Annotated in this window: 58 protein-coding genes and 1 pseudogene (1 of these 59 running past the window's edge); 35 read left to right on the forward strand and 24 right to left on the reverse strand. The window is 70.2% G+C overall.

Annotated features, from left to right (window positions below; translation table 11 throughout):
- The first annotated feature begins 32 nt into the window (after positions 1–32).
- Positions 33–554, forward strand: coding sequence for a hypothetical protein (locus CCN37_RS23200; protein WP_210408171.1), 522 nt, complete (start codon positions 33–35; stop codon positions 552–554).
- Between the two features lie 10 nt (positions 555–564).
- The gene (locus tag CCN37_RS23205) at positions 565–921 is read left to right on the forward strand and encodes a hypothetical protein (protein WP_086824590.1); all 357 of its coding nucleotides are present in this window, start codon (positions 565–567) and stop codon (positions 919–921) included.
- Between the two features lie 3 nt (positions 922–924).
- On the opposite strand, the gene CCN37_RS23210 is transcribed toward CCN37_RS23205, so the two are convergent.
- Complete coding sequence (locus CCN37_RS23210; protein ID WP_246843243.1) at positions 925–1,941, reverse strand: GlxA family transcriptional regulator; 1,017 nt, start codon at positions 1,939–1,941, stop codon at positions 925–927.
- A gap of 65 nt (positions 1,942–2,006) precedes the next feature.
- Here CCN37_RS23210 and CCN37_RS23215 point away from each other — a divergent pair, with 65 nt between their 5' ends.
- On the forward strand, positions 2,007–2,597 hold the full coding sequence (locus tag CCN37_RS23215) for an isochorismatase family protein (RefSeq protein WP_086824592.1): 591 nt from the start codon (positions 2,007–2,009) through the stop codon (positions 2,595–2,597).
- A gap of 210 nt (positions 2,598–2,807) precedes the next feature.
- Positions 2,808–3,713: a homocysteine S-methyltransferase gene (gene mmuM, locus CCN37_RS23220; RefSeq protein ID WP_086824593.1), complete on the forward strand. Its 906-nt coding sequence runs from the start codon at positions 2,808–2,810 to the stop codon at positions 3,711–3,713.
- Here mmuM and CCN37_RS23225 read toward each other — a convergent pair.
- A complete protein-coding gene (locus tag CCN37_RS23225; protein WP_086824595.1) occupies positions 3,687–4,304 on the reverse strand; it encodes a LysE family translocator in 618 nt (205 codons plus the stop codon). The genes mmuM and CCN37_RS23225 overlap by 27 nt on opposite strands.
- 110 nt (positions 4,305–4,414) lie before the next feature.
- Between CCN37_RS23225 and CCN37_RS23230 the strand changes: the two genes are divergently transcribed.
- The gene (locus tag CCN37_RS23230) at positions 4,415–4,876 is read left to right on the forward strand and encodes an Lrp/AsnC family transcriptional regulator (RefSeq protein WP_086824598.1); all 462 of its coding nucleotides are present in this window, start codon (positions 4,415–4,417) and stop codon (positions 4,874–4,876) included.
- A 175-nt stretch (positions 4,877–5,051) separates the two neighbouring features.
- On the opposite strand, the gene CCN37_RS23235 is transcribed toward CCN37_RS23230, so the two are convergent.
- The gene (locus CCN37_RS23235; protein WP_246843244.1) at positions 5,052–6,035 is read right to left on the reverse strand and encodes a hypothetical protein; all 984 of its coding nucleotides are present in this window, start codon (positions 6,033–6,035) and stop codon (positions 5,052–5,054) included.
- Between the two features lie 21 nt (positions 6,036–6,056).
- On the reverse strand, positions 6,057–6,533 hold the full coding sequence (locus tag CCN37_RS23240) for a TspO/MBR family protein (protein WP_086824599.1): 477 nt from the start codon (positions 6,531–6,533) through the stop codon (positions 6,057–6,059).
- A gap of 258 nt (positions 6,534–6,791) precedes the next feature.
- Between CCN37_RS23240 and CCN37_RS23245 the strand changes: the two genes are divergently transcribed.
- Both CCN37_RS23245 and CCN37_RS23250 read left to right on the forward strand, forming a co-directional pair.
- On the forward strand, positions 6,792–8,165 hold the full coding sequence (locus CCN37_RS23245) for a M28 family peptidase (RefSeq protein WP_086824706.1): 1,374 nt from the start codon (positions 6,792–6,794) through the stop codon (positions 8,163–8,165).
- A 36-nt stretch (positions 8,166–8,201) separates the two neighbouring features.
- Complete coding sequence (locus CCN37_RS23250; protein WP_143261763.1) at positions 8,202–9,005, forward strand: DUF3592 domain-containing protein; 804 nt, start codon at positions 8,202–8,204, stop codon at positions 9,003–9,005.
- Here the strand turns inward: CCN37_RS23250 and CCN37_RS23255 are convergent.
- The 6 genes from CCN37_RS23255 to CCN37_RS23280 form a co-directional block, all read right to left on the reverse strand.
- The gene (locus tag CCN37_RS23255; RefSeq protein ID WP_371504816.1) at positions 9,002–9,955 is read right to left on the reverse strand and encodes a TAXI family TRAP transporter solute-binding subunit; all 954 of its coding nucleotides are present in this window, start codon (positions 9,953–9,955) and stop codon (positions 9,002–9,004) included. The two genes, CCN37_RS23250 and CCN37_RS23255, sit on opposite strands and share 4 nt — an antisense overlap.
- Entirely contained in the window at positions 9,952–11,343 is a 1,392-nt protein-coding gene (locus CCN37_RS23260; protein WP_086824603.1) for a HAMP domain-containing sensor histidine kinase, read from the reverse strand. The genes CCN37_RS23255 and CCN37_RS23260 overlap by 4 nt, the downstream gene beginning before the upstream one ends.
- Positions 11,344–11,346: 3 nt before the next feature.
- A complete protein-coding gene (locus CCN37_RS23265; RefSeq protein WP_086824605.1) occupies positions 11,347–12,006 on the reverse strand; it encodes a response regulator transcription factor in 660 nt (219 codons plus the stop codon).
- Positions 12,007–12,025: 19 nt separating this feature from the next.
- Complete coding sequence (locus CCN37_RS23270; protein ID WP_086824607.1) at positions 12,026–12,559, reverse strand: DUF4333 domain-containing protein; 534 nt, start codon at positions 12,557–12,559, stop codon at positions 12,026–12,028.
- Between the two features lie 81 nt (positions 12,560–12,640).
- On the reverse strand, positions 12,641–13,546 hold the full coding sequence (locus CCN37_RS23275) for a hypothetical protein (RefSeq protein ID WP_143261764.1): 906 nt from the start codon (positions 13,544–13,546) through the stop codon (positions 12,641–12,643).
- 3 nt (positions 13,547–13,549) lie between these two features.
- Entirely contained in the window at positions 13,550–14,590 is a 1,041-nt protein-coding gene (locus CCN37_RS23280) for a serine protease (RefSeq protein ID WP_086824611.1), read from the reverse strand.
- Between the two features lie 275 nt (positions 14,591–14,865).
- On the opposite strand from CCN37_RS23280, the gene CCN37_RS23285 reads away from it, so the two are divergent.
- The 4 genes from CCN37_RS23285 to CCN37_RS23300 all read left to right on the forward strand — a co-directional run bounded on the left by CCN37_RS23285 (position 14,866) and on the right by CCN37_RS23300 (position 18,109).
- A complete protein-coding gene (locus tag CCN37_RS23285; RefSeq protein ID WP_143261765.1) occupies positions 14,866–15,684 on the forward strand; it encodes an AraC family transcriptional regulator in 819 nt (272 codons plus the stop codon).
- 36 nt (positions 15,685–15,720) lie between these two features.
- On the forward strand, positions 15,721–16,476 hold the full coding sequence (locus CCN37_RS23290; RefSeq protein WP_086824710.1) for a phytanoyl-CoA dioxygenase family protein: 756 nt from the start codon (positions 15,721–15,723) through the stop codon (positions 16,474–16,476).
- A gap of 140 nt (positions 16,477–16,616) precedes the next feature.
- Positions 16,617–17,414, forward strand: coding sequence for a CoA transferase subunit A (locus CCN37_RS23295; RefSeq protein WP_086824615.1), 798 nt, complete (start codon positions 16,617–16,619; stop codon positions 17,412–17,414).
- Positions 17,411–18,109, forward strand: coding sequence for a CoA-transferase subunit beta (locus tag CCN37_RS23300; RefSeq protein ID WP_086824617.1), 699 nt, complete (start codon positions 17,411–17,413; stop codon positions 18,107–18,109). Before CCN37_RS23295 ends, CCN37_RS23300 begins: the two co-directional genes overlap by 4 nt.
- Here CCN37_RS23300 and CCN37_RS23305 read toward each other — a convergent pair.
- Complete coding sequence (locus CCN37_RS23305) at positions 18,097–19,641, reverse strand: ABC-F family ATP-binding cassette domain-containing protein (protein WP_086824619.1); 1,545 nt, start codon at positions 19,639–19,641, stop codon at positions 18,097–18,099. The genes CCN37_RS23300 and CCN37_RS23305 overlap by 13 nt on opposite strands.
- Before the next feature lie 73 nt (positions 19,642–19,714).
- Between CCN37_RS23305 and CCN37_RS23310 the strand changes: the two genes are divergently transcribed.
- Positions 19,715–20,356 carry a TetR/AcrR family transcriptional regulator gene (locus tag CCN37_RS23310; RefSeq protein WP_246843245.1) on the forward strand — a complete coding sequence of 214 codons (642 nt, stop codon included), beginning with the start codon at positions 19,715–19,717 and terminating at the stop codon, positions 20,354–20,356.
- Here CCN37_RS23310 and CCN37_RS23315 read toward each other — a convergent pair.
- From CCN37_RS23315 to CCN37_RS23340, 6 genes are read right to left on the reverse strand one after another with little or no spacing between them, the layout of a single operon-like run.
- A complete protein-coding gene (locus CCN37_RS23315) occupies positions 20,342–20,923 on the reverse strand; it encodes an acireductone dioxygenase (RefSeq protein WP_086824621.1) in 582 nt (193 codons plus the stop codon). The two genes, CCN37_RS23310 and CCN37_RS23315, sit on opposite strands and share 15 nt — an antisense overlap.
- Positions 20,920–21,528 (reverse strand): methylthioribulose 1-phosphate dehydratase, encoded by a 609-nt coding sequence (gene mtnB, locus CCN37_RS23320; RefSeq protein WP_086824623.1) that lies wholly within the window; start codon positions 21,526–21,528, stop codon positions 20,920–20,922. Before mtnB ends, CCN37_RS23315 begins: the two co-directional genes overlap by 4 nt.
- On the reverse strand, positions 21,528–22,235 hold the full coding sequence (gene mtnC, locus CCN37_RS23325; RefSeq protein ID WP_086824625.1) for an acireductone synthase: 708 nt from the start codon (positions 22,233–22,235) through the stop codon (positions 21,528–21,530). The genes mtnB and mtnC overlap by 1 nt, the downstream gene beginning before the upstream one ends.
- Positions 22,232–23,191, reverse strand: coding sequence for a methylthioribose-1-phosphate isomerase (locus CCN37_RS23330; protein WP_086824627.1), 960 nt, complete (start codon positions 23,189–23,191; stop codon positions 22,232–22,234). The genes mtnC and CCN37_RS23330 overlap by 4 nt, the downstream gene beginning before the upstream one ends.
- A complete protein-coding gene (locus CCN37_RS23335) occupies positions 23,191–24,369 on the reverse strand; it encodes an acyl-CoA dehydrogenase family protein (RefSeq protein ID WP_086824629.1) in 1,179 nt (392 codons plus the stop codon). Before CCN37_RS23335 ends, CCN37_RS23330 begins: the two co-directional genes overlap by 1 nt.
- Before the next feature lie 19 nt (positions 24,370–24,388).
- Positions 24,389–26,251, reverse strand: a complete 1,863-nt coding sequence (locus tag CCN37_RS23340; protein WP_086824631.1) for an acyl-CoA dehydrogenase — start codon at positions 26,249–26,251, stop codon at positions 24,389–24,391.
- A gap of 181 nt (positions 26,252–26,432) precedes the next feature.
- Here CCN37_RS23340 and CCN37_RS23345 point away from each other — a divergent pair, with 181 nt between their 5' ends.
- The 3 genes from CCN37_RS23345 (at position 26,433) to CCN37_RS23355 (ending at position 30,487) form a co-directional block, all read left to right on the forward strand.
- Positions 26,433–26,669: a hypothetical protein gene (locus CCN37_RS23345; protein WP_086824633.1), complete on the forward strand. Its 237-nt coding sequence runs from the start codon at positions 26,433–26,435 to the stop codon at positions 26,667–26,669.
- 256 nt (positions 26,670–26,925) lie between these two features.
- Positions 26,926–29,037, forward strand: a complete 2,112-nt coding sequence (locus tag CCN37_RS23350) for an AfsR/SARP family transcriptional regulator (protein ID WP_168200815.1) — start codon at positions 26,926–26,928, stop codon at positions 29,035–29,037.
- 85 nt (positions 29,038–29,122) lie between these two features.
- On the forward strand, positions 29,123–30,487 hold the full coding sequence (locus CCN37_RS23355) for a cation:proton antiporter (RefSeq protein WP_086824637.1): 1,365 nt from the start codon (positions 29,123–29,125) through the stop codon (positions 30,485–30,487).
- Here the strand turns inward: CCN37_RS23355 and CCN37_RS23360 are convergent.
- Together CCN37_RS23360 and CCN37_RS23365 are read right to left on the reverse strand one after the other, a co-directional pair.
- Positions 30,462–30,743, reverse strand: coding sequence for a hypothetical protein (locus tag CCN37_RS23360; RefSeq protein ID WP_086824639.1), 282 nt, complete (start codon positions 30,741–30,743; stop codon positions 30,462–30,464). The two genes, CCN37_RS23355 and CCN37_RS23360, sit on opposite strands and share 26 nt — an antisense overlap.
- A 413-nt stretch (positions 30,744–31,156) precedes the next feature.
- Positions 31,157–32,005, reverse strand: a complete 849-nt coding sequence (locus CCN37_RS23365; RefSeq protein WP_086824641.1) for an SDR family oxidoreductase — start codon at positions 32,003–32,005, stop codon at positions 31,157–31,159.
- Between the two features lie 40 nt (positions 32,006–32,045).
- Here CCN37_RS23365 and lnt point away from each other — a divergent pair, with 40 nt between their 5' ends.
- Both lnt and CCN37_RS23375 read left to right on the forward strand, forming a co-directional pair.
- The gene (lnt, locus tag CCN37_RS23370) at positions 32,046–33,620 is read left to right on the forward strand and encodes an apolipoprotein N-acyltransferase (protein WP_168200816.1); all 1,575 of its coding nucleotides are present in this window, start codon (positions 32,046–32,048) and stop codon (positions 33,618–33,620) included.
- Positions 33,621–33,667: 47 nt separating this feature from the next.
- Positions 33,668–34,438, forward strand: coding sequence for a polyprenol monophosphomannose synthase (locus CCN37_RS23375; RefSeq protein WP_086824643.1), 771 nt, complete (start codon positions 33,668–33,670; stop codon positions 34,436–34,438).
- Positions 34,439–34,514: 76 nt separating this feature from the next.
- Here the strand turns inward: CCN37_RS23375 and CCN37_RS23380 are convergent, their stop codons facing one another.
- The 3 genes from CCN37_RS23380 to CCN37_RS23390 form a co-directional block, all read right to left on the reverse strand.
- Positions 34,515–34,862, reverse strand: coding sequence for an RNA polymerase-binding protein RbpA (locus CCN37_RS23380; RefSeq protein ID WP_086824644.1), 348 nt, complete (start codon positions 34,860–34,862; stop codon positions 34,515–34,517).
- Positions 34,863–36,111: 1,249 nt separating this feature from the next.
- Positions 36,112–37,053: an ACP S-malonyltransferase gene (locus tag CCN37_RS23385; protein WP_086824646.1), complete on the reverse strand. Its 942-nt coding sequence runs from the start codon at positions 37,051–37,053 to the stop codon at positions 36,112–36,114.
- 10 nt (positions 37,054–37,063) lie between these two features.
- Positions 37,064–38,488 carry a class I adenylate-forming enzyme family protein gene (locus CCN37_RS23390; protein WP_086824716.1) on the reverse strand — a complete coding sequence of 475 codons (1,425 nt, stop codon included), beginning with the start codon at positions 38,486–38,488 and terminating at the stop codon, positions 37,064–37,066.
- Between the two features lie 214 nt (positions 38,489–38,702).
- Between CCN37_RS23390 and CCN37_RS23395 the strand changes: the two genes are divergently transcribed.
- From CCN37_RS23395 to CCN37_RS23415, 5 genes are all read left to right on the forward strand, one after another.
- Positions 38,703–39,515 carry a carbon-nitrogen hydrolase family protein gene (locus CCN37_RS23395; protein WP_246843246.1) on the forward strand — a complete coding sequence of 271 codons (813 nt, stop codon included), beginning with the start codon at positions 38,703–38,705 and terminating at the stop codon, positions 39,513–39,515.
- A 76-nt stretch (positions 39,516–39,591) separates the two neighbouring features.
- A complete protein-coding gene (locus CCN37_RS23400) occupies positions 39,592–40,488 on the forward strand; it encodes a class I SAM-dependent methyltransferase (RefSeq protein ID WP_246843247.1) in 897 nt (298 codons plus the stop codon).
- A 269-nt stretch (positions 40,489–40,757) separates the two neighbouring features.
- On the forward strand, positions 40,758–41,870 hold the full coding sequence (locus CCN37_RS23405) for an HNH endonuclease signature motif containing protein (RefSeq protein ID WP_086824650.1): 1,113 nt from the start codon (positions 40,758–40,760) through the stop codon (positions 41,868–41,870).
- Between the two features lie 78 nt (positions 41,871–41,948).
- Positions 41,949–42,281, forward strand: a complete 333-nt coding sequence (locus CCN37_RS23410; RefSeq protein WP_086824652.1) for a PadR family transcriptional regulator — start codon at positions 41,949–41,951, stop codon at positions 42,279–42,281.
- Entirely contained in the window at positions 42,278–43,213 is a 936-nt protein-coding gene (locus CCN37_RS23415; protein WP_086824654.1) for a hypothetical protein, read from the forward strand. Before CCN37_RS23410 ends, CCN37_RS23415 begins: the two co-directional genes overlap by 4 nt.
- Here CCN37_RS23415 and CCN37_RS23420 read toward each other — a convergent pair.
- Positions 43,203–44,867 carry an NAD(P)/FAD-dependent oxidoreductase gene (locus tag CCN37_RS23420; RefSeq protein ID WP_086824656.1) on the reverse strand — a complete coding sequence of 555 codons (1,665 nt, stop codon included), beginning with the start codon at positions 44,865–44,867 and terminating at the stop codon, positions 43,203–43,205. The two genes, CCN37_RS23415 and CCN37_RS23420, sit on opposite strands and share 11 nt — an antisense overlap.
- Before the next feature lie 362 nt (positions 44,868–45,229).
- Here CCN37_RS23420 and CCN37_RS23425 point away from each other — a divergent pair, with 362 nt between their 5' ends.
- From CCN37_RS23425 to CCN37_RS23485, 13 genes and pseudogenes are all read left to right on the forward strand, one after another.
- Entirely contained in the window at positions 45,230–56,572 is an 11,343-nt protein-coding gene (locus CCN37_RS23425) for an SDR family NAD(P)-dependent oxidoreductase (RefSeq protein ID WP_371504827.1), read from the forward strand.
- Positions 56,573–56,575: 3 nt separating this feature from the next.
- Entirely contained in the window at positions 56,576–66,691 is a 10,116-nt protein-coding gene (locus CCN37_RS23430; RefSeq protein WP_371504828.1) for an SDR family NAD(P)-dependent oxidoreductase, read from the forward strand.
- Between the two features lie 206 nt (positions 66,692–66,897).
- Positions 66,898–71,226: pseudogene (locus CCN37_RS23435) on the forward strand (type I polyketide synthase); the annotation flags it as partial.
- Between the two features lie 16 nt (positions 71,227–71,242).
- A complete protein-coding gene (locus CCN37_RS23440) occupies positions 71,243–93,322 on the forward strand; it encodes a type I polyketide synthase (RefSeq protein WP_086824662.1) in 22,080 nt (7,359 codons plus the stop codon).
- A gap of 11 nt (positions 93,323–93,333) precedes the next feature.
- Positions 93,334–99,681 (forward strand): type I polyketide synthase, encoded by a 6,348-nt coding sequence (locus CCN37_RS41065; protein WP_143261767.1) that lies wholly within the window; start codon positions 93,334–93,336, stop codon positions 99,679–99,681.
- A gap of 180 nt (positions 99,682–99,861) precedes the next feature.
- A complete protein-coding gene (locus tag CCN37_RS23450; RefSeq protein WP_086824664.1) occupies positions 99,862–108,138 on the forward strand; it encodes a type I polyketide synthase in 8,277 nt (2,758 codons plus the stop codon).
- A complete protein-coding gene (locus CCN37_RS23455; protein ID WP_086824666.1) occupies positions 108,135–110,798 on the forward strand; it encodes a type I polyketide synthase in 2,664 nt (887 codons plus the stop codon). The genes CCN37_RS23450 and CCN37_RS23455 overlap by 4 nt, the downstream gene beginning before the upstream one ends.
- Positions 110,795–111,634 (forward strand): 3-hydroxyacyl-CoA dehydrogenase family protein, encoded by an 840-nt coding sequence (locus tag CCN37_RS23460; protein ID WP_086824669.1) that lies wholly within the window; start codon positions 110,795–110,797, stop codon positions 111,632–111,634. The genes CCN37_RS23455 and CCN37_RS23460 overlap by 4 nt, the downstream gene beginning before the upstream one ends.
- A gap of 35 nt (positions 111,635–111,669) precedes the next feature.
- Positions 111,670–111,918 carry an acyl carrier protein gene (locus CCN37_RS23465; RefSeq protein ID WP_086824671.1) on the forward strand — a complete coding sequence of 83 codons (249 nt, stop codon included), beginning with the start codon at positions 111,670–111,672 and terminating at the stop codon, positions 111,916–111,918.
- Positions 111,919–111,920: 2 nt separating this feature from the next.
- Positions 111,921–113,039 carry an acyl-CoA dehydrogenase family protein gene (locus CCN37_RS23470; protein WP_086824674.1) on the forward strand — a complete coding sequence of 373 codons (1,119 nt, stop codon included), beginning with the start codon at positions 111,921–111,923 and terminating at the stop codon, positions 113,037–113,039.
- The gene (locus tag CCN37_RS23475) at positions 113,036–114,067 is read left to right on the forward strand and encodes an HAD family hydrolase (RefSeq protein WP_086824676.1); all 1,032 of its coding nucleotides are present in this window, start codon (positions 113,036–113,038) and stop codon (positions 114,065–114,067) included. The genes CCN37_RS23470 and CCN37_RS23475 overlap by 4 nt, the downstream gene beginning before the upstream one ends.
- 14 nt (positions 114,068–114,081) lie before the next feature.
- The gene (locus tag CCN37_RS23480; RefSeq protein ID WP_086824678.1) at positions 114,082–114,828 is read left to right on the forward strand and encodes a thioesterase II family protein; all 747 of its coding nucleotides are present in this window, start codon (positions 114,082–114,084) and stop codon (positions 114,826–114,828) included.
- Positions 114,828–115,337 carry a 4'-phosphopantetheinyl transferase superfamily protein gene (locus CCN37_RS23485; RefSeq protein ID WP_086824680.1) on the forward strand — a complete coding sequence of 170 codons (510 nt, stop codon included), beginning with the start codon at positions 114,828–114,830 and terminating at the stop codon, positions 115,335–115,337. The genes CCN37_RS23480 and CCN37_RS23485 overlap by 1 nt, the downstream gene beginning before the upstream one ends.
- A gap of 1 nt (position 115,338) precedes the next feature.
- Here CCN37_RS23485 and CCN37_RS23490 read toward each other — a convergent pair whose 3' ends face one another.
- On the reverse strand, positions 115,339–115,343 hold the final stretch of the coding sequence (locus tag CCN37_RS23490) for a DUF6355 family natural product biosynthesis protein (protein WP_086824682.1). It continues 292 nt past the right edge of the window; the window shows 5 of its 297 coding nt (coding positions 293–297); its start codon lies off the right edge, out of view; its stop codon occupies positions 115,339–115,341.

The raw sequence follows: 115,343 nt of genomic DNA on the forward strand, positions 1-115,343 counted from the left end.
CACCGGGACCGGTCCCGGTGAGGACTGGTTGCGTGTCGCGCGTGAAGAAGCTCCTCTGCTCCGGCTTCGTCCTCGTGCTCGCCGGGTGCGGCAGCCCGACTCCGCCCGCCGAGCCGCCACCGACCACGACCCAGGCCCCGACGACGACGCCCGCGCCGACCACCACGACCACCCCGCCGCCGCCTCCCACCCTGTCCGTGGCCGCGGACGGCTCCGACTACAAGGTGTGCGCCAGCCGCAGCTGCGAGATCGCGCTGACGAAGCCGGGCACCATCCGCTTCGGCGGCTCCGCCCCCGGCAAGATCGTCATCAAGTCCGTCGCGCCCGACAGCGCCGAGTTCGAGCTGACGGTGAACAGCGGCGGTGGCGGTTCGGGCACGCTCAAGCCCGGTTGCTCCTCGTTCTCCTTCGGCGGCGGCCGCACCTCCGGCAGCCTCGGCGGTCCGACCACGGGCTGCGCGAGCGCTCCGCCCGACGCCAAGCCCGGAGCGGTGACGCTGCAAATGCCCGGCGTGCAGAACGGCGCGCCCATCCTGCGCGTCGTGACGGCGTGAGGAGGCTCGCGTGAGAGTCCGCTACAACCCTTTCCTGGGCACGGTCCTGGTGGTGCTGGGGGTGTTGTGCGTCTTCCTCGGCGGATGGCTCACCCTGCTCGGCGAGTTCACCCCGACGCTCGTCGTGGGCGCGGTGACGACCTTCGTCGGCGTGCTCCAGCTGACCCGGCCGTACTTCGTGGTCACCCCGGCCTCGGTCGTGGTGCCGTCGCTGATCGGCCCGCTGAAGCGCGAGATCCCCTACGCGCGACTGGTCTTCGAGGACGGCAAGCTGTTCGCGCTCGGCGAGGACGGGGTCGGCAAACGACTCCCCGTCTCACGGCTGCTCGCGAACTCCCGCGACTGGGAAAGCGTTGTGCCGCACTGAGAACTAAGTGGTGCGGAAGCGCTTGCGGTAGTCCGTCGGCGTCATGCCCAGCTGGCGGCGGAACGCGCGGATGAGCGTGTCCACGGTGGTGAAGCCGCACGTGGACGCGACGCGCTCGAGGCCGTCGTCGGTGGATTCGAGCCGATTGCGCGCGGCCTCCACGCGAGCGGACTCCAAGTAGGCGGCGGGCGTCGTTCCCAGTTCTGCCTTGAAGATCCGGGTCAGCTGCCGTTCGCTGACGTGGGCGTGCGCGGCGAGGTCGGCGACGGTCAGCGGCTCGGTGATGTTCCTGGTGATGTGGTGGCGGAGGTCGTCGACGCGCCGCGTGGTGGAGACGGGTTCGAGCGGGATGCTGAACTGACTCTGCCCGCTGGGCCGCTTCAGGTACATCACCAGCTGCCGCGCGACGCTGAGCGCGGCGGCCTCGCCGAAGTCGTCGGCCACCAGCGCCAGCGACAGGTCGAGGCACGCGCTGATCCCCGCGCCGGTCCACACGTGGCCGTCGCGGATGAAGATCGGGTCGGGGTCGACCTCGACGGCGGGGTGCTCGGCGGCGAGCTGCCGCGCGGTGGACCAGTGGGTGGTGGCGCGTTTGCCGTCGAGCAGCCCGGCGGCGGCGAGCACGTGCGCGCCGACGCACACCGAAGCGACTCGCCGAGCCCGCGCCGCGAGCGCACGAACTCGTTGCACCACAACGGGATCGGTGACGGCCCGCACGCGGAGCCGGTCGTCGACGTCGACCGCGCCGGGGACGATGAGCGTGTCGATCTTGCGCCGGGCGAGCTGGTCGAAGGTCGCGTCGGGCAGGACGCGGACCCCGGCGGCGGTGGTCACGGGCTCCAGCGTCTCGGCCGCGAGCACGACGCGGTAGGTCGTGGCGTCGCCCAGTTCCCTGCGCAGCAAGGAGAACACCTCGGGCGGGCCGGTGACGTCGAGCAGGTCGACGCCGTCGAAGAGCACGAGGACGACGAGGCGGCGCATGAGGGCTCCCGATGTCCGGATCTGCAAGTTGGACGTCATTGCCGACATCCCGGACCGATCGTAGCGTCGAACTCGACACCGATTCCCGCGATGAGAGGGCACTCATGCCTACGACGACACTGCGCGAGCTGAACGGCCTCGACCAGACCCCGGCGGCCCTGGCGACGGCGACCCTCGTGCTCGTCGACTACCAGAACACCTACACGCGCGGCGTGATGGAGCTGGAGGGGTGGCAGCCCGCGCTGGAGGAGGCCGCCGCCGTGCTGGAGGCCGCGCGCAAGGCGGGCGCGACGGTCATCCACGTCATCCACGACACCGGCGAGGGCACCGCGTACGACATCAAGGCCGACATCGGCCGGATTCACCCGCGCGTCGCTCCGATCGACGGTGAAAATGTTGTGGTCAAAGCGTTTCCGAACTCCTTCACCGACACCGCGCTGGGCGAGCTCGTCGACGCCGCCGGCAACTCCGACGTGGTCGTGATCGGCTTCATGACCCACATGTGCGTCGCCGCGACCACCGCGGGCGCGTTCCTGCGCGGCAACCGCCCCACGGTCGTCGCCAACGCCTGCGCGAGCCGCCCCCTGCGCACCGCCGTGGCCGACGTGCCCGCCGAGCACGTCCACCACGGCGCACTGGCGATGATCACCGACCTCTACGGCGTCGTCGTCCCCACCCACGCCGACCTGGCCTGACGCGCCCCCGAACACCCTCCGAGCCCCATCCCCCGCGCGCGCCAAAAACCCGTTTCGTACTCAACCCGGGAAAGAGAGCGCTCCCAATTCCCGCTATGAGTACGAAACGGGAAGGCCTAGACCACTCCGGCGCGCGTTGGGGCGAGCGGGAGGGTGGGGTGCATGAGCACAGTTTACCTGGTGGAAGCCCTGTGTGGGTGAGGATGGGGTGTGGACACGGTGAGCGCGGTGGCGGGGCGGCGCGTGGTGGTGCTCGACGGCGGGCTGTCGAACCAGCTCGCCGCGGCCGGGCACGACCTGGCGGACGCGTTGTGGTCGGCGCGGTTGCTGCACGACGACCCGGGCGCGATCACCGCCGCGCACCTCGCGTACTTCCGCGCGGGTGCGGAGGTCGCGATCACCTCCAGCTACCAGGCCACGTTCGAGGGTTTCGCCGCGCGCGGGCACGCCGAGGCCGACGCGGCGGTCCTGCTCCGGCGGAGCGTGGCCCTCGCGCGCGCGGCGGCCTCCGAAGTGGACGGTCAGCGGTGGGTGGCGGCCTCGGTCGGCCCGTACGGGGCGATGCTCGCGGACGGGTCGGAGTACCGGGGCCGCTACGGGCTCGGCGTCGCCGAGTTGGAGCGCTTCCACCGCCCCAGGATGGAGGTCCTGGCGGCGGCGGGCCCGGACGCCTTCGCGCTGGAGACGATCCCGGACGTCGACGAGGCCGAAGCCCTGCTGAGGATCGCCGACGACATCGGCATCCCGGCGTGGTTGTCCTTCAGCACCAAGGGAAACTTCACCAACGCTGGGCAGTCGCTCGACGAGGCGTTCGCGCTCGCGGCGGACTCGGCCGCGCTCTTCGCGGCCGGCGTCAACTGCTGCGCCCCCGCCGATGTCCTGCCCGCGGTGGAGATCGCCGCGCGGCGCACCGGCAAGCCGGTCGTGGTGTACCCCAACGGCGGCGGTGAGTGGGACGGCGCGCGGAACACCTGGCGCGGAAGCCCTGGCTTCGACACGGCGCTGCTCGCCGACTGGATCGCGGCAGGGGCGAGGCTGATCGGCGGTTGTTGCCGGGTCGGTCCCACCGAGATCGCCCAGCTCGCGAGCTCAGTGCGCGGACTGGACCAGCAGTAGCACGCCGATCAGCACCATCGCCGCGCCGGAGATCCGGCTGACCACGCGCGCGGCTGCCGGTCTCGCCCGCAGCACGACGCGCGCCAGCAGCCCGACGCACAGGTAGACCGCCGCGCAGGTCAAGGTGTGCACCACGCCCAACGCGCCGATCTGCGCGGCGAGCGGCCACGAGCCCGAGGGATTGGTGAACTGCGGCAGCAGTGCGAGGAAGAGCAGCAGCGCCTTGGGGTTCAGGCCGCTGATGCCCGCGCCCTTGAGCACCCGCGCGAGCCGTGGCGTCTGCCCGGGGGAGTCCACCGACGCCCCGGGAACGGCGGGGCGGGCGAGCGTCGTCGCGCCGATCCACACCAGGTACAGCGCGCCCACCGCCGTCAGCGCGGTGAGCACGAACGGCGTGCTGGCCACCACGGCCGCGACACCGGCGGCGACCACGGCGGTGAGCCCGACGTAGCCGAGCAGCAGGCCGCTCACGGCGGGCAGTACCGACCGGTCCTGGAGCCCGGCGGAGATCGTGTACGCCCAGTCAGCCCCCGGCACGAGGATGAGCAGCACGGACACCGCCCAGAACGCGGCGATGGAGCTGACGGCCATGGTGTGGGTTCCCCTCTCGAACGGTCTCGAAGAGGAGATTAGGTCGGCTCAGCCCAAAGGTGTTTCCAACTGTTGTCGCTGATCACCGCGTTTGTGGAAGAATCTGCCCCATGGACGAGGTTGACAGGAAGATCCTTGCGGAGCTCCAGGACAATGGGCGGCTGACGGTCACCGAGCTGGCGGCGCGCGTGCGGCTCAGCCTGTCGCCGTGCCATCGCCGGCTCCGCGAGCTGGAGCGCGGCGGGGCGATCCTCGGGTACCGCGCGGTACTGGATGCCGGAGTGGTCGGGCTGGCGTTCCAGGCACTGGTCTTCGTCACCATGCGGCAGGAGGACCGCGACACCGTGGCCGCGTTCGAGCAGGCGCTGGTGGACATCCCGCACGTGCTCCAGGCGCAGCGGCTCTTCGGCGATCCCGACTACCTGCTGCGCATCGCCACCGCGGACCTCCAGTCCTTCCAGCGGCTCTACGACGAGAAGCTCGCGACGCTGCCCGGCGTGCAGCGGCTCAGCTCCACCCTGGTGATGAAGCACGTCGTGCACGAACGCGCGCTCCCGTTGGGGCACCGCTGAGTCGAAGATCCCTCGCGGCGCCCTTCCCGTCGTCCTTGTTCGTGGTGAAGTCGTTGCGCCCAGCCGAGCCAGCTCGCAGCGGAGCAGGGGAAGTGCGGGTTCGTCGTCTCGGACGGAACGCTGTTCGCCCGCGCCTCCTACAACCAGCTCTGCTGATCCGTGCTGTCGGGCGGTTCTAAAGGACGCGGGCCCACGCGCTGAGCAACCGTCGGGCCGAGCCGCCGACCGGCCCGACGGCATCGGCCAGCGTCTCCGGGTCGGGCAGGCGCGCGCCGCTGACGGCGCCCACGGCCTGCTCGGCGCTGGAGATCGTCGACGAGCACACGGCGCGCAGGTACTCCGGCACGGTGAGCGCGGGATCGGTGCAGCCGACGAGGGGCGTGCCCACGGCCGCGATCAGCGGGAACACGGTGCCGGGGATGCCGATCGCCGCTTCCGCGCGCGCCGAGGCCACGAGCGAGCTGGCGGAGCTGATCTCGAACCTCTCCCACAGGGCTCGGTTCTCGCGCGGGTGCAGGCCGACGAGGACGCGCTTGCCCGCGGCGGCCAGGCGCTCCGCCGAATCGAGCAGGAGCTGGGTTCCCGGCGCGGAGGTGCCCGTGCCGTCGGGGTGCGTGACGCTGGTGAGGACCAGCACGAGGTTCTTCTCCGGAGCGCGCGGAGGAAGGTCGTCGGACTGCGGCGAGCCAACGACCTCGATGCGCCTGCGCGTGCCGAAGTACGCGCCGAAGGACCGCGCGTCGGCGGCCGAGGACGCGGTGATCAGCCGCAGACGAGGCCGGAGCTCCTTGGCGCGCAACGCTTCCACGGGCACCTGGTAGGCGAGGGCGCTCGCGGCCAACGGCGTCCGGCGCAGCGTCGCGGCGCAGTCGGCTGGCCAATCCCCGGCTCCGGTCACCACGAGCAGATCGGCCTTCGGCGCCTTCGCGAGGGTCGCGACGGGCACGGGATCGCCGGGCGTGGTCTTGGAGTGGTCGGGCACCAGTTGGGTCAGCCGCCACCCGCGCCGCGCGGCCTCGGCCAACAGGGGCTTGACGTGGTAGGTCGCCCACGGCTCGTTCGTCGCGACGAGGACGTCACGCCCGCGTCCGCTCCCGGTGCCGAGTGCCAAGGTGAGCGCTCCGCCGAGGAGCGTGCGACGGGACAGCGGCTTCTGCACACCGCGCACCCTAGAGGCCGTTCAGTTGAGCACGACCACCGCGAGGTTGAGCGCCGACGTGTAGACGATCCATAGCAGGTAGGGGAGCTGGAGCAGCGCGGCGGTCTTCGAGCGGCGGTGGAACAGCCAGATGGTGGCCAGCACGACGAGGTCCAGCGCCAGGATGTCCAGGAACGCCACGAACGCCATGTCCGCGCCGAAGAACAGTGGCACCCACACCGCGTTGAGCGCGAGGCCGAGCCCGTACACGCCGACCCCCGACGCCCGGCCGCCCGCGCGCCAGTAGTACCAGCCGGACAGCGCCATCAGCACGTACACGGTCGTCCACGCGGGACCGAACACCCAGGACGGCGGCGCCCACTCCGGCAGCCGCAACGCCGCGTAGGTCTCCTTCGCGCCCCCGCCGAAGGAGGCGCCGATGACCGCGACGACCGCGACGGCGCTGCTGAACCCGGCCAGCGCGAAGGGAAGGGACGGGGCTCGGATCGGGGTCGCCATGCTCGCCTTCGTTCGCTCGGGGCGGCTCCGCGCCAGCTGGGATCACCCACCCGGCGGCGGAGTCGATCTCCCGGAGGATGGTAGAGCCTCCGGTGCGCCCCGTCCTGCCTGGAGAAGGTGGGTTCCGGAGCAGCGGCTCGCGCTCAGGCGCCTGCCTGAGGTCCCTGTGGCTTTCACTGCTGCAAAAGGCCGTTGGCACGGCCGTTCTCGCGACATACGGTCACCGGAGCCGGGTTGGACTGGGGAAAGGACTTCACCATGGCCGTGCGCCGCCGTGACCTCCTCGCGGGTGCCGCCGCGTTGGCCGGGATCGCCACCGTGGGGCTGGTCCCCGGAGCCGCCGCCGCGGCTTCTCGGCAGCGCCCGGGAGCCCTCCAAGCGCCGTCGCTGGCGCTCGGGGACCGCGCGATCGTCGGCAGGGCGAGCGCCCGCAAGGCCATGGAGCACCTCGAAGTGCTCAGCAACCAGATCGGCCCGCGCGTCGGCGGCACCTCGGCCGAGAAGCGCGCGGCGGACTACATCGCCTCCGTGCTGCGCAAGCACCGCTACACCGTGACGTTGCAGCCCTTCCCCGTCGCCGACAAGTACCTCGCGGAGATCACCGTCGTCGGCGACCGCGGGCGGAAGTGGCAGACCGGCGCCTCGCCGCAGGGCAAGCTCGACGTGACCGTCTCCGGCGCTGTCGTCGACATCGGCAGGGCCACCCCGGCGGAGCTGGCGCACGTGCGCGGGCAGATCGCCTTCGTGCCGGACTCGCAGGTCGCCAGCGACGCGTCCCGGCTCGCGGTGGAGGCGGGCGCCATCGCGGTGCTGCTCTCCCGCCCGGGCAGCCCCGATCGCAAGCTCGGCACGTTCACCCCTTCGCTGCCCTCGGCGCTTCCCGTTCCCGTGCTCGGCCTCGCGCAGGTCCAGGGGGAGCGGTTGCGGCAGCGGCTCGCGGCGGGTCCGGTCCGGCTCAGCCTGACCGTGACCCACCACAAGAACCTGACCTCCTACAACGTGCTCGCCGAGCGCGCCGCGACGTTGCCGAACCCCGACGGCAAGGTCGTGATGATCAGCGCCCACTACGACAGCGTCCCCGGCTCGCCCGGTGCCAACGACGACGGCAGCGGCACCGCGCTCTGCCTGGAGCTGGCCAGGGTGCTGCGCTACCTGCCGACGCAGAAAGCCGTCCGCTTCGCGCTGTGGGGCTCGGAGGAGCAGGGCCTGATCGGCTCGCGCCACTACGTCAAGCAGCTGTCCGACTCTGACGCCGGGCGCATCGCGGGCTGTTTCCAGAACGACATGGTCGCGACCAGCTGGGACCCGGCGATCGTGTACTGGCTCCTTTCGGTCGACGGCGGCGAGAACGCCACCACCAGCACGCTCGGCCGCGCCGCGCGTCGGCTGGGCTACCAGCCCCGGACCAAGGGCCCGGTGGCGCGCGGCTCCAGCGACCACGTGCCCTTCCACGAGCGCGGCATCGCCTCGGCGAACTTCAGCTGGCGCGGCGAGAGCGGCCCCGCGCTGCTGGAGCCGACCTACCACACGCCGGAGGACACCATCGCCGACAACGTCAGCAGCGAGCGCCTCCAGGTGTCGCTGGAGCTGATCGGCTGCGCCGCCTACGAACTGGCCAGTCAGCGCGATTAGCCACCCGGCCGCGTTCCGCGCGGCTACCGTCGCCGCGTGGAGCACGCGCAGGTGACAGGGACGCTGTTGGCGATGATCGGCCTTGCCGTCGTGGGCGGTGCCTGGTGGGCCTCGCGCGTCAGCACGACCCGTCGCAGCAAACGGTTCCAGGTGGTGGTGAAGAGCTCCGACAACTACCTCGATGAGTGCGTCCTGGTGCCGCTCATCCCTCGACCGGGCGGGGTCCTGGCGCTCCGGCTGACCGAGGACCGGGAGATGGCCGCGGTGACCGTGGGGGACGTGTTGTGGGTGTACCCCGATCCGGACATGCCCTCCCGCGTCCGGCTGGACCGCCCCGTGCTGACGAGGTTCTGGACGGCGCTGATGGCGACCGGTGCCGTGCTGGCGGCCACGGGCGTGGTGGTGCTGCTCCGCGGCGACGTCGGAATGCCGGTCCTCCCCGCGGACGGCGCGGTCGGGGGCGCGTTCTTCGTCAGCGGCCTGGTGTGCTCCGGCACGGTGGCCTTGGTCGGCCTCGCTGAACTCGTCCTCAACTGGAAGGGCTCGCGCCGGGTCAGCGGTCCTGTGGTCGCCGTCGAGGAGTTCTACGGGCAGCGCAAGAACAGCTACCAGCCGCTGGTGGAGTACTCCGACGAGGACGGCACCGTGCGCAGGGTGTGGGGTATGAAGCGCGGGTTCCGGCCGCGACTCGGACGTCGGATCACTGTTCGCGTTGCCGGGCGGCCGCCGCACGAAGCCATGCACACCACGCCGCTGTTCCTGGTGATGCTGTTGGTGTTACTGCTGTTCGGCCTGCTCGGCTGGAGCGGGTTGGCCGTGATGTTCGGAGTCGTGCGCTAGCCGTGCAGGGCTCGGTAGACGGCGGCGGCGCCCGGGTGCAACGGGATGCCCGCCGTCCCGATCAGCGCGCGCACGTCGAGGAACTGCGCGCCAAGAGCCTCTTGCGGCACAAGGCGATCCGCGCGTTCGGCGAGCACGGTGGTGACCTCGGCGGCGATGTCGTCCGGCAGGTCCGGCAGGCACACGACGAGGTTCGCCACGCCGACCGTGGGCAGCGACCGCACCTGGCGGTAGCCACCGGCGGGCACGGAGACCTGCTCGTAGACCGGGCCGTGCGCGGCGCGCAGCTTCGGGTACACGTCGTCCAGCGGCAGCAGGCGCACGCCCACCCGCTCGTCCAGCTCGGCGATCGCGGGCGTCGGCACCCCGCCTGACCAGACGAGCGCGTCGACTTCGCGCCGCTCCAAGGCGGTCACCGCGTCGGCGAGCCGGAGCTGGCGCGTGCGCAGGTCGGTCAGCTCCGCCACGGCGGCCAGCCTGGTCGCGAGCAGTGCCGCGCCGGAACCCGGGGCGCCCATGGACACGCTGCGCCCCTTGAGGTCCGCGACCCGCTGCACGGGGGAGTCGGCGCGCACCACGACCTGGAGGTAGTTCTCGTAGATCCGGCCGAGCGCGCGCAGTTGGGTCGCGAAGCTGAACGGCGTCCGCCCCGTCGTGGCCGCTTCGGCGGCGTCAGCGTGCGTCAGCGCGAGATCGGTGCCGCGCGCGGCGAGCAGCGCCAAGTTCGCCACGCTGGCCTGGGTGGTCAGCGCCGTGGCTCGCAGGAGTGGCTGCGCTTGGCGGATCTGCTCGGCCAGACGTTCGGCGAACGCGAGGTACGGTCCGCCGGGCTCACCCGCCGCGATCTTCAGCTCCCGCGCCGCGCCCCGGTATCCAGGGGCAGTGCACGCCACGCCGAACGCGCCGACCAGCGCCCCGAGCACGAGCCCCCGCCTGCTCACCCGCGTCACGCCGCCACCCCCGGGAGCTCCAGCCGGACGCTGAGCCCGGTCAGCGTCGCCTTGGAGACCGTCAACGTGCCGTGCCGAGCGCGCGCGAGCTGGTCGGCGATCGCCAGCCCCAGCCCCGTTCCCCGGCTGCTCTGGTGCTGGGTCGAGCGCCAGAACCGTTCCGTGGCAAGGGAAAGCTCATCTTCGCTGAGGCCGGGGCCGTCATCGGTGACGTCGAGGTCGACGAACTCGCCGGACCGGGCGTGCGACACGCGCACGGTGCTGCCCGCACCCGCGTACTTGATCGCGTTGTCCAACAGCACGTCCAGCACCTGGGCCAGCTCGCCCTCCTCGCACTCGGCGAGCAGCGGGTGCTCCAACGGCTGCGGTGCCAGCAGGCCGACCCCGGCGTGCTCGGCGGCGGCGTGCCAGGCGTCGAGCCGGTCCGCGACGACGAGGGCCACATCGCAGACCGGAGTGTCCTCTGTGGACAGAGCGATGGTCGCGGCCTTGTTCTCTGCGCCCGCCAACGCGAGCAGACTGTCCAAAAGGGACTCCAAGCGCTCGACCTCGCCGACGACCGACTGGTAGGAGCGCTCCGCGCCCGCGTTCAGCGCGCCTTCGAGGCCGTCCACCCGCAGGCGCAGTGCCGCCATCGGATTGCGCAGCTGGTGGGACGCCTCGGCGACCAGTCTCCGTTGCCGCTCAAGGGAATCGGTCACCGCGTCGGACATCAGGTTGAACGAGCCCGCCAGGGACCGCAGCTCCGTGGGCCCGCGCACCTCCACGTGCGCCCTGGGCTCACCCGAGGCGACCGCGTGCACACCGCGCTCCAACTCCCGCAACGGCCGCAGCACCCACCGCGCCAACCCCGACGCCAGCGCGGCGAAAACCACCGCGGCCGCGACAGCTCCGGCGAGGATGATCGCCCAGCGCTGGGCGACGTCAGCGGCGGCCGAAGTGACCGATGCGCGCAGCACCACCGCTCCGGACACCCGCGTTCCCGTGCCAGCGGGACGGGCGAGCAGCAGCGGCTCACTCGACCACGGCCGCAGATCAGGGGTTCCGCGCCACCGCTGATTGCGCAGCGCGCCGTCCACCAGCGCCCGCACTCCGCTGTCCTGATCGGAGATCCCCGCCTGCACGACGAGGCGCCCTCTGCCGTCCACGACGAGCAGGCCCTCGCCGTACAGCTCGGTGTAGCGCCCCGCCTCAGCGAGCAGCTGACCGGTGTCACCGGAGGTGTCGGCCTGCTCGGTCAGCGTGGCGAAGCGGTCGAGATCGGCGGTGCGGTCGATCACCAGCCGCTGCGTGCGCTCCGCCGAAGTGCTGAGCAGCAACGGCACCGCGAAGGCCGCGACGGCGGCGAGCGAGAAACCCAGCAGCACCAGCAGGAGGCGGGCGCGCACGGCCTACACCTCCAGCCGGTAGCCGAACCCGCGGATGGTGGTGAGCAGGCCCGGCCTGCCGAGCTTGGCGCGCAACTGCGTCATGTGCACGTCCAGCGACCGCGACACCGCGACGAACGCGTCGCCCCAGACCTCGTCCATCAGCTGCTGGCGGCTGACCGCCGTGCCCGCGCGGGCGGCGAGCACCGCGAGCAGGTCGAACTCCTTGGCGGTCAACGAGACCGGCTCCCCGCCTACGGTCACCGAGCGCGCCCGCACATCAATGTCCACATCGGACACCCGGACGACCTCGTCGGCGCTGGAGCCGCGCGCGGCGGCCCTGCGGGTCACCACGTCCATCCTGGCCAGCAGCTCCGCCAGCCGCACCGGCTTGACCAGGTAGTCGTCCGCGCCGAGCCGCAGCCCCCTGACCACCGAGCGCTCGTCACCGCGCGCGGTGAGCACGACGACCGGGGTGTCGGCGACCTGGCGCAGCTTGCGCAGCACCTCCATGCCGTCCCCGTCGGGCAGGCCGAGGTCCAGCAGCACCACGTCGGCGCTCCGGTGCGCGATCAACGCGTCAGAGCCCCTGGCCACCCGGATGGGGGTGTGGCCGTGCGCGCTGAGGACCTCCAACAGGGCCTGCGCGACCCCGTCGTCGTCCTCCACCAGCAGCACGCGCACGGCCGTCCGCCCCTGCTTCTTACTTGGGCTGTCCCACGACGTACTCGCCCTTGTCGTTCTCCACCTTGATGACGGAGACCTTCTCCTTGCCGTCGATGGTCACCTTGCACTGGAAGGACGAGCCCGCGGCGATCTTGTTCTTGCTGCCGCAGTTGACCGCGCCGACCTTGGACTCGGCGACACCGAAGCTCTTGACGATGGTGTCCTTCACGCCCGTCCTCAGCGCGTTGTCGTCGAAGACGGTGGTGCTGAAGAAACCCATGAAGTACAGCGCCGCCGCCGCGCCGCCCGCCACCACGAGCAGACCGAGCGTGATGAACAGGCCCTTCTTGCTCTTCTTCTCCTTGGCGGGGGAGGGGATCGGCGCCTGGCTCGCGCCCCAGCCGCCCTGCTGCTGGCCCGGGTGCTGCTGGAACTGGCCCTGCTGCTGGGGGTGCTGCTGCGGGTGCTGCTGGGGATGACCGCCGAAGCCCGGCTGCGGGCCGGTCGGCGGGCCCTGGCGCGGGAACTGGCCGGGCTGCTGGGGCGGGTACGGGCCCTGGGGAGTGCTCATCGCTTCGCTACCTCGTTGGCTCGGTTCTGGCCTGGACGGTGCCGCTCATCACGCTGCGGTGGTGTAGCGCGCCGCAGTGCTTTATCGCGCAGCGACCTTGTCCAGGAACTCCTTGCGCGCGGCCTCGGTACCGAGCGCGGTGACGTCGAAGTCGGAGATCGGCGGCGGGAAGTCCTTGGCCGCGCTCTTGCCCGTGACCTCGTAGGCGATGGCGATCTCCAGCTTCTTGCCCTCCTTCTCCAGGGCGGCGTTCATCGTGATCGACTTCAGGTCCCCGCCCGGCGCGACGGTGATCTTGGTCGGGATGAAGGAGTCCATCATCGACTGCGGGAACTGCTTGCGCAGGTCCTCGGGGAAGAACAGGACGCGGCCCTCGACGAACGCCTTCAGCGTCACGCCGGTCTCCAGCACCGTGCTGCCGTCGGCCTGCTCCTTGTAGCGCTTGAAAACGTTCTGCGCGTTCTTCTGCGTCAGCTTGATCGCGTCCTGCATCGCGCACACCGTCTGGATGCCCGCGATCGCGCAGACGTTGAAGCCCTTCTTCGGCGCGAACGTCGGGTAGGACACCCACGGCGTCGGCGCGAGGTCCTTGAACCGCGCGCCCAGCAGCGCGTAGTCCCGCTCGGAGCCGCTGGGGTGGTAGACGTCGTAGTTGTCGTTGGTCTCCTTGGTCGTCCTGGACTTGGTGAAGATCGCGGGCGGTTCCGGCTTACCCTTGTCCGCCGCCTGGTACCAGACGATGTCGATCTCCTTGAGCGCCTTCTTGCCCGCGAAGGCGCCCAGCGTGGAGATCGTGGACTTCTGGTCCCTCGGCTTGGTGAACTGCTCGTCCAGCTTCGCGTAGGCCTCGTCGAAGCGGCCCGCGTTGAACGCCGCGACCTCCGCGTCGTCGGCGCGCGCGGACGGGGTGATCTTCTGCCCGCAGCCCGCGAGCAGCAGCGCGGTCGCGGCCAGCGCCACCAGTGCGGTCAGTCGGTTAGTGCGCATCGGTCATGCCCCCGAGTCGGCGCTCTTGTAGAGGTTGTAGGCGATCTTGCCCATCACCGCGCCCCACGCGGTGACGTCGTTGCCCGTGGAGTGGCTGGAGATCATGTACCCCGCGCCCGTGCTGTCGTTGAAGCGCGTGAACCACCCACCGCCGGAGCAGCCACCGGTCATGACGCAGGGGATCGAGAGCGTGTTGTTGCGCGCCCGGTTCTCGGTGTAGGTCGGCGCGGAGCACGTGCGCATCGTGTTGCCGTCGAAGGGCGGCCCCGCCGGGTAGCCGAGCGTGCGAATGCTCTCGGCCTTCGTGTCGAAGGCGATGCCCTGCCCGCCGACCGCGTCCTCGATGTTCTTGCCGCCGAGCGGGCGCATCCGCAGGAACGCGTAGTCGTAGGACCAGCCGGTGCCCTGCGCTCCCCGCGCTCCGTCCGTGGCGTCCCTGCGGAACTCGATCGGCGCGTAGATCGACTCCACGGCCCACTTGCCGTACGGGGAGGAGCGGTTGGTGTCACCGGGGACGAACATGACGTTGCTCGCCCACTCCCGGCCCTCGTGGGTGTCCCAGATGCAGTGCGCGGCGGTGGCCACGATGGTCCCGGACTCGGAGTTCACCACCTGGCCCGAGCAGACGTAGTTCTGGTTGCCGTAGCTCATGTACAAGCGGCCGTTGGCGCTCCCGCTCAGCCCGGCCTTCGACCACATGCCACCGCTGTTGTCGGCGGGCTGCGGCTTGGACGGCGGGACCGGCCCGGTGGTCGGGTGGATCACCACGCCGACCGGCTCGTCCTTGGGCACGTCGGTGGTCTGGCCCGGCTGCGGCTGACGCGGCTTCGCGCTCTTCATCCGGTCGCTGTTCCAGTAGTCGTTGACCTGCTGCGGGGTGCTGGTGAACACCTTGCGGAGGTCGCTGGACTTGGTACCGGCCAGCTCTTCCTCGATGTTGCGCGTCGACGGTCCGGCCTTCGGTGTTCCGGGCAGGGCCGTCGTGCACGCGGCCAGCGCGGTGATCGCGGCGAGTACCGCGAGCGCGGTACGCAGGTGTCGCATCAATCCCCCAGATCGACTCAAGTCTTTCGCACTGCGATGAGGCAGGTTAGCGCCCAGTCCGCACAGCTCACCCGGCGTGTCCCCGCGGGCAGGCTAGTACCGCGTTCACCCGGACGGCGCACCGAGGCTCCAACCTCACCCGAGAAGGGCACCGGGTTCGACGTCGCGGGCGGCCCCGCGGTTTCGGACCGCATTGTCGAGGTGCGCGCGCCGGGGCTCTCGGCGCTTCGGTGTCACCGTGACCAAGTCGTTGCCGTCGGAGCTACCCTCGGCCCGTGAGTGCCGTGTGGACGATCAGGTACGCCACGGTCGCCCCCGGCGACCCGTACCACGCGCGCCTGATCGACATGCCCCGGCACCGGGTCGAGCGGCACACCCACCACGACTTCGTCGAGCTGATGTACGTGCTGGAGGACGGCGGCGTGCACGTGCTCGACGAGCAGCCGGAGCGCATGGTCCGCGACACCCTCTACCTGCTGCACCCCGGCGAGGCCCACTCCGTGCACACCGACGACGAGCTGAGCTACGTCAACGTCGCCGTCCCCGTCGCCACGTGGGGTTCGCTGCTGGACGTCTCCGGCATGTCCGGCTCCGTCGGCGGGAAGGTCCACGTGCGCGCGCCCGGGGTCGCTGAGGCGTTCACCGACCTCGTCCGCTCCGGCGAGCGCGATCCCGCCGGGCTCGACCTGCTGAGCTTCGCCTCGGTGGTGCTGCCGCTGTTCGCCGGGCACGCCGCGACGGCCACGCTGCCGGACTGGCTGCGCGAGGCGTGCGCCGGTTTCGACCGCGAGCGGGACCGGTGGAGCGAGGGCGTCTCGCTGCTGCTCGCCCTCGCCGCGGTCAGCCACGGCCACCTCGACCGGAGCATGCGCAGGTTCCTCGGGCTCACCCCGTCGCAGTGGGTCGAGAGACGTCGCATGCGGCTGGCGCGCCAACTGCTGGTCGGCACCAGCGATTCGATCTCCACGGTCGCCCTGAGGTGCGGCTACGGCAACGTCACGTACTTCTCGCGCCGCTTCGCGATGATGCACGGCGTCCCGCCGAGGGACTACCGCGACAGGTCAAGAAAAGTCGGATTCTCGCGCAGCAGGTGACACACGCCCGCGCCCACCTGCGTCAGCATGGGCCCCATGAGCCACGCCGCCGAAGTGCTGTCCTATGAGGACAGAGGCTACGCGGTCTTCCGCGAGGTCCTCGATCCTTCACTCATGGCTGAAGTCGGTGAGCACGTCGACTGGCTGCACCGCGAGCACCCCGACCGGCGCGGCGAGCAGCTCTCCCACGAGCTCGTGGCCAGGGACCCGTTCTGGGTCAGGTTGATCAGCGACGAGCGCCTGCTCGACATCGCCTCGGCGTTCCTCGGCGAGGACCTCGCGCTGTTCGCCTCGCACTACATCAGCAAGCCCCCGTACTCCGGCCAGGCCGTGCTCTGGCACCAGGACGGCGCCTTCTGGCCGCTCGACCCGATGCGCGTGATCACGCTCTGGCTCGCCGTCGACGAGTCCACCCCCGACAACGGCTGCCTGCGGGTGATCCCCGGCTCGCACCGCACCGCCATCGGCGCCACCCGCGAGCGCACCGACGTCGACAACGTCCTCGGCGCCGAGACCACCGTCGCCGTCGACGAGTCCCGTGCCGTCGACCTCGTGCTCAGCCCCGGGGACGTCGAGGCGCACCACCCCAACATCGTCCACGGCAGCAACGCCAACACCTCACCGAAGCGGAGATGCGGTTTGACGATCCGGTACATCCCCACGTCCACGCGGATCACCAGCGCGGAGCAGCCGTTCCCGAGTGCACTGCACCTTCGCGGCGAGGTGGGGGTGAACGTGTACCAGCCACGTCCGGTCATGCCGGCGCGGTGGGCCTGGGAAGGCGCCGCGTAACCCTTTTCGGGGACACCAGGCCCCTGCCCTCCTGGGGTTCGTCCGTCTTCAGACCCCCTAACCCCCGCCATATCCGCGAGGTAGGGGAGTCGAGGCGAACGGTATTGGACGGCGCGCCAGCGACCGGGGAGGGTTGGGGCGTGCGAGAGAGCGGGCTGGCCGAAGCGGTCGCGGAACTGGTGCGGGACGGGGATTCGGTCGCGCTGGAAGGGTTCACCCATCTCATCCCGGTGGCGGCGGCGCACGAGATCGTGCGGCAGCGCAGGCGGGAACTGACGCTGATCAGGATGACGCCGGACCTCGTCTACGACCAGCTGATCGGAGCGGGGTGCGCGCGCAAGCTCATCTTCTCCTGGGGCGGCAATCCCGGAGTGGGGTCGTTGCACCGGTTCCGGGACGCGATCGAGAACGGGTACCCGCACCGCCTGGAGATCGAAGAGCACAGTCACGCGGGGATGGCGAACCGGTACGTCGCGGGAGCCTCGGGGTTGCCGTTCGCGGTGCTGCGCGGCTACATCGGCACAGATCTGCCAGCCGTGACGCCGACGATCGCGACGGTGCGGTGCCCGTTCACGGGGGAAGAACTCGCGGCGGTGCCAGCGCTCAACCCGGACGTGGCGATCGTGCACGCGCAGCAGGCGGATCGGCGCGGGAACGTGGCGTTCTGGGGGATCACGGGAGTGCAGAAGGAAGTCGTGCTCGCCTCGAAGAGAGCCCTGGTGACGGTCGAAGAGATCGTCGACGAGATCGAGCCGCACCACGGGCAAGTGGTGCTGCCGGCGATAGCGGTGGACGCGGTCGTGAAGGTCGAGCGCGGCGCCTACCCCTCCTATGCGCACGGGTACTACGAGCGGGACAACGACTTCTACCGGAAGTGGGACGCGATCAGCCGCGACCGGGACGCGTTCGCGGCGTGGATGCGGGAGCACGTGGGATGACGGCGACGACGGACGAGATCATGACGGTGGCCGCCGCACGAGAGCTGCGCGACGGAGTCCTGTGCTTCGTCGGCATCGGACTGCCGAGCGCGGCGGCGAACCTGGCCAGGGCCACGCACGCGCCGAACTGCGTGTTGATCTACGAGTCCGGGACGATCGGCGCGAAACCGACGCGGCTTCCACTGTCCATCGGGGACGGTGAACTCGCGGACACCGCCGACGCGCTGGTGTCGGTGCCGGAGATCTTCAACTACTGGTTGCAGGCCGGGCGCGTGGACGTGGGATTCCTCGGCGCGGCGCAGATCGACCGGTTCGGCAGGCTCAACACCACGGTGGTCGGCGACTACGCCGAGCCGCGAGTCCGCCTGCCAGGAGCCGGAGGAGCACCGGAGATCGCCGCATCGGCCAAGGAAGTGATCATGGTGTTGCGGCACAACACGCGGGCCTTCGTGGAGGAGCTGTCCTTCGTCACCTCGGTGGTCAAGGGGCCGCGAGTGGTGTTGACGGATCTTGGCGTGCTGCGCTCGGACGACACCGGAGAGCTGGTTCTCGTCGCGGTGCACCCGAATGTCACCGTGGAGCAGGTCAAAGCCGCGACGGGGTGGGACCTCCGGGTGGCCGACACCGTCGCCGTGACGGAGCCACCGACGGAGCGCGAGCTGGCCGTGCTGCGGGCGCTGCATCAGGCGTCCTGAACGGTGCCGTCCTCGTTGACGATCAAGCGGCGGTCGAAGTCGGCGGCGAACCACCGGTCGTGCGTCACGGCGATCACGTTGCCCTCGAAGGACTCCAAACCGTCCTGGAGGGCCTGAGCGCTGGCCAGATCGAGGTTGTCCGTGGGCTCGTCGAGCAACAACAACGTGGCACCGGACAACTCCAGCAGCAGGATCTGCAACCGAGCCTGCTGGCCACCGGACAACGTCTCGAAGCGCTGCGCACCCGCCGGGGCGAGCTCGTAGCGGGCGAGCGCGGCCATGGCATCGTTGCGGGGCAACGCGAACTCCGACATGACGATGTCAGCGGGACAGCGACCGTGCAGATCAGGACGAGTGTGCGTCTGCACGAACAAGCCCGGTCGAACACGCGCTCCGAGCTGCACGGTTCCCTTGTGCGGCAAAGGTTCTCCGGCGAGCAGGCGCAGGAAGTGGGACTTCCCGGTGCCATTGGCGCCGAGCACCGCGACGCGCTCACCGAACCACATCTCGAAGTCGAAGGGCCTGAGCAGGCCGGGAAACTCCAGGCCGGAGCACGTCACCGCGCGCTTGCCCGTTCTGCCGCCGCGCAAGCGCATCCGGACGTTCTGTTCGCGCGGAGCGCGCTGGGGTGGCCCGGCGGACTCGAAGCGGGCGAGCTTGGTCTGAGCGGAGCGGTACGCGGGAGCCACGGAATCGTTGTTGACGGCGCGCTGCCGCAACAGGTGCACTGCCTGGCGGAGCCGCGCGTGCTCCTCCTCCCACCGGCGCTTCAACTCGTCGAGCCGGTCAGTACGGTCGCGGCGAGCCTGCGCGTAGGAGGCGAAACCGCCGCCGTGCACCCAGACCGTCCGAGACTCGACGGTGACGATGCGATCGGCGGAATTGGCGAGCAGCTGGCGGTCGTGCGAGACCAGCAGCACGGTCTTCGTAGTGGCGCGCAACTGCTCCTCCAACCACACCTTGCCCGCGACATCGAGGTAGTTGTCAGGCTCGTCGAGCAGCAGCACGCGATCAGGGCCGCGTAGCAAAGCCTCCAGCACCAAGCGTTTCTGCTCGCCACCGGACAACGTGGACACCGGCCGGCCTTGAACGTCCGAATAGGACAGTCCTAAAGAGGCGGTCGCGCACGCGTCCCACACGACCTCAATGTCGAAGCCGCCCGCGTCGACGTGATCGCTCAGCGCCTGCGCGTAGGCGAGCTGACCCGCCTCGGAGTCCAGCTGAGCCTCACATCGAGCGACGGCGGCCGCGGTCGCCCTGATCGTGGGCGGCGCGACGCCGAGCAGGAGTTCGCGCACGGTGGAGCCGGAGATGAACTGCCGCATCACGCCGAGCCCGCCGGAACTGGTGACGGTGCCGGAAGCGGGCCGGAGTTCGCCCGCGATCAGGCGCAGCAGCGTGGTCTTGCCCGCGCCGTTCGGACCGACGAGTGCGGCCTTGACGCCCTCGCCGACGCGGAAGGACACCTCGTCCAGCAGCGGTCGCCCGTCAGGCAGGACGTGGGTGAGGTGATCGACCTCGACGTGTCCCAAACGATCTCCTAGATCAGTGTTCGAGCACTAGTCCAACGTTCTAGTGCTCGTGCACTGTACTAGTGTCTGCCGGGTGAAGGACAAGCCGGTTTGGCTGCGCTCGCGCCGCGCTGCCCGCGAAGAACCACCCCTGACCAGGGAAAAGATCGTCGCAGAGGCGGTCGCGCTGCTCGACGAGGAGGGCGCGGCGAAGCTGACCATGCGCCGGCTGGCGCAGCGCCTGGACGCGGGCTCGACCACGCTCTACTGGCACGTGGACACCAAGGACGACGTGCTCGACCTCGCGCTGGACACGGTGTTCGGCGAGGTCGCGCTGCCGGAGCCGAGCGGGGACTGGCGGGCCGACGTGCGCGCGCTGGTCACTGGCTGGCGCGGGGCGATGCTGCGGCACCCGTGGTCGGCAGCGCTGGTCGGGCGGCCGATGATCGGGCCGAACGTGTTGGCGCGCACGGAGTTCCTGTACGCGGCCCTGCTGCGCGGCGGCTTCAGCGGGAGCGCGCTGGCCACCGCCGCGCACGGGCTGGCGAACTACGTCACGGGCTCAGCGCTCACGCTGACCGTCGCGAACGGCGACGACGGACCGCTGCCCGAGGGCTACCTCGACGGCTACCCGATCCTCAGGGACAACGGCCACCTGCGCGCCGAGGACTGGAACGAGATCTTCGCGCAGGGGCTGGAGTCCTTTATGGACGGACTGGCGTCACTGCGCGCGTGAGGCCGCGAGCGTGTCGTAGTCCGGGAACAGCGAGGCGATCGGGCTGCCGGTGAAGTTGCCGACCCACCCATCGTCGTCGTGGAAGAACCGCACCGACACGTAGTCCGGCCGCGTGCCCATGTCGAACCAGTGCGTGGTGTTCGCGGGCACGCTCAGCAGATCGCCCGCCTCGCAGAACACCGCGTACACATGATCGCCGATGTGCAGGTAGAACACGCCCGAGCCGCGCGCGAAGAAGCGGTCCTCGTCATCGTCGTGCGTGTGCTCGGCGAGGAACTTCTTCCTTGCCGCGGCGGCGTTCTCCCGCCACGCCGGGTCGTCGGAGGGCGTCATGTGCATGGCGTCGACCAGCACGTAACCCTCGGCCTCGACCACGCGGTCCACGTTCTCCCGGTAGGCGGCCAGCACCTCCTCGGAGGTCGGCGTCGGGGGCAGGCCGGGCACCACGTCCCACCGCTCGAACCGCACGCCGAGCCGCTTCAGCTCGGACTGGATCTCCGCGCCGTCCTCGGTGCGCAGCACCACCGTGCCGGGGTCGTTGTCCGGCCAGACCGTCAGCAGCGTCATCGCTCACTCTCCACCTTGAAGCGCAGCAACCATTCCAGGCACTCCGCGCGGTGCCGGGCCTGGAGCAGGTCCGCACCCCACACGTACAGCCCGTGCCGCGCGACGACCAGCGCGGGGGTGTCGGCGCGGAAGGACTTCTCGAAGGCATCGCCCAGCACCCGCATGTCCTGCCCGTTGGGCACCACGGGAATCGTCACCAGGTCATCGTGCGCCGCGCGGCCGAAGCCCTTCAACATCTCCAGGTCGATCAGCTCGATCCCGTCCGGCCAGCGCTCCGCCGCCAGCACCGGCGCCATGACGTGCACGTGCACCACGGCCCCGGCCCCGGACACCGCCGCGATCCGGCCGTGCAGACCGGCTTCGGCCGAAGGCACCTTCTCCGGGTGCGGCTGGTCGGCGACCGCGCGGCCGTCCGCGTCGACCACCACGACGTCGTCCTCGGTCAGCTCGCCCTTGTCCAGGCCGCTGGTGGTGACCGCCAACCGCAAGGGACTCCGACCCAACCGCACGGAGAGGTTGCCGGAGGTGCCGCGCATCCAGCCGAGCGCGGTGTAGCGCGCGGACTCCGCCGCCAGCGCCCGCCCGGCCTCGCGCAGCCCCTCCATCAGGAGATCTCCACGTCTTCGAGGGAAGCCAGCGCCGGGTGCTGGGCGAAGTCCGCGTCGGCGAACGGCTCGCCGGGACGCGCCAGGCCGACCGTCTGCCAGCCCGCCTCGGCCGCCGCGTGCAGCTCGGCCGGGACGTCGGAGAGGAACACGGTTTCAGAGGGAACCGCGTCCAGTGCCGCAGCGATCGCCTTGTACGAGGAGGCTTCCTTCTTCGGGCCCGCGTTCACCGTGTCGAAGTGGGCCGCGAACAGCTCGCGCAGGTCGCCGTCGGTGGTGCGGGAGAAGAACGCGATCTGACCCGGCACCGAGCCGGAGGAGAACACCGCCAGCGTCAGGCCCGCCGCCTTCCACCCGCGCAGCCGCTTCGCCACGTCCGGGAAGAACTCGGCGGTCAGCTCGCCGATGGCGTACCCGCGCTGCCAGATCAGGCCCTGCAAGGTCTTCAGCGGCGCGATCTTCTGGTCGGCGTCCATCCAGCCGTGCAGCACCGCGACCAGCTCGTCGGTCGTCGCAGTGGCGGAAAGCCCGCTCAGTGAACGGATCTGCGCCACCGCGTCGGCCACAACCGGGTCGTCGCCGTGCTCGTCGATCCACGGGCCGAGCCGGGGCCGCGCGTAGTCGTAGAGGGTCACGTGCACCTGGCTGGTGGGCGTCAGCGTGCCCTCGATGTCCACGACGACCCACCGGGCGGTCAGCGAGATCACTGGTTCTGTTCTCCTTCTTCGTAGTACGAGTGGACATCGGCCGGGGCGAACGCGCCCCGATCGGTCACGATCGTGGTGACCAGGCGCGGGGGAGTGATGTCGAAGGCGGGGTAGAGACCGCGCACTCCGGAGACCTTGTAAGACAGCACATCGTCGCCCGAGCGGTACTCGATCGGCACCGAGTTGGAACTCGGTACCTCCTGGTCCGGAGCCTGCACGAGCGCGTGGAACGGCACCTCGAACGCGTGCGCGGTCGCGGCGAGGCCGAGCGTGCCGACCTTGTTGACCACGTGGCCGTCCATGGTGACCCGATCGGCCGCGGTCACCAGAGCGTCCACGCGGCCGTCCCCGATGAGCGCCGCGCCCATGCCGTCGGTGACGAGCGTGGTGTCCACGCCCATCTCCGCGAGCGTCGGCGCGGTCAGCCGCGCGCCCTGGAGGTACGGCCGGGTTTCCGTGCAGGTGAAGCTGAAGTCCTTGCCCGCCTTGCGAAGCGCGACCACCAGCTCGATGAGGTAGATGTCCGCCCAGCAGTGCGTGAGCACCCGCGCGCCGTCCGGAAGCAGCGCCGCCGCCGCTTCGGCCAGGGACCGGCTCCGCGAGCGGTACAGCTCGTCACCGGCCTCGGCCGCCGCGAGCACCCCGGCAACCGATCTGTCCGAAGTGGACAGTACACAGTGGACTGCTTTGCGGAGGTGGTTGTTGGTGCGCCTGGTGTTCACCAGCAACTGCCCGGCGGCTTCGAGGTCTTCCCCGGCGCGCGCCGCGAGCACCATGCCGTACAACGCGGCGAAGTACGGGCCGGAGGACTGCGTGACCATGTCCTCGATCGCCCGGGCGACCTCGGCGACGGTCTCGCAGCGCACCCACTCGCGCTCCAACGGGAGCTTGCGGCGATCCAGGATGAGCACAGCGTCCGCGGTGAGGCGAACGCTGTGCGCAATCTCGGGAAGCATCAGCTGTAGCCCGTGATCGGCGGCAGCTCGCCGGTCAACAGGTGCGCGCCCAGCTCGCGGGCCTTGTAGCTCACCGGGTCGTGCAACGTGATCGTGCGGGCGTTGCGCCAGAACCGGTCGAAGCCGTACTTCGACGAGGTCGCCCGCGCGCCGACGAACTCGAAGATCTTCGACGTGACCTCGTTGACCACCCGCGTCGAGACGACCTTCGCAGAGGAGATCGTCAGCGCCGCCGCCGCGCGCAGCTCCGGGGTCAGCTCGGGCTCGGCCGCCGCCGCGTGCAGCATCGCGCTGGCGTGGTCGGCGAGCAGTCCGGCCGCCTCCGTGGACGCGACCAGCTCGCCGTAGCCGACCAGCACGTACAGGTCGTCGCTCGCCTTCTCGGCGCCGGAGAGGAACCACGGCCGCGACATCGTCCGCGTGTACTCGGCGGCCTGCTCCAGCGCGCCCTCCGCGATGCCGACGTGCAGCTGCGACAGCACGGCCTGGAACGCGATCTGCGCCAGCGACAGCCGCAGCGCCTCCGGCGAGTCCTCTTCCTCGGACGTCGGGTGCACGCCCAGCACGTCGTCGGCCGCGACCGGCGAGTCGGTGAACACCACACCGCCGCTCTCGGTGAGCCGCTGGCCGATGTTGTCCCAGTCGCCCAGGTACTTCACGCCGCTCGCGCGCGCGTCCATCGTGAAGGTCAGCTTCTCGCCGGTGTCGGTCCTCGTCCCGCTCACCACGAGCCGGTCGGCGACGCTCGCCCCGGACGCGAAGGTCTTGCGGCCGTTGAGCAGGAAGCCGTCGTCGGTCGGCGTCAGCTCCAGCGCCGCGTCCAGCGGGTTGGCCACACCGCCCCAGAACCACTGGTTCGCCGCGGTCTCCCGGCGCAGGCGGGTAGCCCGATCGGCGTCGGGGAAGAGCTCGGAGCGCCAAATGTGCAGGTAGTGGTAACCGAGCAGGTGGCCGAGGGACGCGTCGGCCGCGGTGATGACCCGCGTGACGGCGTCGGCGGTCGCGGGGTCGCCGTCACCGCCGCCCAGCTCCTCCGGGATGAACGCGCTGAGCAGCCCGGAGGCCCGCAGCAGCTCGATCTCCGCATCGGGCGCGGCGCCACCGCGATCCCGCTGGGCGGCGTCCTCGCGGAGCTTGGCCGCGACCTCCTCGGCGACGGTTGTCCACACAGCACTCATACGGCGTACTTTGCCAGCTTCAGCGCCGCGCGATGGGCGCTGTGATCCACTCCATGGGAACGCCGAACGCTTCGACCAGCTCAGCGGCGCGCGGGCGCAGTTCGGCGCACACCGAGTTGACCTCGCTGGTGATCGACTTCGCCTTCGCGGTGGTGAGCCTGCCGTGCCCGAGGAACCACGCCAGGTCCTCCTCGACGTTGGCCAGCACGTGCAGGTCGCAGACGCGGTCCAGCAGCTCGGCGGTGGCGCTGTCCGGGCAGCGGTCGATCGCCGCGACGAACGCCTCCAGCACGATCCGGTCCACGTGCGTCCGCGCCGCGCGCAGCACGTGGTCCTGCGCGTTGTTGAACACCTCGAACGCGTTGTCCTCGCCCGCGTTGCGCAGCCGTCGCACCAGGCCGTCGAGCACGTGCTCCTCGCGGTCGGTGAACAGCTTCAGCTGCCAGGCGCGGTCGCGCACGTCGCCGCCGAGCAGCGCTCGCACGGGAGTCCGTTCGATCACCGCGCCGACGAGCTGCGTCGCCACGAAGCGCGCCATGCCGAGCGTGTCGAGGTCGCCGACGTGGTCCCGGTAGCCGGTGAGCAGGCCCTTCGCCACGAGCTGGAGCAGCACCGTGTTGTCGCCCTCGAACGTGGTGAACACGTCGGTGTCGGCCTTGAGCTGCGGCAACTGGTTCTCGGCCAGGTAGCCCGCCCCGCCGCACGCCTCCCGGCAGGTCTGGATCGTCCGCGTGGCGTGCCAGGTGGACATCGCTTTCAGCCCGGCCGCCTGTGACTCCAGTTCACGCTGCCTCTGGTCGTCGCTCGCGTCACCACCGAACACCGCGTGGAGCTCGCTGACCAGCTCTTCCTGCGCGAAGTTCAGCGCGTAGGTCGTCGCGAGCGCGGGCAGCAGTCGGCGTTGGTGGGCGAGGTAGTCCAGGACCGGGACCTCGGTGCCGTCGGGCTTGGTGAACTGCTTGCGCGTGTCGCCGTGGCGGACCGCGATCGTCAGCGCCTTCTTCGTCGCGCTCAGCGCGCCGCCCGCGACGCTGACCCGACCGCGCACGAGCGTGCCCAGCATCGTGAAGAACCGCTTGCCGGTGCCGTCGATCGGACTGGAGTAGGTGCCGTCCTCGGCAACGCGGCCGTAGCGGTCCAGCAGCGCCTCGCGCGGCACGCGCACGTTGTCGAAGCTCAGCCGCCCGTTGTCCACGCCGTTGAGCCCGGCCTTCTCGCCGCAGTCCTCGATCGTCACGCCCGCGCGCGCCGACCCGTTCGGCTCGCGGATCGGCACGAGCAGCGCGTGCACGCCGTGCCCCTCGCCGCCCGTGATCAACTGCGCGAACACCACGGCGACCTGGCCGTCACGCGCCGCGTTGCCGATGTAGTCCTTGCGCGCGTGCACGTTCGGCGTGTGCACCACGAACTCGCCGGTGTCCGCGTCGTAGGTGGCGGTCGTGGTGAGGTGCTGGACGTCGGAGCCGTGGCCGGACTCGGTCATCGCGAAGCAGCCCAGCAGGTCCAGCTCGACGATCTCGCGCAGGTACCGCTCGTGGTGCGCCTCGGTGCCCAGGGCCTGCACCGCGCCGCCGAACAGGCCCCACTGCACGCCCGCCTTGACCATCAGGGAGAGGTCGCCGAAGCCCAGCATCTCGAAGGCCACCACCGAGCCGCCGAAGTCGCCGTCACCGCCGTGGCGCACGGGAAAACCGACGCTGGAGTGCCCGGAGGAGGCCAGGACCCGCAGCTGGCGCAGCACGTGCTCGCGGTGCTCCTCGCGGCTCAGCCCGGGTGCGGGCGCCTCCAGGACGCCGAGCCGCTTGCGGGTGCGCTCGCGCAGATCCACCCACCTGCCGTCGAGCAGTGTCCGGAGCGTGTCGTTGCCCGTGCTGTCGCTCATGGTGCGGAAGCTTGCCCCGAGACCGGCCGATCCGCAGCCTAGCGCCGCACCCCTTTCATTTGGTTATCGCTTCCGAAACTGATGACAAGTGTCATGGTGATATCGGCCCGAAAATACGAGTTGATAACTTTTCGCCCCGTTCACCGCGTCGGCAGCCGGCGCACGAGGCAAGGAGAAGGCTGTGCCTCAGGAGGGCAACGAGATCACGCGCACGGCCCTGGCGCTGTTCGCCGGAGCGGCCTCGGTCTGGATCGTGGAACGACTGCTGCGCATTCACCGGCAGCGAGTGGCCGTGCGCGCTGAGTACGACAGGGTCCGCGAGCGCTCCGCCGAGCGCGGACACGCCCTGCGCGCCGAGCTGACGCAGGTGAACCGCACGGTGACCGAGATCCAACGGCTGCTGGAACAACCGGTGTGACGCACGCGGATCGGCCGAGCCCGTTGGGCCGAAAGGTCGCAGGATATCGGAGAATTCAATATCTGGTTTTCTGTCCGGAACTGTGCTCGCGGCAGATCTCGGTACCGTTGTGATCGCGAGGTAGGGCCAGCTCGGAATGTGTGTAACCGTTACCAGAACAGGTTCCGGAACGCGGTTGCAGAACCCCTATTTCGGACAACCCGAACATGGTTCACTGCATGCGCACACATCAGGTTTCCCGAGAACTGGGGGTTCAATGGGCGACCGCTTGGAATTCACCGTGCTCGGACCGCTCGAAGTGCGGTCGGAGGCCGGTCCCGTTCCGATCAGCGGCCAGCGGCAACGCACCGTGCTGGCCATGCTGCTGCTCAGTCCGGGCCGGGTCGTCTCCGTGGACAGCCTCGTCGAGGCGGTCTGGGACGACCGTCCGCCCGCGACCGGGCGGACGCAGATCGCCATCTGCGTCGCCGGGCTGCGCAAGACCTTCAAGGCGGCCGGCTGCGCCGATGACGTCATCCTGACCAGGGCGCCCGGTTACCTGCTGCTGCCGCAGGCGCACGACATCGACGCCCGCGAGTTCGAGCGGCAGCTCGACCAGGCGCAGCGCCTGGAGCAGGAAGGCCAGTACGCCGAGTCCGTGCGCGCCTTCGCCGCCGCGCTCGCTCGCTGGCGCGGGCCCGCGCTCTCGGGGGTGAGCGGGCGCTTCGCCGAGTCGGCCGCGGCGCGGCTGGAGGAACTGCGGCTGACCGCCTACGAGCAGAGCGCGGCGCTGCGCCTGGCCGAGGGCGAGCACCGCGAGCTGATCGGCGAGCTGACCGGGCTGCTGCGGCAGCACCCGCTGCGCGAACAGGTCCGGGCGCACCTGATGCTGGCGCAGTACCGCTCCGGCAGGCGCGCCGAGGCGCTGGAGAGCTTCCGCGAGGGGCGCTCGCTGCTGATCGACGAGCTGGGCCTGGAGCCCGGCAAGGTGCTCAGGGAGCTGCACGAGGCGATCCTGGCCGACGACCCGGTGCTCACCCCGGTCCCCGTCGCGAAGCCGGCGGTGCGGGCCGAGGCGCGGGTGGTGCCGGCCCAGTTGCCGCCGAGCACCGCGCGCTTCACCGGCCGAACCGCCGAACTGTCCACTCTGGATGGTCTGGTCCCCTGGAGCGGCAAGGGTTCCGTGCTCCCGGTGGGCTACCTGACCGGGATGCCCGGCGTCGGCAAGACCGAGCTGGCGCTGCACTGGGCACACCGCGTCGCCGAGCGCTTCCCGCACGGCCAGCTCTTCGTCGACCTGTGCGGCCACGACCGCGACCGGGCGCCGCTGTCGTCCTCGGAAGTGCTCGCCGGATTCCTGCGCGCGCTCGGTGTCGCGGACGCGGAGCTGCCCGTCGAGCTGGGCGAGCGCGCCGCGCTCTACCGCAGCCTCCTCGCGGGCAAACGTGTGCTCGTGGTGCTCGACAACGCCGCCTCCTACGCGCAGGTCCGGCCCCTGCTGCCGGGCACTCGCGAGTGCTGCGTCGTGGTGACCGGCCGGGACCAGCTGCCCGAACTGGTCGGCGGCGCGAGCTCCGTGCGCGTGCGGCTGAAACCGTTCAGCACCGAGGAGTCCGTGGATTTCGTGCGCCGCGCCCTCCCGGTGCTCGCGCCGGAGAACGCCGCCGAGCTGGCTGAGCTGTGCGACGGCCTCCCGCTGGCGCTGAGCGTGGCGACCACGCGACTGCTGGCCAAACCGCACTGGAGCGTCGAGCGCCTGGTGCGGATGCTGACCGACGAGCGGCGCAGGCTGGACGAGCTGAGCTGCGACGAGCGCGGCGGTCTGCGCGCGGCCTTCGAGTCCAGCTACCAGCGGCTCTCCCCGGAAGCCGCGCGGCTCTACCGAGGGCTCGGAACCCTTGACGTGCCGCACTTCGCCGCGTGGGTGGGCGCCGCGCTGCTGGACTGCCAGGTTCCCGAGGCCGAGGCGTGGCTGGAAGAACTGCTCGAAGCCAACGTGCTCGACGTCGAACGGTCCACAGTGGACGATTCGGTGCGCTACCGGCTCGCCCGGCTGCCGCGCGTGTTCGCCCGCGAGCGCGCGCTGGTGCAGGAGGCCCCGCTGGAGCGCACGGCCGCGTGCGAGCGCGCCTTCGCCGCGTGGCTGGAACTGGCCGGTGCCGCCGCCGAACTGGCTGAGGGCGCCGCGACCGTGGCCACCGACCAGCTCGGCAGGTGGCTCTCGCAGGAGGAGATCGCCGCGCTCGCCGAGAACCCGTTGCGGTGGCTGGAGATCGAGCACGAGGCGCTGCACGCGGTCGTGCACCAGTCCACGGGGATGGGACTGGTGCTCTACGCGTGGAACCTGGCCACGTGCGCGCAGAAGCTCGATGGCGCGCTGGCTTCCTGAGCACCGCTTAGCGCGGCGATAACGGGAAGAAACCGGCCTTCGCCAGGGTGGATCGGCGACGACCACCCTGGCGAACGGACTCAAGATGACGCTGGAAGCGGGCAAGAAGGCACGACGGCACGCTGTCCCGCTCGGCGCGGTCGGCAGCCTCATCGCGCTCGGCCTGGTGCTGGCCGTGTGGGGGCCCGAGCTGTTCAGCGGCGAGACCGGCCCGCACGGCGGCTTCGACCCGATCGCCCGCTTCCTGCTCGCGGTCGCGGTGATCGTGCTGGTCTGCCACCTGATCGCCGCGCTGCTGGGCAAGTTCGGCCAGCCCCCGGTCGTCGGCGAGATCCTCGGTGGGCTCCTGCTCGGCCCCTCGGTGTTCGGCGCGCTCTGGCCGTCCGGGCGCACCTGGCTGTTCCCGGCCGAAGTGCTCTCCACGCTCCAGGTCACCGCGCAGCTCGGCCTGGTGACGTTCATGTTCCTGCTCGGCTGCGAACTGCGGCTGGACGAGGTGCGCAGGCACCAGAAGACCGTGTGGATCACCGTGGCCGGCAGCATGGGCCTGCCGTTCGTCGCGGGCGTCGGCGTGGCGATCGCCGCCGAGGGCATGCTCTCCGGGCGGTTCGGCAGCTCCGGCGCCTACGTGCTGTTCTTCGGGCTGGCCATGGCCATCACCGCCCTGCCCGTCCTCGCGCGCATCCTCGTCGACCTGCGCTTGGACGACACCGTGATCGGCAGGCTCGCGCTGACCTGCGCGGCCGTCGGTGACGGGTTGGCGTGGGCGGCGCTGACCGTGCTGCTGGCGCTGACCGGGCTCAGCGGCAGCGGTTCGGTGGAGGCCGTCGTCGGCATGGCCGTCGCGTTCATCCTCGTCACCGTGCTCTGCGTGCGCCCCGCGCTGGCCGCCGTGGTGCGCCGCTGCGAACGGACCCCGGCGGGGGAGCAGCTGCTGCTGCCCGTGCTCGCGGCGGGTGCCATCGGCTTCGCCTCGCTGAGTCAGGTCATCGGCCTGCACCCGGTGATCGGCGCGTTCCTGTTCGGCGTCGTCGTGCCCCGCGACTCCGCCGCCGTGGAGCGGATCAGCAAGCAGCTCCAGGGCTTCGCGGTCACCATCCTGCTGCCGCTGTTCTTCGCCGGGGTCGGCCTCAGCACCTCGCTCGGCCTGCTCAGCGGCGCCGGGCCGTGGCTGCTGTTCCTCGGCCTGCTGCTGGTCGCCTCGGTCGCCAAGTTCGTCGGCGCCGGTGGCGGGGCGAAGCTGGCCGGGATGCCGACCAAGGACGCGCTCACGATCGGCACGCTGATGAACTGCCGGGGCGTCACCGAGCTCGTGGTCGCCACCATCGGTCTTCAGTACCAGCTCGTCAACGAACTCGGCTTCACGATCCTGGTGCTGATCGCGCTGATCACGACCGCCGCGACCGGTCCGCTGATGCAGCTGCTCAACCGCGGTGAACGTCCCCGTTGATCGTGCCCGCCTGGATCACCGTTCCCGTGACGTCTCCGGTGACCGTGTTCCGCACACTCGGCTGGTGCTTTTCTGTTGACGCTGGCGTGGTCGACGGTCGTGTCGTCCACACCGCGATCCCGGCGGCGGCGAGCGTCAGCACCGCGACCGCGACCCAGGCCCACACGTTCGACCCGAGGTCCGTCGCGACGTTCACCGCGATCCCCACCCCGGTCGTGACCACCGCGACCGCCAAGGCCGCCAACCACCGCCGCATACCCCGATCCTACGTCCGCGGCCCCCACGCCCACGCCCGCCAACGCCGCCCGCCACCCCAACTCCCTGAACGGCCCTTTCAGATACCTCAACTCCCTGAACGGCCCTTTCAGGTACTTGAACTCCCCGAACGGCCCGTTGAGGTACTTCATACGCACTGAACGGGCCGTTCGGGGCACGCCAGCGCACTGAACGGGTCGTTCAGGTACTCCGCCAGGGCGCGAACGGCTCGTTCAGGTACTCCGCGATGTCCTGAACGGGTCCTTCGGGGAGTTGGGCGCACCGAACGGGCCGTTCAGGTACTTCGGACGCCACCTCAATGACTCGTTCATGTGGTTGAACGGACTGAACGAGTCATTGAGGTGGTTGAACGTGCTGAACGAGTCATTCAGCACGCTCAACGGACTGAACGAGTCATTCAGCACGTTCGAGGGCGCTGAGCACGCGGTGGGCGCGGTCGCGGGCGGTGTCCTCGAGGTCGCCGTTGGGCAGCGCGTACAGCTCGTCGTTCTCGACGGCGCGCAGGATGCGCTCGACGGCGGTCGGCGCGGAGATGGCGGTGGACACCAGAGCGCTCATCTGCTCGAGGAACTCCTCGACGGAGCGCCCGGCGGGCAGACCGCGCGCGAGCGATTCGTAGGCCTGGGAGCCGGGCTCGGCCTTCGGAGCGGCGAGCAGGTCGGCGACCAGCGGTGTGTCCACGAAACCGGGGCAGGCCACGGTGACCCCCACGGCCGCGCCGACCTGGTCGAGCTCTCCGGCGAGGATCTCGGAGACGGCGACCACGGCGTGCTTGCTCGCGGCGTAGGCGCTCTGCCTCGGCGCGCCCGACAACCCGGCCAGCGAAGCCACGTTCACCACGTGCCCGCGACCGGCCTCGATCAGGTGCGGGACGAACGCGCGGATGCCGTTGACCACGCCGAGCAGGTTCACCCCGAGCACGCGGTCCCACTGCTCGGCGGGCATCTCCCAGACCGGCTCGCCGGAGCCCCTGATCCCGGCGTTGTTGATCACCAGGTCGACCCGGCCGAAGCGGTCGAGCGTCTGCTTCGCCAGATCGGCAAGCACCTCGGGCTCGCTCACGTCACCGGCCACCGCGACGGCGCGTTCGCCCAGCTCAGCGGCTGTCCGCTCGACGGATTCCCGGACCAGGTCCAACAGGACCACGGAGAGCCCGCGTGCGGTGAGCTCCGCGGCGAACGCGGCTCCGATGCCCTGCGCGGCTCCGGTGATGACGGCTACCTGACCCGACTCGATACGCACCCCCGAAGTGAAACACGAACGAGGTACGTAGGGTTGTGCGGTGGTCGCCCCCGCCGTGACGCCCGAGCCTGAGCACGCAGCCCCCGAGCCCGCCCGGCGGAGATCTCCGCGATCCGTCCTGCTCCGCGCCGCGGGCTCGGTCCTTGCGGGCGGACTGCTCTACGCCAGTTCGCCGCCGCGCGACCTGTGGTGGCTCGCCCCGATCGCCTTCGCGCTGCTCGCCGCCGTCCTGTGGGGGCGCCGCGCGCGGGCCGGATTCGGCTACGGCCTCCTCTTCGGTCTCGCCTACCTGCTGCCGCTGCTGTTCTGGCTGGAGCACTTCCTGGGCTCGGCGTTCGGCCCGTGGCCCTGGCTGACGCTGAGCCTGATCGAGGCCCTGCTGATCGCGGTCGCCGCGACCGGCATGGCGGTGGTCAGCAAGCTGCCCGGAGCCCCGGTGTGGATGGCCGCGGTCTACGTCTCCGGCGACCTGCTGCGCGCGTCGTTCCCGCTCAACGGCTTCCCGTGGGGCCGCGCGGCGTTCACCCAGCCGGAAGGCCCCTACCTGGCGCTCGCCTCGATCGGCGGCTCAGCGCTGGTGGGCTTCGCCGTCGTGCTCACCGGCTGCGCGCTCGCCGCCGTGGCCCGCGCGCGGCTCCCCTGGATCGCGCTGGTGGTGTTCCCGCTGGTGGCGGGCCTGATCACCTGGCCGTCCGTCGGAGTCCTCGCGCAGAACGGCACGATCACCGTGGCCATGGTGCAGGGCAACGCGCCGGACGCGGGGCTCGCGTTGATGGAGCAGATTGGCGACATCCGCGCCAACCACCTCGCCCGCACCCGGCAGCTCGTCGAGGACATCCGCGAGCAGCGCGTGCCCCGGCCCGACCTGGTGGTCTGGCCGGAGACGGCCACCGACCTCGGGCGCTCGGCCGCCCAGGACGCTGAGCTGGACGAGGTGCTGCGCTCGCTCGGCGTGCCCGCGCTGATCGGAGCCCGGCTGAGCAACCCCGACGGCACCACCAGCAACGTCACGGTGGTGTGGTCGCCGACCACCGGGCGCGGTCAGACCTACGCCAAGCAGGAGCTGGTCCCGTTCTCCGAGTACGTGCCGCTGCGCGCGGCGGCCCGGTTCTTCACGCCCTTCGTCGACGGCTTCCGCGACATGACCCCGGGCACCGGAACCAGCTTCCAGCAGGTCGGGAAGGTGCCGGTGGGGGTGGGCATCTGCTACGAGGTGGCCTACGACGGCGTGCTCGGCGAGGCCGCGAGGGCCGGCGCTCAGCTGCTGGTCGTGCCCACGAACAACGCCTGGTTCGGCCGCACGGAGATGACCGAGCAGCAGCTGGCGATGTCCCGCATGCGCGCCGTCGAGCACGGCCGCGCGGTGCTGGTGACCGCCACCAGCGGGGTCAGCGCGGTGGTCATGCCGGACGGCTCCGTCACCCGCAGGGCTGAGCTGTTCACCTCGGACGTCCTAGTGGCGGCGGTCCCGCTGAGGTCGACGACTACGCTGGCCACTCGGCTCGGTGGCTGGCCGCAGGGGACCGCGGTGGCCATCGCTCTGGCGGCGCTGCTGTTGAGCGCGGCGGTGGCGCTGCGGCGCCGTCGCGCCACGCGGACCGGGTCGGACGGCTAGTGGAGCACGACAGGGAAACGCCGGGGTCCCCGGCGGGGAGGAAGCGGATGTCGGACCAGCGCGACAGCGTCGACGGAGATCTCGGCCGGGTGCTGGTGGTGATCCCCACGTACAACGAGCGGGAGAACATCGGTCGCATCATCGAGCGGCTGCACAAGGCGCTCCCCGAGACCCACGCGCTGGTGGTGGACGACGGCAGCCCCGACGGCACCGGCGAGTTCGTCGACAAGCTCGCCGCCGAGGACGAGCGCGTGCACGTGATGCACCGCACCGAGAAGGCCGGGCTCGGCGCCGCCTACATCGCGGGCTTCGGCTGGGGCCTCGAACGCGACTACGGCGTGATCGTGGAGATGGACGCCGACGGCTCGCACGCGCCGGAGGACCTGCCCCGCCTGCTGGAGGCGCTCAGCGACGCCGACCTGGTGATCGGCTCCCGCTACATCCCCGGCGGCAAGGTGGTGAACTGGCCGAAGCGGCGCTGGGTGCTGTCGAAGGTGGCAAACACCTACGCCAAGGTCGCGCTCGGCGCGCGGATCAACGACATCACGGCTGGCTTCCGGGCCTACCGCCGCGAGGCGCTGGAGAAGATCACCCAGACCGACGTGGACTCGCTGGGCTACTGCTTCCAGATCGACCTGGCCTGGCGCACCGTGCTCGCGGGCTTCCGGGTGGCCGAGGTGCCGATCACCTTCGTGGAGCGCGAGATCGGCGTCTCCAAGATGGGCGGCGGCATCATCGGCGAGGCGCTCTTCCGCGTCGCGCAGTGGGGCATCAAGCACCGCGCCTCCCAGGTGAAGCGGTTGTTCACCAGGTCCTGAGAGTTCTTCCAGGCACGCGAAAGGGCCGTCCGGGCGGGAGATCCGGACGGCCCTTCTTACGTGCGCGCTGACGGTGTCAGGCGCTGGAACGCGTGCGCCTGCCGCGCAGCTGCTCGAGCCGCTCGGAGAGCAGCTCCTCCAGCTCGGCGATGGAACGCCGCTCCAGCAGCATGTCCCAGTGCGTGCGCGGCGGCTTGCTCTTCTTCTGCTCGGGCTCCTTGCCGTCGATCAGCTTGGACTCCAGCCCGTGCAGACGGCACTCCCAGATGGGTGGGAGCTCGGCGTCGTCGGCGAAGGGCACGTCGAAGTCGTGTCCCTTCGGGCAGGCGTACCTGATGGTGCGGCGTGGTGCGAGGTCGTGGTCCCGATCGGTCTCGTAGCTGACCGCCCCGAGCCGGCTGCCCCGCAGTACGCGGTCGGCCATGACGGTGTCCTTTCGCTCGGCTCAAGGCCGCCCGCCTTGAGTGTCGTGCTTACTGAGTGCAACGACGGAGGGAGCTCTGTCGTTCCCGTGCTGGTCAATCGGTCGCCCTCAGTGATGTAGTTCACCGGTCAACGAGGGCCACACATGTAGGGATGTCATCGCGCGGCAGGTGTGACGCGTTATCCGCCCCTTCAGCTACGGGTCCACCCAAACGGGGGAACCCTACTGTAAAAGGTGCGAGCTGGGTGAGGTGTAGTTCGCCAAACTGGACTGCTCGCGCCGGGTCGCCCTTAGTTCATTCGGGCTACAACCTTTGATTTTCATCACACAGCGTAGTGGCACGCTTGCCGACTGCCCTTCTACGCTCCGTGTCATCGGCAGCGGGTACCTCGCCGCCGCGCTCCGTTAACCGGCCCGGCCGCTCCCGCACCCGATCGTCGGTGCCGGTCCCGCCGTCCGTCGTCCATCGCCGCGTCCCCCGGGGTCGTCCGGTCCCAGCCCTTCCGCCGTCTGCCGCGGGCGTCTCGCGGATTGTGCCCCTGAACACCCATCGGCGTGGCCGCGCCGAAACCGGATGGGCACGCGTGGTGACCTTCACGTGACCGGACCGCAACACCGTCCACTGTGGTCAGACGTCGCCGTGGCCCTGTGCTGCCGTGGCCCGGTGTCGCCGTGTTCGGGTGTCGCTGTGGTCGGACGCCGCGCCCGGCCCACGCGAGGCCGGTCACACCGATGCTAACCACGCGCGCACCGGATTTGTTCCCGGAGTGGAGAACCGCCCGGACCCCTTGTCCGCCTTGTGGATTCCCGACCATCCGCGACATCGTTGACAGTGGGGGTTCCCCAGGCGTGCGAAAGCCACCCTCGCACGCGCGCGGCGACGCTCAACCGTCCTCTGTGGACACTCGGCGGCGCGGCGCACCCGTATCGGTTCAGGCGCGCGCCGCGCCGAAGTGTGCCGTAACGGCCGACCGCGTAGCGATCCTGAGGACGGAGATCTCCTTCGCTGGCCGCGTGAACCGCGTCCGCGCACTCCACCCGCCCGCGCACCTGATCGCGAGTAGGGGCCGCCGAAGTACCCGTTTCGTACTCATAGCGGGAGAAAACGCTCTTGAAGACCGTTATGAGTACGAAACGGGGAGCTGCCCAACGGCGCTCGGCGCGTTCACCGGTCCTCAAGCACGCCCAACCCCCGCTGTCCACCGCGAAGGGCCCCGGGGGGCGCGTCCGGGGCCCTTCGCGGCCGGCCTCAGTGGGCCGCGACGTGTCGCCGGGCAGGGCGACGAGGGCGCATCGCGTCCTTCGGACCGACCGAGACGAGCTCGAAGGTCTTCTTCAACGTGCCGAGGCGGTGGATCAGCAGGTCCGGGCCCGCGATGCAGAGCCGGGTGACGCCCTGCTCCACGAGGGTCCGCGTGATGTGGCCCCAGTGCACCTGGTTCACCACGGAGTCGACGAGCAGGTTCCGCACGTCGGTCCCGGTGGTCACCAGTGAGCCGTCCTGGTCGGAGATCACCGGCACCGCGGGCGGGGTGAAGGAGAAGCGCGGGAACACCTCGTCCTGCATGCGCTTGCGCAGCGGTTGCAGGACCTGGGCGTGCGCGGGCGGGCTCATCGTGGTGAGCGAGTAGCCGCCCAGCTCGCGGACGTGCCGCTTGAAGCCGTCCAGGTGCTGCTCGGCCATGGTGACCAGGTGGACGTCCTCGTCGAAGTACGCGGAGACCTCGTGCCACTCGCCGCGCTCGGTCATCCCGGCGAGCACCTCGCGCAGTCCCGCGAGCGGCGTGCGCACGATGAACTGGCTGACGAGATCGGAGTGCTCGGTGCGGTAGTACTCCAGCTCGCACGCGGCCAGTTCGGCGGTCAGGCGCACGAGCTCGGCGAAGGGCAGGGCGCCGGAGTAGGTCGCAGCGGCGCGCTCGCCGAAGCTGGGGCCGACGCACAGCTCCGGCCGCTCGCCGAGGACGTCCTCGGCCCAGTCCGCCATGGCCAGCGAGTTGACCACGAAGGCGACCTGCGAGGCGGCCGTGTAGCCGTCACCGGAGTCGCGCAGCGCCTCCAGCACGGAGAAGCCGAGCGCGGCGTCCGCGTCGGCGAGCCTGCGCCTGGCGTACGGGCTGACCATCATGAACCGGCCGACCTCGGAGAAGCGCGAGGGACCCATCCCGGGGAAGACGATCGCGGTGCTCATGCCGACCCCCTCAGGCCGCTTCGGCGACGGCGAGCGCTTCGAGCTGCTTGCGGTCGAACTTGCCGTTGCGGTTGAGCGGGAAGCGCTCCAGCACGCTCACCCGGTTCGGCTGCTCGTAGGGCGGCAGCACCGAGCAGATCAGCTCGCGCCAGTACCCGCTGTCGCGGCCGTGCTCGTCCTGGACGAAGAAGGTCAGGCTGGAGCCCCTGCGCTCGCACGGGGTCGCCACGATCTTGGCGACGCAGCCCTTGGCGGCGAGGCCGTGCTCGATGATCTCCGGGTGCAGCGTGTGCCCGTTGCGGTGCACGGCCATCTTGCGCCCGGCGATGAACAGGTTGCCGTGCTCGTCGAGGTAGCCGAAGTCGTTGGTCTTGTACCAGTCGCGGCCGACCGGCTCGATCGCGCCGTCGGCGTTGAGGTAGCCCTCCATCAGGTCCGGGTCGAGCACCTCGATCTCGCCGATCTCCCCGGCGGGCAGCACGGCGCCGTCCTCGGCGGTGATCCGCATCTGGAGTCCGGCGACGGCCTGGCCGGCGCCGACGGGGTTGTCGACGGTGGCGAAGGCGACGTTGCCCATCTCGGTGCTGCCGTAGCTGTCCAGCAGCGGCATCCCGAAGGTCTCGACCGCGCGCTCGACCAGGCCCGGCTCCAGCGGGGCGGCGCCGCTGCACAGCATGCGGACGTTGCTGAACTCGCCGACCGCGCTCGGGCGCTTGCCGACGATGTTGAGGATGCTGCGGTAGGTCGACGGCGCGGCGTCCACCACGGTCGCGCCGGTCATCCCGGCGATGCGCAGCGCGCGGTCGAGCCTGCGGTACGGCGCGATCACCAGCGAGCAGCCGACCAGCCGCGAGATCAACACCATGGACAGGCCGTACTGGTGGTTGAACGGCAGCAGCGGCAGCAGCACGTCGCCGGAGTTGTGCCCGACCAGGTCGGCGTTGCGCTGGAGGTTCTTGAGGAAGCGCCCGCCGTTCTTCACCACGCCCTTGGGCACGCCGGTGGAACCGGAGGACCACATGATCAGCGCGTCCGGCAGCTTCTCCCACGCGCTGAAGTCCAGCCGCTCATCGATCGGCTCGCGGCCGGCTGCGGAAACGGCGAGCTCGTAGGTGTAGACGACCTGCTCGCCGACCGCGATCGGGGCGTCCTCGTCGACGATGACCAGCTTGACCCCGGACTGGCGCGAGGTGCGCTGCGTCTGGTCGGGCTTCTCCTGGTGGTCCACGAGCACCACCGAGGTGCCCAGGTGCATCAGGGCGAACAGGGTCGAGAGGTAGGCGACGGAGTTGTCCGCCTTGAGCAGCACGCGGTCGCCGTAACCGATGCCGCGGTCGCGCAGCGCGTCGGCCACCCGCAGCGCCGACCGCTCGAACTCGGCCACCGTCAGCACCGCGTCGGGCGCGAAGATCTTCGCGGACTTCCCTGGAGACATCACTATCGAACTCCTTTCCTGGTCCTGATCGAGGCGGATACCCCTCGGAAGAAGAATCAGGTGATCCGTCGTTCGACGTCGACGCCTTGACCCATGTCCGGTCAAGTATCGCCAAATCCGAGGTTATGCCCGTGCCGGGAAGCGCTGAAGGGGTGGCGTTCCACCCGGCGCCCATCGTGAAGTAACTCGCAGGGTGCTGCTGATAGTGTTCGCCGTGGAATTCGCCGCGAAGGGAACGCACTCGATGAGGATCGCCTGCTGGCAGGCCACCGCCCGCCGAACCGACGTGCCCACGACGCTTCTCGCGCTCGCTGAGCGTGCCCGCGAGGCGGCGGATTCCGGGGCGTCGTTGCTGGTCACGCCGGAAATGTCGCTGACCGGCTACCACCTCGGCGCGCGCAGGCTGCGCCAGCTGGCCGAACCGGTCGACGGCGCCATGTGCGAGGCGGTCAGCGAGATCGCGGCGAGCGCGGGCATCGCGATCGTGCACGGGTGGCCGGAGCTTTCCGGGGAACAGGTGTACAACTCCGCGCGTTTGGTCGATTCCTCGGGATCGGAGCTGGCGACTTACCGCAAGGCGCACCTTTTCGGCGATATCGACCGGAATGCGTTCAGTGCCGGTAACACCGGTGTGGTGCGCGCCGAACTCGACGGCGTCCCGGTCGGAATCGTCATCTGCTACGACGTGGAATTCCCCGAATCGGTGCGCGCGCACGCGCTCGCGGGCACACGGCTGCTGCTGGTGCCGACCGCGCTGATGTCGCCGTGGGACTTCGTCGCGCAGACGCTCGTGCCCGCGCGCGCGTTCGAGAGCCAGCTCTTCCTCGCCTACACCAATTGGGTCGGCAGCGAGCGCGAACTGAGCTACTGCGGCCGCACCCGCGTCGTCGGCCCGGACGGGATCGTCGTCGCCGGGCTCGACTCCGGCGAAGGGCTCGTGCTCGCCGACCTCGACCTGTCGCTGGTGGACAAGGCGCGCGCGGAGACCACCTACCTCACCGACCGGCGCCCGGGGCTCTACTCCTGACCCCCTGAACTCCTGACCCACTGGGCGGTAATCAGCGCGGGGGAACCCGAGTGGGCACCCGCGCGGTTCGCCTCCGGTGCCGCACCGTTCTCGCTTTTGTCCGGTTCCGCCGCCTAGCTTTCGAGCAGGGACAAACTCGATTGCTGGGAGCGTGCACATGCGTCGGACGTTCACCGACTTCACCGTTGAGGTCGACATGAAGCGCCCGGATTTCCTGCGGGCGAAGGGAAACGGTCAGCGCAACCTGCTGCTCGGCCGAGCGGTCGCGGAGTTCGCGGCGGACCTCCGTCATTTGGATGCGATTCAGCAGGTGTTCGTAGATGGTGCCTCGCGACCGCTGATCAGGAGTGACTGGTCGTCGAGCGGGGCGGATTACAGCGATTCCTCGCAGCTGCTGATCGAGGGGCAGCAGGTGATGCAGGACTGGGAGCACCCGCTGATGCACAAGCTCGCGGTGAACGCGTGCGAGAGCAAGGGCGACATTCTCGAAGTCGGCTTCGGAATGGGGATCTCGGCCGGGTACGTGCAGGAGTGCGGAGTTCGGTCGCACACCATCATCGAGATCAACGAGGGTGTGGCGGAGCGGTTCGCCGCGTGGCGCGCTTCGCGGGCTGGTTCTGATATTCGGTTGGCATTTGGTGCTTGGCAGGATGTCATCGGTGGGTTGGGGCAGTTCGACGGCATCCTGTACGACACGTACCCGACGAACGAGGACGAGTTCGTGAAGACGTTGGGGCCGAAGGAGGTGACGCTGGCGGCGAACTTCTTCCCGGCCGCGGCGGCGCACCTGAAGCCTGGGGGGATCTTCTCTTACTACACGAACGAGATCGACTCGTTGAGCCGGGCGCATCAGCGGTTGCTGCTGGAGCACTTCTCGTCGTTCAAGGTGGAGTTGGTGACGGGGTTGCAGCCGCCTGCGGACTGCACTTATTGGTGGGCGGATCGGATGGCCGCTGTTACCGCGTACAAGTGATCTTGGTTCTCTTGTTTCTTTGGTTCGCTGGTTCCAGCGGTGGGGTCGGCTTGACCTGGGGCCCCTTGCGCGTGCCCTCATTGACCGGGCGGGCACGGGATGAATCCCGGCCCACGCGAACAAGCGTATGGCACGCGCACCCCAGGTAAAGCCGACCGTTTCGTGTGCGCCTTGCGTTAGGTGGGGGTTGCTTTTTTCGGCGTGGCGGGCGCCTGGGAATTCATCCTTTAGAGCCATGATCGCCTATTTTATCGGCGTAGAATAGGGGCATGGACCCTGATGTTGTTCTCAAAACAGCGTTCACGGACATAGGCAAGGCCGTAGCTGATTTCTCCGTGACTCTGCTCGACTACATTTCTGACCTTGATCCACGCGACCAGGAATTTTCCGAGGAGATCCTGATGCGTGAACTCCGGGTATCGCGGGTCAAGGCAGCCCGGTTGATCGACCGGGCGACGGACTTGACCTCTCGTCCGGGAGTGTTGCGGGCGTTGGCCGAAGGTCGAGTCGATGAGGGCAAAGCGCTCATGATCATCGACCTGCTCCGAGTCCTCTCGGTGGTGCATGCGGCGATCGCCGAGGAGGCGTTGTTGGCGCATGCGGAGAAGAACCCGTACTCCACGACCCGTCAGTACGCGGTCCGGTTCATCCACCGACTCGACCCGACCGCTGCTGAGCGCCGCTTCCAGGAGAAGCGCAAGACCCGGTTGGTGGAGAAGATCAACCAGGACGACGGCATGGCCCTGCTGCGTGTGTTGATGACGGCTCATGATGCGGCGATGGTCTATGACCACATCAACCGCATCGCCCGCTCCCTCCCGAAAGATGACCGCACCCTGGACCAGAAGCGCTCCGACATCGCACGGGATCTGTTGCTGGGCAACGACACTCCTGCTCCGCAAGGTCAGACGATGGTCTACCTGACGATGCCGATCACCTCAGCCCTCGGCCTCACCCAGGACCCCGCCATCCTCGGCGGCTACGGCCCCATCCCCGCACCCATCGCCCGCGAAATCGCAGCAGGCGGAGTCTGGAAACGCATCCTCACCGACCCCGCCACCGGCGCCGCTGAAGAGATCAGCAACGCCTACCGGCCCACCGCCAAACAACGCGAGTTGATCGCCGCCAGGTACCCGACCTGCATGGCCATCGGTTGCAACCAACCCGCACACCGCTGCGACCTGGACCATTGCCGCCGCTACAACGGCACCAACACCACACTCGACAACCTCCGGCCGAAGTGCCGTCGGCATCACCGCATGAAGACCCACTCCAACTGGACCTGCACCAACCAAGACGACGGGACGCACACCTGGACCACTCCGAGCGGGAAGACCGAAGACGTCCACCCCACGCCCATTGCCGAACCGGCGCCGTTCTGAGGCCTGCGGGGGTCGCCGCGCAAGTGCTAGTCTGAATCAGGACTAGTACTGAATGGTGATTACTCTGGAGAGGGAACAGTGGCGGACGCGGCGGTGGGATGGCTGCGCGGGACCCTGGAGCTGGTGCTCGCGGCGGTGCTCGCGGAAGGCGACCGGCACGGGTACGCGCTGATCCAGCGGATCTCCGAACTGGGACTGGGCACCATCAGGGGCGGAGCCCTCTACCCGGTGCTCGGGCGGATGGAAACCGCTGGCCTCGTCGAGGCGGAGTGGGTCGCCGGGCAGGGCGGGCCGGGGCGCAAGGTCTACCGGCTGACCCCGGTCGGGCACGAGCGGCTGCTGGCGGAAACCGAGCGCTGGCAGGACTTCTCCGTCGCGATGGATCGCCTCGTGGGGAAGGATCGGGCATGAGCGAGTGGGACGATCGCGCGCGACTGGCGCTGGCCAGGAACGGGGTGGGGCGCGAGCTGGCCGACACGGTGCTGGACGAGGTGGAACAACACTGCTCCGAGAGCGGCGAGGAGCCCGAAACGGCGTTCGGGACGCCGGAGGAGTTCGCCGTTTCTGTTGCCGTGGAACGGGTTCCGGCCGCTGAGCGGGCCGAGCGCGACCGGGACGGGATGACCGCGCGGAGTCGGCGACGAGTGTTGATCATCCTGCTCGGGGTACAGGTTCTGGTGCTCTGCCTGGTGTTGTGGCTGGAGGTGGGCCTCATGGTGCCGCTGACCCTGGCGGGGTCGGTGGGCGCGGTGCTGGGGATCGCGGCGGCGGCCGGGGCGATGGTCACGGGGTTCGAGCTGCGGCCCAGCGGGCGGCCACGGGCGGTGGTGTGGGCCTTCGCGGGCGTCGGGGTGCTCGTCGTGCTCGCGGCGCTGGCCTTCACGACGCTGCCGAAGACACCGATCGGGAGCCTGCCGGTGCCGGTCGTCGCGGCGCTCGGGATTCTGGTGGTGTGGTGGGGTTCGCGGTACGAACCCCGCGCGCTGAACACCGGGGCGAGCGACTGGGAGAAGCGCCTGGCGGGGCTCCTCGAAGGACGGCACGACATTCCTCGCAGGCGGGCGGCGGAACTGGCCGCGGAGGCGGGGCAGCACCTCGCGGCCAGCGGGAACACGGCCGAGGAGGAGTTCGGTCCTGCCGAGGAGTACGCGGCGGAACTGGCCGGGCACGAACCGGCTCGGCCGCCGTGGTGGCGTTCCGGGCGGGCCCAGAACGCCCTGATGGCGGCGCTCCTGCTCAGCGCTGTCGTGTTCGACGTGGCCGATGAGGACACCACCTGGATGTGTCTGGCGTTGTCCCTGCTCTTCGCCATCGCGGCGCTGCCACCACGGGTCAGATCCTGAGCGGGGCCAGCTCGTCGAAGAGGTCGCCGGGGCCGGGGTTGTCGGGGTGGGTCGCGCCGCCGAGGTGCTTGAGCACGCCCCACACCGCGTTCAGCGCGGTGGTCACGGCGTTCTCGGCGAAGCCGGCCACCCAGGAGACGTCGTCACCGGCCATGAAGAAGCCCTGGTGCTGCTCGGCGAAATCGGCCTGCATGAAGTGGGTGAACAGCTCCCGCTGGTAGCGGTAGTGGCCGGGCAGGCTCGACTTGAACGCGCCCATGAAGTGCGGCTCGGTCTCCCAGGTGATGGTGACCGGCGGCGCGATGATGTGCGAGCGGATGTCGACATCGGGGTAGATGTGGCGCAGCGAAGCCAAGATCACGTCGAGGCGCTCGTCCGCCGTGAGCGTGGCGACCTTGAGGGAATCGTCGTTCCACGTGTAGGACAAGCACATCACGCCGGGCTTGTCGGGTCCGTCGTCGAAGAGGTAGACCCCGCGCGGCAACCGGTCGGTGAGCGTCATGCTCATGACGTCGCGGCCGGTCTCGGGGTCGATGTCCCGCCAGAACGGGCGATCGGTCAGCACGAACAGCTTCGACGAACCCATGTAATGCGTGCGCTCCACGGCGGTCCACAGTGACTGCGGCAGCAGCGCGGGATCGCTCTTGATGCGGGACAACAGGTTCCAGCTCTGCGCGGTGTACACGGCGACAGCGAACTCACGGACCGCACCGCTGGTGTCCTCGACGACGTAGCCGGAAGGCGTGCGGTCGATGCTGACCACGGCGGGGCGAGGGGAGCCGCCGTGCAGCGACGCCAGTGACGTGCCGGCGGGCCAGTGCGCGAGCGAATCCGGTTGGTACTCCCAGAGTCCGACCGGAACCTGTTGGCAGCCACCGATGATCCGGTGGTGGCGGTCACTGGCCTCGGTGTAGACCACGCGCAGGATGTCGAGCATCGAGTTGGTGAAGTCGGTGTCCCAGCCGCCGCAGCCGAAGCCGACCTGGCCGAAGATCTCGCGGTGCTCGAAGGAGGAGAACGCCGCCGAGGACGCCAGGAAACCGTAGAAGGACTGGTTGTCCAGCTCGGGAACCATGTGGTTCCACAGCGCCTTGATGGTGGCCACGTCGCGGCGCGCGATCGCGTCCTCCATCAGCGACATGTCGGCCTTCTCCTGCAATGCCTTCGCCCACGCGTCGGAGACCTGCTGGTAGACCTCGGGAAGATCCTCCTGCGTGCGCGCCCAGTGCGACTCGCCGCGCAGGTTCACGACGGTGCTCGGTGTCGCGGGTGAAAGTGGGTTCGGGAACGGCTTGGTCCTCAGTCCCAGTTTGTTGACGTAGTGGAACAGCGTCGCCGATGGGGGGAAGCGCATCGCGCCCATCTCGGCCTTGGCATCGGGATGGCCCTCGAAACCGACCGAGCGCATCCGGCCGCCGAGCTGCTCGGCCTCGTAGACGACGGGGCGCAGCCCGAGCTTCATCAGCTCGTGGGCGGTCACCAGGCCGGAGATCCCGCCGCCGATGACCGCGACCTCGCTGCCGAGCGCGTGCGCGGGCAGCTCGCCGAGTCCGGCGGGATGGCGGACCCAGTCGTCGTAGGCGAACGGGAAGTCGGGGCACAGCACCGTGGTCGGCGTCGGCTGGTCGTCCTCGTCGGCGTGCGTCGAGACCATCGGGGTACCTCCTCCGAACTGGAAAAACGACCTGACAAAGGTGAGGCGGCGATTCCCAACGTAAAACTCAGGCCGCGTGAATGTGTAGGACCGGTGTTCCGCGCCTCGCCCATCAACGGGAAACTCGGCCCAGGTGATGCCCGGATCAGTAGGCGTATGACCAGTGCTCTTCGTGGGGGGCATCGCTTAGACTGCACTCGTTGACCTGCGCTGATGGGGTCCGAATTACCGAGGAATGGGTCGGCGGTGGAGCGACGACCCCTCGGTTGTGTTCGTTGCCCGAAGGTAGGTTGAGAACGCATTCCGCACTTGTCATACATAAGAGCGTGCGGTTTCCGCTAAACACTGGCCCGCCGATGTAGTTGTGGAGTGCGCTGATGAGCGAGTTCGACGATCTGGTCCGGACGGTCACGACCGGGGTCCTGCGCGACATGCTTCCGCACGCGCCGGGCTTCGACGCACGGCTGACCTTCCTCGAACTCGGCTTCGACTCCCTGGCGGTGGTCGAGCTGCACGCGCGCCTGGTCGCGGCGACCGGGCTGGACCTGCCGGTGACCGTCGTCTACGACCACCCCACCCCCGCCGCGCTGGCCAGGCGTCTGGGTTCGGGTGACGAGCCGGAGGAGGTCGCGCCGCCGAGGGCCGTCGCACCGGGCGAGGACATCGCGATCGTCGGTGTCGGGTGCCGTTTCCCCGGTGGGGCGGAGTCCCCGGAGGAACTGTGGCGCGTGGTGGCCGAGGGCGTCGACGCGATCACCGGCTTCCCGACCGATCGCGGGTGGGACGTGGACGGGCTCTACGACCCGGACCCGGACAAGCCCGGCAAGACCTACGCGCGCGAGGGCGGATTCCTGCACAGCGCGGGCGAGTTCGACGCCGAGTTCTTCGGGATCTCGCCGCGTGAAGCCACCGCGATGGACCCGCAGCAGCGCCTGGTGCTCGAAGCGTCCTGGGAAGCCCTTGAGCGCGCGGGCATCGACCCGAACACCTTGCGCGGCAGTCGGTCCGGCGTGTTCGTCGGCGTTGAGCCGCAGGAGTACGGGCCCCGGTTGTTCGAAGCTCCCGAAGGCTTCGAAGGCCACCTGATGACCGGCAACGCGCCGAGCGTGGTGTCGGGGCGCATCGCCTACCTGTTCGGCCTGGAAGGTCCGACGTTCACCGTGGACACCGCGTGCTCCGGCTCGCTGGTCGCACTGCACGTGGCGGCTCAGTCGCTGCGGTCGGGGGAGTGCGACCTCGCGCTGGCGGGTGGCGTCGCGGTGATGGGCAGCCCTGGCACGTTCACCGCGTTCTCGCGCCAGCGGGGCCTGGCGCAGGACGGGCGCTGCAAGTCCTTCGCCGCCTCGGCAGACGGCACCGGGTGGGGCGAGGGCGTCGGAATCCTTGTGGTGGAACGGCTTTCCGATGCTGTCCGCAACGGGCACCAGGTGCTCGCGATCGTGCGGGGCTCGGCGATCAACTCCGACGGCGCGTCGAACGGGCTGACCGCGCCGAACGGGCTCGCGCAGCAGCGGGTCATCCGCGACGCGCTCGCCAGCGGTGGACTGTCCACATCGGACGTCGACGCCGTTGAGGCGCACGGCACCGGGACGCGGCTCGGCGATCCCATCGAGGCGCAGGCGCTGCTCGCGACCTACGGCAGGGATCGTGACGAACCGCTGTACCTGGGGTCGATCAAGTCCAACATCGGGCACGCGCAGGCCGCCGCGGGTGCCGCGGGCGTGATCAAGATGATCATGGCGATCCGGCACGGGGTGCTGCCGAAGTCGCTCAACATCGACTCGCCGACGCCGCAGGTGGACTGGTCGACGGGGTCGGTCTCCCTCTTGACGGAAGCCGTCACGTGGCCCGCGGTACAGCGTCCGCGCCGGGCCGCGGTGTCGTCGTTCGGCATCTCCGGCACCAACGCGCACGTGATCATCGAGCAGCCTCCGGCGGTCCACGAGGTTGCCGAGCCGGAGGGCGCGCTGCGTGCGCGGCTCACTCCGACCGCGTGGGTGATCTCGGGCAAGACCGCCGAGGCGCTCGACGCGCAGGCGGAGCGGCTTCAGTCCTTTGTGGACGAGAACATCCAGCTCCGGCCATCCGACGTCGGGTTGTCGCTGGCCACCACTCGCGCGGCACTCGACCACCGTGCCGTGGTGATCGGTTCTGGGCGGGACGAGCTGCTGGCCGGGCTCGCCGAGCCGACCGTGCGGGGCGTGGTCTCGCCGGGCAAGCTCGCGTTCCTGTTCACCGGGCAGGGTTCGCAGCGCTGGGCGATGGGCTTGGACCTGTACGAGCGGTTCCCGGTGTTCGCCGACGCCATCGACGAGGCGTGCGGCTACCTCGACATTCAGCTCGATCTTCCGCTGCTCGACGTGATGTTCGCCGAAGAAGGTGACTCCGAGGCCGAACTGCTGAACCAGACGGCTTTTGCGCAGCCCGCGTTGTTCGCGCTTGAGGTGGCGTTGTACCGGCTGCTGGAGTCGTGGGGTGTGCGGCCGGACTTCGTGGCCGGGCACTCCATCGGCGAGATCGCGGCCGCGCACATCGCCGGCGTGCTGAACCTGGAGGACGCCGCGACGCTCGTCGCCGCGCGCGGGCGGCTGATGCAGGCCCTGCCCGCCGGTGGGGCGATGGTGTCGTTGCGGGCCACGGAGGAAGAGGCTCGCGAACTCCTCGCCGGGCACGAGCTCGCGGGGATCGCGGCGGTCAACGGGCCGACGTCCGTTGTGATCTCCGGTGCCGAGGACGTGGTCGTCGGGATCGGCGAGGCGTGGAAGGGGAAGTCGAAGCGGCTCACCGTCAGCCACGCCTTCCACTCGCCGCTGATGGAGCCGATGCTGCGCGAGTTCGGCGAACTGGCCGCGCTGCTGAAGTACTCCGAGCCGACGATCCCGTTCGTCTCGACCGTGACCGGGCAGCTGGTCGGCGCGGAACTGAGTTCCCCGGAGTACTGGGTCCAGCACGTCAGCGCCGCTGTGCGCTTCCACGACGGCGTGCAGACCCTGGAATCAGCTGGGGTCACGACCTGTCTGGAACTCGGCCCCGACGGCGTGCTCACCGCGATGGCCCAGGAGAGCGTGTCGGGCTCGGACGTCGTGTTCCGCTCGGCGCTGCGCAGGGACCGGCCGGAGGAGCCGGAGGTGCTGGCCGCGCTCGCGCAGCTGCACGTCCGGGGCGTTGACGTCGACTGGGCGGCGTTCTTCCCGGCCGACGCGCGCAAGGTCGATCTGCCGACCTACGCCTTCCAGCACCAGCACTTCTGGCTCAAGGGCTCGGCCGTGACCGGTGACCTCGCGTCGCTCGGGCTCGGCGCCGCTGATCACCCGATGCTCGGCGCGGCGGTTCCGCTGGTCGACGTGGACGGATACGCGCTCACGGGCCGGCTCTCGCTGGCGACGCACCCCTGGCTGGCGGACCACGTGGTACTGGACCGCGTCGTGGTACCCGGTACCGCTCTGGTCGAGCTGGCCGTGCGCGCGGCCGACGAGGCCGGGTGCGCGCAGGTGGAGGAGCTGACGCTCCAGGCGCCACTGACCCTGCCGGAATCCGGTTCCGTGCAGGTGCAGGTGTGGGTGGGGCCGCCGGACTCGACCGGTCGGCGCGCGCTCAGCATCCACTCGCGGCACGAGGACTGGGTTCAGCACGCGTCGGGAACCCTTGCCGTGCAAGCGGGAGAGCCCTCGTTCGCGCCGTCGCAGTGGCCGCCCGCCGGTGCCAAGGCCGTGTCGTTGGACGGCGTGTACGAGGAGCTGGCCGCCACCGGACTGACCTACGGGCCGCTGTTCCAGGGACTGCGTTCCGTGTGGGCTCAGGGCAACGACGTGTACGCCGAGGTCGCTGTGGAAGGCGATTCGGAGTTCGGGCTGCACCCGGCATTGTTGGACTCCGCGCTGCACGCGATGGGGCTCGGCGGGGTCGGCGAGGACAACGGTCAGGCGCGGCTGCCGTTCGCGTGGTCCGGAGTGACGCTGCACGCGACTGGGGCGACCGCCCTGCGCGTGAAGCTGACGTCGGACGGCGCCGACGAGGTCTCGCTGCACGCGGTTGACGCGAGCGGCGCGCCGGTGATCACCGTGGAGTCGTTGGTGTCGCGGGCGGTCACCGCCGAGCAGCTTCGGGCGAGCGATCCGTTGTACGGCGTGGACTGGGTTCCGGTCGCGGCTCCGGGCGAGGCCGTGGAGTGGACCGCGCTCGACTCGGTCGGCGACTCGGCGCTTGCGGTCGTGGTGTTGCAGAGTGACGACGTCAACCACGTTCTGCTTGCTGTGCAAAAGTTCCTGGCTGACTCGAAGTTCGCGGAATCGAAGCTCGTCGTGGTTGCCGAGAGCGCTGACCTCGGCGGCGCGGCGGTGTGGGGCCTGATCCGTTCGGCGCAGTCGGAGAACCCGGACCGATTCGTGCTCGTCGACGGTCCGCTGGAGGACATCGGCCGCGCGGTCGGGACCGGTGAGCCTCAGGTCGTCGTGCGCGACGGCTCGCTGTTCGCGCCCCGGTTGGTGAAGGTCGTGGCGCGGGGCGAGCAGCCGGTGCTCGACGGCACGGTGCTGATCACCGGTGGCACGGGCGGCCTGGGAGGCTTGCTGGCCAAGCACTTGGTGGTCAAGCACGGCGTGACCAACCTGGTGCTGACGAGCCGTCGCGGTGGTGCGGCGCCGGGTGCGGCGGATCTCAAGGCTTCGCTTGCCGCGCTCGGGGCTGACGTCACGATCGCCGCGTGCGACGCGGCTGACCGCGGCGCGCTGGAGTCCGTGGTGGACGCGATCCCGGCGGACAAGCCGCTCGTCGGTGTCGTGCACGCCGCCGGTGTTCTTGACGACGGCCTGATCACCTCGCTGACCGCTGAGCAGGTTGAGAAGGTGATGCGCGCCAAGGCGGACGCCGCGTGGCACCTGCACGAGCTGACGCGTGAACTCGATCTTTCGATGTTCGTGCTGTTCTCCTCGACGGCTGGCCTGTTCGAGGGCGCTGGGCAGGGGAACTACGCCGCTGCCAACGCCTACCTCGACGCGCTCGCCGTTCAGCGGCGCGGCGAGGGGCTGCCCGCGCACTCCCTCGTGTGGGGCCTGTGGGCCTCCGGCATGGGCGGCCAGCTCGCTCAGTCCGATGTGGACCGTGCGGCGCGCCAGGGCTTCGGCGCACTGTCCGAAGAGGACGGTCTCGCCCTGTTCGACGCGGCTGTTGCTGGTGATCGCGCCGTCACGGTCACGATGAAGCTCGACACCGCCGCGTTGCAGGCGCACGCGCGGCACGGCTCGGTGCCTTCGTTGCTGCGCGGCCTGGTCCGGACTTCGACGCGGAGGGTCGCGCAGGGTGACAGCGGTGATTCCCCGTTGGCGCAGCGGCTCGCTGGCCTGTCGACGGCCGACCAGGATCGTGCGCTGCTCGACCTCGTGCGGACTCAGGTCGCTTCGGTACTGGGGCACGCGACGACCGAGGCCATCGAGCCGGAGCGGGCGTTCACCGACCTCGGCTTCGACTCGCTGACCGCCGTTGAGCTGCGCAACCGGCTCAACAGCGCGACCGGGCTGCGGCTTCCGGCGACGCTGGTCTTCGACTACCCGGCGCCCGCGACGCTCGCCGCGTTCATCCGTTCCGAGCTGGTGGGGGACACGGCGGTCGCGGAGACGGTCACGGCGGCTGTCGGGCTGGACGAGCCGATCGCGATCGTGGGCATGGCGTGCCGGTACCCGGGCGGCGTGAACTCGCCGGAGGACCTGTGGAACCTCGTCGCGAACAGCACTGACGGCATTTCCGGCTTCCCGACCAATCGCGGATGGGATCTGGGAACGCTGTTCCACCCGGACCCGGACCACCGTGGTACCTCGTACGCCGACCAGGGCGGGTTCCTGCACGACGCCGATGCCTTCGACGCGGAGTTCTTCGGGATCTCACCGCGCGAGGCGATCGCGATGGACTCGCAGCAGCGCCTGTTGCTGGAGGTGTCGTGGGAGTCGTTGGAGCGCGCGGGGATCGACCCGATGTCGCTCAAGGGCAGCAGCACCGGAGTCTTCGCCGGGATCATGTACTACGACTACGCGCACGGCCTCAGCTCGATCCCCGAAGAGGTGGAGGGCTACGTCGGCACGGGCACCTCGGCGAGCGTGCTCTCCGGTCGCGTCGCGTACAGCTTCGGGCTCGAAGGACCGGCGGTCACCGTGGACACCGCTTGCTCGTCTTCCTTGGTAGCCATGCACATCGCGTCGCAGGCGCTGCGGTCGGGAGAGTGCTCGCTGGCGCTGGCCGGTGGGGTGACGGTGATGTCCACGCCGGAGACCTTCGTGGACTTCTCCCGCCAGCGCGGGCTCGCCGCTGACGGGCGGAGCAAGTCCTTCGCCGCGGCGGCAGACGGGACCAGCTGGTCCGAGGGCGTTGGCATGGTGGTGCTGGAGCGCCTGTCGGACGCTGTCCGAAATGGACACCAGGTGCTGGCGGTGGTGCGGGGTTCGGCGATCAACCAGGACGGTGCGTCGAACGGTCTGACCGCGCCGAACGGTCCTTCGCAGCAGCGGGTGATCCGCCAGGCCCTGGCCAACGCCGGGTTGGGACCGTCCGATGTGGACGCTGTGGAGGCGCACGGCACCGGGACCCGGCTGGGCGATCCGATCGAGGCGCAGGCACTGCTCGCGACCTACGGCCAGGACCGCTTCGAGGACAAGCCGTTGTGGCTCGGCTCGATCAAGTCCAACATCGGCCACACGCAGGCCGCCGCCGGTGTCGCGGGCGTGATCAAGATGGTGCACGCGATGCGCAACGGCCTGCTCCCGCAGAGCCTGCACGTGGACGCGCCGACCCCGCACGTCGACTGGTCAGCGGGCGCGGTCTCCCTCTTGACGGAAGCCGTCGAGTGGCCCGCGGTACAGCGTCCGCGCCGGGCCGCGGTGTCGTCGTTCGGCATCTCCGGTACCAACGCGCACCTCATTCTGGAGCAGGGTCCTTCCGTCCCGCCGGTGGAGACGCCGGTCCCGGCCGTCACGCCGTGGGTGCTCTCCGGCAAGACCGAGGAGGCCGTGCAAGCTCAGGCCCGGAGGCTCCGGGAGGCTTCGGGCAACCTCGCCGACATCGGCTTTTCGCTGGCCACGGCACGGGCAGCGCTGGACGTGCGCGCCGGGGTCGTGGGCTCTACCCGCGAGGAACTGCTTGCGGCGCTCGACGTTCTGGCGTCTGGCGGGTCTGCGCCGAATGTTGTGCGCGGGTCTGCGGTGACGGGGCGGCTGGCGCTGCTGTTCACCGGTCAGGGCTCTCAGCGGCTCGGCATGGGAGACCAGCTGTACGCGGCCTTCCCGGTGTTCGCTGCCGCGTATGACGAGGTGCGGTCGCTGCTGCCCCCGGCCTCCGGGGATGTGGACCAGACCGGGAACGCGCAGCCTGCGATCTTCGCGCTTGAGGTGGCTCTGTACCGGTTGGTGGAGTCGTGGGGTGTGCGGCCGGACTACCTGGTCGGGCATTCGATCGGTGAGTTGGCCGCCGCGCACGTGGCCGGGGTGTTCTCGTTGGCGGACGCGGCGCGGTTGGTGTCCGCTCGTGGTCGGTTGATGCAGGCCTTGCCCAGCGGTGGAGCCATGATCGCGATCCAGGCGACCGAGGACGAGGTTCGCGCCGCACTGGTCGACGGTGTGGACATCGCCGCGATCAACGGGCCGACGTCCGTGGTGATCTCGGGTGTCGAAGAGGCCGCGCTGGTGGTCGAGGCGCAGTTCCACGACCGCAAGACGAAGCAGCTGGTCGTGTCGCACGCCTTCCACTCGTCGCTGATGGACGACATGCTCGCGGACTTCCGCGCGGTGGCCGAGTCGATCTCGTACGGCGAGCCCACGATTCCCTTGGTGTCCAACGTGACCGGTGCGCTCGGGGAGCCGGTGTCGAATCCGGAGTACTGGGTGCGGCACGTGCGGGACGCGGTGCGTTTCGCCGACAGCATCGCGACCCTGGCCGCCGAAGGCGTCACGAAGTTCGTGGAGATCGGCCCGGACGGCGTCCTCTCCGCGATGGGCGCGGAATGCGCTGACGGCCTCTTCGTGCCGGTGCTGCGCCGCAACCGCGATGAGGAGATCACCGCGACGGCCGCGCTGGCGCAGCTGCACGCGGCGGGAGTCGGTATCAACTGGAACGCGGTGTTCCCCGGAGCGCAGCGTGTCGACCTGCCTACTTACGCCTTCCAGCACGGGCGCTACTGGCTCCGCGCGGCTGGCCCCGGCGGGGACGCGACGGGCCTCGGGCTCGCGTCGGCCGATCACCCGCTGCTCGGCGCGGCGGTCGCTCTCGCGGACTCGGACGCGTTCGTGTTCACCGGGCGGTTGTCCCTGTCCACCCACGGCTGGCTCGCGGATCACGCTGTCATGGGCCAGGTGCTCGTGCCCGGCGCTGGACTGATCGAGCTCGCGGTGCGCGCGGCGGACGAGGCGGGGTGCGGGACCGTTGAGGAGCTGATGCTCCAGGCGCCGCTCGTCCTGCCGGAATCCGGTGCCATTCAGGTCCAGGTGCACATCGGGTCGGCGGACGACGACGGTCGGCGGAGCGTCAACGTTCACTCCCGCAAGCAGGACGGCGTTGGCTGGACGCTGCACGCCAAGGGAACGGTCGTGCCGGGCGGTGCCGCGCCGGAGTTCGACTTCGCGACATGGCCGCCCGCCGGCGCTGAGGCGATTGGCGTCGAGGACCAGTACGAAACGCTCGCCGAGACCGGGCTCGTGTACGGGCCGACGTTCCAGGGGCTGCGCGCGGCGTGGCGGCACGGTAAGGACGTGTACGCCGAGGTCGCGCTCGGTGAGGGCGACGGCTCGAAGTACGGGCTGCACCCCGCGTTGCTCGACGCGTCGTTGCACGCGATCGGGATCGGCGAGGACACGCCCGCGTCGCTGCCGTTCTCGTGGAGCGGGGTCACGCTGCACGCCTCCGGAGCGAGCGAGCTGCGCGTGCGGCTTTCCATGCGGGACAACGGTTCTGTGGCCATCGCGCTGGCCGACGGCACTGGCGCGCCGGTCATGACGGTCGATGAGCTGGCGTTGCGCGAGGTGTCGGCGGAGCAGCTGAAGACGGAGTCGGACCAGCTGTTCCGGCCGGAGTGGGTTCCGGTCGAGCTGGGCGAAGACGTCGAATGGGTTGCTCACGGCGAGGGCGAGGCGCCCTACGTGGTGCTCTCGATCGAGCAGGCGGACGGCGACGTGCCCTCGGCGGCCCGCACGGTGTCCCACCAGGTACTGGATGTCGTGCAGGGGTGGACCTCGGAGGATTCGAAGCTCGTGGTGCACACCAAGCCCGGTGATCTCGCGGCGTCGACCGCGTGGGGGCTCGTGCGCACCGCGCAGCAGGAGAACCCCGGTCGCTTCGTGCTGGTCGAGGGCGACAGCGAACTCCTGGGCAAGGCGCTCGGCACGGGTGAGTCGCAGATCGTGGTTCGGGACGGCACCGCGTACGGGTTGAGACTGGTGCCCGCGAAGGACGACCGCGTGCTGCCCCCGGTGGGGACCGAGGCGTGGCGCTTGGGCATCTCGGGCAAGGGAACTCTGGACCACTTGGTACTGGAGCCCAACCCCGGGGTACTGGAACCCCTCGCACCCGGCGATGTCCGGATCGGCGTCCGCGCGGCCGGGCTGAACTTCCGGGACGTGCTCACGGTCCTGGGCATGTACCCCGGTGACGCGGGGATCATCGGCAACGAGGCGGCGGGCGTGGTGCTGGACGTGGGCGCCGACGTCACCGACCTCAAGCCGGGTGATCGGGTGATGGGCCTGGTGATCGGCGGTATCGCACCGGTCGCGGACGCCGATCGCCGCCTGGTGACGCGGATTCCGCAGGGCTGGGGCTTCGAGGAGGCGTCAGCGGTCCCGCTGGTGTTCCTCACCGCCTACTACGGCCTGCGAGACCTCGGGCGGTTGCGGGCTGGGGAGTCGGTGCTGATCCACGCCGCGGCCGGTGGTGTGGGCATGGCGGCGACCCAGATCGCGCGGCACCTGGGAGCGACGGTGTTCGGCACCGCGAGCCCGGGCAAGTGGGATGTGTTGCGGGATCAGGGGATCGAGCACATCGCGTCGTCCAGGACCTTGGAGTTCGAGGACTCCTTCCGGGCCGCGACGGGTGGCAGTGGCGTTGACGTGGTGCTCGACGCGCTCGCGGGTGAGTTCGTGGACGCGTCGCTGCGGCTGGTCGCCGAGGGCGGCCGGTTCGTGGAGATGGGCAAGACCGATGTCCGCTCGGCGGACTCCGTACCCGGCGGTATCGAGTACCACGCGTTCGACCTGATCGACGCGGGCCCGGAGCGCATCGGCGAGATGTGGGCCGAGCTGGACGCGCTGTTCGCTCAGGGTGCGCTGAAGCCCCTGCCCACCAAGGCGTGGGACGTGCGGCAGGCGCCCGAGGCGTTCCGGTTCATCAGCCAGGCCAAGCACATCGGCAAGGTCGTGCTGACTCTGCCGCGCGCGGTCGACCCCGCGGACGCGGTCTTGATCACCGGCGGTACCGGCGGGCTCGGCGGAGTGCTTGCCCGGCATCTGGTGCAGCACGGCGCCCGAAACTTGGTGCTGACCAGCCGTCGCGGTCTGGAGGCCCCAGGCGCGGCCGCCTTGTCGGCGGAGTTGAGCGACATGGGCGCGCAGGTGCGGGTCGTGGCGTGCGACGTGGCCGACCGGGACGCTGTCGCGGATCTGCTCAGCGAGATTCCGCGACTGGGCTCGGTCATCCACACGGCGGGCGTGCTCGATGACGGGCTGTTGGCGTCGCTGAACCCGGAGCGCATGGACAAGGTACTGCGGCCCAAGGTGGACGCGGCGTGGCACCTGCACGAGCTGACCCGCGACCGCGACCTGGCGCAGTTCGTGCTGTTCTCCTCGATCACCGGGCTGATGGGCACGGCGGGCCAAGCGAACTACGGCGCGGCCAACGCCTTCCTGAACGCGCTCGCCGAACACCGCCGTGCGCAAGGGCTTTCCGCGCAGTCGCAGGCCTGGGGCCTGTGGGCGGGTGGCATGGGCGCCGGGCTGACCGACGCCGACCTGGCGCGGATGGCTCGCGAAGGCTTCGGCGCGCTGACCGAGGACGAGGGCATGGCGCTCTTCGACGCCGCCGTCGCCACCGGTGAAACCGTCGCGGCGCCGGTGAAGCTGGACCGAGCCGCGTTGCAGACCTACGCGCGGGACAACGACCTGGCGCAGATCCTGCACGGGCTCGTGCGGGCTCCGGCGCGGCGCGCGGCGAAGTCGGGGGAGGACAAGGCGTCCTCGCTCGCGCAGCGCCTGACCGGGCTCACTCCTGGTGAGCAGGAAGGGATTCTGCTCGACGTGGTGCGCTCGCACGCGGCGGCGGTGCTCGGGCACAGCGGTGCTTCGGCGATCGACGCCGAGCAGGCGTTCACCGAGCTGGGCTTCGACTCGCTGACCTCGGTGGAGCTGCGCAACCGGCTCACCAACGCGACCGGAGTGCGGCTGTCGGCGACGGCTGTCTTCGACTACCCGACGGCGACGACGCTCGCGGCGCACCTGCGGGAGACCGTGGCGCCCGCGGCGACGACCACGCTGTCGGCGGCTTCCGTGCTGGCCGAGCTGGATCGCTTGGAAGCCAGCCTGGACGCCGTCGGCGCGGACGGCCGGCTGTCGATCACGTTGCGGCTCGAGGAACTGGTGTCGAAGTTCTCCGGCACCGGCGAGCAGGAGGCGAGCGGACTTGAGGACGCCTCCGCCGACGAGGTCGTGGACTTCCTGGAACGAGAACTCGGCATTTCCTGACGAGTGTGGGGTTGTGAGATGGCGGATCAAGACAAGCTCCTCGGGCTGCTGAAGAAGGTGACGGCGGACCTCCAGCAGACGCGGGCGCGCCTGCGGGAGGCCGAGTCGGGCGAGAACGAGCCGATCGCGATCATCGGGATGGGCTGCCGGTTCCCCGGCGGCGTCGACTCGCCCGAGGACCTGTGGGACCTGGTCGACTCCGGTCGCGAGGGCATCACCGGGTTCCCGGACGACCGCGGCTGGGACCTCGACGGCCTGTTCCACCCCGACCCCGGCAACCCCGGAACCTCGTACGCGAGCACGGGCGGGTTCGTGCACACGGCCGCGCGGTTCGACCCGGAGTTCTTCGGGATCAGCCCGCGCGAAGCGCTGGCGATGGACCCGCAGCAGCGTCTGCTGCTGGAGGTCTCGTGGGAGGCCATGGAGCGCGCGGGCATCGACCCCTTGTCGCTCAAGGGTTCTGCCACGGGTGTCTACGCGGGCGTCGCTTCGCAGGAGTACGGTCCGCGCCTGCACGAGCCCGCCGAAGGCGTTGAGGGCTACCTGCTCACCGGCACCACGTGCTCCGTCCACTCTGGACGCGTCGCGTACTCGTTCGGTTTCGAGGGGCCCGCGGTTTCAGTTGACACCGCGTGCTCCTCGTCGCTCGTGGCACTGCACTGGGCCGTTCAGGCACTGCGTGCGGGCGAGTGCTCGATGGCGCTCGCGGGCGGTGCCAACATCATGGGCGCGCCGGGCATCTTCGTGGAGTTCTCGCGCCAGCGCGGGCTTTCCCCGGACGGCCGCTGCAAGTCCTTCGCGGCCTCCGCCGACGGCACCGGGTGGTCCGAGGGCGTCGGCATGATCCTCATCGAGAAGCTGTCCGACGCCGTCCGGAACGGACACGAGGTGCTTGCCGTCATCCGGGGCACCGCGATCAACCAGGACGGCGCCTCCAACGGCCTCACCGCGCCCAACGGCCCCTCACAGCAGCGGGTCATCCTCGCGGCTCTGGAGAACGCTCGACTGTCCACAAGGGACGTTGATGTCGTCGAGGCGCACGGCACCGGCACCGTGCTCGGCGACCCGATCGAGGCGCAGGCCCTGATCAACACCTACGGTCAGGACCGCTCGGAGCCGCTGTGGCTCGGCTCGTTGAAGTCCAACATCGGGCACGCCCAGGCCGCTGCCGGCATCGGTGGCGTGATCAAGATGGTGCAGGCGCTGCGCGTTGGTCGGCTGCCGAAGTCGCTGCACGTCACTGAGCCGACTCCACACGTGGACTGGAGCGCGGGCGCGGTCTCGCTGCTGACTGAGGCGCGCGACTGGCCTGAGGTTGATCGTCCGCGCCGGGCCGCCGTGTCGTCCTTCGGGATCTCCGGCACCAATGCGCACGTAGTCCTTGAACAGGCTCCGGCGGTGGAGGTGCAGGAGGCTCCGCGTGAGTTCACCTCGCCGATTCCGTGGCTGCTGTCCGCGAAGACCGAGGAGGCGTTGCAGGCTCAGGCTTCGCAGCTGCTGTCCGCTGTGTCCGCGCACCCGGTCGACGTCGGCGTGTCGCTCGCGGTCGGTCGCGCTGCGCTGGACGTTCGCGCTGCGATCGTCGGATCATCGCGGGAGGAGCTGCTGGCCGGGCTGACCTCGCTGGCTTCGCAGGTGTCCGGTCAGGGTCGCGCCACCAAGGGCAAGACGGCGTTCCTGTTCACGGGGCAGGGTGCTCAGCGGCTCGGGATGGGGCGCGAGTTGCACGCGGCGTTCCCCGTGTTCGCTGCCGCGTACGACGAAGTGCTTGCCTTGCTCCCTCCGCTTTCTGAGGATTTGGATCAGACGGGGAACGCTCAGCCCGCGATCTTCGCGTTCGAGGTCGCGCTGTACCGGCTCGTGGAGTCCTGGGGTGTGCGCCCGGACTTCCTCGCCGGGCATTCGATCGGTGAGCTGGCCGCCGCGCACGTCGCTGGTGTGTGGTCGCTGGAGGACGCGGCTCGGATCGTCGCCGCTCGTGGTCGTTTGATGCAGGCTTTGCCCAGTGGTGGCGCCATGATCGCGATTCAGGCCACTGAGGACGAGGTTCGGGCTGCCCTGGTCGATGGTGCCGATATCGCGGCGATCAACGGGCCGACGTCCGTGGTGATCTCCGGTGTCGAAGACGCAGTGCTGGCGGTTGCCGCTCAGTTCAAGGATCGCAAGACCAAAAGGCTCTCGGTATCGCACGCGTTCCACTCGGGCTTGATGGACGGGATGCTGGCTGAGTTCGGTGAGGTCGTCGCGTCGGCGGTTGCGTCAGCACCGTCCGTTCCGATCGTCTCGACGCTGACCGGCAAGACGGCCTCCGCCGCTGAACTGTCCTCTGTGGACTACTGGGTGCGGCATGTCCGCGAATCCGTTCGGTTCGCAGATGCGGTGCGGACGCTGCATTCCTTCGGGGTCAGCAAGTTCGTCGAAGTCGGTCCGGACGGCGTGCTCAGCGCGGCCGGAGCGGAGTGCGTGGACGAGGGCACCTTCGTCGCGCTGTCCCGCCGCGACCGCGACGAGGCGCACACGCTCGTCACGGCGATCTCGCGCTACCACGTGGCCGGCGGCAAGGTCGACTGGGCGAAGGTGTTCGAGCCGACCAATGCGCGGCGCGTCGACCTGCCGACTTACGCCTTCCAACACCAGCACTTCTGGCTCAACGGCCCGAGCGGCACCGCTGACGTGGCCGCCGCTGGCCTGACCGCCACCAAGCACCCGATGCTCGGCGCGACGATCTCCCTGGCGGACGGGGACGGCTTCCTGTTCACCGGGCGGTTGTCGCTCAGCTCGCACGCGTGGCTCGGCGATCACGTGGTGATGGACTCGGTGATCGTGCCGGGCACCGCGCTGGTGGAGCTGGCGATCCGCGCGGGTGATGAGGTCGGGTGCGGCGTCGTCGAAGAGCTGACGCTGCACGCTCCGCTGGTGCTCGCGACCGCGACGATGGTCCAGGTGGCGGTCGGTGGCGCTGACGGGTCCGGCCGGCGTTCGGTGTCGATCTACTCATCACGCTCCGAGGACCAGTGGGCACTGCATGCCTCCGGCGTGCTTGCCGTGCAAGGAACTCCGGCCGCGTTCGACTTCGCGATCTGGCCGCCTGCTGACGCTTCGGCTGTGTCGCTGGACGGCGCCTACGACCGCCTTGCCGAGGCCGGACTGCGCTATGGGCCGCTGTTCCAGGGGCTGCGCGCCGCGTGGACGCGTGGCGAGGAGGTCTTCGCCGAGGTCTCGTTGCCCGCGGAGGACGGCGACAAGTTCGGGATTCACCCGGCGTTGTTGGACGCCGCGCTGCACGCCACCGGCCTCGGTGAGAACGCGAGCGCGTCGCTGCCGTTCTCGTGGAGCGGCGTGACCCTGCACGCGGCGGGTGCCACCGCGCTGCGTGTGCACTTGGTACCAGTCGGGACTGAGGCCGTCTCCTTGACCGCCGTTGATCCGACCGGCGCTCCGGTGATCTCGGTGGACTCTCTCGCGTTGCGAGCGGTTTCCGCCGAGCAGGTGCAGGCCGCGGCGCTGGAGCAGGACTCGCTGTTCCGCTTGGACTGGGTCCCTGTTGGAACGCCGTCCCCCGTGGCTGGTTTCCAGGTGCACGAGGTCTCGCCCGGCTCGGGTGACGTCGTCGCCGACGCGCATGCGATCACCACAAGTGTGCTCGCTGCTGTGCAGGAGTTCCTTGCGGAGGAGACCGACGCCAAGCTCGTCGTGCTCACCGACGGAGCGGCTGGCCCGGATGTGCACGACCTTGCCGCCGCGGCTGTGTGGGGTCTGGTTCGTTCGGCGCAGTCGGAGAACCCGGGCCGCATCGTGCTGGTGGACGGGCCGCTCGCGGAAGTCGGCGCCGCCGTGGCAACGGGCGAGAGCCAGGTCGTCGTCTGCGACGGCAAGCTGTTCGTGCCGCGCTTGGTCCGTGGTGTCGCTGCCGCTCCGGCGGAGTGGGATGCCGAGGGCACGGTGCTGATCACCGGCGGCACTGGTGGGCTCGGTGCGCTGTTGGCTCGGCACCTGGTGGTCGAGCGCGGAGTGACGAGCTTGGTGCTGACCAGTCGTCGCGGTGCGGAGGCGCCTGGGGCTGCTTCGTTGATCGCGGAGTTGACCGAACTCGGTGCTTCAGTGCGGGCTGAAGCGTGCGATGTGTCGTCTCGCGACGCTGTCGCGGCTCTGTTGAGCGGAATTCCGAACCTGACGGGCGTGATCCACGCGGCCGGAGTGCTCGACGACGGCGTGGTGTCCGCGTTGACTCCGGAGCGCGTGGACGGGGTGTTCCGGCCAAAGGTCGACGCGGCATGGCACCTGCACTCGCTGACGGAGAACTTGCGGCACTTCGTGCTGTTCTCGTCGGCCGCCGGTGTGCTCGGCGCGCCTGGCCAGGGCAACTACGCTGCGGCGAACTCGTTCCTGGACGCCCTCGCGCGGCACCGCCGTTCTCAGGGCCTGGCCGCCAGTTCCGTTGCGTGGGGCCTGTGGCAGCAGGACAGCGGCATGAGCGGCGAGCTGTCGCAGGACGAACTCGCGCGCATGCGGCGGGATGGCTTCGGCGCGCTCACGCCAGAGGAAGGGCTGGAGCTCTTCGACATCGCGCTGGCCCAGGACGACGCGTTCCTCGCGGCGGTCAAGCTCGACATCCCGTCGCTGACGTCCTTTGCCCGCACGGGTTCCGTGCCGCAGGTGCTGCGCGGCCTCGTGCGGGTCCCCGTGCGCCGGACCGCGAACGCCGCCGAAGCCGCTGGGCTGCGCGAACGGCTGGTGTCGTTGTCCGCGGCCGAGCAGGACCGCGCGCTGGTGGAGCTGGTCCGCGGTCAGGTCGCTCAGGTGCTCGGGCACGCCGGTGGTGGGGCGATCGAGCCGGAGCGGGCGTTCACCGACCTCGGGTTCGACTCGCTGACCGCCGTGGAGCTGCGCAACGGGCTCACCGCCGCCAGCGGTCTGCGGCTGCCCGCGACGCTGATCTTCGACTACCCGACGCCGCTCGACCTGGCCCGGCACGTCCGCGCGGAACTGCTCGGCGAGCTGGCCGAGGTGACCGCGACCGCCGCCGTCGGCTCCGACGAGCCGATCGCGATCGTGGGCATGGGCTGCCGTTATCCCGGTGGCGTAAGCACTCCGGAACAGCTGTGGGAGCTGGTCGCCTCCGGTGGCGACGGCATCACCTTCTTCCCCGACAACCGCGGGTGGGACCTGGAAGGGCTCTACCACCCCGATCCCGAGCACTCCGGCACCTCCTACAGCCGTGAGGGCGGGTTCCTGCTCGACGCCGCCGAGTTCGACCCGGAGTTCTTCGGGATCTCGCCGCGCGAGGCCCTGGCCATGGACCCGCAGCAGCGGTTGCTGTTGGAGGTCTCGTGGGAAGCCGTTGAGCGCGCCGGGATCGACCCGGTCTCGTTGAAGGGCTCGGACACCGGGGTCTTCGCGGGTGTCATGTACTACGACTACGGGTCCCACGTGGACTCAGTTCCAGAAGAGCTTGAAGCCTTCATGGGCACGGGTACCTCGGGCAGCGTCACCTCGGGCCGGATCGCCTACACGTTCGGCTTCGAAGGGCCCGCGGTCTCAGTTGATACTGCGTGCTCCTCGTCGCTGGTGGCACTGCACTGGGCCGCCCAAGCTCTGCGCAGCGGTGAGTGCTCGCTGGCCCTTGCCGGTGGTGTGACCGTCATGCCGACCGCGGAGTCCTTCGTGGCCTTCTCGCGGCAGCGCGGGCTCGCGCCGGATGGGCGGTGCAAGCCGTTCTCCTCGTCGGCCGATGGCACCACGTGGTCGGAAGGCGTCGGCATGCTCGTGCTGGAGCGCCTGTCCGACGCTGTCCGAAACGGACACCAGGTGCACGCGGTCGTTCGTGGCTCGGCGATCAACCAGGATGGTGCCTCGAACGGCCTGACCGCGCCGAACGGTCCTTCGCAGCAGCGGGTGATCCGTCAGGCACTGGCCAACGCCGGTCTCGCTTCCGACGAGGTCGACGCGGTGGAGGCGCACGGCACCGGCACGGTGCTGGGCGATCCGATCGAGGCGCAGGCGCTCCTCAACACCTATGGCCAGGAGCGTTCGGAGCCGTTGTGGCTCGGCTCGCTGAAGTCCAACATCGGTCACGCGCAGGCGGCGGCCGGTGTCGGCGGGATCATCAAGATGGTGCAGGCGATGCGGCACGGCGTGCTGCCGAAGTCACTGCACATCGAGGAGCCGACCGCGCACGTGGACTGGTCGGCGGGCGCGGTGTCGCTGCTGACCGAGTCCATCGAGTGGCCCGTGGTATCGCGTCCGCGTCGGGCCGCGGTGTCATCTTTTGGGATCTCCGGTACCAACGCGCACGTGATCCTGGAGCAGGGGCCCGCACAGGAGACCTCGGAGGTCGACGGCGCGCCGCTGTGGGTGCTGTCGGGCAAGACACCGGACGCGCTGCGGGCTCAGGCCGGGCGGCTGCACGCCTGGGCTTCGGCGAATCCCGAGGTCGACCCGGCGTTCTCGCTCGCGACTGGGCGGGCGGCGCTGGAGCACCGGGCGGCAGTCGTGGCCACGGATCGCGCTGGTTTGCTCGCAGGGCTTGAAGAACTCGCGCTCACCGGGCAGACCAACGGCGGTAAGACGGCGTTCCTGTTCACCGGTGGTGGCGCGCAGTACCTCGGCATGGGCCGCGAGCTGTGCGAGCAGTACCCGGTGTTCGCCGCGGCTTTCGACGCGGTGACCCAGGAGTTCGACAAGCACCTCGCGGAGCCGTTGCGCGAGGTGATGTTCGGCGAGCCGGAGTTGTTGGACCGCATCGACTACATGCTGCCCGCGCTGTTCACCATCGAGGTGTCGCTGTTCCGGCTGCTCGAATCGTGGGGGATCACCCCGGACTTCGTCGCCGGGCACTCCATCGGCGAGTTCGGCGCGGCGCACGTCGCGGGACTGTGGTCCTTGGAGGACGCAGTTCGGGTTGTGTCGGTACGCGGTCGCTTGATGAACTCGATGCCACCGGGCGGGGCGATGGTCGCGATCCAAGCCTCCGAGGAGGAGGTGCTGCCGGAGCTCACCGGCACGGTCGGGATCGCGGCGCTCAACGGCCCCCTGTCGACGGTGATCTCCGGTGACGAGGAGACCGCGCTGCGCATCGCCGCCGGCTTCAAGGAGCGCGGTCGCAAGGCGAAGAAGCTCGTGGTCAGCCAGGCTTCGCACTCGGCGTTGATGGACGGCCTGCTCGGCGAGTTCGGCGAGGCCACCGCGAGCCTGACCTACAACGAGCCGCGCATCCCGATCGTCTCCACGCTCACCGGCAAGCCCGCGACGCTGGCCGACGTCGGCGACCCCGCGTACTGGGTGCGCCACATCCGGCAGCCAGTCCGGCTCTTCGACGCCGTGCGGGTGCTGGAGTCCGAGGGCGTGACGAAGTTCGTGGAGATCGGCCCGAACGCCGTGCTCACCGCCGCCGCCCAGGACTGCGTCGAGAACCCGGACAACGCGGTGTTCGTCCCCTTGGTGCGCAAGGACCAGGACGAGTCGCTGGCCGTGCTGCGCGCCCTCGCTCAGCTGCACGTCGTGGGGGCGAAGGTCGACTGGACGGCGTTCTTCCCGAAGGGCTCGCAGCTCGTCGACCTGCCGACGTACGCGTTCCAGAACCGCTCGTACTGGCTGATGCAGGGCACGGGCAGCGCGGACGTGACGGCTGCTGGCCTCATTTCCGCTGGTCACCCGCTCCTCGGCGCTTCCGTTCCGTTGGCCGACGGTGACGGTGTGCTGTTCACCGGCCGGATCTCCTTGGCCACGCAGCCGTGGCTGCTGGACCACTCGGTGATGGGCACGGTGCTCGTGCCCGGGGCCGGGCTGGTTGAGCTGGCCATCCGCGCGGGCGATGAGGTTGGCTGCGGCATGGTGGAGGATCTGACGCTTCAGGCTCCACTGGTTGTTCCTGAGACCGGATCTGTTGTGGTGCAGGTGGTCGTCGGTGCCGACTCCGATGGACGTCGGGCGGTGTCGATCTACTCGCGGCGCGCTGAGGAGCCGTGGACGGTCAACGCCATCGGCACGCTGTCGGCTGCGGAGTCCACTGTGGACGTTGAGCCGTGGCCGTCCGGCGAGTCGGTGAACGTCGAGACGCTGTACGAAGACCTCGTGGGCTCGGGCTTCGGGTACGGGCCGCTGTTCCAGGGGATTCAGTCCGCGTGGAAGCACGGCGACGACGTGTACACCGAGCTGGCGCTGCCCGCCGACACCGACACCGGCTCGTTCGGCATCCACCCGGCGCTGTTGGACTCCGCACTGCACGGGATGTTCCTGCGGGACGACAACCCGGCTGGTACCGCGTTGCCGTTCGCGTGGTCGGGTGTGACGCTGCACGCCACCGGGGCGAGCACGTTGCGCGTCAAGCTCACGCCGACCGGCCCGGACTCCGCGCGACTCGTCGGCGTGGACGGCGGCGGGAACCCGGTGATCACCGTCGAGTCGATCGCGGTGCGCACGGTCTCCGCCGACCAGCTGCGCTCCGACAGCGACGCGCTGTTCCAGGTGGACTGGGTTCCAGTTGAGTCTTCGGGCAGCGCCTCGGGGTACGAGGTGCTGACTCTGGAGTCCACAAAGGACGATGTGATCGGCGAGACCTATCGGCTGACCCACGAGGTTCTCGCGGCCGCGCAGAAGCAGCTGGCTGAGGACTTGACGCTGGTGATCCACGTCGAGGAGGCGAACCTCGCCACGGCCGCCGTGTGGGGCCTCATCCGTTCGGCGCAGTCGGAGAACCCCGGTCGATTCGTGCTCTTCGAGGGGCCTGCACCGGAGATCGGCGCGGCCGTTGCGACGGGTGAACCGCAGGTGCGCGCCAGCGAAGGCAAGCTTTACGCGCCACGGCTCGCCAAGCCGCAGCCCGCAGGCGATCCGGTCACCTGGAACGCCGAGGGCACGACGCTGATCAGTGGTGGTACTGGAGACCTCGGGGCACTCGCGGCCCGGCATCTCGTTACGCAGCACGGGGTCAAGCAGCTCGTGCTGACCAGCCGTCGCGGGATCGATGCGCCAGGCGCGGTGGAACTCCGCTCCGAACTGACGGAACTCGGTGCCACTGTGCGGATCGAAGCGTGCGACACGGCCGATCGGGGCGCGCTTGAGGCTCTGCTGAGCGGAATCGACGACCTGACCGCAGTGATCCACACGGCCGGTGTGCTGGACGACGGTGTGGTGTCCGCGTTGACGCCGGAACGGATCGATGGCGTGTTCCGGCCGAAGGTCGACGCGGCGTGGAACCTGCACGAGCTGACGGAGGGTTTGAGCCACTTCGTGATCTACTCCTCCGCTGCCGGTGTTCTCGGCGGCCCGGGGCAGGGCAATTACGCGGCGGCGAACTCGTTCCTCGACGCCCTGGTGCGGATGCGCCGGGACCAAGGGCTCGCAGGGCAGTCGCTGGCGTGGGGCCTGTGGGAGCAGGACGGTGGCATGGCCGGGGATCTGGGCAGCCACAACGTGGACAGGATGAGCCGCGACGGTTTCGGGGCGCTGAGCCACGCCGAGGGCATGGGCGTCTTCGACGCCGCCGTCGCGCTGGACCGGCCGCTGTTCGTGCCGATCAAGCTCGACCGCACGGCACTGCGCGCCGGTTCGGTGCCCGCGATCTTGCGCGGCCTGGTGCGTGCCCCGGCGCGCCGGGCCGCGCAGGCCGCCGTCGCCGAGACCGTCTCGCTGGCGCAGCGGCTCGCGTCGATGCCGGTGCTGGAGCGGGCCGAGGCGGTGCTGGACGTGGTCCGCGCCCAGGTCGCCGCGGTGCTCGGGCACGGCTCCGGCGCGGAGGTCGACCCCGACCGCCCGTTCACCGAGCTGGGCTTCGACTCGCTGACCTCGGTGGAACTGCGGAACCGGCTCAACACGGCCACATCGCTGCGCCTGGCGGCCACGGCGGTGTTCGACCACCCGACGCCGCAGGCCATGGCCGAGCACCTGAAGCCGTTGCTGCTGCCCGTTGAGCCGGAGCCGGTGGAGGTCGACGAGAAGGCCGTCCGCGCGGCGCTGGCGAAGGTCTCGATCGAGGACTTCCGCAAGGCCGGGGTGCTCGACGCCCTGGTGCGCCTCGCGGCTTCCGCGGGGCCGGAGAGCGCCGACGTGGAAGCCATCGACGAGATGGACGTCAGCGACCTCGTGCAGCGCGCCATGGCATCGGCGAAAAGCACCTGATACGCGGCAAAAGCCCAGTTCAGCAACTGTCTATGCGTTCTCCTACTAGTGCGTGCGACATCCGCTTCAATGGTTGACCGCACACCGCGACTGCCCATCCAATGGTTCTGGGACAAGAACTTTGGGTGGGCAGTTTCGCTGTTCAGGGCACATGTCTGGCTATTTGTACAGAAGCGGAGAGTGGCATGGCGAATTCCTCCGAGGAGCTCATCGCGGCACTGCGTGAGTCCCTGAAGGAAAACGCGCGGCTGGAGCGGCGGAATAGCGAGCTGGTGGCCGCCGCGACCGAGCCCGTCGCGATCGTCGGCATCGGTTGCCGCTTTCCCGGCGGGGTGCGCACGCCGGAGCAGCTGTGGGACCTGGTCGCCAGGGGCGGCGAGGGCGTCTCGGACTTCCCCGACGACCGCGGCTGGGACCTCGGCTCGCTGTTCCACCCCGATCCCGACCACCGCGGCACCTCCTACACCAGCCGCGGCAACTTCCTGCACGACGCCGCCGAGTTCGACCCGGAGCTGTTCGGGATCAGCCCGCGCGAGGCACTGGCCATGGACCCGCAGCAGCGGCTGCTGCTGGAGGTCGCGTGGGAGGCGTTCGAGCGCGCGGGCATCGACCCCGGCTCGGTGAAGGGCAGCCCGACCGGGGTGTTCGCGGGCCTGATGTACAACGACTACGGCCAGAACCTGGGCGAACTGCCCGAGGGCGTCGAGGGTTTCCTGGGCACCGGCACCACCGGCAGCGTGCTGTCCGGGCGGATCTCCTACACCTTCGGGCTCGAAGGCCCCGCCGTCACCGTGGACACCGCGTGCTCGTCCTCGCTGGTCGCGATGCACCTTGCGGCGCAAGCACTTCGCACGGGGGAGTGCTCGCTGGCCCTCGCGGGCGGCGTGACCGTCATGTCGGTCCCGGACACCTTCGTCGACTTCTCCCGCCAGCGCGGGCTCTCCGTCGACGGCCGTTGCAAGTCCTTCGCCGCCGCGGCCGACGGCACCGGGTGGTCCGAGGGCGCGGGAATCCTGTTGCTGGAGAAGCTTTCCGACGCCGAGCGCAACGGGCACCCGATCTTCGCCGTGCTGCGCGGCTCGGCCGTGAACCAGGACGGCGCGTCGAACGGGCTCACCGCGCCGAACGGTCCCTCGCAGCAGCGGGTGATCCGCCAGGCCCTGGCCAACGCCGGATTGGGACCGTCCGATGTGGACGCCGTGGAGGCACACGGAACGGGCACCGTGCTGGGCGATCCGATCGAGGCGCAGGCGCTCTTGGCTGTGTACGGCCAGAATCGTTCGGAGCCGTTGTGGCTCGGTTCTCTCAAGTCCAACATCGGCCACGCCCAGGCCGCCGCCGGGGTCGCCGGTGTGATCAAGACCGTGATGGCGCTGCGCCACGGTGTGCTGCCGAGGTCGCTGCACATCGACGAGCCCTCGCCGCACGTGGATTGGACCGCCGGAGCCGTGTCGCTGCTGACCTCCGAGCGCGAGTGGCCCGCGGTGGACCGTCCGCGCCGCGCGGCCGTGTCGTCGTTCGGGATCTCCGGAACGAACTCGCACGTGATCCTGGAGCAAGCGCCTGCCGAGTCTTCTTGGACGGTCGTGGCTCCTCCTGTTCTGCCGCTGGTGGTTTCGGGCAAGACTCCTGCGGCCCTGGAGGCTCAGACCTCGCAGCTGAAGTCCTTTGTGGACAGCAACGACTCCGTGTCCGATGTGGACATTGCCTTCTCCCTGGCCACCACGCGCGCGGCACTGGACGAGCGCGCGGTGTACCTCGGCGATCTCTCCGGCGAGCCCGTCGCGCGGGGCCGGGTGGTGAAGGGCAAGACGGCGTTCCTGTTCACCGGCCAGGGTTCTCAGCGTCGCGGGATGGGTGCGCAGCTGCACGCCGCCTATCCGGTGTTCGCCGCCGCGTACGACGAAGTGCTGGCTCTGCTGCCACCGCTCTCTGATGACTTGGACCAGACCGGGAACGCGCAGCCCGCGATCTTCGCGCTGGAGGTCGCGCTCTACCGGCTGGTGGAGTCGTGGGGCGTGAAGCCGGACTTCCTGGTCGGGCATTCGATCGGTGAGCTGGCCGCCGCCCACGTGGCCGGGGTGTTCTCGCTGGAGGACGCCGCGCGGCTGGTCACGGCCCGTGGTCAGCTGATGCAGGCTTTGCCCGGCGGTGGAGCCATGATCGCCATTCAGGCGACCGAGGACGAGGTCCGCGCGCACGACGTGGACATCGCGGCGATCAACGGGCCCCGCGCGGTGGTGATCTCCGGTCTTGAGGAGACCGTGCTCGCGGTCGCGGAGCAGTTCGCGGACCGCAGGACCAAACGGCTCTCGGTGTCGCACGCGTTCCACTCGTCGCTGATGGACGGCATGCTCGCGGACTTCGCCAAGGTCGCGATGTCCGTCAAGTACGCCGAGCCGACCGTGCAGATCGTGTCCAACGTGACCGGGACGGTCGCGAAGGCCAGCGAGCTGATGTCGGCCGAGTACTGGGTGCGGCACGTGCGCGGCGCGGTTCGCTTCGCGGACGGGATCGCGACCTGCGCGGAGAAGGGTGTCACGCGCTTTCTGGAACTCGGTCCCGACGGAACGCTGTCCGCGATGGGCGCGGACTGCGCGACGGGCACCTTCGCGCCGGTGCTGCGCAAGGACCGGCCCGAACCCGAAGCCCTGGTCGCCGGGGTGGGGCAGGTGTTCGCGGCCGGAGCGGCGGTGGACTGGAACTCGGTGTTCGCCGGTACTGGGGCCCGCCGGGTCGACCTGCCGACCTACGCGTTCCAGCACCAGCGCTTCTGGCTGAAGCCCGATCGGTTGGAACGCGGTTCCTGGCGGTACCGGGTTCGCTGGGACGCGATCAGTGTGCCGCGTTCGTCGCTGGGTGGCACGTGGGCGGTCCTCGGAGCCCCGGAACTCGAAGCCGCGTTGACCGCGAGGGGCGCGCGGATCTCGCAGGACCTCTCCGAAGCGGACGCGATCGTGTCCGTCGGAGCTGATCTGGCTGAGACGCTGGCGATCGTCCAGCAGGCGAAAGTCCCGGTCTGGAGCGTCACGGTCGGGCAGGCTCCCGAGCAGGCGCAGGTGTGGGGCCTCGGCCAGGTCGCCGCACTGGAGCATCCGGAGCGCTGGGGCGGCCTGGTCGCACTCCCGGCTACGCCGAGCGAGCAGGACTACGAACAGCTGGCCGACGTCCTCGGTGGTACCGAGACCCAGGTGGCCATCCGTGAGAACCAGGTGGTCGCGCGTCGCTTGGTGCACTCGGTTCCAGGTGCGGCGAAGCGCGAGTGGAAGCCGGGCGGCACCGTGCTGCTGACCGGCGGCACGGGCGCGCTGGGGTCGTTCACCGCTCGGTGGCTGGCCCGCAACGGTGCCGAGCACCTGGTGTTGTTGTCCCGCCGAGGAAACGACGCTCCCGGTGCGGCGGAGCTGAGCGCGGAGCTGGCTGAGCTGGGTTCGCGCGTGACCGTGGCCGCCTGCGACGCCGCCGACCGCGACGCGCTGGCCGAGCTGATCGACAAGCTGCAGGCGGACGGCGAGACCATCCGCTCCGTCATGCACATCGCGGGCGTTGTCGACGACGGGCCACTGGACGCGCTCGACGTCGCACGCCTCGAAAGCGTGCTCCGGCCGAAGGTCGTCGCCGCGCGGAACCTGCACGAACTGACGAAGTCCCTGGAGCTGGACGCGTTCGTGCTGTTCTCCTCGCTGGCCGGGGTCTGTGGCAACCCGGGGCAGGGCGCGTACGCGGCGGCCAACGCCCACCTCGACGCGCTCGCCGAGCAGCGGCACCTGGACGGCCTGCCAGCGACCTCGATCGCGTGGGGCGCCTGGGCCGAAGCCGGTATGGCCAGCTCCCTGGACGATGAGCTGCGGCGCTTCGGGATTCGGCCGATGAACCCCGAGAAGGCGTTGGCGGCACTGCAAACCGCGCTCGACCAGCAGGACGTCGCGGTCACCGTCGCGGACATCGACTGGAGCCTGTTCGCGCCCAACGTGCCCGGCACGCTCTTCGACGCGCTCCCGGAAGCCGCCAAGCCCGTGCTCACCGAGGACGAGTCGGCCGCGTTGCTGCGCAAGCTCGACGGCGCTCCCGAGGCCGAGCAGACCCGCGTTCTCGTCGAGCTGGTCCGGGCGCGGGTGTCCACTGTGCTCGGTCACGCCACGACGGCGGCTGTGCAGCCGGAGCGCGCGTTCTCCGAGCTGGGCTTCGATTCGCTGACCTCCGTGGAGTTCCGCAACCGGCTGAACGCGGCGACCGGCCTGGTGCTGCCTTCCTCGCTGGTGTTCGACTACCCGACACCCGTTGCCCTGGCTACGTTCCTGCGCGAGGAACTGACCGGAGTGGACAGTGACGGCGACCATCTTCTTGACCGGCTCGAGGACACGCTGTTGGCCCTGCCGCCCGGTGACGCGCTGCGCGAGCGGCTGATCGGGCGGCTCAAGGCCCTCGTGTCCTCCTCGTCGCCGAGGGAGGAGGAGACCGACCTGATCGACTCCTTGCGGTCCTCCTCCAACGACGAACTCTTCGACTTCATCGACAAGCAGCTCGGAAATTGAGTAGTGGGGATCTCTGATGTCTTCTGTAACTGGCGGGACACCCGCACCCGGTCGGCCCGCGCGTGCGGGAACAGAATCGCACGCCGGAGCCTCCACTGCTGACAACAACAAGCTCCGGGACTACCTCACCAGGGTCACGGGCGAGCTGCACACGGCCAAGCTGCGGTTGCGCGAGGCCGAGGAGAAGGACTTCGAGCCGGTCGCGATCGTCGGCATGGCCTGCCGCTTCCCCGGAGCGGACTCGCCGGAGTCGTTCTGGCGGATGATCGCCGACGGCGTCGACGGCGTCTCCGAGTTCCCCACCGACCGCGGCTGGGACCTGGATCGGCTCTACAACCCCGATCCCGACAACCTCGGCACCTCCTACGTGCGCAGCGGCGGATTCCTGACGGCGGCGGGGGAGTTCGACGCCGAGCTGTTCGGGATCTCCCCGCGCGAAGCCCTCGCGATGGACCCGCAGCAGCGCCTGCTGCTGGAGACCTCGTGGGAGGCCTTCGAGCGCGCGGGCATCGACCCGACCTCGCTCAAGGGCAGCCGGGCCGGGGTTTTCGCGGGCACCAACGGCCAGGACTACGGCCGGACGATCTCCGAGCCCATGGAGGGCATCGAGGGCTACCTGGGCACGGGAATCTCCGGCTCGGTCCTGTCCGGTCGACTGTCCTATGTGTTCGGTCTGGAAGGCCCTGCGGTCACCATCGACACGGCGTGCTCGTCCTCACTGGTGGCGATGCACCTTGCGGTGCAAGCACTTCGCTCTGGCGAGTGCTCGCTCGCGCTGGCCGGTGGTGTCAGCGTGATGTCCGGTCCGGACGCCTTCGTCGAGTTCTCCCGCCAGCGCGGCCTCGCCCGCGACGGCCGGGTCAAGGCGTTCTCCGCCTCCTCCGACGGCACCGGTTGGGGTGAGGGCGCGGGCATGCTGCTGTTGGAGAAGCTCTCCGACGCGCGCCGCAACGGACACCCCGTGCTGGCCATCCTGCGCGGCTCCGCGGTGAACCAGGACGGCGCCTCCAACGGCCTCACCGCGCCCAACGGTCCTTCGCAGCAGCGCGTGATCCGCCAGGCCCTCGCCAACGCGCGTCTGTCCACTAAGGACATCGACGCCGTTGACGCGCACGGCACCGGCACCACGCTCGGCGACCCCATCGAAGCCCAGGCACTGCTGGCCACCTACGGCCAGGGGCGCGCTGAGCCCCTGTGGGTCGGCTCGGTGAAGTCCAACATCGGTCACACGCAGGCCGCCGCCGGTGTGGCCAGCGTGATCAAGATGGTGATGGCCATCCGGCACGGCGTGCTGCCGCAGTCGCTGCACATCGACGCGCCGACGCCGCACGTCGACTGGACCGCTGGCGCCGTTTCCCTGCTCTCGTCCGCCCGCTCGTGGCCTGCGGTGGACCGTCCGCGTCGCGCGGGCGTTTCGTCTTTTGGCATCTCTGGCACCAACTCGCATGTGATCGTCGAGCAGGCGCCGGACTTCGTTGAAGATGATGAGCCGACCGTCTCGTTGCTCGGCCCGCACGTTCCGTGGATCGTCTCCGGCAAGACGCCTGAAGCCTTGCAGGCGCAGGCCGCTCGCCTTCTGTCCGTTGTGGACTCCTGCGATCCGGTTGATTTCGGGCGGGCGCTGGCGTCGACGCGGGCTCGGCTGGAGCACCGCGCGGTGGCCTTCGGCGTTGAGCAGTTGCGCGCTCTGGCGGCTGGTTCTTCGGGCGTGGTGACCGGGCAGGCCACGGGCGGTCAGCTCGCGGTCCTGTTCACCGGCCAAGGCTCGCAGCGCTTGGACATGGGGAAGGCGCTCTACGAGGCGTTCCCGGTGTTCGCCGCCGCGTACGACGAGGTCGCGGCCCTGTTGCCTCCGCTCACCGGCGACCTCGATCAGACCGGTAACGCGCAGCCGGCGATCTTCGCGCTGGAGGTCGCGCTCTACCGGCTGATCGAGTCCCTGGGCGTGCGCCCGGACTTCCTCGCCGGGCATTCGATCGGTGAGCTGGCTGCCGCGCACGTCGCGGGCGTCTGGTCGCTGGAGGACGCTGCGAAGATCGTGACCGCTCGTGGTCAGCTGATGCAGGCTCTGCCCAGAGGCGGAGCCATGATCGCGATCCAGGCCACTGAGGACGAGGTTCGGGCCGTTCTGGTCGAGGGCGTGGACATCGCGGCGATCAACGGGCCTCGCGCCGTGGTGATCTCCGGTGTCGAGGAAGCCGTGCTGGCGGTTGCCGCGCAGTTCAAGGAACGCAAGACCAAACGGCTCTCGGTGTCGCACGCGTTCCACTCGGGCCTGATGGACGGGATGCTGGCCGAGTTCGGCGAGGTCGTCGCCTCGGCGGTTGCGTCGGCGCCGACCATCCAGATCATCTCCACCCTCACCGGCCGTGCCGCGAGCACCGAGGAACTGTCCTCTGTGGACTATTGGGTGCGGCACGTGCGCGAGTCGGTGCGCTTCGCCGACGCCGTGGTCACACTCGGAGAAGCCGGGGTCACGAAGTTCCTGGAGCTCGGCCCGGACGGCGTGCTCTCGGCGGCGGGCGCGGACAGTGCGGACGGCACGTTCATCTCCGCGCTGCGCAAGGACCGCGACGAGCCGCAGACCTTCGTGACCGCGCTCGCTTCGCTGTTCGTCGACGGCGGCCACGTCGACTGGGCGGCGGCCTTCGAAGGTCCGGCCCGGCACGTCGATCTGCCGACCTGCGCGTTCCAGCGCCGCCACTACTGGTTGCCGATGCAGCGCGCCACCGGTGACGCGTCCGGCCTGGGCCTCGGTTCCCTCGATCACCCGCTGCTCGGCGCGTCGGTGTCGCTGGCCGACGCTGACGGGTTCCTCTTCACCGGGCGGCTTTCCACCTCCACGCACTCCTGGCTCGCTGATCACGTCGTCATGGGCGCGATCGTGGTACCGGGTACCGGGCTGGTGGAACTGGCCGTGCGCGCCGCAGACGAGGTGGGTTGCGGCGTCCTCGAAGAGCTGACGTTGCAGGCCCCGCTCGTGCTGCCCGAGGAGGGCGGTGTTCAGGTTCAGCTCGCCGTCGCGGTTCCTGATGAAGCTGGTCGGCGCGCGCTGACCCTGCACTCCCGTCGTGACGACGGCGAGTGGACCTTGCACGCCATCGGTTCTGTCGCTCCCGTCGCGGCTCCGGCGGACTTCGACTTGACGGAGTGGCCGCCTGCTGGCGTGACCGCCGCCTCCGTTGACTCGCTGTACGACGACTTCGACGCCACAGGTCTGAGCTATGGCCCGGCTTTCCGTGGTCTGACCGCCGCGTGGACCCGGGGCGAGGAGATCTTCGCCGAGGTCGAACTGCCCGAAGCCGTTCAGGGGGAAGCGGGCAAGTTCGGTCTGCACCCGGCGCTGCTGGACGCCGCCCTGCACTCGCTCGTCGTGGGCGAGTCCGCCGATGAGGGCGCGCGGCTGCCGTTCGCGTGGAGCGGTGTGTCGCTGCACGCCTCCGGAGCATCCGCGCTGCGCGTGCACGTGAAGATCACGGGCAAGGACGTTGTGTCCCTGCGGGTCGCGGACACCACGGGCACCCCGGTGGCCACTGTGGATTCTCTTGCGCTGCGCGCGGTGTCGGCTGAGCAGATTCAGGCTGCGGGTGCTGGAGAGCAGGATTCGCTCTATCGCGTTGACTGGACTCAGGTTCCGCTGGCACCAGGTTCCGTTCCGGCTTACCAAGTTCACCGCGTTGTCGGCGAGGACGGCGATGTCGTCAGCGCCACGCACACGGCGACGCACGACGTGCTCCGGGTGCTTCAGGATTTCCTTGCTGCTGAAGGGGATTCGAAGCTCGTCATCCACACCACGGGCGCGGTCATGGACGTCACCGACCTGCCCGCCGCGGCGGTGTGGGGCATGGTGCGCGTCGCGCAGGCCGAGAGCCCCGACCGCGTCGTGCTGATCGACGCCGAGGACTCCGCGAAGTTCGACGAGATCGTCGCCAGTGGCGAGGCCCAGGTCGCGGTGCGCGGCGCCGAGGTGTTCGTGCCGCGCCTGGCCACGATGGCGGGCAGCGGCGTGATCGTCCCGCCCGCCGAGAAGACCTGGCGCCTTGGCATGTCGGGCAAGGGCACCCTGGACCACCTGGTACTGGAGCCCATCGAGCAGCGGCCGCTGGAGCCGACGCACGTGCGCATCGGCGTCCGCGCGGCCGGGGTGAACTTCCGCGACGTGCTCAACGTCCTCGGCATGTACCCGGGCGACGCCGGCCTGCTCGGCAACGAGGTCGCCGGTGTCGTGCTTGAGGTCGGCTCCGACGTGACCGACCTCGCGCCCGGCGACAAGGTCATGGGCCTGGCGTTCGGCGGTATCGGGCCGATGGCGGTCACCGACCGGCCGATGCTGACCCGTGTGCCGAAGGGCTGGAGCTTCGAGGAGGCCGCCTCCGTTCCGCTGGTCTTCCTCACCGCCTACTACGGCCTGCGCGACCTCGGCGGGCTGAAGGCGGGCGAGTCCGTGCTGATCCACGCCGCCGCCGGTGGTGTGGGCATGGCCGCGACGCAGATCGCGAAGCACCTGGGCGCGACCGTCTACGGCACGGCGAGCAAGGGCAAGTGGCACGTCCTGCGCGAGCAGGGCATCGAGCACATCGCTTCCTCGCGCACAACGGACTTCGAGCAGGAGTTCCTGTCCACTTCGGACGGTCGCGGCGTCGACGTGGTGCTGGACGCGCTCGCGGGCGAGTTCGTGGACGCCTCGCTGCGGCTGATGCCGCGCGGCGGCCGGTTCCTGGAGATGGGCAAGACCGACATCCGCGAGCAGGAGGAGATCGACGAGCAGTACCCGGGTGTCCGGTACCAGGCGTTCGACCTGATCGAGGCCGAGGCGTCGCGCGTCGCGCAGATGTGGGCCGAGCTGATCGAGCTGTTCGACGCCGGCGTCCTGAAGCCGCTGCCGATCAAGACCTGGGACGTTCGCCGTGCCCCTGAGGCGTTCCGGTTCATCAGCCAGGCCAAGCACATCGGCAAGGTGGTCCTGACCGTCGAGCGCGGTCTCGACCCCGAGGGCGCCGTGCTGATCACCGGCGGCACCGGCGGGCTCGGGAAACTCTTCGCCCGTCACATGATCACCGAGCACGGCGTGCGGCACCTCGTGCTGACCAGCCGTCGCGGTGCAGACGCCCCTGGCGCTTCCGCGCTCGTCGAGGAGTTGTCCTCGCTCGGCGCCTCTGTGCGCGTCGCTGCCTGCGATGTCGCCAACCGGGACGCTGTGTCGGATCTGCTGGAGGGGATTCCGAACCTGACCGGCGTGATCCACACCGCCGGTGTGCTCGACGACGGCATGATCACCTCGCTCACCCCGGAGCGCGTGGACACGGTGTTCGGGCCGAAGGTCGACGCGGCGTGGCACCTGCACGAGCTGACCCGAGACCGCGACCTCGCGATGTTCGCGCTGTTCTCGTCGGCGGCCGGTCTGCTCGGCAACCCCGGCCAGGGCAACTACACGGCGGCCAACGGGTTCCTCGACGCGCTCGCTTCGCTCCGCCGTGACCAGGGGCTGCCCGCGCAGTCGCTGGCGTGGGGCCTGTGGGTCGGCGGTATGGCGGGCACGCTGTCCGAGGCCGAGCTGGCGCGGATGAAGGGCTCCGGCACCGGCGCGCTCACCCACGAGGAGGGCGTCGAGCTGTTCGACGCCGCGCACGCGACGGGGCTTGCCGTCGCGGCGCCGATGAAGCTCGACCTGCCGGAGCTGGAGGCGTTCGCGCGCACGGCTTCGCTGCCGCCGCTGCTGCGCGGCCTGGTGCGGGCGACGCGTCGTGCCGCGCAGTCGGGGGAGGCGCAGGGTTCGTCGCTGGCGAAGCGCCTCGCCGGGCTCACCGAGGCCGAGCAGGACCGCATGCTGCTCGACCTCGTGCGTACCCAGGTCGCGTTGGTACTGGGTCACGTCACGCCGGAGACCGTCGAGCCGGGCCGCGGCTTCATGGAGATCGGCTTCGACTCGCTGACCGCCGTTGAGCTGCGCAACCGCCTCGGCACCGCGACCGGGCTGCGCCTGCCGTCGACGCTGATCTTCGACTACCCGACGCCGGTCGCGCTGACCGGGTACGTGCGCTCCGAGCTGGTCGGCGCCACCGGACTGTCCACTGTGGTCACCTCGACGGTGGTGTCCGACGAGCCCATCGCCATCGTCAGCACCTCCCTGCGCTTCCCCGGCGGCATCGACACGCCGGATGCCTTGTGGCGCTTCGTCATGGGCGGCGAGCACGCGATCACCGACTTCCCTGCCGACCGTGGTTGGGACCTGGACGGCCTGTTCAGCACGGAGCCCGGCAGGCAGGGCACCTCCTACGCGAAGACCGGTGGCTTCCTGCACGAGGCCGCCGAGTTCGACCCGGAGTTCTTCGGGATCTCCCCGCGCGAGGCCCTGGCCATGGACCCGCAGCAGCGCCTCATGCTGGAGGTGTCGTGGGAGGCCATGGAGCGCGCGGGGATCGACCCGGCGACGCTGAAGGGCTCCGCGACCGGTGTCTTCGCGGGCGTGATCTACAACGACTACGCCTCGCGCCTGACCGCGGTACCAGAAGAGATCGAGGGCTTCTTGGGCACGGGTGCCTCGATGAGCATCCTGTCCGGTCGCGTCGCGTACACCTTCGGTTTCGAAGGGCCCGCGATCTCCATCGACACCGCGTGCTCGTCGTCGCTGGTCGCGATGCACCTCGCCGCGCAGGCGCTGCGCAGCGGGGAGTGCGACCTCGCGCTCGCGGGCGGTGTCACGGTGATGTCGGTGCCGGACCCGTTCATCGACTTCAGCAAGCAGAACGGCCTCGCGCCGAACGGGCACTGCAAGTCCTTCTCCTCCTCCGCCGACGGCACCGCGTGGTCGGAGGGCGCGGGCCTGGTGATGCTGGAGCGCCTCTCCGACGCACAGCGCAACGGCCGCCAGATCCTCGCCGTGCTGCGGAGTTCGGCCGTCAACCAGGACGGCGCGTCCAGCGGCCTGACCGCGCCGAACGGCCCCTCGCAGCAGCGGGTCATCCGCCAGGCGCTCGCCAACGGTGGACTGTCCACTTCGGACGTTGACGCGGTCGAGGCGCACGGAACCGGGACCAAGCTCGGCGATCCCATCGAGGCCCAGGCGATCCTCGCGACCTACGGCCAGGACCGCCCCTCGGACCGGCCGCTGTGGCTGGGCTCGATCAAGTCCAACCTCGGCCACACGCAGGGCGCCGCGGGCGTGATCAGCGTGATCAAGATGGTGGAGGCCATCCGGCGCGGGGTCCTGCCGCAGTCGCTGAGCATCGACGAGCCGACCCCTCAGGTGGAGTGGTCGACGGGTGCCGTCACCCTCTTGACGGAAGCCGTCAAGTGGCCCGAGGTCGACCGTCCGCGCCGCGCTGGCGTGTCGTCGTTCGGCATGAGCGGCACCAACGCGCACGTGATCATCGAGCAGGCTCCCACCGTGGTGGAGTCTTCGGCCCCGCGTGTTGCTCCTGCCGTGCTGACCTGGCCGTTGTCCGCGCGCACCGCCGACGCGCTCCCGGCGCAGGCCGCGAAGCTGCGCGATCACCTCGCGGACACCGACCTCGACCCGCTCGACATCGCGTTCTCGCTGGTCACCAAGCCGCGTCACGATCACCGCGCCGCCGTCGTCGGGGCTTCTCGCGATGAGTTGATGGCCGCTCTGTCGGCGCTCGCTGACGGGGACGTGGCGGTTCGCGGACGCGCGGGCAGTGGCCCGGTCGCGTTCCTGTTCACCGGCCAGGGTTCTCAGCGGGTCGGCATGGGCGAGGCGCTGTACGCCGCCCACCCGGTGTTCGCCGCCGCGTACGACGAGGTCGCGGCGCTGCTGCCGCCGCTATCGGGGGACCTCGATCAGACCGGGAACGCGCAGCCCGCGATCTTCGCGCTCGAGGTCGCCCTGTTCCGGCTGCTGGAGTCGTGGGGTGTGCGGCCGGACTACCTGGTCGGGCACTCGATCGGTGAGCTGGCCGCCGCGCACGTCGCCGGGGTCTGGTCGCTGGAGGACGCTGCTCGGGTGGTGGCCGCTCGCGGTCGCCTGATGCAGGCTTTGCCCAGCGGCGGAGCCATGATCTCGATCCAGGCCGCTGAGGACGAGGTGCGTGCACGGCTCGTCGAAGGCGTCGACATCGCGGCCGTCAACGGCCCGCGTTCCGTGGTGATCTCCGGAGACGGTTCGGCCGTTGAGGCCGTCGCCGGGCACTTCGAGAAGACCAAGCGGCTGGCGGTGTCGCACGCGTTCCACTCGGCGCACATGGACGGGATGCTGGAGGAGTTCCGCGCGGTACTGGATTCCGTGACGTACTCCGAACCGACGATTCCGCTGGTGTCCAATGTGACCGGCGCACTCGGCACGTCGGTGACGGAACCGGGGTACTGGGTTCGGCACGTTCGGGACGCGGTGCGTTTCGCGGACGGCATGGCCGCTCTTGAGGCGGCCGGAGTTCGGCGCTTCGTCGAACTGGGGCCGGACGGCACGCTCTCCGCGATGGGTGCGGGCTGCGTCACGGACGGGGTGTTCATCCCGGTGCTGCGCAAGGACCGCGACGACCTGGTCAGCGCGACGACCGCGCTCGCCGCGTTGGACGCCAATGGGATCTGCGTGGACTGGGCGGCCCTCTACTCCGAGACCGGCGCGCAGCGCGTCGACCTGCCGACGTATGCCTTCCAGCACAAGCGCTACTGGGTCAACTCGCCGTCGACTCCTGGCGACGCCACCGGTCTCGGTCTCGGCGCGGCGGCGCACCCGCTGCTCGGCGCACTGGTCACGCTGCCCGACAGCGACGGCCTCGTGCTGACCGGACGTCTTTCGCTGGACTCGCACCGCTGGCTCGCCGACCACGCCGTCATGGGCTCGGTCCTGTTGCCCGGCACGGCTTTCGTGGAGCTGGCCGTGCGCGCGGGCGACGAACTCGGGCTCGGCTCGGTCCGCGACCTGACGTTGCAGGCTCCGTTGGTGCTGCCGGAGAGCGGTGGCGTGCAGCTGCGGCTGACCCTCGACCCGGCGAATCGCTCCTTGTCGATCTACTCGCGTCTCCAGGACGCCGTTGGCGAGCCGTGGACGCTGCACGCCACCGGTGTGCTCGGCGACGCGGGCGCCGCCGACTTCGACCTGGCCGACTGGCCGCCCGCCGGGGTTTCGGCCATCGACGTCAGCGGTTTCTACGCGGACGCGGCGAGTACCGGCTTGAACTACGGCCCGGTCTTCCAGGGACTGAGTTCCGCTTGGCGGCTCGGCGACGAGATCTTCGCCGAGGTCGCACTGCCCGAGAACGTGTCGGCGGACGGTTTCGGCATGCACCCGGCACTTCTGGACGCGGCGCTGCACGCGATCGGGCTCGACGGCCAGGAGCAGGCGCGGCTGCCCTTCGCGTGGAGCGGCGTTTCGCTGTACGCCGAGGGAGCCACGGCGCTGCGCGTCCGCGTCACTCCGGCGGGCTCGGGCGTTCGGCTCCAGCTCGCGGACGGCACCGGCGCTCCGGTCGCATCGGTGGACACCCTTGCTCTGCGGGCGGTTTCGGCCGATCAGTTCCGGGCTCGGATCGATTCGCTGTACACGCTCGACTGGATTCCTGTTACGGCTTCCGGCGAGGTGTCCGCGCAGGTTCACTCCGCTTCGGATGTGCACGAAGTGCTTGGTGTGCTTCAGGAATGGCTCGCGGGAGACGAGTCGCCGCTTGTTGTTCGCACCGAGGGCTTCGCCACTGATCCGGACGTGGCGGCGGTGTGGGGCCTGGTTCGCTCCGCGCAGTCCGAGCACCCCGGGCGGTTCGTGCTGGTGGACGGCCCCTCGTCGGCGGTTGGCGCGGCGGTGTCCACCGGCGAGCCGCAGATCGTTGTCCGCGACGGAGAGCTGTTCGCTCCGCGCCTCGTGCGTGCCACGGTTCCGGAGAACACCGACTGGGCGGTGTCGGGGACGGCGCTGATCACGGGTGGCACCGGCGGACTCGGCGCCGTGGTGGCCAAGCACCTCGTGACCTCGCGTGGTGCCCGAGACCTGGTGCTGACCAGCCGTCGCGGTGCTGACGCGCCCGGCGTGTCGGCCTTGGTCGAGGAGCTGAGCGACCTCGGTGCCTCGGTTCGGGTCGAAGCCTGCGATGTGGCTGACCGGGACGCGCTTTCGGCTCTGTTGAGCGGAATTTCGAACCTCACCACCGTGGTGCACGCGGCGGGTGTGCTGGACGACGGCGTGATCACCGCGCTCACCCCCGCGCGGCTGGACACCGTGCTCGGACCGAAGGCGGTCGCCGCGCGGAACCTGCACGAGCTGACGGAGAACCTGGAGCAGTTCATCCTGTTCTCCTCGGTCTCCGGCGTGCTCGGTGGGCCCGGCCAGGGCAACTACGCCGCGGCCAACGCCTACCTGGACGCGCTCGCCTCGCTCCGTGCGCGGCAGGGGCTGCCCGCGACCTCGATCGCCTACGGCCTGTGGACCACGGGCATGGGCAGCTCGATCGACCTCGCCCACACCGGCTTCGCCGCACTGGAGCCCGCCGAGGCGCTGGCCCTGTTCGACGCCGCTTGCGCGGGTGGGGCCCCCTTGACGGTTCCCGTCAAGCTCAACCTGTCCGCGCTGCGCAACGGCGACGTGCCGCACGCGCTGCGCTCGCTGGTGCGCGTCAGCAACCGCCGCGCGGCGCAGGCTCCGGAAGCCGCCGGGCTGCGACAGCGCCTCGCGGGCCTGTCGGAGGCGGAGCAGGAGCGGGTGATCGTCGAGCTGATCCGCACCCAGGCCGCGCTGATCCTCGGCCACGACCCGGCCGCGATCGAGGCGGAGCGCGCGTTCAGTGACGTTGGCTTCGACTCGCTCACCGCCGTTGAGCTGCGCAATCGTGTCGGCGGCACAACAGGCCTGCCGCTGTCCGCCACGCTGATCTTCGACTACCCGACGCCGCTCGACCTCGCGCGCCACGTGCGCACCGAGTTGCTGGGCGAGATCGCCGAGGTCTCCGCCGTCGCGGCGGTCGGCTCGGACGAGCCCATCGCGATCGTCGGCATGGGCTGCCGCTACCCGGGTGGGGTCAGCACGCCGGAGGACCTGTGGCAGCTCGTGGCATCCGGTACCGACGGGGTCTCGATGTTCCCGACCGATCGCGGTTGGGACCTGGAGAACCTGTACCACCCGGACCCCGACCACCAGGGCACCTCGTACACCCGCGAAGGCGGTTTCCTGCACGAGGCCGCCGAGTTCGACCCGGAGTTCTTCGGGATCTCGCCGCGCGAGGCGTTGGCCATGGACCCGCAGCAGCGCCTGTTGCTGGAGGTGTCGTGGGAGGCCATGGAGCGCGCGGGCGTCGACCCCGCCTCGCTGAAGGGGTCTTCGACCGGTGTCTTCGCGGGTGTCATGTACTACGACTACGGCTCGCGGCTGACCACCGTTCCGGACGGTGTCGAAGGGTTCCTCGGCACGGGCACGTCGGGCAGCATCCTTTCCGGCCGCGTCGCGTACACCTTCGGTTTCGAGGGGCCCGCGGTTTCAGTTGATACCGCGTGCTCTTCGTCTCTCGTGGCTCTGCACTGGGCCGCACAGGCACTGCGTTCCGGCGAGTGCTCGATGGCGTTGGCCGGTGGCGTGACGGTCATGTCCACGCCGGACACCTTCATCGGGTTCTCGCGGCAGCGCGGCCTCGCCGCGGACGGCCGCTGCAAGTCCTTCGGGGCGGGCGCGGACGGCACCGGCTGGGCCGAGGGCGCGGGCATGCTCGTGCTGGAGAAGCTGTCTGACGCGGTCCGCAACGGACACCCCGTGCTCGCGGTGGTACGCGGCTCCGCGCTCAACCAGGACGGTGCCTCCAACGGTCTCACCGCGCCCAACGGTCCTTCGCAGCAGCGCGTGATCCGCCAGGCGCTGGCCAACGCGGGCATCACCGCCTCCGACGTGGACCTCATCGAGGCGCACGGCACCGGCACCGTCCTCGGCGACCCGATCGAGGCGCAGGCCGTGCTGTCCACCTACGGTCAGGACCGCGCCGCGCCGGTGTGGATGGGTTCCATCAAGTCCAACATCGGCCACACCCAGGCCGCGGCCGGGGTCGGCGGCATCATCAAGGTGGTCAAGGCCATCGAGCACGGCCTGATGCCGCAGACCCTGCACCTGTCCGAGCCGTCCCCGCACGTCGACTGGTCCTCCGGCGACGTCGCCCTGCTCACCACGGCCCAGGCGTGGCCAGAGGTCGACCGCCCCCGCCGCGCCGCCGTCTCCTCCTTCGGCATCTCCGGCACCAACGCCCACGTCATCATCGAACAACCGCCGACCGTCGCCGCTCCGTCCACTGTGGATGGTCCGGACGGCGCCGTGCTCCTGCTCTCCGGGCGGAGCGAGGAGGCGGTGCACGGGCAGGCGGCGAAGCTGAAGGGGTTCGTCGACGAGAATCCCGAGGCGAAGCTCAACGACGTGGCGGTGTCGTTGGCGGCCAAGCCGCAGCACGAGTTCCGCGCGGCGATCACCGGGCAGCGGGACGAGCTGATGGCGGGGCTCGCGGCGCTGGCGCAGGGTGAGCCCGCGGTGAACGTCGTTCGCGGCAGCGCGGCCGAGGGACGGCTCGCGATGCTGTTCACCGGCCAGGGCTCGCAGCGCGTCGGCATGGGCCGTCAGCTGTACGAAGCCTTCCCGGTGTTCGCCAAGGCCTATGACGAGGTGCGCGAGCACCTTCCCGCGATCGAAGACGGTGAGCTGGACCAGACGGGGAACGCGCAGCCTGCGTTGTTCGCGCTTGAGGTGGCGCTCTTCCGGCTTGTCGAGTCGTGGGGTGTCAGGCCGGACTTCCTCGTCGGGCATTCGATCGGTGAGCTGGCCGCCGCGCACGTCGCGGGCGTCTGGTCGCTCGAAGACGCGGCGAAGATCGTGGCGGCGCGGGGTCGGCTGATGCAGGCTTTGCCCAGCGGTGGAGCCATGATCTCGATCCGCGCTACCGAGGCGGACGTGCTGCCGCACCTGAACGACAAGGTCGGCATCGCGGCGATCAACGGGCCGGAGTCCGTGGTGATCTCCGGCGACGCCAAGGCCGCGAAGAAGATCGCGAAGAACTTCGAGAAGACCAAGCAGTTGACCGTGTCGCACGCGTTCCACTCGGCGCACATGGACGGCATGCTGACGGAGTTCCGGGCGGTACTGGAGTCCGTGACGTACGCCGAACCGACGATTCCGTTGGTGTCGAATGTGACCGGGTACCTGGCGGACCAGGTGACCGAGCCGGAGTACTGGGTGCGGCACGTCCGCGAGGCGGTGCGCTTCGCCGACGGCATGAGCTGGCTGGCCGCCGAGGGCGTGACGCGGTTCCTGGAGCTGGGGCCGGACGGCACGCTCTCCGGTATGGGCGCGACCTGCGTCGACGGGCTCTTCGTCCCGTTGCTGCGCAAGGACCGCGCGGAGGGCGCGTCGGCACGCACCGCCATCGCCGAGCTGCACAACCACGGCGTCAAGGTCGACTGGACGGCGCTGCTCCGTGGCGCGCGGATCGACCTGCCGACGTATGCCTTCCAGCGCAAGCACTACTGGCTGAACTCCGCCGACGCGGCGGCCGATGTGGCCTCCGCCGGACTGGAGTCGCCGGACCACCCGCTCCTGGGCGCGGCGGTCTCGCTCGCCGACGGCGACGGAATCCTGTTCACCGGGCGGATCTCGCTGGGCACCCATCCCTGGCTGGCCGACCACGCCGTCATGGGAACCGTTCTGGTACCCGGTACCGCGCTGGTCGAGCTGGCCGTGCGCGCCGGTGACGAAGCCGGTAGCGGAGTCCTGGAGGAACTGACCCTCCAGGCGCCGTTGGTGCTCGTGGACTCCGCGCCGGTGCTGCTCCAGGTCGCGGTCGGCGCACTCGACGCGTCGCAGCGCCGTTCCGTCGCGATCTTCTCCCGGCAGGGCGACGCGCCGTGGACCGAACACGCGGTCGGTGTGCTGGCTCCCACGGGGCCGACGCCTTCCTTCAGCCTGGCGCAGTGGCCGCCCGCCGGGGCCAGCGCCGTGGACCTCACCGACGTCTACGAGAAGCTGGCGACGAGCGGTCTGGAGTACGGGCCGCTGTTCCAGGGACTGACAGCGGCGTGGACCTCCGAGCAGGAGGTGTACGCGGAGGTCGCGCTGCCCGAGGACACCGACGTTCGCAGGTTCGGTGTCCACCCCGCGCTGCTGGACGCCGTGCTGCACGCGATCGGTTTCACCGAGACCGGACGTGAGGCTTCGGGGGCCATGCTTCCCTTCGCGTTCAACGGTGTCTCGCTGCACGCCACGGGCGCGACGACGGTCCGGGTGCGCATCACCCCCGCTGACGCGACCCCAGGAGGCTTCCGGCTGGAGATCGCCGATGGCGCGGGCGCTCCCGTCGCCGAGGTCGATTCCCTTGTCCTGCGACCGATCTCGCAGGACCAGCTCAAGGCCGCCGGTCCGTCCGAACAGGACTGGATGTTCCGCGTCGACTGGACGCCGCTCGCGATCGGCGAGCCCGTGGAGTGGGTTGCGCACACCGATCTCACCGATCTCATCGATCTCACCGACGAAACCGTGGTCTACACCGTCGCGCCGAGCACCGGTGACGTGGCCGCCGACGCGCGCGCCGTCTCGCACCAGGTGCTGGGCGTGGTGCAGGAGTGGCTCGCCGCCGACCACGACGCGACGCTGGTGATCCGCACGCGCGGAGCGGTCGCGGTCGACGCCGACGTCACCGACCTCGCCGCCTCAACGGTGTGGGGTCTCGTCCGCTCGGCGCAGTCGGAGAACCCGGGGCGCTTCGTCCTGGTCGACGCCGAGGACGACGCGCTCATCGGAGCGGCGGTCGCCACCGGCGAGCCCCAGGTGGCGATCCGCGACGGCGGGCTGTTCGGCTTCCGCATGGCCACCGTGGCCTCCGGCGGATCGCTGCTGCCCCCCGCCGGTGAAACCGCGTGGCGGGTGGATGTGCACACGAAGGGCGCGCTCGACAACCTCGCGCTGCTGCCCGCTCCGGAGATGCTGCGACCGCTCGCGGGTGACGAGGTGCGCATCGGGGTGCGCGCCGCCGGTGTGAACTTCCGCGACGCGCTCAACGTGCTCGGCATGATGGGCGAGGCCGGCATGCCCGGCTACGAGGCGGCGGGCGTTGTCGTCGAAGTCGGTGGCGAGGTGACCGATCTGGCCGTCGGCGACAAGGTGATGGGCATGCTCGACGGCGGGTTCGGCCCCGTCACGATCACCGAGCGCAGCAACCTCGCCCGCATCCCGGACGGCTGGTCCTTCGAGGAGGCGGCTTCGGTTCCGCTGGTGTTCCTCACCGCCTACTACGCGTTGCACGATCTCGCGGGTTTGCGTTCTGGTGAGCGGGTTCTCATTCACGCCGCTGCGGGCGGCGTCGGCATGGCCGCCACGCAGATCGCCAAGCACCGTGGCGCGGAGGTCTTCGGCACCGCGAGCACCGCGAAGCAGCATGTGTTGCGGGACAACGGGATTGAGCACGTCGCGTCGTCGCGGACGTTGGACTTCGAGCAGGAGTTCCTCGCTGCCACCGGCGGGGAGGGTGTCGACGTCGTTCTCGACGCGTTGGCGGGGGACTTCGTCGACGCGTCGTTGCGCCTGCTGCCGCGTGGCGGGCGCTTCGTGGAGATGGGCAAGACCGATGTTCGCGACAGCGCGGAGGTGGCTGCGAAGCACGAAGGCGTTCGCTACACGGCCTTCGAGGTGTTCGAGGCCGGCCCGCAGCGCATCGCGGCCATGTGGTCGGAGCTGCTGGAGCTGTTCGACCAGGGCGTGCTCAAGCCGCTGCCGATCCGCACATGGGACATTCGAGAGGCCCCCAAGGCGTTCCGTTTCATCAGCCAGGCCAAGCACATCGGCAAGCTCGTGCTCACCGTCCCGCGCGAGCTGGACCCGCAGGGCACCGTGCTCGTCACCGGCGGCACCGGTGGGCTCGGCAAGCTCGTGGCGAAGCGCCTGGTCACCGAGCACGGCGTGCGCGACCTCGTGCTGACCAGCCGTCGCGGTGCCGACGCGCCTGGCGCGGCCGAGCTGGTCGCCGAGCTCAGCGAGGCGGGAGCCCGGGTGGAGATCGCCGCGTGCGACGCGGCCGACCGCGACGCGCTCCGCGCGCTGCTGAGCGGTATCGGGAACCTGACCGGCGTGGTGCACACCGCCGGTGTGCTTGACGACGGTCTGGTCACAGCGCTCACCCCGGAGCGGGTGGACAGGGTGTTCGGCCCGAAGGTCGACGCCGCGTGGAACCTGCACGAGCTGACCGAGGACCGCGACCTCGCGATGTTCGTGGTGTTCTCCTCGGTCTCCGGCGTGCTCGGCGGGGCGGGCCAGGCGAACTACGCCGCCGCCAACACCTTCCTGGACTCCCTTGCGCAGCACCGCCGCGCCAAGGGGCTGGCCGCCACGTCCATCGCCTACGGACTGTGGGCGGACGGCATGGGCGGCGCGGAGGAGGCCGCCCGCATGGGCCGCGACGGCTTCGGCGCGCTGGTTCCTGACGAGGGGCTGGCGCTGTTCGACCTCGCTCTCGCCCACGGCGAAGCCGTCGCCGTCCCCGTCAAGGTCGACCTGCCGACGGTGCAGGCCAACGCGCGGACCCAGCCGGTGCCGCACGTGCTGCGCGGGCTGGTCCGCGTCTCGGCGAGGCGGGCCGCGCAGGCGGCCGACACCGCCGGTCTCCGGCAGCGCCTGCTCGCGCTGCCTCTGGCCGAGCAGCTGCGCACGTTGGTGGAGATGGTCCGCGGTCGGGCCGCGATGGTCCTGGGCCACGCCGGTTCGGACGTCGTCGATCAGGACCGGGCGTTCAACGACATGGGCTTCGACTCGCTCACCGCCGTCGAACTGCGCAACTCGATCGGCGCCACGACCGGTCTGCGCCTGCCCGCCACGGTGACCTTCGACTACCCGACCCCGCTGGCGCTCGCGGAGTACGTCCGCTCGGAGCTGCTGGGCTCGGAAACCGAGATCACCGAGGGCTCCGCGTTCACCCGGGACGCCGTGGACGAGCCGATCGCCGTCGTCGCGATGGGCTGCCGCTTCCCCGGTGGCGTCACCACCGCCGAGCAGCTGTGGGAGCTGCTGATGAGCGGTGAGGACGCGATGTCGGGGTTCCCGGACAACCGTGGCTGGGACGTCGAGGGCCTCTACCACCCGGACCCCGACCACCAGGGCACGACGTACTCCACCGAGGGCGGCTTCCTGCACGACGCGGCCGACTTCGACCCGGAGTTCTTCGGCATCAGCCCGCGCGAGGCGCTGGCCGTCGACCCGCAGCAGCGGTTGCTGCTGGAGGTCTCCTGGGAGGCCTTGGAGCGCGCGGGCATCGCCCCGGCTTCGCTCAAGGGCTCGGCGACCGGCGTGTTCGCCGGGGTCATGTACAACGACTACGCCGGGCGGATGAGCCAGATCCCGGACGGTTTCGAGGGCATTCTCGGCACCGGCAGCCTCGGCTCGGTCGCCTCCGGCCGGGTGGCCTACACCTTCGGTTTCGAGGGACCGGCCGTCTCCGTCGACACCGCGTGCTCCTCGTCGCTGGTGGCGGTGCACCTGGCGATGCAGGCGCTGCGCAACGGTGAGTGCGGTCTCGCGCTCGCCGGTGGTGTCACGGTGATGTCCTCGCCGTCGCCGTTCATCGAGTTCTCCCGCCAGCGCGGCCTGGCCTCCGACGGCCGGTGCAAGGCCTTCGCCAACGCCGCCGACGGTGTCGCCTGGGCCGAGGGGGCGGGCATGGTGCTGCTGGAGAAGCTCTCCGACGCCGAGCGCAACGGCCACCCGGTGCTCGCGGTGCTGCGCGGGTCGGCGGTGAACCAGGACGGTGCCTCCAACGGCCTTTCCGCGCCGAACGGCCCTTCGCAGCAACGGGTCATCCGCCAAGCGCTCGCCAACTCGCGCCTGTCCGCGTCGGAGGTGGACGCGGTCGAGGCGCACGGCACCGGCACCAGGCTCGGGGACCCGATCGAGGCGCAGGCGCTGATCAACACTTACGGCCAGGACCGGCCGGAGGACCGCCCGCTGCGCATCGGCTCGGTGAAGTCGCACATCGGCCACACCCAGGCCGCGGCCGGTGTCGCCGCGCTGATCAAGATGGTCAAGGCGCTGGAGCACGGCGTGCTGCCGCAGAGCATGCACATCGACGCTCCGTCCCCGCACGTGGACTGGTCGGAGGGCGCGGTCGAACTGCTGTCCGAAGCCGTTCCGTGGGTCGCCGCGCCGGACCGTCCGCGCCGCGCGGGGATCTCCTCCTTCGGCATCTCCGGCACCAACGCGCACGTGATCATCGAGCAGGCCCCTGCGGTGAAGCCGGTGCGCGCCGAGCGGACCGGCCGCGCTCCTTCTGTTCTGCCGTGGGTGCTCTCCGCTCGCTCGGACGGCGCGCTGCGCGAGCAGGCCGCCCGCCTGCTGTCCTTTGTGGACGGTGGAAACGACCTCGACGTCGCCTACTCGCTCGTGACGACGAGGGCGCGTCTGGACAGCCGTGCCGCGGTGATCGGCACGGACCACCACGAGCTGCTCGCAGGCCTGACCGCGCTGGCGGGCGGTGAGGTCGCGCCGAACGTGGTGCGCGGTAGCGCCTCCGGTGGGCGTCTCGCGATCCTGTTCTCCGGTCAGGGTTCGCAGCGCCTGGGCATGGGAAGCGGCCTGCACGCCGCGTTCCCGGTCTTCGCCGCCGCCTTCGACGAGGTGTGCGAGTTGCTGCCCGGCGTTCGCGAGGTGATCTCCGGCTCCGACGCCGAGGCGTTGGAGCAGACCGGGAACGCTCAGCCCGCGCTGTTCGCGATCGAGGTCGCGCTGTTCCGGCTCTTCGAGTCCTGGGGCGTGCGACCGGACTTCCTGGCGGGCCACTCCATCGGCGAGCTGGCCGCAGCACACGTGGCCGGGGTCTTCTCGCTGGAGGACGCGGCACGCTTGGTCGCCGCCCGCGGTCGCCTGATGCAGGCGCTTCCCCGTGGTGGAGCCATGATCGCGGTGCAGGCCACGGAGGAGGAGGTGCTGCCGCACCTGAACGATCGTGTCGGCATCGCCGCGATCAACGGCCCCACCGCCGTGGTGATCTCCGGTGACGAGGACGCGGTGCAGCAGATCGCCGAGGTGTTCGGCGGGCAGGGACGCAAGACCAAGCGGTTGGCCGTCTCGCACGCGTTCCACTCGGTGCTGATGGACGACATGCTTGAGGATTTCCGCCGCGTCGCGGAGTCGATCACCTATGCGGCACCGCGTATTCCCTTGGTGTCCAACGTGACCGGCGCCCTCGCAACGGACGAGCTGATCGCGAGCCCGGAGTACTGGGTGCGGCACGTTCGCGACGCCGTGCGCTTCGCCGACGGCATCGTGGCACTGGAGAACGCCGGTGTGGCGCGGTTCCTGGAACTGGGTCCGGACGGCACGCTCTCCGCGATGGGCGCTGCGGCTGCCTCGGAGAGGGCCAGCTTCGTGTCGGCGGCCCGCAAGGATCGCGACGAGGCCCGCACCGCCGTGAGCGCGCTGGCGCACGTGGACGCGCTCGGCATCGCGGTGGACTGGGAAGCCTTCTACGACGGCTCCGGTTCGCGGATCGACCTGCCGACCTACGCGTTCCAGCGCAAGACCTACTGGCTGGAGTCGAAGGAGGGCATCGCCGACGCGGCCGACCTCGGTCTGGTCGCGGCGGAGCACCCGCTGCTGGGAGCCTCGGTCGCGCTCGCCGAGGGCGACGGCACGGTCCTGACCGGCCGGATCTCGCTGGGGACGCACCCGTGGCTGGCCGATCACGCGATCATGGGCCGGGTTCTGGTGCCGGGAACGGCGTTGCTGGAGCTGGCGATCCGGGCCGCCGACGAGGTCGGTTGCGCGGCGGTCGAGGAGCTGATGCTCCAGTCCCCGCTGGTGCTGCCGAACTCCGGCGCGGTCGCGATCCAGGTCACCGTCGGCGAACTGGGCGGGGAGCACCGCGCGTTGTCGATCCACTCGCGCCAGCACGACGGCGACTGGACGCTGCACGCGAGCGGTTCCCTCGCGGTGCGGGAGAACTCCGCCGCCTTCACCCTCGCGCAGTGGCCTCCGGCGGGAGCGACCGCGCTCGACATCGATGGCGCGTACGAGGGCTTGGCCGAAGCGGGAATGCAGTACGGACCGCTGTTCCAGGGCCTCAAGGCGGCGTGGTCCCGCGACGGCGAGGTCTTCGCCGAGGTCGCGCTCCCCAGCGCCGACGTGAAGGGTTTCGGCCTGCACCCGGCGCTGCTGGACTCGGCCCTGCACGCGATCGGCTTCACCGGTGGTTCCTCTTCGGCCCGCCTGCCGTTCGCGTGGAACGGTGTCTCGTTGCACGCCACGGGCGCGAGTTCGCTGCGGGTCCGAATCTCACCGACCGGCGGTGACTCCGTCTCGCTGGAGATCGCTGACGGCGTCGGCAGTCCGGTCGCGTCGGTGGAGTCCTTGGCGCTGCGCGAGGTCACGGCCGCTCAGCTCGCCTCGGCCAACCGCGAGTCGCTCTTCCAGCTCGCGTGGCGGCCGGTGACGTCGGTCAACGAGGTGCCCTGGGTGTCCTACGAGGACCTTGACGGGGGAGAAGTCCCTCCGGTCGTGGTGTTCTCGGTGGACGGCAAGGGCGGGGACGTTGTCGCCGAGGCACACGCCTGCACCCGCCGTGCCCTGGAGCTCGCGCAGGAATGGATCGCCTCGGACAACGAATCGATCCTGGTGATCCGCACCGTCGGAGCGACCGGCGGCGGAGACGTCGCTGCGGCCACCGCGCTCGGCCTGCTGCGCTCGGCGCAGACGGAGAGCCCGGACCGGATCGTCCTGGTGGACACCGACACCGCCGCCGATGACCTGATCGGCGCGGCGGTCGGCACCGGGGAGAGCCAGATCGCGGTGCGCGACGGCGAGTTCCACGTGCCTCGCCTCGTCAAGGCGGCAGCGTCCGAGGAGGAGACCGCGGACTGGACCGGCACGGTCCTGATCACCGGCGGCACCGGCGGTCTCGGCGGGAAGCTGGCCGCGCACCTGGTGACCGTGCACGGCGTCCGCGAGCTGGTGCTCACCAGCCGTCGCGGCGAGAGCGCGCCCGGTGCGCTGGAACTCAGGACCACGCTGGAGGAACTCGGTGCCACCGTGACCGTCGCGGCGTGCGACGCGGCGGACCGGGATTCCCTCAGCGCGCTGCTGAGCACCATCCCGAACCTGACCGGCGTGATCCACGCTGCGGGTGTGCTGGACGACGGCGCGATCGGTTCGCTCACCCCGGAGCGGGTGGACGCGGTGCTGCGGGCCAAGGTCGACGCCGCGTGGAACCTGCACGAGCTGGCCGGGGACCTGGAGCACTTCGTGCTCTTCTCCAGCTTCGCCGGTGTGATCGGCGCGCCGGGACAGGGCAACTACGCGGCGGCCAACTCCTTCCTCGACGCACTCGCGACCAAGAGGCGCACTTCCGGCCTCGCGGCCACCTCGCTCGCGTGGGGCCTGTGGGCCGAGGGCATGGGCGGTGCGAAGGAAGCCGCCCGCATGGGCCGGGACGGGTTCGGCGCGCTCGGGATCGAGGAGGGCATGGCGCTCTTCGACGCCGCCGTCGCGCACGGCGACCCCGTCGTGGTGCCGGTCAAGCTCGACGTGAGCAAGCTCGGCGCGGTGCCGCCGCTGCTGCGGGAACTGGTCCGCGCTCCGGGCCGCAGGCTCGCGCAGGCCGCCGTCGAGGGACAGGCCGACGCGCTCAAGCAGCGGCTGGCCGGGCTCTCCGACGCCGAGGCGCTGGAGGTGCTCGTGGAGCTGGTGCGCACGCAGGTGGCTGCGGTGCTCGGCCACTCCTCGGCCGAGGAGATCGAGCCGGGGCGGGCGTTCAGCGACCTGGGCTTCGACTCGCTCACGGCGGTGGAGCTGCGCAACTCCCTCGGCGCGGCGACCGGTCTGCGGTTGCCGACGACCCTGGTGTTCGACTACCCGGCACCGGACGCGCTGGCCAAGCACCTCCAGGCCGAAGTGGTCCCGGCGGCGCCGAGCGGAGCGCCGGTGGTCTCGGAGATCGCGAAGCTGGAGGCGCTGCTCACCTCCGCCGACCCCGCGTCGACCGGCTCGGAGGACGTCGAGCACCGCCTGCGCGCCCTCGTCGCACTGTGGGAGGAGCGCACGCGCGCGGCACGGGGCACGGCTCACTCCGACGACAACGCCGACCTCGACTCGGTGAACAGCATGGACGACATCTTCCAGCTCCTCGACGACGAGCTCGGCGCATCCTGAAGGAGTCAGTTGTGAACGCAGACGACAAGAGCCTTGAGTACTTCAAGCGGATGACGGCCGAACTGCGCGACACCCGCAAGCGGCTGCGCGAGGCCCAGGCCAAGGACACCGAGCCGATCGCGATCGTCGGCATGGCCTGCCGCTACCCCGGCGACGTCAGCACGCCGGAACAGCTGTGGGAGCTGGTGGCGGGGGAGGTGGACGGGATGACGCCGTTCCCGACCGACCGCGGCTGGGACAACGAGGGGCTCTACCACCCCGATCCGGACAACCCCGGAACGACCTACGTGCGCGAGGGCGGGTTCCTGCACGACGCTTCGCTGTTCGACCCGGAGTTCTTCGGCATCAGCCCGCGCGAGGCCGTGGCGATGGACCCGCAGCAGCGGCTGCTGCTCCAGGTCACGTGGGAGGCGATCGAGCGGGCGGGGATCGATCCGAGCACGCTGAAGGGCAGCGACACCGCCGTCTACGCGGGCGTCATGCACCTTGACTACATCAGCAGCCTCGCGGGCGCGGTGCCGAGCGAGGTCGAGGGGTTCCTGGCGACGGGTGTCTCCGGCAGCGTCCTCTCCGGTCGCATCGCCTACACCCTCGGCCTGGAGGGGCCTGCCGTCTCCGTGGACACCGCCTGCTCCTCGGCGCTGGTCGCGGTGCACCTCGGTGTCCAGGCGCTGCGCAACCGCCAGACCTCCCTGGTGCTGGCGGGCGGTGTCGCGGTGATGGCTGGACCGCACGCCTTCGTCGAGTTCTCCCGCCAGCGCGGGCTCGCCGGCAACGGCCGCGTCAAGGCCTTCGCCGACGGCGCGGACGGCACGATGTGGTCGGAGGGCGCGGGAATGGTGTTGCTGGAGCGCCTTTCCGACGCCGAGCGCAACGGGCACAAGGTGCTCGGCGTCGTGCGCGGTAGCGCGGTCAACCAGGACGGCGCGTCCAACGGCCTGACCGCGCCGAACGGGCCGTCTCAGCAGCGCGTGATCAGGGCCGCGCTGGCCAACTCGCGCCTCGCCTCGCACGAGATCGACGTTGTCGAGGCGCACGGCACGGGCACCGCGCTCGGCGATCCCATTGAGGCACAAGCACTTCTGGCCACCTACGGCCGGGAGCGGGGTGAGAGCGCCCCGCTGTGGCTGGGCTCGGTGAAGTCCAACATCGGCCACACGCAGTCCGCCGCCGGTGTCGCGGCGATCATCAAGATGGTCAAGGCGATCGAGCACGGTGTCCTGCCGAAGTCGCTGCACATCGACAAGCCCTCCACCCAGGTCGACTGGTCCGAAGGCGAGGTCGCGCTGCTCACCGAGACTCAGCCGTGGCCGGAGACCGGCCGTCCGCGCCGCGCCGCCGTGTCGTCCTTCGGCATCTCCGGTACCAACGCGCACGTGGTGATCGAGCAGGCTCCCGCCGTCGAGCAGGAGGCGCCCGAGGTCGTGACCGAGCTGCCGGAGGTGCCGTGGGTGCTCTCCGCCACGACCTCCGAATCGCTGAGCCGCCAAGCGGAACGACTTCTGTCCCATGTGGACGCCAACCCCGACGTTTCCGCGCTGGACATCGCTTTCTCGCTGCTGACCACGCGCGCCGGCCACGAGCATCGCGCGGCCGTCGTCGGCGGGGACCGCCGTGCCGCGCTGCGTGCGCTCGCCGACGGGCTGTCCGCCTCCGACGTCGTGACCGGTGCGGCCGTCACGGGCAAGACCGCGTTCCTGTTCACCGGTGGCGGCTCGCAGTACCTGGGCATGGGGCGCGAGCTGCACGCCGCGTTCCCGGTGTTCGCCGAGGCCTTCGACGAGATCACGGCCGAGTTCGACAAGCACCTGTCGCAGTCGCTGCGCGAGGTGATGTTCGGCGAGTCCGAACTGCTCGACCGGATCGACTTCATGCTGCCCGGCCTGTTCACCATCGAGGTCGCGCTCTTCCGCCTGCTGGAGTCGTGGGGCGTGCACCCCGCGTTCGTCGCCGGCCACTCCATCGGCGAGTTCTCCGCCGCCCACGTTTCGGGCGTGTGGTCGCTGGAGGACGCGGTGCGCGTGGTCGCCCGGCGCGGCCAGCTGGTGAACAGCCTGCCCGAGGGCGGCGCGATGATCGCGATCCAGGCCACGGAGCAGGAGGTCCTCGAAGCCCTCGCCGGTGACCGCATCGGGATCGCGGCGATCAACGGCCCGAACTCCGTCGTGGTCTCCGGCGACCAGGAACAGGCCGCCGCGGTCGCCGAGGTCTTCCGCGAGCGGGGGCGCAAGGTGAAGCGGCTGGTGATCAGCCACGCTTCGCACTCCGCGCTGATGGACGGCATCCTCGAAGACTTCCGCGAGGTCACCGGGTCGCTTACCTACAACGAGCCCCGCGTGCCGATCGTCTCCACGTTGACCGGAGCCGTGGTGACCGGCGCGGAGCTGGCTGACCCGGACTACTGGGTGCGGCACATCCGCAACGCGGTCCGCTTCCTTGACGGCGTCCGGACGCTGGAGTCCAAGGGCGCGACGCGCTTCGTCGAGGTCGGCCCCGGTGGTGCGCTGTCGGCGCTGGGCGTGGACTGCGTCGAGGGGCCCGCGGTGTTCGTCCCGGTGCTGCGCAGGGACCGCACGGAGACGGCCGCCGTCGTCACCGCGCTCGCCGCCGCGCACTGCGCCGGTCACGAGCCGGACTGGACGGCCTTCTTCGCGGGGACGGGCGCCCGCCGCGTCGACCTGCCCACCTACGCCTTCGACTACCGCCACTTCTGGCTGGAGCGGGACGAGCAGGTGGCCGACGTCGAGCGCGCCGGTCTGCGGCCCGCCGGTCACCCGTTGCTGGGGGCGGCCCTGTCGCTCGCCGAGGGCGACGGGGTGGTCTTCACCGGCAGGATCTCGCTGGCAACGCAGCCGTGGCTGGCCGACCACGCCGTCGGCGACACCGTGCTGGTCCCCGGCGCCGCGCTGGTCGAGCTGGCCATCCGCGCCGGTGACGAACTTGGTTGCGCCACCGTCGATGAGCTGACGCTGTTCGCGCCGGTGGTCCTGCCCGCGACCGGCTCGATCGACGTCCAGGTCGTCCTCGGCGGCGTCGAGGACGACCTGCGCCCGGTCTCGATCTACTCGCGCGGGGACGGCAGTGCTCCGTGGACCCTCAACGGTCAGGGCAGCCTCGCCGAGTCCGGCTCGCCCGAGCCCGCCGGTCTGACGGAGTGGCCGCCCGCTGGCGCGCGGAGCATCGCGCTCGACGGTCTCTACACCGAGCTGGCCGACGGCGGTTTTGCTTACGGCCCGGCGTTCCAGGGCCTCAAAGGCGCGTGGCGCTCGGGGGAGGAGGTCTTCACCGAGGTCGAGCTGCCGGACGCGGCGAAGGCGAAGGGCGGCGAGTTCGGCATCCACCCAGCGCTGCTGGACGCCGCGCTGCACGGGATGTTCCTGCGCGAGGACGGGGGCGAAGGCGCGCTGCCGTTCGCGTGGCGCGGTGTCACGCTGCGCGCGACCGGCGCGAAGATCCTCCGTGTCCGCATCACCCCGACCGGCCCCGACTCGGCCACCGTCGTCGCGGTGGACTCCAGCGGCGCCCCCGTGATCACCGTGGATTCCCTTGCCGTGCGGGCGTTCTCCACCGACAAGCTCGTGCGCACGGCCGCCCCCGGCGCCGACTCGATGTTCAAGCTCGCCTGGTCCCCGGTTCCGGGCGCCGACCCGGTTTCCTTCAGCCGCTACGGCGAAGGCGAATCTGAGTCCGGCGCCGTCGTCCTCGCGCTGGACCCGAGCACCGACGCGGTGGTGGAGCGGACGCACAGCGAGGTTGTCCGCGTCCTGGACATCGCTCAGCGCTGGCTCGACGCCGACCATGACGCCACGCTCGTGGTGCTGACCAGGGGCGCGATGGTCCTGGACACCGGTCACGACGTCACCGACCTGCCGGGCTCGGCCGTGTGGGGCCTGATCCGCTCCGCGCAGTCGGAGAACCCCGAGCGCTTCGTGCTGGTGGACGTCGACCCGTCGCTCCCGGACGCCGAACTGTCCACTGTGGCCGGTTCGGCCATCGCGACCGGGGAGCCCCAGGTCCTGCACCGCGACGGCGAGTTCTTCGCGGCCCGCCTGGTGTCAGCCGCCGACGGGGGCACGATCGCGCCGCCGGAGGGCGAGACCGCGTGGCGCGCGGGCGTCAAGGTCAGGGGTTCGCTCAACGACCTGGAGCTGCTTCCGGCGCCGGACGCGCTGGAACCGTTGCAGCCCAACCAGGTTCGCCTCGACGTTCGCGCCACTGGCATGAACTTCCGCGACGCGCTCAATGTGCTCGGCATGCTCGGCGAGCACACCGGGCGCCCCGGTTACGAGGCCGCCGGTGTGGTCACCGAGGTCGGCTCCTCGGTCACCGACCTCGCCGTCGGCGACAAGGTGATGGGCTTGCTGGACGGTGGCTTCGGCCCCATCAGCGTCGTGAACCGCGCCTACGTGACGCACATCCCGGACGGTTGGTCGTTCGAGCAGGCGGCCTCCGTTCCGGTGGTGTACCTGACCGCCTACTACGGATTGCATGATCTTGCTGGTTTGCGTTCTGGGGAAAGGATTCTGATCCACGCCGCAGCGGGAGGGGTCGGCATGGCCGCGACGCAGATCGCCCAGCACTACGGCGCGGAGGTCTTCGGCACCGCGAGCGCTGCGAAGCAGCATGTGTTGCGGGAGAACGGTGTTGAGCACGTCGCGTCGTCGCGGACGTTGGACTTCGAGCAGGAGTTCATTGCTGCCACCGGTGGTGAGGGTGTTGACGTCGTTCTCGACGCGCTGACCGGAGAGTTCGTCGACGCGTCGTTGCGCCTGCTACCGCGTGGTGGGCGCTTCCTGGAGATGGGCAAGTCCGACATCCGGACCCAGGAGGAGGTCGCGCTCGCCCACCCGAACGTCACCTACGAGGCGTACGACCTCTACGAGGCGGGCGAGGACCGGACCGCCGAGATGTGGAGGGAGCTGATCGAGCTCTTCGACTCGGGCGCGCTCACCCCGCTGCCGATCAAGACCTGGGACGTGCGCGACGCGCCGAAGGCGTTCCGTTTCATCAGCCAGGCCAAGCACATCGGCAAGCTCGTGCTGACGATCCCGCAGCCGCTGCGGCCCGAGGGCACGGTCCTGATCACCGGTGGAACGGGCGGTCTCGGCGGCAGACTGGCCAAGCACCTGGTCACCGAGCACGGCGTGCGCAACCTCCTGCTCACCAGCCGTCGCGGCTCGTCCGCGCCGGGCGCCGCCGAACTCGCTGCGGAGCTCGAGCAGCTGGGCGCCTCGGTGACCGTCGCCGCCTGCGACGCGGCCGACCGCGACGCACTTTCGGCTCTGCTGGACGGGTTCGACCTCACCGGCGTGATCCACACGGCCGGTGTGCTCGACGACGGCCTGATCGGCCAGCTCACCCCGGAGCGCGTGCGCGAGGTGCTGCGCCCGAAGGTGGACGCGGCGTGGAACCTGCACGAGCTGACGCTGGAGCAGGACCTGGCGATGTTCGTGCTGTTCTCCTCGGCGGCCGGGGTCATGGGCACGCCGGGGCAGGCGAACTACGCGGCGGCCAACGCCTTCCTCAACTCCCTCGCCGAGCACCGCCGCGCCCGTGGCCTGGTCGCCCAGGCCCAGGCGTGGGGGCTGTGGGAGGACGGCATGACCGTCACGCTCGGCGACGGTGACGTGAACCGCATGACCCGCAACGGGTTCGGCGCGCTCAGCGGGCAGGAGGGCATGGCGCTGTTCGACGCCTCCGCCGCGCTCGGCCCCTCGGTCGTGGTGCCGATGAAGATCGACCTCCCGTTCCTGCGGGCGGGGGCGCGCTCCGACGTGGTCGTCCCCGCACTGCTGCGCGAGCTGGTGAAGGCCCCCGCGCGCCGGGTCGCCCGAGCCGATGTCGCGGGCCGGGCGGAGGAGCTCCGGCAGCGCCTCGCCGGGCTCTCGGAGGCCGAGCGCGAGCGCCACCTGCTGGAGCTGGTCCGCACGCAGGTGGCGATGGTGCTCGGCCACTCCTCCTCGGAGACCGTCGGCGCCAGCCGGGGTTTCCTGGAACTGGGCCTGGACTCCCTCACCGGCGTCGAACTGCGCAATTCCCTCGGCGCGGCAACGGGGTTGAAGCTGCCGACCACGTTGATCTTCGACTACCCCGCCCCGGACGCGCTGGCCAAGTACCTGCTCACCGAGGTCGTTCCGGACGAGGCCGCGACGGCGGTCCCGCTCACCGACGAGATCTCCCGCCTGGAGAACCTCATCGCCTCCGCCGACCCGTCGGAGGCCGAGGGCGCCGACATCGACGCCCGCCTCCGCAAGCTGCTGGCCACGTGGAACGCCAAGGGAGCGCGCAGGGACGAGGCCGACGTCGAGTCGGCGACGGCCGAGGACATCTTCGCGCTGATCGACAGCGAGCTCGGCTGACCCCGCACCCGCAGGGGGGTTCGTGCGTCTTCACGACCCACGAACCCCCTTCTCGATCATCGCCAACGACGGGTCTAGGCGATTGTGCACTGACAAGTGTCGCGCCGATGTGGTGGTCTTGATCAGGGGAAACCATGCGCGTGCGCCCCGGAACCGGGCTTCAAGGGAGTTGCGGCATACATGGCGACAGAAGAGCAGTACCTCGAATACCTGAAGCGGTTGACCACCGACCTCCGCGAGACCAAGAGGCGGCTGCACGAGGTCCAGGAGCGTGACTTCGAGCCGATCGCGATCGTCGGCATGAGCTGCCGCTTCCCGGGGGAGGTGCGCACGCCGGAGGACCTGTGGCGGCTGGTCGCCGACGGCACGGACGCGATCTCCGGCTTCCCGGTCGACCGCGACTGGAGCCCGGAGGTGTACAACCCCGATCCCGAGGTGGCGCACACCTCGTACAGCCGCGAGGGCGGCTTCCTGCACGACGCCGCCGAGTTTGACCCCGAGTTCTTCGGTATGTCCCCGCGCGAGGCGTTGGCCGCCGACCCGCAGCAGCGGCTGCTGCTGGAGGTCTCCTGGGAGGCCGTCGAGCGTGCGGGCATCGACCCGGCTTCGCTGAAAGGCAGTTCCACCGGGGTGTTCGCGGGCGTGATCTACAACGACTACGCGTCGCGGTTGCAGGTGCCACCGCCGGAGTTCGAGGGCTATCTCGGCACGGGCAGCCTGGGCAGCGTGGCGTCCGGACGCGTCGCCTACACCTTGGGTCTCGTCGGCCCCGCTGTGTCCATCGACACGGCGTGCTCCTCGTCCCTGGTCGCGGTTCACTTGGCCGCCAGCGCTTTGCGCGCGGGGGAGTGCTCGCTGGCGCTGGCCGGTGGGGTCACGCTGATGGCGACGCCGGGACCGTTCATCGAGTTCTCCCGCCAGCGCGGGCTGTCCCCCAGCGGCCGGTGCAAGGCGTTCTCCGACAGCGCCGACGGTACGGGCTGGGGCGAGGGCGTCGGCATGGTGCTGCTGGAGAAGCTCTCCGACGCGCAGCGCAACGGCCACAAGGTCCTCGCGGTGATCCGCGGCTCCGCCACCAACCAGGACGGCGCGTCCAGCGGCCTCACCGCGCCCAACGGCCCGGCGCAGCAGCGGGTCATCCGCGCGGCGCTGAGCAACGCCCGCCTCGCGCCCGGCGACATCGACGCCGTGGAGGCGCACGGAACCGGGACGCCGCTGGGCGATCCGATCGAGGCGCAGGCGCTGCTGGCCACCTACGGCAAGGGGCGTGAGGAAGACCGTCCGCTGTGGCTCGGCTCGCTGAAGTCGAACCTCGGTCACACCCAGGCCGCCGCCGGGGTCGCGGGCATCATCAAGATGGTCGAGGCGATCCGCAACGGCGTTCTCCCCAAGACTCTGCACGTCACTGAGCCTTCGTCCCAAGTGGATTGGAGTGCCGGTGCGGTCTCCCTGTTGACCGACGCACGTCCCTGGCCCGAGGTCGACCGCCCGCGCCGCGCCGCGATCTCGTCCTTCGGAGTATCCGGTACCAATGCGCACCTGATCCTTGAACAAGCTCCTGCCGCTGAAGAGGTTGAGCAGCAGGTCGTCAGCGAGCTTCCGGTGGTGCCGTGGGTGCTCTCCAGTCGCTCCGCTCGCGCGCTCAAAGCTCAGGCCCAGCAGCTGAAGTCCTTTGTGGACAGCAATGACTCGCTGTCCGATGTGGACATTGCTTTCTCCTTGGCCACGGGGCGCGCCGCGCTGGAGCACCGCGCCGCCGTGGTCGCCGCCGGGCGGGACGAACTGCTCGCCGCGCTGACCGCGTTGACCGAGGGCGCTGCCACCACCGACGTGGTGCAGGATCAGATCCGCGACGGCAAGACCGCGTTCCTGTTCACCGGCCAGGGTTCGCAGCGCGTGGGCATGGGACGCGGGCTGTACAAGGCTTTCCCGGTCTTCGCCAAGGCCTACGACGAGGTCTGCGCGCACCTTCCGGCGATCTCCGACGACGAGCTGCACCAGACGGGCAACGCCCAGCCCGCGCTGTTCGCGCTCGAAGTCGCGCTGTACCGGCTCGTCGAGTCCTGGGGCGTCAAGCCGGACTTCGTCGCGGGCCACTCCATCGGCGAGATCGCGGCGGCGCACGTCGCGGGCGTGCTCTCCTTGGAGGACGCGGCGCGCTTGGTCTCCGAGCGGGGCCGCCTCATGCAGGCGTTGCCCAGTGGTGGAGCCATGATCGCGATCCAGGCGACCGAGGCCGAGGTGCTGCCGCACCTGACCGACCGCGTGGGCATCGCCGCGATCAACGGCCCGACGTCCGTGGTGATCTCCGGCGACGAAGACCAGGCCGAAGCGATCGCGGCGGAGTTCAAGGACCGCAAGACCAAGAAGCTGAAGGTGTCGCACGCGTTCCACTCGGTACTGATGGACGGCATGCTGGCGGACTTCCGCAAGGTCGCCGAGTCGATCACGTACGCGAGCCCGACGATCGAGATGGTCGCCAGTGGCGACGTCACCACCGCCGACTACTGGGTCAACCACGTCCGCGACGCCGTGCGCTTCTCCGACAACATCAAGACCCTGGCCTCCCACGGCGTCAGCACCTACCTCGAAATCGGTCCGGACGGCGTCCTCGCCGCCATGGGTGCTGACAACGTCGATGCGACCTTTTTCTCCTTCCTGCGCAAAGACCGCGACGAGGCGCACACCGCGACACTCGCGGTAGCTCGCGCGCACGCCCGAGGAATCAAGGTCGACTGGCAGGCTTTCTTCGCGGGCGCCGGGGCGAAGCGCGTCGACCTGCCGACGTACGCCTTCCAGCGCAAGCGCTACTGGCTCTCCGCCGAGGCGGTGGAAGCTCCGTCGGCGAGCCCGGAGGAGAAGCGGTTCTGGGACGCCGTCGACAAGGGCGACCTGGAAACCCTCGCGGCGGAACTCGCGGTCGCCGACGCCAACGGGCAGGCGACGCTGAGCGCGGTCCTGCCGACGCTCGCGAACTGGCGCCGCGCGAAGCAACAACTGTCCGTTGTGGACACTTGGCGCTACCGCGTCACCTGGAAGCCGGTCAGCGGCAGCGGTTCCTCCGTCGCCGGACGCTGGTTGCTCGTCGTGCCCGCCACGCGCCAGGAGCACCCGTGGGTCGCCGGTGCCACTGAAGCCCTGACCGCCGCCGGAGCCACCGTCGAAGCCGTCACGGTCGACCAGGTCAGCGGCGAAGCGCGGGGCGTGCTTTCGCTGCTGGGGCTGGACGAAGAGACCGCCATCGCGAACACGATCAGCCTGCTGAGGCAGGACATCGAGGCGCCGATCTGGGCCGTCACGCAGGGCGCTGTCGCGGCGAGCGAGCACGACACCGTGACCGCTCCGGCGCAGTCGCAGCTGTGGGGCTTCGGCCGGGTCGCCGCGATCGAACAGCCGCTGCGTTGGGGCGGACTCATCGACCTGCCCGCTGAGGTCGGCGAGCGGGCCAAGCAGCTCCTCGCGACCGCGCTTGGCGGGGTGTCCATCGAAGAATCGCTTGCGGGGTCGAGCAGCGGCACAGAGGACCAGCTCGCGGTGCGGCCCTCCGGGTTGCTCGCGCGGCGCTTCAGCGAAGCCGGTACCGCGATCCCCAAGCGCGCGTGGCGTCCTGGCGGCACGGTCCTGATCACCGGTGGCACGGGTGGCATCGGCGGCAAGGTCGCCGTTCACCTGGCGCGCAACGGTGCCAAGCACATCGTGCTGACCTCGCGCAGCGGTGACACCGCGCCCGGAGCGCCTGAACTCGTCGCCGAGCTGACCGAGCTGGGCGCCCGCGTCACGGTGCGCGCCTGCGATGTGGCGGACCTGGACGCGCTGACCGCGCTCTTCGCGGAGCTGGACGAGCCGCCGACCTCGATCATCCACGCGGCCGGTGTGCTCAGGATGGAGCAGATCGACAAGGTCACCGGGGCCGAGTTCGCCGAGGTACTCCGTTCCAAGGTGGACGGGACGCTGAACCTGCACCGGCTCACCGAGGGCACCGAGCTGGACGCCTTCGTCATGTTCTCCTCGATCGGCGGCGTGCTCGGCAACGGCGGCCAGGCCGCCTACGGCGCCGCGAACACCTTCCTGGATGCCTTCGCCGAGCACCGCAGGGCGCAGGGGCTGACCGCGACCGCGGTGTCCTGGGGCCGGTGGGGCGAGGTCGGCATGAGCGTCGGCGAGGAGATCGACGCGTTCCTGACGGAACTGGGTGTCCCCGCGATGGCGCCGGAGCTGGCGGTCGCCGCCTTGCAACAGGCCATGGACGGCGACGAGACCACCGTCACCGTGACGGACATCGACTGGCGGGCCTTCGCGCTGACCTTCACCGCGATGCGCCCGGCCCCGCTCATCGCGGACCTGCCCGCCGTGCTGGCGATCGCCGAGGAGGAGGCCGCCCGCGCTCGCGAGAGCGCCGAGGCCGGGGTGTGGCGCGAGCGCTTGGCCGGGCTCTCCGAGGCCGAGCGCGACCGCGTGCTGCTGGAGCTGGTGCGCACGTGCTCCGCCCAGGTCCTCGGGCACGGCGGGATCGACGACATCCTGCCCGACGAGCCGTTCACCAAGCTCGGCTTCGACTCGCTGACGGCCGTGGAGCTGCGCGGACGGCTCAACGCCGAGACCGGTCTGGTCCTGCCGCCCACCTTGGTCTTCGACCACCCGACGCCGACGGCGCTCGCCGCGCACCTGCTCGCGTCGCTTTCCGGAGTGGAAAGTGGTGTTGTCCCGGTCGTCGCGACGCGGGTGAGCGATGACGAGCAGATCGCGATCACCGGCATCGCGTGCCGGTTCGCAGGCGGCAGCAACACCCCCGAGCAGTACTGGGACATGCTGGCCGAGGGCGGAGACGTCATCCGCGAGGTGCCCGCCGACCGGTGGGACGCCTCGAAGTTCTTCGACCCCGACCGCACCGCGCCGGGCAAGGCCTACACGCAGGCCGGTGGCTTCATCGACGACATCGCCGGGTGGGACGCGCCGTTCTTCGGCCTCTCCCCGCAGGAAGCTCGCCGCCTCGACCCGCAGTTCCGGCTGCTGATGGAACTGGTCTGGGAGGCCATCGAGGACGCGGGGATCACCGCGGAGGAGCTGCGCGGCAGCCGGACCGGCGTCTTCGCGGGCCTGATCGACTCGCTCCAGTACTCCTTCCGCCAGCTCGAAGTCGACGGTGAGGCGTGCTCCAACGACCCGTACTTCAGCCTCGGCAACTCGCTGAGCGCGGCGGCCGGGCGCATCGCCTACCACCTCGACCTGCACGGGCCGTGCCTCACCGTGGACACCGCGTGCTCGTCGTCGCTGGTGGCCATGCACCTGGCCGTGCAGAGCCTCCAGCGCGGTGAGTGCGACATCGCGATCGTCGGTGCCACGTCGGGGATTCTCACCCCGGAGACCTTCGTGCAGGCGTGCAAGATGAGCATGCTCGCCGAGGACGGCCGCACCAAGACCTTCGACGCCTCCGCCGACGGTTACGTGGTTGGGGAGGGCGGTGGCGCGGTCATCCTCCGCAGGGCTTCGTCGATCCGCGCCGGTGACCGCCCGCGCGCGCTGATCAGGGCCACGGCCACCAACCAGGACGGCCAGAGCAACGGACTCACCGCGCCGAACCGCGCCGCCCAGCTCGCGGTGATCAAGGCCGCGCACGCGGCAGCCGGTGTCACGCCGGATGAGATCTCGTTCGTCGAGGCACACGGTTCCGGAACACCGCTCGGCGACTCCATCGAGTTCGGCGTGCTGCGCGAGATCTTCGAGCAGCGCGCGGTGGACCACCCGCTCTACGTCGGCGCGGTGAAGTCCAACGTCGGCCACACCCTCGCGGCGGCGGGCATGGCGGGCTTGATCAAGACCGTGCTGGCGTTGCAGCACAACGAGATGCCCGGCAACCTCAACATGGTCCAGCCGAACGACGTCGTCACCGTCGACGGCACGGTCCGTCCCGTTCAGGGCCTCACGCCGTTCGCCGGAGACGGTCCCGTGCTCGCGGGCGTCAGTTCCTTCGGGTGGTCGGGTACCAACGCGCACTTCGTCCTGGAACAGGTTCCGGCCGACGAGGCCAAGCCGGTGTCCGAGAAGGCGCCCCAGCTGATCACGGTCTCCGCGAAGAGCCCGAGCGCGTTCACCGAGGCCGTCACCGCGCTCGCCGACCACCTCGAAGCCAATCCTGCGCTCGACCTCGCGGACGTCGCCTACACCACGCAGGCCCGGCGCACGAGCCACCCGCTGCGTGGATTCGTTGTGGCGCAGGACATCGCCGACGCCGTCGCCAAGCTCCGCGCGGGTGTCACGCCCGTGGACGCCCCCACCACGAGGACGCGCGCGGGCGGAGCCGTCAGCCCTGATCTCGCGGAGCGCCTGCGCGCCTGGGGCATCGAGCTTGTCGACGACGCGGACGTGACCGTCGACGAGAACGACGATCTCCTCGTGCTGCTGGGCACGTTGTGGCAGAGCGGGGTGAGGGTGGACTTCGCCGCCGGGCACTCGCCGGAGCGCACTCCGGTCGACCTGCCCAGCTACCGCTTCCAACGGATTCGCTACTGGCCGGAGTACGACACCAACCCGGCTCCGGCGCCCGAGCCGGCGGTCAAGGGCAAGCCGGGGATGTTCTCGCACACGCCGATCTGGCGCAGGCAGGACGCCAGGACCGCGCTCGCCGACGCCGCCCCGACCACGGTGATCGTCTTCGCCGACCGCACGCACATCGGCGACCACGTCGCTGACCTCGCCACGGCGGCTGGGCACGAAGTGCGGATCGTCGAGCCGGGGGAGGACGTCCGGGCCGCGCTCGACGGCGTCGCCGACCGTGCGGAGAACCCGCTGCGGATCGTCCACGCCTTCGGTGTCCACAAGGGACTCCCGGAGCCGGAAACCGCCGTGGAGAACGGCTTCTACAGCCTCATGGCGCTGGTCCAGGCCGTGGGCTCGGTGCTGCCGAACCGCGTGATCAGCCTGGTCGCGGCGGGCGTGGACACCTTCGACGTGCTCGGTGAAGACGCGGCCAACCCGTTGTCCGCCATGATGTTCGGCGCGGTTGGTGCGATCGACCACGAGTACCCGCTGGTGTACCCGCGCTACGTCGACGTGGAGTCGACCACGGAGCCCGCCACGATCGCCGCGCAGCTGCTGCGCGAGTCCGATCTGCTCGCGCCGGAGATCGCCGCGCAGGGCGCTGACGCGGGCACCGCGCACGCTCCGGTGGCCTGGCGGCGCGGACGCCGCTGGCTGCGCGACTTCGAGGTCACTCCACTGTCCGAAGTGGACGATGCGGTGGCGTGGCGCGAAGGCGGCACCTACCTGATCACCGGTGGTACCGGCGGACTCGGGCTGATGCTGGCGCGCAGGCTCGCGCGGCTCGGCACGAAGCTGGCCCTCGTCGGTCGGCGGACGCTGCCGGAGCGCGCGCAGTGGACCTCCTGGATCGAAGCGCACGGCCCGGACGACACGACCAGCAGGACCTTGCTGGACATGAAGGACCTCGTCGCGCTGGGCGCGGAGGTGCTGCCGATCAGCGCGGACGTCTCCGACCCCGCACAGGTCAAGGCCATGCTGCGCACGGCCCGCGAGCACTTCGGGGAACTCCACGGCGTCGTGCACGCGGCGGGCGTGGCCGGCAAGGGCCTGTTGCAGACCAAGAGCCGCGAGCAGGCAGCGGAAGTGTTGGCGCCCAAGGTGAACGGCACTCTGGCGCTGGCCGAGGAGCTGCGGGCCGACCCGGTCGAGCTGCTGGTGCTCTACTCCTCCGCCGTGACCGTGGTCGGCGCGGTCGGTGAGTACGACTACGCCGCGGCCAACGCGTTCCTGGACGCCTTCGCCGCCGCCGAGTCGGTCACCGGTAGCACAGCCAAGCACGTCGTGTCTGTGGCTTGGGGCGCCTGGCTGTACGACAACTGGTCAAACGACGCGCTTTCCGGCTCACCCGAGTTCCAGCAGGCCGTTCGCGACTACCGTGCCAAGTACGGCATCCGCGACGCCGACGGGGTCGACGAGCTGACCAGGATCGTGGCATCCGGCGCCCCCCAGGTGCTGGTGCTCACCCGGCCCCTTCCGGAAGCGGTCCGCACGTTCGCCGAGGTCAACTCGATGGACGCGGTCGCGGACGGCGTCGGTGTCGTGCCGGTCTCCGAGCGCTACCCGAGGCCGGACCTGCGCGTGGCCTACCTGGCCCCGCGCGACGACGTGGAACGCCGCGTGTCGGTGGTGTGGCAGGAATGCCTGGGTCTCGAACAGGTCGGCGTGCACGACCCGTTCTTCGAGCTGGGCGGGACCTCGCTGATCGGCCTGGTGGTGATCGCCAGGCTGGCCAAGGAGTTCTCCGTCGAGCTGGCCGCGGCGAGCCTGTTCGAGAAGCCGACCGTCGCCCAGTTCGCGGAGCTGGTGCGCGACGAGGCGGCTCCGGGCCAGGACAGTCCGGCCAAGGTGCTCAAGGGCAGCGCCGCACGCGGGGAACGCCGCCGCGCGGCGCGCGGCAGGAGGAGCGGGAAGCGATGAGCGACGAACAGGGCTTCGAGGGCGACATCGCCGTAGTGGGGCTCGCCGGACGGTTCCCAGGGGCCGACGACGCGGCCGGGTTCTGGGCGAACCTGGTGGCCGGTCGCTCCGGAATCGTCAAGCACAGCAAGCAAGAACTGGTCGCGGCCGGAGTTTCGGCCGAGCACGCGAACGACCCGCGCTACGTCCCGGTCTCGGCCGGAGTGTCCGGAATGGACGGTTTCGACGCGGGCTTCTTCGGGGTCGATCCCGAGGAAGCCGCGCTGATGGACCCGCAGCACCGGGTGTTCCTGGAGACTGTCTGGCACGCCCTTGAGGACGCCGCGATCAATCCGTCCACTGTGGACGGGACTGTGGCGGTCTACGCGGGTTGCGGGCCGTCGACCTACCTCATGGTCAACCTGATGGCGCACGAGGACCTGTTCGTCAAGGTCGGCCCCGAGCACCTGATCCTGTTGAACGACAAGGACACACTGGCCGGTCGGGTCTCGTACTCGCTGGACCTCACCGGCCCGGCCGTCACGGTCCAGGCGCACAGCGCGACCTCGCTCGTCGCGGTGTGCACCGCCTGCACGAGCCTGGCGGCGGGGGAGACCGACGTCGCGGTCGCGGGCGGCGTCTCGCTGCTCGTGCAGCCGCCCGGCTACTGGTACTCCGAGGCCAACCGGCTCAGCTCGGACGGCGTCGTGCGCCCCTTCGACGCCGACGCCAACGGCAAGATCACCGGAGACGGCGCGGGCGCGGTGGTGTTGCGCCGCCTGGAGGACGCGCTGGCGGACGGCGACCGGGTCTACGCGGTCATCCGGGGCTGGGCGGTCAACAACGACGGCGCCGACAAGGCCGGGTTCACCGCGCCGAGCGTGCAGGGCCAGGCCGCGGTGATGGCCGAAGCCCTCGGCGCGGCCGGAGTCGAGCCGGAGGAGGTGGACTTCGTCGAGACCAACGCCTCCGGCACGGTGTTCGGCGACGCGGCCGAGGTCGCCGCCATCCAGCAGGTCTTCGCCGAGTCCGCGCGGTTGAAGATCGGTTCGGCGAAGTCCGGCATCGGCCACCTCAACCAGGCCGCCGGCATCGCGTCGCTGATCAAGACCGTGCTCGCGCTGCACCACGAGGAGCTGCCGGGCACCCTGAACTTCACCGCGCCCAACAAGCAACTCGCGCGCACCGGGGACCGTATCCAGGTCCCCGTGGAACCCAGTACCTGGGCGCGTGGGGAACGGACTCGCTTCGCGGGCGTGAACTCCTTCGGTTTCGGTGGGACCAACGCCCACGTGGTACTGGAGGAGGCCCCAGAGCCCGAGGACGAGCCGAACCCGCGCGCGCACTCGCTGCTCGTCTGGTCCGGCACCTCCGCCGAGGCCGCAGACGCGCTGACCGAGCGGATCGCCGCCAGCACCGAGCCCGTCGAAGACCTCGCCTACACGCTCCAGATCGGCCGCAGAGCGTTCGGCCACCGCCGCGCGGCGGTCGTGAAGTCCACAGTGGACATTCACGAGGACGGCCGTACCCTGGCCGCCAGCAACGTGATCGAGGGCCGCGAGGTCGGATTCCTGATCGCGGGGGTCGGCGAGCAGTACAAGGGCATGGTCGGCGACCTCTACCGCGACGAACCCGTGTTCCGCGAGGCGATCGACGAGTGCTCGGCGATCTTCCGCGAACACCTCGGCACCGAGCCGATCGCGGACATGATCGCCGAGCGCGGAGCCGCCAGCAACGACCTCGCGCGCCTCCTCGGGCGCACCGAGGAGACCGAGACAGCAGCGACCGACGTCGTCCAGCCCGCGGTCTTCGCGGTGGAGTACGCGCTCGGGAAGTTGTTGCTGGACTGGGGGATCACGCCGAGCGTGCTCGCGGGCTACAGCGTCGGCGAGTTCGTCGCGGCCGCGCTCTCCGAGAGCCTGACCCTGACCGAGGCGGCGAGCCTGGTCGCGGTGCGCGCCAAGCTGATCGCGAAGCTCCCGCAGGGCGCGATGGTCGCCGTGCCGCTCTCCGTCGCCGACCTCACCGCGAAGGTCGGCCCGCTCGACGACATCGACGTCGCCGCCGTCAACGGCCCCGCGATGACCGTGCTCTCCGGCCCGGCCGAGAAACTCGGTGCCATCACGGACGCTGTTCCCGCCCGCTACCTGCGCACCACGCACGCGTTCCACTCGCGAGCGCTGCGCCCGGTCGCGGCCGAGCTGACCGCGTGGGCGCGGCAGAACCTCGACCCGCAGGCGCCGAAGATCCCGTACCTGTCCAACGTGACGGGCGCGCCGATCACCGAGCGCCAGCTCAAGGACCCCGGTTACTGGGCCGAGCACATGTGCCGCACGGTCCAGTTCGCCGACATGGTCGCGCACCTCGCCGCCGAGCACCCGGACGCCGCGCTGGTCGAGCTCGGCGCGGGCCAGTCACTCGGCGCGATGTTCCGCGGCCACCCCGACGTGCCGTCGAGCCGGTGGTCCCTGCTGGTGTCGACGCTGCCGGGGGACTCCGACCCGAATGAGACCCAGTTCGTGCTGACCGAAGCGCTCGGCAAGGTGTGGCTCACCGGGGCCGACGTCGACTGGGCCGCCTACCACCGTGGCCGGGGCGCGCGGAAGACCACCGCGCCCGTGCACGCCTTCGAGCGGCGGCGCCACTGGATTGACCCACAGGAACGAGGAGAGAACCGATGAGTCTTGTTGGAGTGGTCGGCGCGGGCGTGATGGGCTCGGGCGTCGCGCAGACCTTCGCCCAGGCCGGGCACGAGATCGTGCTGATCGACAACGATCCCGACGCGCTCGCCAAGGCTCTCAACGCGATCGAGCTGAACGCGCGGATGAGCCGGATGATGGGCGGCCCCGCCGTCGACCACGAGCAGGTGCTCTCGCTCATCACCACGGGCACCGACCTGAGCCTGCTGGCCGAGGCGCACATCGTGATCGAGAACGTCACGGAGAACTGGGAGACCAAGAAGGCGGTGTGGCAGGAGCTGGAGGCCACCTGCAAGGCGGAGACGATCTTCGTCGCCAACACCTCGGCCATCCCGATCACCAAGCTCGCCTCGCTGACCAAGCGGCCGACCCAGGTCGCCGGCGTGCACTTCATGAACCCGGTGCCGATGAAGCCCGCGGCCGAGCTGATCAAGGGGTACCACACGGCACCCGAGACCATCGAGACCGTGCGCGACCTGCTCAGCTCGGCGGGCAAGCGCGGCATCGACGTCAACGACGCCAGCGGTTTCGTGTCCAACCGCGTGCTCATGCTGACCGTGAACGAGGCCGCGTACCTGGTGTACGAGGGCGTCGCCAGCGCCGAGACCGTCGACGACGTGTTCCGCAGCTGCTTCGGCCACCCCATGGGACCGCTGGAGACCGCCGACCTGATCGGCGTCGACACGATCCTCTACAGCGTCGAGGTCCTCTACGAGCACTTCGCCGACAGCAAGTACCGCCCGTGCCCGTTGCTCAAGCAGATGACGGACGCGGGCCTGCACGGTCGCAAGTCCGGCAAGGGCTTCTACGCCTACTGAAACCCCGGACCCACTGACACCGAGGAGTGCACGTCATGTCCGACAACACCCGTGCCGAGCTGCGCCAGTTCATCGTCGGCAAGTTCCCGAAGATCGAGCTGACCGACGAGCAGGACATCTTCGCGCTCGGCTTCGTCAACTCGCTCTTCGCCATGGAGCTGGTGATGTTCATCGAGAAGGCGTTCTCGGTGCGCATCCCCAACGACGAGCTGAAGCTGGACAACTTCCGCAGCGTCGACGCGATGACCGAGCTGATCGCGCGCCAGCAGTCGGTGACGGCCTAGTCATGAGCCCGACGCCCGAGTTGACGAGGGAGTTCGTCGACGCCGAGGTCGCGCCGCACGCCGAGGAGTTCGACCGCACCGAGCGGCTGACCGAGTCGCTGCTCAAGCAGGTCGGCTCGCTCGGACTCTGGGCGCCGTTCCTGCCCGAAGCCGTTGGCGGCTCCGGTACCGACTACGTCACCGTCGGACGCCTGCACACCGAGATCGGCCGCGGCTGCTCAGGCCTGCGCAGCATGCTCACCGTGCACAGCATGGTGTCCTGGTCGGTCAACCGCTGGGGCACCGACGAGCAGAAGGCGCGGTGGCTGCCGGAATTGGCCGCTGGCAACACCTTCGGCGTGTTCTGCTTGTCCGAGCCCGACAGCAGCGGCAGCGACTCCAGGGCCGAGGGCACCACCGCCGAGCCGGACGGCGACGGCTGGGTGCTCAACGGCCGCAAGAAGTGGATCACCGGCGGCCAGGTCGCCGACCTGATGATGGTCTTCGCCAGGACCGGGCCCGGGATGAGCGCGTTCCTGGTGCCGCGCAACGCTGTCGGCGTCGAGGTCACGCCGCTGCCGAGGATGATGGGCACCGCGGCGAGCATGATCGCGGAGATCACCTTCACCGATGTGCGGCTCGGTGCCGACGCCCTGCTCGGCCCGCGCGGCTGGGCGGCGGGCACGGTGATGACCGGGGCGCTGGACATCGGCCGCTACAGCGTCGCCTGCGGATCGCTGGGCATCGTGCAGGCCGCGCTGGAGGCCAGCGCGCGCTACACCGCCGAGCGCTCGGCGGGCGGGATGCTGCTGCGCGAGCAGCCGCAGCTGCGCGCCAAGATCAGCGACATGGTGACCGCGCGCGACGCCGCGCGGCTGCTGTGCGAGCGGGCCGGCGCGCTCAAGGACGCCGACGACCCCGAGACGATCATGGCCACCTGGATCGCCAAGTACCACGCGTCCACGGCCGCCACCAAGGCCGCCAGCGACGCCGTGCAGATCCACGGCGCCAACGGGTGCAGCCCGGACCACCCCGTCGCGCGGCTGTACCGCGACTCCAAGGTCATGGAAATCATCGAAGGCAGCACGGAGCTCCAGCAGCTGACGATCGCCGACGTCGCTTACCGAGAGGTGGCACTGTGAAACTCGGGCGCATCAAGTGCGTGGTGTGGGACCTGGACAACACCGTCTGGGAGGGAATCCTGCTGGAGGACGGTGACGTCAAGCTCCGCGACGAGGTGGCCGAGGAGATCCGCCGCCTCGACGAGCTGGGCGTCCTGCACTCGGTGGCCAGCCGCAACGACCACGACGCCGCCATGGCCAAGCTGCGCGAGTTCGGGTTGGCGGAGTACTTCCTGTACCCGCAGATCAACTGGAACGCGAAGTCCGGTTCCATCGAGCAGATCGCCAAGTCGATCAACATCGGCCTCGACGCGATCGCCTTCGTCGACGACCAGCCCTTCGAGCGCGAGGAGGTCGCCCACGTCCTGCCCGCGGTGCTGACCGTGGACGCGCTCGGCGACCTGCCGGCGATCCTGGCGCAGGAGGACTTCCGGCCGAAGTTCGTCACCGACGAGTCCCGCATCCGCCGCGAGATGTACCAGGCGGCGGCGCAGCGCGACGTGATCGAGCAGGAGTACAGCGGTACCAGCGAGGAGTTCCTGGCCACGCTGGACATGAGGTTCACCATCACGCGGGCGCAGGAGGCCGACCTCCAGCGGGCCGAGGAGCTGACCGTCCGCACCAACCAGCTCAACTCCACCGGGCGCACCTACTCCTACGAGGAGCTGGACGCGCTGCGCACCTCGCCCGACCACCTGCTGCTGGTCGCGTCGCTGACCGACCGCTACGGCAGCTACGGCAAGATCGGCCTCGCCCTGGTCGAGCGCGGTCAGCCCGCGTGGCACCTGCGGATGATGCTGATGTCCTGCCGGGTCATGTCGCGCGGCGTCGGCACGGTGCTGCTCAACCACATCATGGGCTTGGCCAAGGCCGACGGCGCGAAGCTGCGCGCGGAGTTCGTCGAAACGGGCCGCAACCGAATGATGTACGTCACCTACGCCTTCGCCGGGTTCGCCGAGGTCGAGCGGGACGGTTCACATCTGGTGTTTGAATCAGACCTGGCCCAGATCCAGCCCCCACCTGCTTATCTTGTGGTGGAGACGGACTGATCTAGGGAGCAGGCATGACACGACCTAACGCGCCGCGGTGGCTGCCGCTCGGCGGCGGTGAGCCGGGCAAGCACAGGGTGTACTGCTTCCCGCACGCGGGCGCCAGCGCCGCCGTCTACGCACCGTGGCGGGCCCTGGCGGGCGACCGGCTGGCGATCTGCCCCGTGCAGCCGCCGGGCCGGGCGGAGCGCTTCCGCGAGAAGCCGTTCACCTCGGTGGACACCCTCGTCGAGGAGCTGGTGGCGGACATCGGTGACCAGTTCACCGGCACCTACGCGTTCTTCGGGCACTCCATGGGCGCGTTGCTGGCCTTCGAGGTGACCCGCAAGCTGCGCGCGCTCGGTGCTCAGCTGCCGAAGCACCTGTTCGTCTCCGGCCGCGCCGCCCCGCAGCTGCCCGACACCCGCAAGCAGCTGCGCGCCCTGCCGCAGCCGCAGTTGATCGCGGAGCTGAAGCAGCTCGGCGGCATGCCGGACGCGGTGCTCAACGAGCCGGAGCTGCTGGAGCTGTTCGTCCCGCTGTTCCGCGCCGACCTCACCGTGAACGAGGCGTACACCCACCGCGCGCAGGACCCGCTGCCGATCCCGCTGACCGCGTTCGGCGGCCACGGCGACCCGCGGGCCGACGACGACGAGCTGAAGGCGTGGGGCGAGCTGACCGCTGAGCGGTTCGCGCTGCACACCTACCCCGGCGGCCACTTCTACCTGGAGAAGAAGGCGGGCGAGCTGATCGACGTCTTCGCCGCCGAGCTCGCCGCTTGATGGACGTCTGGCTGGGCCCCGCGGGCGAGGCCAGGGCGATGCTGCACTCGGTCCTCGGGACCTCGGAGATCGTCCGCGAGGAGTCCGGCCGCCCCCGCGTGGTGGGCGGACCGGACTTCAACCTCTCGCACTCCGGCGAGATCGCGGTGCTCGCCGTGTCGTGGGAGCGCCGCGTCGGCGTCGACGTCGAGCGGCACCGCGAGCTGGACCACCTCGGCATGGCTGCGCGCGTGCTCCTCCCTCAAGAGCATGCGCGCATCGCCGCGTTGCCGCAGCGCGACCAGGCAGCGGAGTTCTTCCGCTACTGGACGGTCAAAGAGGCCTACGTGAAGGTGACCGGGCAGGGGCTCAGCGGCCTTCCCGGGCCCGAGTACTCCGCCGGAGCGCTGACCGTGCGCGGCGAGCGCTGGTCGGTGGCGGAACTCGTTCTCCCGCAAGGGTATTCCGGAGCCGTGGTGTCACAGGGCCCGCCGTTCGCCGTGCGTCAGCGGACCTGGTCGGACACCTGAGTCAGC

Source organism: Allokutzneria sp. NRRL B-24872, from assembly GCF_002155965.1.
Lineage (GTDB): Bacteria > Actinomycetota > Actinomycetes > Mycobacteriales > Pseudonocardiaceae > Allokutzneria.

Bases quoted from the DNA above. Each gene is read 5' to 3' on its own strand.
- CCN37_RS23210 (WP_246843243.1), bottom strand. From the start codon at position 1,941: ATGACGTCCAACTTGCAGATCCGGACATCGGGAGCCCTCATGCGCCGC.
- CCN37_RS23215 (WP_086824592.1), top strand. From the start codon at position 2,007: ATGCCTACGACGACACTGCGCGAGCTGAACGGCCTCGACCAGACCCCG.
- CCN37_RS23225 (WP_086824595.1), bottom strand. From the start codon at position 4,304: ATGGCCGTCAGCTCCATCGCCGCGTTCTGGGCGGTGTCCGTGCTGCTC.
- CCN37_RS23230 (WP_086824598.1), top strand. From the start codon at position 4,415: ATGGACGAGGTTGACAGGAAGATCCTTGCGGAGCTCCAGGACAATGGG.
- CCN37_RS23240 (WP_086824599.1), bottom strand. From the start codon at position 6,533: ATGGCGACCCCGATCCGAGCCCCGTCCCTTCCCTTCGCGCTGGCCGGG.
- CCN37_RS23245 (WP_086824706.1), top strand. From the start codon at position 6,792: ATGGCCGTGCGCCGCCGTGACCTCCTCGCGGGTGCCGCCGCGTTGGCC.
- CCN37_RS23270 (WP_086824607.1), bottom strand. From the start codon at position 12,559: ATGAGCACTCCCCAGGGCCCGTACCCGCCCCAGCAGCCCGGCCAGTTC.
- CCN37_RS23275 (WP_143261764.1), bottom strand. From the start codon at position 13,546: ATGCGCACTAACCGACTGACCGCACTGGTGGCGCTGGCCGCGACCGCG.
- CCN37_RS23280 (WP_086824611.1), bottom strand. From the start codon at position 14,590: ATGCGACACCTGCGTACCGCGCTCGCGGTACTCGCCGCGATCACCGCG.
- CCN37_RS23290 (WP_086824710.1), top strand. From the start codon at position 15,721: ATGAGCCACGCCGCCGAAGTGCTGTCCTATGAGGACAGAGGCTACGCG.
- CCN37_RS23300 (WP_086824617.1), top strand. From the start codon at position 17,411: ATGACGGCGACGACGGACGAGATCATGACGGTGGCCGCCGCACGAGAG.
- CCN37_RS23315 (WP_086824621.1), bottom strand. From the start codon at position 20,923: ATGACGCTGCTGACGGTCTGGCCGGACAACGACCCCGGCACGGTGGTG.
- mtnB (WP_086824623.1), bottom strand. From the start codon at position 21,528: ATGGAGGGGCTGCGCGAGGCCGGGCGGGCGCTGGCGGCGGAGTCCGCG.
- CCN37_RS23330 (WP_086824627.1), bottom strand. From the start codon at position 23,191: ATGCTTCCCGAGATTGCGCACAGCGTTCGCCTCACCGCGGACGCTGTG.
- CCN37_RS23335 (WP_086824629.1), bottom strand. From the start codon at position 24,369: ATGAGTGCTGTGTGGACAACCGTCGCCGAGGAGGTCGCGGCCAAGCTC.
- CCN37_RS23340 (WP_086824631.1), bottom strand. From the start codon at position 26,251: ATGAGCGACAGCACGGGCAACGACACGCTCCGGACACTGCTCGACGGC.
- CCN37_RS23350 (WP_168200815.1), top strand. From the start codon at position 26,926: ATGGGCGACCGCTTGGAATTCACCGTGCTCGGACCGCTCGAAGTGCGG.
- CCN37_RS23355 (WP_086824637.1), top strand. From the start codon at position 29,123: ATGACGCTGGAAGCGGGCAAGAAGGCACGACGGCACGCTGTCCCGCTC.
- CCN37_RS23360 (WP_086824639.1), bottom strand. From the start codon at position 30,743: ATGCGGCGGTGGTTGGCGGCCTTGGCGGTCGCGGTGGTCACGACCGGG.
- CCN37_RS23375 (WP_086824643.1), top strand. From the start codon at position 33,668: ATGTCGGACCAGCGCGACAGCGTCGACGGAGATCTCGGCCGGGTGCTG.
- CCN37_RS23380 (WP_086824644.1), bottom strand. From the start codon at position 34,862: ATGGCCGACCGCGTACTGCGGGGCAGCCGGCTCGGGGCGGTCAGCTAC.
- CCN37_RS23385 (WP_086824646.1), bottom strand. From the start codon at position 37,053: ATGAGCACCGCGATCGTCTTCCCCGGGATGGGTCCCTCGCGCTTCTCC.
- CCN37_RS23390 (WP_086824716.1), bottom strand. From the start codon at position 38,488: ATGTCTCCAGGGAAGTCCGCGAAGATCTTCGCGCCCGACGCGGTGCTG.
- CCN37_RS23405 (WP_086824650.1), top strand. From the start codon at position 40,758: ATGGACCCTGATGTTGTTCTCAAAACAGCGTTCACGGACATAGGCAAG.
- CCN37_RS23415 (WP_086824654.1), top strand. From the start codon at position 42,278: ATGAGCGAGTGGGACGATCGCGCGCGACTGGCGCTGGCCAGGAACGGG.
- CCN37_RS23420 (WP_086824656.1), bottom strand. From the start codon at position 44,867: ATGGTCTCGACGCACGCCGACGAGGACGACCAGCCGACGCCGACCACG.
- CCN37_RS23440 (WP_086824662.1), top strand. From the start codon at position 71,243: ATGTCTTCTGTAACTGGCGGGACACCCGCACCCGGTCGGCCCGCGCGT.
- CCN37_RS23450 (WP_086824664.1), top strand. From the start codon at position 99,862: ATGGCGACAGAAGAGCAGTACCTCGAATACCTGAAGCGGTTGACCACC.
- CCN37_RS23455 (WP_086824666.1), top strand. From the start codon at position 108,135: ATGAGCGACGAACAGGGCTTCGAGGGCGACATCGCCGTAGTGGGGCTC.
- CCN37_RS23460 (WP_086824669.1), top strand. From the start codon at position 110,795: ATGAGTCTTGTTGGAGTGGTCGGCGCGGGCGTGATGGGCTCGGGCGTC.
- CCN37_RS23465 (WP_086824671.1), top strand. From the start codon at position 111,670: ATGTCCGACAACACCCGTGCCGAGCTGCGCCAGTTCATCGTCGGCAAG.
- CCN37_RS23470 (WP_086824674.1), top strand. From the start codon at position 111,921: ATGAGCCCGACGCCCGAGTTGACGAGGGAGTTCGTCGACGCCGAGGTC.
- CCN37_RS23480 (WP_086824678.1), top strand. From the start codon at position 114,082: ATGACACGACCTAACGCGCCGCGGTGGCTGCCGCTCGGCGGCGGTGAG.
- CCN37_RS23485 (WP_086824680.1), top strand. From the start codon at position 114,828: ATGGACGTCTGGCTGGGCCCCGCGGGCGAGGCCAGGGCGATGCTGCAC.